The sequence below is a fragment of the Rathayibacter sp. AY1F8 genome, from assembly GCF_002932165.1.
Taxonomy (GTDB): Bacteria; Actinomycetota; Actinomycetes; order Actinomycetales; family Microbacteriaceae; genus Rathayibacter.
In genome coordinates this window covers 55,457-167,676 of record NZ_PSVB01000003.1, presented here as the reverse complement: position 1 = coordinate 167,676, position 112,220 = coordinate 55,457, and the positions used below count along the sequence as shown (strand labels likewise).

Genomic DNA, 112,220 nt, shown 5'->3' with positions numbered 1-112,220 from the left:
TACAACCCGCTGAGCCTGGTCATCAAGGAGAAGGGCTGGCTCGAGGCCGCCCTCGCCGAGCAGCAGGTCACCGTCGCCTGGGTGCAGTCGGCCGGCTCCAACAAGGCCAACGAGGCCCTGCGCGCCGGAGCGATCGACGTCGGCTCCACCGCCGGCTCCGCCGCACTGCTCGCTCGCTCGAACGGCTCGCCGATCAGGACGATCGACATCTTCTCTCAGCCGGAGTGGTCGGCCCTCGTCGTCCCCGCCGGCTCGGCGATCACGTCGGTCGAGCAGCTCGAGGGCAAGCAGATCGCGGCCACCAAGGGCACCGACCCGTACTTCTTCCTGGTGCAGGCGCTCGAGGCCGCCGGGCTGGGCATCGGCGACGTGACGGTGCAGAACCTGCAGCACGCCGACGGCTGGGCGGCGCTGCAGAACGGCTCCGTGGACGCCTGGGCGGGCCTGGACCCGATCATGGCCGGCGCCGAGGCGGCCGGGGCGACCCTGCTCTACCGCAACGTCGACTTCAACTCCTACGGCCTGCTCAACGCGACCGAGAGCTTCCTCGCCGAGAAGCCGGACCTCGCGCAGACCGTCGTGAACGCGTACGAGCACGCCCGCGCCTGGGCGCTCGAGAACCAGGACGAGACGGCGAGCATCCTCGCCTCCGTCGCCGGCCTCGACGTGGCGGTGGCGACGACGGTCATCACCGAGCGCAGCAACCTCGACGTCGACAACGTCCCCGGCTCCGCGCAGACCGACGTGCTCGCCGTGATCGGCCCGATCTTCGTCGAGAACGGCGACGTCGCCTCGCAGCAGCAGGTCGACGACGCGCTCGACTCGCTGCTCGACGACACCTACGCCTCGGCGGCCGACCCGAGCGCCATCGGCGCCTGAGGGTCCGGCCCTCCGCCCCCGACCCCGTGATCCGAGGAGACCGACGATGACGATCCGCGACGACGACACCGCGACCGACGCCGATGTGCTGCGGCGGAGCGCGCTGTCCGCGCCGATGCCGGGTGAGCCCGGACTCGTGACGGCGGGCCCGTCGGTCGCGGCCTCCCAGCGCCGCCTCCGCGAGGACCGCTCCCACCCGCTCACCACGCGACGGTGGTTCGTGGTCGCGGGAGGCGCGATCCTGCCCGTGCTGCTGCTCGCCGCCTGGCAGATCGCGACGACGACCGGGATGGTCTCGGTGGCGGTCTTCCCCTCGCCCGCGATGGTCTGGGCGGCCGGCGTCGACCTCGCCCAGCGCGGCGACCTCGGCCAGGACGTCGCCATCTCGACGCAGCGCGTGCTCATCGGGTTCGCGCTCGGCTCGGCGCTCGGGCTCGTGGTCGGCGCGCTCTTCGGGCTCTCCCGCGTCTGGGAGGTCGTCCTCGGCCCGACCCTCGGCGCGATCCGGGCGGTCCCGTCGCTGGCCTGGGTCCCGCTGCTGCTGCTCTGGATGGGCATCGGCGAGGAGTCGAAGATCACGCTGATCACGATCGGCGCGTTCTTCCCCGTCTTCACCACGGTGGCCACGGCGCTCGGCCACGTCGACCGGCACCTCGTCGAGGCGGGCCGCGCCTTCGGCCTCTCGGGCGTCCGGCTCTTCACGACGGTGCAGCTGCCCGCGGTGATCCCCTCCGTGATCTCCGGGCTGCGCCTCGCGCTCGCCCAGTCGTGGCTGTTCCTGGTCGCCTCCGAGCTCATCGCCTCCTCGATGGGCCTCGGCTTCCGCCTCATCGACAGCCAGAACAACGGCCGGATCGACCGGGTGTTCCTGGCGATCGTCCTGCTGGCCGTGCTGGGCAAGCTCACCGATGCCGTCGTCGGCGTGTTCCAGCGCTACGCCGTGAGGAAGTGGGCGTGAGCGCCGGGGAGGGAGCTCCGAGCGTGAGCGGGACGATCGCCAACCTGCTCGACGAGCACCGCCGGTTCCCCCCGCCCGCGGCCTTCGCCGCGCAGGCGAACGCGGGCGCGGAGGAGTACTCGCGCGCCGCCGCCGATCCGGTCGCGTTCTGGGAGGAGGCCGCCCGCCGCCTCGAGTGGGCGGAGCCGTGGCACACCGCCCACAGCTGGGAGCCTGCCGCTCCGCTGCCCGACGGCTCGCTCTCGGTGCCGCGCACGACCTGGTTCGAGGGCGGACGGCTGAACGTGGCCGTCAACTGCGTCGACCGCCACGTGGACGCGGGACGCGGCGGGAAGACCGCCCTCCACTTCGAGGGCGAGCGCGGCGACCGGCGGTCGATCACCTACGCCGAGCTCCAGCGCGAGGTCTCCCGCGCCGCGAACGCGCTGACCGCGCTCGGGATCGGTAAGGGCGACCGCGTCGTCGTCTATCTCCCGGTGATCCCCGAGACCATCGTCATCACGCTCGCGATCGCGCGGATCGGAGCGATCCACTCGCTCGTCTTCGGCGGCTTCTCCGCCGAGGCGGTGCGGTTCCGCGTGGAGGACACCGGCGCGAAGCTCCTGGTCACCACGGACGGGCAGTTCCGGCGCGGAGCGGCGGTGCCGGTCAAGGCGAGCGCCGACCGGGCGGTCGAGGGCGTCGCGTCGATCGAGCACGTCCTCGTCGTCCGCCGCACCGATGAGACCGACGTCCCGTGGACCCCGGGCCGCGACGTCTGGTGGCACGAGCTGGTCGACGCGCAGAGCGACGTCCACGAGGCCGAGGCCTTCGACTCCGAGACGCCGCTGTTCATCATCTACACCTCCGGCACGACCGGGAAGCCCAAGGGGCTGGTGCACACCAGCGGCGGCTACCTCACGCAGGCCTCCTGGACGCACTGGGCGGTGTTCGACGCGAAGCCGGACGACGTGCACTGGTGCACCGCCGACCTCGCCTGGGTCACCGCCCACACCTACGAGATCTACGGACCGCTCTCGAACGGGCTCACCCAGGTCATCTACGAGGGCACCCCGAGCACCCCGCACACCGCCCGGCACTTCGAGATCATCGAGCGGTACGGGGTGACCGTCTACTACACGGCGCCGACGCTGATCCGGACGCTGATGACCTGGTTCCCCGAGGGCGTGCCCGCCCGGTACGACCTGTCGAGCCTGCGCCTTCTCGGCACCGTCGGCGAGTCCATCAACCCCGAGGCCTGGGTCTGGTTCCACGAGGCGATCGGCGGCGGTCGCTGCCCGATCGTCGACACCTGGTGGCAGTCCGAGACCGGCGCCGCGGTGATGTGCCCGCTGCCGGGCGTCTCGACCCTCAAGCCGGGCTCGTCGCTCGGAGCCCTGCCCGGGCTCGGCGTCCTCGTGGTGGACGAGCACGGCGAGCGGGTGCCGAACGGCTCCGGCGGCTACCTCGTGGTCGACCGGACCGGGCCGGCGCTCGCCCGGACCGTGTGGGGCGACCCGGAGCGGTACCGCGACTCCTACTGGGCCCGCTACGCGTCCCAGGGGTGGTTCTTCTCGGGGGACGGCGCGAAGTACGACGCCGACGGCGACGTCTGGGTGCTCGGCCGCGTCGACGACGTCATCAACGTCTCCGGGCACCGCCTGTCCACGATCGAGATCGAGTCGGCACTCGTCGCCCATCCGGCCGTCGGCGAGGCCGGAGTCGTCGGAGTCGCCGACGCGACGACCGGCCAGGCCATCGCGGCGTTCGTCATCCCCTCCGACGAGGCCGTCGACCGCGCCGAGGAGGACCCGGCCTACTGGGCCGCGCTCGGCACGACGCTCTCGGCGCTCCTGCGCGACCACGTGGCGGTCGCGATCGGTCCGATCGCCAAGCCGCGCGACGTGGTGGTGGTGCCGGATCTGCCCAAGACCCGCTCCGGCAAGATCATGCGGCGGCTGCTCGGCGACATCCGCGACGGCCGCCCGCTCGGAGACGTGACGAGCCTCCAGGACGACACCGTCCCGGCGCGCATCGCCCGCATCGTCGCCGAGCGCGGGTAGGCGCCGCACCAGTCGGACGCGGCGGGCGGACCCTGTTTCGGGGAGGCGTCGGGAGCCTGCGCGTCCGCGGCGAGGAGGGGCCGCCGGGGAGCATCCGGAGTAGCGTGAAGCCGTGCGCGACGTCCAACAGCAGATCATCTCCGAGCTCCACGTCTCCCCCGCCGTCGATCCGGCCGTCGAGGTCGAACGGCGCAGCGGATTCCTCGCCGACTACCTCCGCAGCACCGGCGCGAAGGGCCTCGTCCTCGGCATCAGCGGCGGCCAGGACTCGAGCCTCGCCGGGCGCCTCTGCCAGCTCGCGGTCGAGCAGGTCCGCGCGAGCGGCGGCGACGCCTCCTTCATCGCGGTCCGCCTGCCGTACAAGGTGCAGGCCGACGAGGAGGACGCCCAGCTCGCCCTCACGTTCATCCGCCCGGACCGCCAGGTCGTCTTCGACATCCACCAGGGCGTCGACGGCGTGGCCGCAGCATTCGGCGATGCGGTCGACGAGCCGATCAGCGACTTCGTGAAGGGCAACGTGAAGGCGCGGATGCGGATGATCGCGCAGTACGCGATCGCCGGCCAGGCCGGGATGCTCGTCGTCGGAACCGACCACGCGGCCGAGGCGGTCACCGGCTTCTTCACGAAGTACGGCGACGGCGGCGCCGACGTCCTCCCGCTCACCGGCCTCACCAAGCGGCAGGGGCGCTCGCTCCTCGAGCACCTGGACGCACCGGCCCGGCTCTACGAGAAGGCGCCGACGGCGGACCTGCTCGACGACAACCCCGGCCAGACCGACGAGACGAACCTCGGGCTCACCTACGCCGACCTCGACACGTACCTCGAGGGCGGCGAGGTCGACCAAGCCGTCGCCGAGGCCATCGAGGCGCGGTACGCCGCGACCGAGCACAAGCGCCAGGTGCCGCTGTCGATGTTCGACGACTGGTGGCGCTGAGCCGCCGCTGACCGCTTCCAGCGGCCGGCAGCTCAGGACCGCACGGGCCCCGCTGAGGCGGGGCTCCCGTGCGTCCGGCGCGGAACCGATGCGAGGACCGGACCCGCCGCGGTATCAGGAGTCGGCGCGGGCGTTGTAGACGAGCACCTCGCCGGAGTCGACGGAGGCGCGGTAGGCGCGGAACACGTCGAGGGCCTCGTCGCGGAGCACGCCGTCGACGACCTCGATGCCGCGGGCCTCGAACTGCGCGGCCCAGTCCTCGCGCATCGGCCCCTCGTCGAAGGTGCTGATCTCCTCGAGCTCGGGGCCGGAGCCCGCGACGACCAGGCGGCGCACCCCCGACCACATCGTCGCTCCGTAGCACTGCACGCACGGGCGCCAGTTGACGACCAGGTCGTGCGCGGGGAGGCCCTCGCCGCCGAGGTCCCAGGTGCCGAGCGCGGTCTGCGCGAGACCGAGCGCCGTCACCTCGGCGTGGCCGGACGAGACCCCGCTGCCGAGGACGACGTTCACTCCGACCGAGACGAGACGACCGGAGTCGCGCTCGACGACGATCGCCGCGAACGGGCCGCCGTTCCCCTCGCGGAAGTTGCGGTCGGCGAGCGCGTGCACGAGGGCCATCCGGTCCTCGAGGCTCGGGAGGACCTCGGGGACGTCGCGGAGGGCGTCGCCGATCCAGGCGGGCAGGGCGATCTCGTAGCGGGTGGCGAGGCGGTCGATGTCCATGGGTCCTCCGGGAGACGGGGCGGGGCGGGGCGGCGGGCGGAGAGGGATGCGCGGCAGGCACGGCACAAATGACGCGCGGGCGGCGGCCGTCGCCCCTCAGCCTCGCAGTGCCGAGCGCCGGAGACGGAATCGGCCCGGCGCGTCGACGCGGATGTCAGGCGAGGAGGGCCTCGCCGAGCGCCGCGGCCTGCGCCGCCCAGAAGCGCTTCGCCACACCGGTCCGGCGGAACAGGGCGTCGAAGCCGTGGAAGGCGCCCTCAACGATCTCGAGCCCGCACGGCACTCCGGCCGCGCGCAGGCGCTCGGCGTAGCGGACGTCCTCGTCGTGGAAGAGGTCGAGGCCGCCGACGCCGATCCAGGCCGGCGGCAGGCCCGTGAGGTCGTCGCGGCGGGCGGGGGCGGCGTAGGCCGTGACGCCGGGGCCGCCGGGCTCGCCGGCGAGGTAGGCGGTCCAGCCGAAGCGGTTGCTGCCCGGGGTCCAGACGCGGACTCCGCGAGGAGGAGGACCGGGCCGGGTGACGGTGCGGTCGTCGAGCATCGGGTAGACGAGCAGCTGGAACGCGGGCTGCGCTCCTCCGCGGTCGTGGGCGAGGAGGGTCGCACCCGCGGCGATGCCGCCGCCCGCGCTCGCGCCTCCGACGGCGATGCGCGCCGGGTCGACGCCGCGCTCCTGCGCGTGCTCGACGAGCCAGTCGAACGCGGCCAGCACGTCCTCGACGGCAGCCGGGGCCGGATGCGCGGGCGCGAGGCGGTAGTCGACGGAGACGACCGTGATGCCCAGGGTGCGGGCGAAGTCGATGCAGGACGCCTCGTCCTGGAGGTGGCTGCCGAGCACCATGCCGCCGCCGTGCACCCAGAGGAGCGCGGGAGCGGTACCGCGGAGGATGCGCGGCCGATAGCTGCGGGCCCGGACGGGAGCGGCTCCGGCGACGGGGATCTCGACGTCGTCGACCACGATGTCGGGCGGAGCCTCGCCTCCCTCGGCGGCGCGTCGCGTGGCGAGGCGCCGCAGTCGCGGGCCGAGGACGATCGGCGGGAGGAAGCGGCCGAGCGCGAGGTCGGGGTGGAAGAGGGGCGCCGTCGCGGCGGTGCGGGCTGACGCGGTCATGCGCGGGAGGCTACTCCTCACGGCCGTGCCGGCGCCCCTCCGCGGGACTACGGACGCACGAGGGTCTTGATCGCGCGGCGCTCGTCCATGGCGGCGTACGCCTCGGCGATCTCCTCGAGGGGCAGCTCGAGGTCGAAGACCAGACCGGGCTCGATCGCGCCGCTGAGCACGTCGGGCAGCAGCTCGGCCATGTAGCCGCGGACCGGCGCGACTCCGCCGTTGACGCCCACGTTCGAGCCGAACATCTGGCGGACGGGCAGCTCGGGGCCTCCATTGGGGACGCCGACGTAGCCGACCATGCCGCCGGGGCGGGCGGAGTCGAGGGCCTGCTGCATCGACTCCTTGGTGCCGACGCACTCGAGCACGCAGTCGGCGCCGATCCCGCCGGTCAGCTCGCGGACGCGCGCGACGCCCTCGTCGCCGCGGGTCTCGACGATGTGGGTCGCCCCGAAGCGGCGGGCGAGGTTCTGCCGCGACTCGTGCCGCGACATCGCGATGATCGTGGTCGCGCCGAGGCGCTTGGCCGCCAGGACGGCGCAGAGGCCGACCGCGCCGTCGCCGACGACCGCGACGGTCGAGCCCGCGGTGACGCCGGCCGAGACCGCGGCGTGGTGGCCGGTCCCCATCACATCGGCGAGGGTGAGCAGGCTCGGGATGAGCGCCGGGTCCGGATCGATGCCCACGCGGAAGAGCGTGCCGTCGGCGAGGGGCACGCGCACCTTCTCGCCCTGGGCGCCGTCCGCGAAGCCCTCCTCGCGGACCTCGGCGCCCCACCAGCCGCCGGTGAGGCACGAGGTGGAGACGCCGTTGGCGCAGTTCGCGCAGGTGCCGTCGCAGACGTAGAACGGGGCGATCACGAAGTCGCCGACCGCGACGTCGTGCACGTCGTCGCCGATCTCCTCGACGACGCCGACGAACTCGTGGCCGATGCGGTGCGCCTCCTTGGTGGGCGTGACGCCGCGGTAGGGCCACAGGTCCGAGCCGCAGACGCAGGCCGCGGTGACGCGGACGATCGCGTCGCGCCCCGTCGAGAGCTGCGGGTCGGGGACCTCCTCGAGTCGGATGTCGCGCTCGCCGTGGATGAGTGTTGCTCGCATGGGTGCTCCTGGTCGGGAGGGGGATGGGGTCGGCGTCCACGGTACGCCCGCGACCGGCCGCGGGCGCCGGAGAGGCGGGGGCTTGCACGAACGCGCGCCGACGCGGCCCAGGTGGAGAGCCGGGGCGCGGCCGGGGGCGGTCCGGCGCCGGGCGGGAGGCGTCCTGCCGGAACGGAGGGGCCCCGCAGCAGCCCTGCGCCGCGTCACGGCTGCGCCTCCGCCCAGCCGTCGCGCCCGATCACGACGTGCGCGAGGAACCGCAGGCCGCACGCCTCTGCCCCGTCGGCGATCGCCCGCGTCGCCGCACGGTCGGAGGGGAGCACCACGGCCTCGCCCGCGTGGCTGTGCGCCAGGCCGATGCCCGCCGCGCCGCGCGCCAGCACCTCGGCGAGCACGGCGGCGACGGGGATCTCGGCGTGCGCCGGGGCTCCGTCGGCCAGCGTCAGGACGTCGCGGACGGCTCCGGACTCGGCGAGCGCCACCGCCAGCACGGTCTCGACCGGCCGGGCGGCCAGCAGCGGAGCGACGAGCCCGGCCAGGCCGGCGGCGTCGGTCACCCGGGCGGCGCGCGAGGCGCGGTTCATCCTCCGCCGCAGCTCGAAGGAGGCGACCAGGCGGCAGGCGGCGACCTCGCCGACTCCGCGGTGCCGCATCAGATCGCCCACCCCGGCCCGGGCGACGGCGTCGATGCCGCCGAAGCGCGCGAGGAGGCGCTGCGCGACGACGGTCGCGTTGGCGCCGCGGACGCCGGCCCCGATGAGCACGGCGAGGGTCTCGGCGTCGGTGAGCGCCTCCGGTCCGTAGGCGCGGAGGCGCTCCCTCGGCCTCTCCTCGGGAGGGAGGTCGGCCATCCGGGGGCCGGGCGTTTCGAAGGACATGCCGCCGACGCTACGGAGCCCGCCGGACGCGCCGCCCGCGGATCCCGCCACTGTGGACGAGTACCGCCCGTGAGCGCCCTGTGGAGGGACCTCCCGTCACCGCCGGCGCGCTCCTTCCCGTCCCCCTAGACGTCGGCGTCGACCGCGACCACCGCGACCTCTGCGGACTCGCGACAGGGGTCGAGCACCCCGGTCAGTCCGACGCGGGCATCCCGGCCGTCACCGACAGGCTCTCGCCGTCCGGCGCCACGTCCACCAGCACCACGTCCCCGTCGCGCACCGTGCCGCCGAGCAGCGCCGTCGCCAGCTGGTCGTCGATCGCCCGCTGCATCAGCCGGCGCAGCGGCCGCGCGCCGTACTGCGGGTCGTAGCCGCGCTCGGCCAGCCACCCGCGGGCCGCGGGCGTCACCGCCAGGTCGAGCCGTCGCTCCGAGAGCCTCCTCGACAGCCGGTCGACGTACAGCGACACGATCTCGCCGAGCTCGGTGCGGTCGAGCGCGTCGAAGATCACGATGTCGTCGAGCCGGTTCACGAACTCGGGCTTGAAGGCCTGGCGCACCATCTGCTGGACCGCCTCCTCCTTCTGCGGCCGCGACAGCGCCGGGTCCACGAGGAACTGCGACCCCAGGTTGGAGGTGAGGATGAGGATCGTGTTGCGGAAGTCGACCGTCCGCCCCTGGCCGTCGGTGAGCCGGCCGTCGTCGAGCACCTGGAGCAGGACGTCGAACACCTCGGGGTGCGCCTTCTCGATCTCGTCGAGGAGCACCACCGAGTACGGGCGGCGGCGGACCGCCTCCGTGAGCTGGCCGCCCTGCTCGTAGCCGATGTAGCCGGGAGGGGCGCCGACCAGCCGCGAGACGGCGAACTTCTCGCCGTACTCCGACATGTCGATGCGGACCATCGCCTTCTCGTCGTCGAAGAGGTGGTCGGCGAGCGCCTTCGCCAGCTCGGTCTTGCCGACGCCGGTCGGCCCGAGGAAGAGGAAGGAGCCGGTCGGCCGGTCGGGGTCGGAGATGCCCGCGCGGGTGCGGCGCACCGCGTCCGCGACGGCCGACACCGCCTCGTCCTGGCCGATCAGTCGGCGGTGCAGCTCGGTCTCGAGGTGCAGCAGCTTCTCGGTCTCGCCCTGCAGGAGGCGCCCGACGGGGATCCCCGTCCAGGCGGCGATCACCGCGGCGATGTCGTCGGCCGTCACCTGCTCGTTGACCATGCGGCCCTCGGCCGGCTCCTCCTCCGCCTCGGCGGCCGCGAGCTCGCGCTCGATCACCGGGATGTCGCCGTAGAGCAGCTTCGACGCGCGCTCGAGCTTGCCCTCGCGCTGCGCCCGCTCGGCGGCGATCCGCAGGGCGTCGAGCCGGTTCTTGAGCTCGCCGACGCGGTTGAGGGAGGCGCGCTCGCGCTCCCAGCGCTCCTGCAGCTCCTCGAGCTGGGCGCCGCGGCGGGCCAGGTCCTCGCGCAGCTTCTCCAGCCGCGCCTTCGAGGCCTCGTCCTTCTCCTTCTTTAGCGCCAGCTCCTCGAGCCTCAGCCGGTCGACGGAGCGGCGCAGCTCGTCGATCTCGACGGGAGCGGAGTCGATCTCCATGCGCAGCCGCGACGCGGCCTCGTCGATCAGGTCGATCGCCTTGTCCGGCAGCTGGCGGGAGGTGATGTAGCGGTTCGAGAGCGACGCGGCGGCGACCAGGGCGGAGTCGGCGATCGCCACCTTGTGGTGCGCCTCGTAGCGCTCCTTCAGCCCGCGGAGGATCGCCACGGTGTCCTCGACGGTCGGCTCGCCGACGAAGACCTGCTGGAAGCGGCGCTCGAGAGCGGCGTCCTTCTCGATGTACTGGCGGTACTCGTCGAGCGTCGTCGCGCCGATCATCCGCAGCTCGCCGCGCGCCAGCATGGGCTTGAGCATGTTCGCGGCCGCCACCGACCCCTCGCCGCCGCCCGCGCCCATCAGCGTGTGCAGCTCGTCGATGAAGGTGATGATCCGGCCGTCGGACTCCTCGATCTCCTGGAGCACGGCCTTCAGCCGCTCCTCGAACTCGCCGCGGTACTTCGCTCCGGCGATCAGGGCCGAGAGGTCGAGGCTGACGAGCTGCTTGCCCTTGAGGCTCTCGGCGACGTCGCCCGCGACGATCCGCTGGGCGAGCCCCTCGACGACGGCGGTCTTGCCGACGCCGGGCTCGCCGATGAGGACGGGGTTGTTCTTGGTGCGGCGCGTGAGCACCTGGCTGACGCGCCGGATCTCGGCGTCCCTCCCGATCACCGGGTCGAGCTTGCCGCTCGCCGCGATGGCGGTCAGGTTGACGCCGTACTGCTCGAGTGCGGACTTCTCGTCCTGCTGGGGCATCCGACCGGCCTGCATGATGGTGGTCTCCTCCGTGGCTCGAAAGTTGAGTTCGACGGACTCAACTTTACTCCCGCGACGGCTCCGGCGGTCAGGCCGTCAGAAGATCGCTGTCGCGGCCCTGGAGCGTCTCGAGCGCGTTCCGGAGGATCGAGCGCAGCCGGAACTCGTCGATCCCGGTCAGCGCCGAGATCTCGGCCTGCGAGAAGCCGCCGGCCGCAGCCAGCAGCAGGAGCTCGCGGTCCGGGCAGTCGAGGGCGAGCAGGCCGCTGCCGAGCGGACGCCGGGCGAGCTCGTGCGCGGTGCCGAGGGTCTCGCAGAGGACCTCGAGCACCCACAGCACGGGCTCCGGCGAGCGGGCGCCCTCGCGGGAGCGGCGCCAGACGGCGGTGAAGACGTCGGTGCAGAGCCGGTCGCGGCCGGCCGGGTCGGCCTGGACTGTGCCGACGCACGCCGAGACGAGGCCGCCGAAGCGGTCGACGAGCTCTCCCAGAGCGGAGGCGTCCCCCGTGGCGGAGCGGGCCAGCAGACGGGCGGCGTCCTGCGTCAGCGGCGGACGCACCCGTCCTCCGGTCGCGTCCTCGCCTCCAGCACTCACAGGCCTCAGCGTGTCACCGACTCCGGGACGGCGGGACCAGTTGCGCGGAAGGGGGGTGACATGTAAGGAGCGGATCCGCTATCCGACATCAGAGGCGCGGCCAGCGCGCGCGGGCGAAGCAGAAGAGCCCGTAGGCGATGAGCCCGACGGCGACGAAGCCGAGGAGGAGCACACCTGCCGGCAGCTCCACGAGCGACTTCAGCGCCTCGTCGAGCCCGCCCGCCTGCTCCGGATCATGGGTGACGGCGGCGACGATCAGCAGCACGCCGAGAGCGCCGAGGACCACGCCCTTGGCGACGTAGCCGGCGACGCCGAGCACGGTGACGACGGTGCCCGCCGTACCGCCCGGCTCCGCGACGTTCTCGAGGAACTTCCTGCTCGCTCCGCGGTACACGAAGACGCCGCCGACCGCGAGGACGGCCAGTCCCGCGATCACGAGCAGCACGACTCCGCCCGGCGCCGAGAGCACCTGCGCGCTCGCGCTCTCGGACGACTCGGACGAGCTCGACCCGCCGCCCGTCGCGAACTTCAGCGCCGTCACGCCGAGGGCGCCGTAGACGACGGCCTTGCCCGCCTCCTTCAGCCGGCTGCCCCAGGTCTTCAGGGCGCTCTCGCGCGGGCGGACGAGGAACGCCTCGAGCAGCCCCCACAGCGCCAGGCCGAAGAGGCCGACCGTGCAGATCCAGAGGATCACCAGACCGCCGGGCTGCGCCGCGACGGCGCCGAGAGCACCGCTCTGGTCGGCCTCGCCTCCGCCGCCGCGGGCCACGCCGAGGGCGATCACTCCGATCAGGAGGTGGACGAGGCCGTTCGCCGCGAAGCCGCCGCGGGCGAGGGTCCGCACCGCCCGGGAGTCCTGGATGTCGTCGGCGGTGCGCTGGGCGTCGGCGGTGCTCGGAGTGTTCACAGGGTGGACGCTACGCGTTTCCACACCCCCGCGCCCGGCGCTCCGCCGTTCGGAGGTGCTCCCGGAGCCGGTTCTCCACACCTTTCCACAGGGTTGTCCACAGCTGTGGAATCGCTGGAAGGACGAGCGGATCACACGTCGACGGCGCGGACGAGTCCGTCCTGCACGCCGCCCAGCCAGTCGTAGACGCTGCGGATCGCGGCCGCGCTCCCCTCCTCCGGGACGACGTCGTCGGTGTCGTCGATCCCCAGCCGCACGGCCAGAGCGAGCCGCATGTCGGTCAGTGCGCGGAGCCAGGCGATCGCCTGCGGCTCCTCGAGACGGACCGCGACCTCGCCCAGCCCCTCGAAGATCCGGCCGTGACTCGTGCCGTCGCCGGCGTCGAGGGCCGCCGTGACGGCGCGGGCGTCGTCCATCTTGCGGGCGGCGAGGTCCGGAGCGGTGAAGCGGCGGAACTCGTCGGCTGCCTCGGCGTCGTCGCGGTAGGCGTCGGGCAGGAGGCGCGCGAGCGCCGGATCGGAGCGGGCCTCCTCCGAGGACGCCCCGCGGTCGAGCAGCTCGAGCATCTCGCCCGCCAGGTGGCGGAGGATCCCGGCCTCCTCGCGGTCGAAGCGGGCGACGGCCGCCCCGGAGGAGTCGCGGCGGAACGCGCGCATCAGCCGAGTCCTCGGATGCCGCGAGCGGGGTGCTCTCCGGTCTCCGCCGCCGCGGGGCGCAGCGGGGCGCTCACGCGTCGGCCTTCTGCAGCGTCGCCCACAGGCCGTAGCCGTGCATCGCCTCCACGTGCCGCTCCATCTCCTCGCGGTTGCCGGTCGCGACGACCGCGCGCCCCTCGGTGTGCACCTGCAGCATCAGCCGCTCCGCCTCGGCCCGGCCGAAGCCGAAGTAGCTGCGGAAGACGTACGAGACGTACGACATCAGGTTGACCGGATCGTCCCAGACCAGCACGATCCACGGGACCTCGGCCGCCGATCGGGTCGCCAGGCGCTCGTCCGCGCGCTCGATCGTGTCCGCCATCCGTCCAGCGTAGGCCGCAGCGCGGACGGACGCCCGGGCGCGCGGGCCGGAGCGTGCTGCCCGCAGCCCGCGAGTGACCAGGAGTCGTCGCACTCGGCGCGGGTGCGACGACTCCTGGACAGTCGGAGCAGAGGCAGCAGCGCCGCCCGCCCTAGGCCGACAGGCGCGGCAGGACCTCCCGGGCGAAGAAGTCGAGGTGGTCGAGGTCCTGCAGGTCCATGAACTGCAGGTAGACGCGCTCGCAGCCGGCCTCGCGGAGAGACTCGAGGCGGTCGACCGCCTCGTCGACGCCGCCGGCCACTCCGTGCTCGCGCAGCTCGGCGGGCTCGCGGCCGATCGCCGCGGCACGGCGCGTGAACTCCGCCTCGTCGCCTCCGCCGACCGCGATCAGCGCGACCGAGTGCACGAGCGACGAGGGCTCGCGCCCGATCGCTCGGCACGCCTCGTCGACGCGCTCGAAGGCCGCTGGGATCGCGTCGAACTCGGGGAAGGGCAGGTTGAACTCGCTCGCGAACCGCGCCGCGAGCGCCGGGGTCCGCTTGGGGCCGCCGCCACCGACGATCACCGGCAGCGGCAGGCGGGCGGGCTTGGGCAGGGCCGGGGAGTCGGTCAGCGTGTAGTGCTCGCCGGCGAAGGAGTAGCGCTCGCCGACCGGCGTCGACCACAGGCCGGTCACGATCTCGAGCTGCTCCTCGAGGAGGTCGAAGCGGCGCGGAGGGAAGGGGATGCCGTAGGCGGCGTGCTCCTGCTCGAACCAGCCGGTGCCGAGGCCGAGCTCGGCACGGCCCCCGGACATCGCGTCGACCTGGGCGACCTGGATCGCGAGGATCCCCGGCGGCCGGTAGGTGACGGAGGAGACGAGGGTGCCGAGCGCGATCCGCTCGGTCTCGCGGGCGAGGCCGGCGAGCGTCGTCCACGCGTCGGACGGGCCCACGCCGGGATCGCCGTCCCCCATCCGGAGGTAGTGGTCGGAGCGGAAGAAGCCGTCGTAGCCGAGGCTCTCGGCGGCCTGCGCGACGGCGAGGAGGTCCTCGTAGCTCGCGCCCTGCTGGGGTTCGGTGAAGACTCTGAACTGCACGGGTCCAGCCTCCCGCACCGGGGCCGGATCATGCCAGCCCGGCTCCCCCGGCCGGGGCCGCCGACGGGCCCCCGTGTACCGTGGACGGTTGCCGCCGACGAGAGGACCCCATGTCCGAGCACCCGTCCTCCCCGGACACCGCCCCCGCCACCGCGGGCACGACCGCCCCTCCGCACCGCCTCGCGCGGTGGGTCTTCTGGCCCGCCGCCGTCCTCACGCTGTCGATCGCGGCCTTCGCGATCCTCGCGCCCGACGCCGCGACCTCCGTGTTCTCGACGCTGCAGACCACCGTCGTCAACACGTTCAGCTGGTACTACGTTCTGATCGCCGCGGTCTTCGTGGCCTTCGCCATCTGGATGGGCGTGAGCCGCTTCGGCGACATCAAGCTCGGCGCCGACGACGACGAGCCCGAGTTCTCGATGCTCGCCTGGATCTCGCTCCTCTTCGCCGCCGGCATGGGCATCGGCCTCGTCTTCTACGGCGTCGCGGAGCCGCTCACCCACTTCGCCACTCCGCGCCCGGGCGTCACCGGCACCGAGACGCAGCTCGCGCAGAGCGCGATCTCGCAGACCTACCTGCACTGGGGCGTCCACGCCTGGTCCATCTACGTGGTGGTCGGCCTCGCCCTCGCGTACGCGATCCACCGCCGCAAGCGGCCGGTGTCGATCCGCTGGGCGCTGGAGCCGCTGCTGGGCCGCCGGGTCCGCGGCGGCTGGGGCAACGCGATCGACGTGGTCGCCCTGGTCGGCACCATGTTCGGAGTCGCGACCTCGCTCGGCCTGGGCGTCACCCAGATCTCGGCGGGCCTGGAGGCGAGCGGCATCGTGGAGTCGTCGCTCACCGTGCAGATCGTGGTCATCGCCGTCGTCACGGGCCTGACCGTCTTCTCGCTGATCTCGGGCGTGGGCAAGGGCATGAAGTGGCTCTCGACCGGCAACCTGCTGCTCGCCGCCGCGCTCCTCGTCTTCGTGCTCGTCGCCGGCCCGACCCAGTTCCTCCTCCGCGAGTTCGTGCAGTCGCTCGGCAACTACCTGCAGAACTTCATCGGCCTGACCTTCACGGTCAGCGCCTACGCCGGGCGCGAGGGCGAGCAGTGGCAGGCCTCGTGGACCACGTTCTACTGGGGCTGGTGGATGTCGTGGGCGCCGTTCGTCGGCATCTTCATCGCCCGCGTCTCGAAGGGCCGGACGGTCCGCGAGTTCGTCGGCGGCGTGCTGCTCGTGCCGACGATCATGACCTTCCTCTGGTTCAGCGTCCTCGGCGGCACGGCCATCTACCGCGAGCTCTACGGCGACGGCGGCCTCGTCGGCGCCGACGGCTCGGTCGACACCAACCTGGCGCTCTTCTCGATGCTGCAGGGACTGCCCGCGGGCTCGGTGCTGACGATCGGCGCGATCCTCCTGATCGGCGTCTTCTTCGTGACCTCCGCCGACTCCGGAGCGCTGGTGATGTCGATGATCGCGACCGGCGGCGAGCCGGAGCCGCGCAACCGCATCCGCGTGTTCTTCGCCGTCGCGACCGCGCTGCTCGCCCTGTCGCTCCTGGTCGCCGGCGGCCTCGACGCCCTGCAGACCGCGGCGATCCTCTCGGCCCTGCCGTTCAGCGTCGTGATGATCCTGATGTGCGTCGCGACGGTGATCGCCTTCCGCCGCGAGATCCGCGCGTACGACAAGGCCCGCCGCAAGGCGTTCGTCGGCGACATCGGCACGTTCTACGGCCTCGAGGTCGAGGATCCGGCGGAGCGCGAGCCCGCCCACCCGATCAAGCGCGTCGCGAACCGCCTGAAGCCGGGGTCGAAGGAGTAGTCGGCTCGGAGGAGCAGCCAGGTCGGACAAGGCCGGGCGCCGCTGGGGCGCCCGGCCGGCCGATCAGCTGGGCGACGGGATGAAGGGGTGCTCCGGCGGGTCCTGGTCGTCGCCGAGGCGGGCGTCGGCGCCCTGGTCGAGCGCCTCGTCGATCGACTCGGGGTCGTCGATCTCGGCCGGGTCCTCCGGCGGGACCGGCAGGGAGTCGCCGTCGGGGCGGGTGGTGTCGGTGACGTCCTCGGGGGCGTCGAAGCCGAAGCTGCTCATGGTTCCCTCTCCGCGGTGCGCCCGGGAGGCGGCGCCGCTGCGGGCAGCCTAGGTCGCGTCCCCGGAGGCGGTCACGGACTTGACGGGGCACCCGAGGGGCCCCGCGGGGTCGGCCTGCTCCGGAGGAGCCTCCGCCCCGGCAGCCGTCAGTGCACGTACTCGAGCAGGTCGGCTCCGAGGGTGCGCATGCCCTCCAGCACCGCGAGGCGGTAGTGCAGGGTCGTGTCGTCGAACTGGGTGGCGACCGCGTAGGCGACTCCGGCGCGCGGGCCGCGGAGGACGCCGGCCTCGGCGCGGACGCCGACGTCGGTGCCGGTCGCGTTGACGAGCAGGACCCCGTGGTCGGGGTGGCGGTGCGCGAGCGGGTCGAGCCCGAACGAGGCGGCGACCATCGAGAGGTCGGTGCCGAGCGAGAGCCAGCCGATCACCCGCGAGCTCACGGCGGCGTCGACGATCTCGCCGTTCGCGAGGGTGGCGAGCAGCCAGGTCAGCTCGCGGGCGGAGCCGATCGAGAGCTGCGGCGCGTCGTCCGGGCCGCGCTCGTCGCGCACGACGTCGAGCAGGGCGGTGCGGGAGAGGCCGAGTGCCTCCGCCCGCTCGCGCACGGCGTCGAGGCCGACGCGGCGCAGCAGGACGTTGGTCGCGAGGTTGTCGCTGGAGGCACCGACGAGGGCGGCGAGGTCGGCGATCGGCATCGACGGCACCTGGAGGTGCTGCCAGAGCCCGGAGCCCGAGACCGCGTCCGCCGCGGTCCGGTCGACCAGGCGCAGGTTCTCCTGCGGCTCGTTCGCCAGCCGGGCGGCGACCTCGATCAGCAGCACGACGGTGCCGAGGGAGGCGGTGGGCATCGAGACGGAGTCGTCGACCGCGAACAGGGTGCGGCCGGTCGCCAGGTCGACGGCGCGCGCCGAGACGACGACCCCGTCGATCGCGAGACGGCCGAGGGCGTCGAAGCCGCGCTGGAAGTTCTCGCGGTCGCCGCCGCCCTTGTGGCGCCCCCGGCGGTTGCGTCGGCTCTCACGGCGGGTCTCGCTGGTGGGGATCACCACGGGTACGGCCCCTCTACGGGTCGGGAGTGCGGTCGTGCGGAGGGGGGACCTGAGTCCTCACGCGCCGGCAGGACGCGCGATCGGCGGACGACCCCGCTGCATCGGTCGGCTCTCGATGCCCGGGGCTCCTCGTCCGTGGTGCGGAGGTGGTCGGCGGCGACTACCAGATGGTGACGCGCTCGCTCGGGGAGAGCCAGAGGGCGTCGCCTTCGGAGACGTCAAAAGTAGCGTAGAACTCGTCGATGTTCCGGACGATCTGGTTGCAGCGGAACTCGGCCGGAGCGTGCGGATCGATGGCGAGGAGGCGGATCGTCTCCTCGTCGCGCGACTTCTGCTGCCAGGCCTGCGCCCAGGAGAGGAAGAAGCGCTCGGCGCCGGTCAGACCGTCCACGACGGGCGGCTCCTCGCCGTCCAGCGAGAGCAGGTACGCCTTCCAGGCTATGCCGAGACCGCCGAGGTCGCCGATGTTCTCGCCGATGGTCAGGGCGCCGTTCACGTGGTGCCCGGGCGTGGTCGCGGGAGCGAGCGCGTCGTACTGCGCGATGAGCGCCTTCGTCCGCTCCTCGAACGCGGCCCGGTCCTCCTCGGTCCACCAGTCGGTGAGGCGGCCGTCGCCGTCGAAGCGCGAGCCCTGGTCGTCGAAGCCGTGGCCGATCTCGTGACCGATGACGGCGCCGATCGCTCCGTAGTTCGCGGCGGGGTCGCGGGCCTCGTCGAAGAAGGGGAACTGCAGGATCGCGGCCGGGAAGACGATCTCGTTGAAGCCCGGGTTGTAGTACGCGTTGATCGTCTGCGGGGTCATGAACCACTCGTCGCGGTCGAGCGGGCGGCCGATCTTGCCGAGCTCGCGGGCGAACTCGAACTCGGCCACGCGGCGGGCGTTGCCGAGCAGGTCGGCCGGGTCGATCGAGAGGGCGGAGTAGTCGCGCCAGCGCACCGGGTAGCCGATCTTGGGCGTGAACTTCGCGAGCTTCTCGAGCGCGCGCTCGCGGGTGGCGGGGCTCATCCACTCCAGGTCGACGATGGAGCGGCGGTACGCCTCGATGAGGTTCGCGACCAGCACGTCCATCGCGGCCTTCGCCGTCTCGGGGAAGTGGCGGGCGACGTAGGTGCGGCCGACCGCCTCGCCGAGCGACCCCTCGACGAGCGAGACGGCGCGCTTCCAGCGCTCCCGCTTCTGCGGGGTGCCGGTGAGGGTGCGGCCGTAGAAGTCGAAGTTGGCGTCGACGAACCCGCTGGACAGGTAGGCCGCGGCTCCGCGGATCACCTGCCAGGACAGCCAGTCGCGCCAGGCCGGGAGCCGGTCCTCGGTGAGCAGGCCCGCGAGGCCCTGGAGGAAGCTCGGCTGGCGGACGACCACCTCGGCGAGCGCCCCCTCCGGAGCGCCCATCGCAGTGAGCCACACGCCGAGGTCGACGCCCGCGGCGAGCTCCTCGACCTCGGACCAGGAGCGGAGGTTGTAGGTCGCCTGGCTGTCGCGGCTGCGGACCTTGTCCCAGTGCGCGGCGGCCAGATCGGTCTCGAGGGCGACGATGCGCTCGGCGCGGGCCTCGGCTGCGTCGATGCCGGCCAGGGCCAGCATCCGCGCGACGAACGGCGTGTAGGCCTCGCGGACGGAGGCGAACTCCTCCTCGCGGTAGTAGCTCTCGTCCGGCAGGCCGAGGCCGCCCTGGTTGACGAAGACGAGGTAGCGCTCGGGGCTGCCCGGGTCGTTGTCGACGAAGAGGCCGAAGAGCCCGGGGACGCCGGTGCGCTCGAAGGCGCCGACCGCGCGGAGCAGGCCGGGGATCGAGTCGACCCGCTGCACGGCGGCGAGGTCGTCGGCGATCGGGGCGGCGCCGAGCTCCTCGGCCCGCTCCTCGTCCATGAAGGAGGCGTAGAGGTCGCCGAACAGGCGCTCCTCGGTGCCGTGCTGCGCGGTCTGCGCCTCGACGATGATGTCGCGCACGGCCTTCTCCGCCTCCTCCTGGAGGAGGTGGAAGGAGCCGTAGCGCGCCTTGTCGGCGGGGATCTCGGTGCGGTCGATCCAGAGCCCGTTGACGTGCCGGTAGAGGTCGTCCTGCGGGCGCGTCGCGGGGTCGAGTTCGGAGCGGTCGATACCGGAGCGAGGCGTCGTCGAGGTCATGGCGGACAGCCTACGTCGGGGCGCCGACACCGTGGCGCGAGGTGCGGCGGGTCGGGCGCGGAGCCGCAAAGGGCGGATGCGGAGTCGCGGAAGGGAGTGACCGGCGCGGCGCCGCGGGAGGCCAGGCGCGCCACCGTCCGGCTCGCGGGAGCGGGGTGCTCCTGCGAGCCGGACCCGGCCGACGGGGACGCCGGAGCGTCAGCGCCCGAGCTGCTCCTCGACGTACGCGCGGATCGGCGTGGTCGGCCGCCCGATCAGGCGGGCGAGCGAGCCGTCGGTCCCGCCGAGGAGGCCGTCGGCGATGTTCGCGTCGAGGCCGACGACGAAGCCGACTCCGCCCTCGGGGACGCCGGCGCCGGTGAGGACGCGGGCGTGCTCGTCGGAGGAGACGTGGCTGATCGCGGCGTCGCGTCCGGCGACCTCGGCGACGATCGCGGCCAGCTCGTCGAAGCTCCAGGCGGTGTCGCCGGAGAGCTCGTGCACGGTGCCGACCAGGGACGGGTCGGTCAGGGCGACCGCTGCGGCCTCGGCGTAGTCGGTGCGCGCGGCGCTGGCGACGCGGCCCTCGCCGGCGCTCGAGAGGGTGCTGCCGGTCGAGGCGAGCTCGGCGACGGTCTGCTCGTAGTTCTCGTTGTACCAGCCGTTGCGGAGGACGACGGCGGGGACGCCGCTGGCGGCGATCGCCTCCTCCGTGGCCTTGTGCTCGGGGGCGAGGATGAGCGCGCTCGTGGTCGCCTTCGGGGCGCTCGTGTAGACCAGGCGCGCGCCGGCGCGGACGGCGGCGTCGATCGCGGCGGTGTGCTGTGCGACGCGCCTGCCGACCTCGGAGCCCGAGACGAGGAGGACGGCCTCGGCGCCGGAGAAGGCGTCGTCGAGCGAGGCGGGGTCGTCGAAGTCCGCGACGGCGGTGCGGACGCCGAGGTCGGCGGCGAGCGCCTCGAGCTTCGCGGCGTCGCGGCCGGTGGCGACGATGTCGGAGGCGGCGGTGCCGCGGGCGAGCAGGTGCTCGACGGCGAGACGGCCGAGGTGGCCGGTGGCTCCGGTGACGACGAGGGTCATGAGGGGTCCTTCCTGACGGGTGGGGCGGGCGGGGTCCGCCGCCAGGAGGGTGCAACCGGCGCATCCTCCTCCTGCTTCCCGGAATGCAGTACCCACTATTTCGTTAGTACTGTCATCACACCTGTTCCGAGGAGCACCCATGATGATCGCCGACTCCCCCCTGCTCGCCGGGGACGTCTACTCCGCCGACTGCCCGAGCCGCGAGGTCTTCGGGCACGTCACCAGCAAGTGGGGCGTCCTGGTGCTCGCGGCGCTCGCTCCGGGCACGCTGCGCTGGGGCGCTCTGCGGCGCCGGATCGGCGGGATCAGCGAGAAGATGCTCGCCCAGACGCTGCGGATCCTGGAGGAGGACGGCTTCGTGCACCGCGAGGCGCGGCCAGTCGTCCCGCCGCACGTCGAGTACCGGCTGACGCCGCTGGGAGCGGAGCTGGCGGAGCGTCTGCTGCCGGTCGTCGAGTGGATCGCGGGGAACGTCGGGGCGGTCCTGGAGGCGCGCTCGGAGGGCCGCCGGGAGGGAAGGTGAGCCTCACCTTCTTGTGAGAACGTTCACAATCCGTTCAGGGAGGAGCCTCCACCCGGCGGCATCGGCGCCCCCTCCCCCTGCTTGCCTCGATCGCGTCTCCTGCTCGTGATCGAAGGACCTCCATGTCAGACACCGCCCGCCGCCCGCTCCTCCTCCCGATGGCCGGCCACGTGCGCGGCAAGCGCAGCCCCGTCACCTGCGCGCTGAAGTGCGCCAACGCCTGCTCCACCGCGACCTGCAACACGTCGCACAACAGCTACTTCCGCGACATCGTCTCGTCGCAGCTCTCCCGCCGCAGCGCCCTCGGCCTCGGCCTGGCCGGCGCGGTCACCGTCGCCGTCGCGTCCGCCGGAGGAGCACCCACCGCCGAGGCGGCCGTGGCGACCTCGGCCGACGGCTCGCCGCTCGCCTTCACTCCCATCGCTCCGGTGCCGTACACGGTCGACCGGTTCACCGTCCCCGAGGGCTTCGCCTGGCAGCCGATCATCCGCTGGGGCGACCCGCTCTTCGCCGACAGCCCCGCCTTCGACATCGCCGACCAGACGGAGGCCGCCCAGGCCGCGCAGTTCGGCTACAACAACGACTACACCGACATCGTCGAGATCCCGGGCTCGAAGCGCCTCCGCGCCCTGCTCGTCGTGAACCACGAGTACACGAACGAGAGCATCATGTTCCCGGCCGCGCAGCTCGAGGCGGAGCCGGAGCGCGTGCGCGCCGTCGGCCGCGCCGCCCACGGCCTCAGCGTCGTCGAGCTGGTCCGCACCGCGGTCGACCGCCCGTGGGCCTACGTCCGCGGGGGCGAGCGCAACCGCCGCTACCTGCTCGACACCCCCTACGAGGTGACCGGCGCCGCCGCCGGCACCGACCTGCTGAAGACGGTCGCCGACCCCGAGGGCCGCACCGTGCTCGGCACGCTCGGCAACTGCTCCGGGGGCACGACGCCGTGGGGCACGATCCTCTCGGGCGAGGAGAACTTCAACGGCTACTTCCGCGCCGTCGGCACGAGCGACGCCGAGAAGCGCTACGGCCTCGCCGACTCCGAGACCTCGCGCCTCTGGGAGCTCGACGACCCCCGCTTCGACGCCCGCACCCCGGGCTACGAGAACGAGCCGAACCGCTTCGGCTGGATCGTGGAGTTCGACCCCTTCGACCCCGACTCCACGCCGAAGAAGCACACGGCGCTCGGCCGGCTCAAGCACGAGGGCGCGAACGTCATCATCGCCCCGGACGGCCGCGTGGTCGCGTACCAGGGGGACGACGAGCGCTTCGACTACCTCTACAAGTTCGTCTCGACGAAGCGCTACATCGAGGGCGACCGCGCCCACAACAAGACCCTGCTGGAGGAGGGCGACCTCTACGTCGCCCGCTTCACCGGCGACTCCCCCGTCGCCGAGATCACCGGCACCGGGGCGGTCCCCTCGGACGGCGGCTTCGACGGCATCGGCGAGTGGCTGCCCCTGGTGCTGAACGGCGCCTCGACGATCGCCGGGATGAGCGTCGCCGAGGTGCTCGTGCACACCCGCCAGGCGGCGGACGCCGCGGGCGCGACCAAGATGGACCGCTGCGAGGACGTGCAGCCCAGCCTGGTCAGCGGCCGGATCTACGTGGCCTGCACCAACAACTCCGCCCGCGGCACCGAGGGCGCCAAGGAGGGCGCGACCGAGGTCAACCCGCGCACCGAGAACCGCGACGGCCACATCGTCGAGATCATCGAGGACGGCGGCGACCAGACCGGCCGCACCTTCACCTGGAACCTGCTGATGCTCTGCGGCGACCAGGCGCAGGGCGACGTCGTCTACTTCTCCGGCTTCCCGGCGGACCAGGTCTCGCCGATCTCGTGCCCGGACAACCTGGCCTTCGACTCGGTCGGGAACCTCTGGATCTCGACCGACGGCGCCCCGAGCGGCATCGGCTACAACGACGGGCTCTTCAAGGTCGCGCTCGAGGGCGCGACGCGCGGCAGGGTGGAGCAGTTCCTCTCGGTGCCCCGCGACGCCGAGACCTGCGGACCGATCGTCCACGACCTCGACCAGCACGTGTTCGTGGCGGTGCAGCACCCGGGCGAGGAGGGCACCTTCGAGGCGCCGACCTCGTTCTTCCCGGACTACGGATCGACGGCGGCGGGAGCGGTGGCGGCACCGCGTCCGACCATCGTGCAGATCCTGCCGGCGTCGCAGGTCGTGGCGCCGACTCCGACGCCGACCGCCGGGCCGACCACGGCACCGACGACCCCGCCGACCACCGCGCCCACGGCGACTCCCACCACGGCACCGACCGCCGGGCCGACTGCGGCGCCCACCGTTGCTCCGTCCCCGGTGCCCACGACCGCGCCGACCGGCACGCCGACCCCGCTGCCCGTCGGCGGCTCGGGCGGCGGGCTGGCCTCGACCGGAGTCGAGAGCGTCGGCCTGATCGCGGGCGCCACCGCGCTCCTGGCCGCGGGCGCCACCGCGCTCGGACTCGGAGCGCGCCGCCGCGCGGCCGCCGAGGGCGAGGACGACCAGCAGGCGTGAGGCCGGACAGGGCCCGGGACCGATCACAGGATCGGGGCCCGGGCCCTGTCGCGCTCGGGGACCCGCCGCTCAGGCCCCCGGGACCGGCGGGCCGGTGCGCCAGCGGAGGATCGCCGCGGCGTCGGCGTCGTGCGGCAGCGTCACCACGTCGACCCCCTCCGGAGCGGTGCGGGAGTCGGTGACGAGCACGCGCGCGTCCGTGAGCACGGCGGCGCGGGCCAGCGCGAGGGCGGCGTCGACGGAGTCGATCACCTCGGCACCCAGCGCCTCCTCCGGGGCCGACGCGACCCACGGCTCCGCGGCGAGCGCCAGCAGAGCGCGCTCGCGCAGCCGGCCGGGGTCGAGTACCAGCGTCTCGACCTGTGCCGAGGCCAGCGCCGTGACGATCGCGCCGAGCGAGTACTCGACGGTGCGGCGCGGCTCCCCGGTGCGCAGGGCGTCGAGCACGTCCTCCTTCTCGCGCAGCAGGATGCGGTCGAGCTGCTCGTCGACGAACCGCTCCAGCGCCCCCTCCTCGCTGCCGGCGGCCCGCGTGTTCACGGGCTCGACGGCCAGGATCGCGGCGCTGCTCGGCGAGAGCTGCTGCGCGAGCAGCTGCCGGGCGTGGATGTCCCCCGCGACGACCAGCAGGCACGGCCGGTGCACGCGCACGAGCTCGTCCACCGCGGCGGCGAGCTCGGCCTGCGTGCGCCGCCAGATCTCCTCCGCGTGGTGGTGGAACCGGTCGTGCCGCCAGCCGCCGGCCTGCGCCTTGTGGAGGGTGTCGGTGCGGCCCTGCACGGCCTGCTCGGCCTCGGGTCGCTGCGCGCCCAGGCGGTGCAGGCGGATCTCGCCGCCGTCCCGCGAGGTCTCGACGACGAGGACGCGCAGGTCGGGCCGGTGCTGCAGCAGCGGCACGATGTCGGGGAGCGGGCTGTAGGAGACGCCCTCGGGCGCGACCGGCCGACCCGGCAGCACCTCGTTCAGCACGACCCTCCCGTCCACGGCGACCGCGAAGAGGCAGCAGCCGCCCTGGGGGCGCCCGGCCCCCTCGAGCAGAGCGGTGAGGGCCCGGATGTCGGCCTGCGGCGCACCCTGGCGGGCGAGCTCGTCTCCGAGGGACGTGGCGCGCTCGAGCGAGATGTCCGGCGGATCGCCGGAGTCGATCGCGAGGTCGACGTAGAGCTGCGACACGGGCCGGGAGTCGCGGAGGAGCTCGGCCAGGGTCGGGAGAGCGGGGGTGGTGGTCACCATCGGGTCGTCCTTTCCTGTCGTGTCCCGACAGTGTCGGACGGCAGGAGCGGGAGGAGGGACGGGGTTGACTGCTCGCGCGCGCCTCAGAGCAGGCGGCGCGCGGAGGCCCAGGCGGTGAGCTCGTAGCGGGAGGAGAGCTGCAGCTTGCGGAGGACGGCGGAGACGTGGGACTCGACCGTCTTGACCGAGATGAAGAGCTCGGCCGCCGCCTCCTTGTAGGCGTAGCCGCGGGCGATCAGGCGCATCACCTCGCGCTCGCGGGCCGAGAGCCGGTCGAGCTCGTCCACCGACTCCGCCTGCTCGCCCGCCAGCGCCCCGAAGGCGTCGAGCACGAAGCCGGCCAAGCGCGGCGAGAACACGGCGTCCCCGCCCGCCACCGCGAGCACGGCCCGGCTCACCTCGGCTCCGGAGCTGGCCTTGGTGATGTAGCCGCGTGCGCCGGCGCGGATCACGCCGACCACGTCCTCCGCAGCGTCCGAGACGCTCAGCGCCAGGAAGCGCGACGACGACCCGGCGCTGCGCCGCAGCACCTCGGCCCCGCCTCCGCCCGCACCGCCCGGCAGGTGCACGTCGAGCAGCACCACCTCGGGCGCGAGCGAGGCGACCAGGCCGACGGCGGAGTCGACGTCGGCCGCCTCCCCGACGACCTCGAGCTCGGGGGCGAGGTCGGCCCGCAGGCCGGAGCGGAAGATGGAGTGGTCGTCGACCAGCAGCACGCGGGTCACCGCTCGACCTCCGCGGGGAGCCGCAGATGCACCTCGGTGCCGGTGCCGCCGACTCCGGGGCGCACGGTCGCGCTGCCGCCCGCGCGCGCCATCCGGCCGATGATCGACTCGCGGATGCCGAGGCGGTCCCCGGGCACCTCGTCGAGGACGACGCCGGGGCCGCGGTCGCGCACGAACACGTCGACGCCCTGCACGGAGGACTCGAGGTACACCGAGACGTCGCCGCCCGCGTGCCGGGCCGCGTTCAGCACGGCCTCGCGGGTCGCGGCGAGGAGCGCGGCGGCGCCGGGGACGGACGCTCCGACGGCCACCACCTCGAGGTGCACGGGGTAGTCGAGCTCGACGGCGGCGGCGATCGCCCGGACCTCGGCGGCCAGGTCGTTGGCGACCGGGACGTCGCGCTCGAACAGCCAGTCGCGCAGCTCCCGCTCCTGGGCGCGGGCGATGCGGGCGACCTCGCTCGAGGCTCCGGCGCGGTTCTGGATGAGCGCGAGGGTCTGCAGCACGGAGTCGTGCAGGTGCGCGGCGATCTCGGCCCGCTGCTCCTCGCGCACGCGGGCGGCGCGCTCGCCCATCAGCTCGGACCAGAGGGTCACCACCCGGGGCGCGGCCAGCACGCCGGCGGCGATCAGCAGCACGCCCACGGCGAGCACCGCGTTAAGGGCGCTCGGGCGGCCGGTGAGCACGGCCGCTCCGGCGAGCACCAGCAGCGCGCAGGAGGCGAGGCGCACCGCGGAGCCGTACCGGGCGGGGCGGACGGCGTCGCCGCGGTCGAGCCCGAGGCTCCAGCCGACGGCTCCTCCCGCGAGCAGGCCGACGGCGACGAGCGCGCGCGTGATGTCGGCGTCGTCGCCGCTGTCGACGGTGATCAGCACGGCGAGCGCCGCGACGGCGGCGGCGAGGGTCAGCAGGCCGGCCACGGGAGCGGAGCGGCGGACGGCCGGATCCGCGTCGCGCGAGTCGAGCGGCGCGAGGGGCACCAGCGCCCAGAGCCAGAGGTAGAGGAGCGCGCCGCCCCCGCCGAGCGCGGTCGTGAGAACGGCCAGGAGGCGGGTCCTCCGCACGCTCCAGCCGAGGTGGTCGGCGACCGCGGTGCACACTCCGCCGAGCAGCATCGTCCGCGGCCGCTGCAGCGGGGGGCGGACGGCGGTGCCGGGGACTGTGCTCACCCCTGCATCCAAACAGGTCGGCCGCACGATCGGGGGTGCTCTCGGGGTCGGATCAGGGGTTCCCCCGATGGTCCGGGCCGTGGAGCGCACGGGAGACTCGCAGCATGACAGGACAGAGCACGACCCCGCCGAGCTCCGCGGAGCCGGACGGCACGGAGGCGGCGAGCACAGCGACGACGCCGATCGGGACGGATCCCGGAGCCGCCGGCCCCGACAGCGCCGGCCCGGACAGCACAGGCCCCGAGAGCACCGGCCCGGAAGCCTCCGGCCCCGCCGATCCGCCCCCCGCGCCCGAGAACCGCTTCGTGCTCTGGCTGCGCGGCCTCGACCTGCCCCGCCGCCCCGGCTGGATCGGCGGCGTCTGCGCGGGGATCGCCGACCGGCTCGGCATCGACCCGCTGATCGTGCGCGGGATCGTGCTCGTCGTCGCGGTGCTGGGCGGGCCCGCGCTCCTCCTCTACGCCGCGGCCTGGCTGCTGCTGCCCGACCAGGACGGCGCCCTGCCGGTGGAGCGGCTGCTCCGCGGCTCGCTCGACCGGGTGCACGCCGGGATCGGCGTCCTCGTGCTCGCCTCGATGCTGCCGGTGGCGCAGGGCTTCTGGTCGCTCGGCGGCGCGTACACCGGGGCGATGCCCTGGGCGCCCGCGACCGGGCGGACGCTGTGGTCGCTCGTGGTGCTCGGGCTGATCGTGGCCTTCGTGGTCTGGATCGTGCGGCGGAGCCGGCGATCGGACGACGCGGCCGCTCACCCGGCCCAGGGCTCCCCGTCCGCACACCCCTCCGCGACGCTCCCCTACCCCGCGCCCTCCGCTCCCGCCTACCCCGCACCCGACCCCGGGCTGCAGGACGAGCGCCCCTCGTCCCCCGAGGCCGTCGCCGAGTGGCGCGAGCGTCAGGAGGCCTGGCGGGCCGAGCGGGAGGCGTTCCGCGCCCAGCAGAGCGCGTCTGCCCGTGAGACGGCCCGCGCCCGGGCGGAGGAGGCGCGAGTCGCCGCCGCCGCCGTCACCGCCGCGCGCCTGGAGCGCCAGCGCCTCCGACGCGCCGCGAACCCCCGGCTGCGGGCGAGCCTCACGCTGCTCGCCCTGGGCGCCGCCGCCCTGGCCGGCGCACTGGTCTCGCTCACCGCCTCCGGACCGACGGCCCTCGTCGTCGGAGCCGCCTCGGTCGCGCTCGTGCTCGCCGTGGTGATCGTGCTCGCCGGCCTGTTCCGGAGGCGCGCGATCGCGCTGATCGCCCTCGCGACGGTCGCGCTGGTCACGGCCGCCTGCGCCGCCGTGCTGCCGACCGACCGCGAGCTGCTCCCCGTGCTCGGCACCTACGGCTTCTCGAGCGCCGCTCCCGGCCGCTACGCGACGCTCGCGGCGAGCGACCTGCGCGTCACGGTCGCACCCGGCTACGAGACCTCCGGCGAGCCGCTGGACCTGTGGATCGGCTACGGGCACGTGTCCGTCGCCACGATGGCGGGAACGGCGGTCCGCCTGGAGGCGACCACGGAGGACACCGAGCTCCTCGTGCTGGACGCCGACGGAGGCGCGATCGACGCGCCCCGCGAGGTCCGCACCGCCGACGGCCGTCAGCTGTGGACGCAGACCTTCGGCGATCCCGAGGCCGAGCCGTTCGTCGTCCGCATCGCCCAGGAGGGCGGGTCGATCCGAGTCCAGGACTCCACACCGGGCGCCGACTCCGGCACCACCGCGCCGGACGCCGACGCCACCCCGACACCCACCCCCGAGACCGGAGCCGCACGATGACCACCACGCCCACCCCCGCCACCGCCCGCCCGCGGATCCGCGTCGGCGCCGTCCTCTACGGACTCGTCCTCGCCGCCGCCTCGATCGGCCTGCTCGTCGTCTCCGCCGACCCGGTGCTGCGCGCGCAGGTCGTCGAGCGCGGGATCACGCTCGAGCCCGGCGCCGCGCTCGCCCTGGCCGTCGCGGCGCTCGGCGCCATGGCGCTCCTCCTCGGACTCGCCCGCCTGCTCGACCGCCGCGCCGCTCGCGACGACGGCTGACCCCGGCGCGGGACGCCGGGTGCTCGCAACCCCCTGCCCCGCATCCGCCGAGAGGCGCAGACTCGTCCCGGGCGATCGCCCGCCACCCCCTGGAGACGAGACCATGCCCTTCTGCGCCCTCGAGAGCCTCCGCTGATGGAGCTGGGCATCGCCGCGATCGTCGGCGTCTCGGTCCTCGTCGCGGTCGCCGTCTTCTCGCGGCGCCTCGGCGTCGCCGCCCCGATCGTCCTCGTGCTCGCCGGCGTCGGCCTCTCGTACATCCCCGGGGTTCCGGAGGTGGTCGTCCCGCACGAGTGGGTGCTCGACGGCGTGCTGCCGCCGCTGCTGTACGCGGCGGCGCTCAGCGTCCCGTTCATCGACTTCCGCCGGAACCTCACCACCATCACCGGCCTGTCGGTCGTTCTGGTGCTGATCTCGGCGGCCGGCGTCGGCGCGCTCCTCTTCCTCCTCCTCCCCGAGCTCGGGCTGGGCCTGGCGATCGCCGTGGGCGCGATCATCAGCCCGCCCGATGCGGTCGCCGCGACCTCGGTCGGCCGGCGGCTCGGCCTCCCGCCGCGTCTGCTCACCCTGCTCGAGGGCGAGGGGCTGATCAACGACGCGACCGCGCTGGTGCTCCTCCGCTCGGCCCTCGCCGCCGCCGCCGGGACGCTCGCGACGCCGTGGGCCGCGATCGGCGACTTCCTCTACGCGGTCGTCGTGGCCGTCGTGGTCGGGTTCGTGGCCAGCGTCGTCACCGTCTTCGTCCGCTCGCGGCTCGAGGACCCGGTGCTCAACACCGTCCTCTCCTTCATCGTCCCCTTCGTCGCGTTCATCCCCGCCGAGGGCCTGGGCGCCTCGGGCGTGCTCGCCGTGGTCGTCGCCGGCCTGCACACCGGGCACGCCTCCTCCCGCGCCTTCACCGCGCAGTCGCGGGTGAACGACCGGATCAACTGGCGGACCGTGCAGTTCCTGCTCGAGAACGGCGTGTTCCTGCTGATCGGGCTCGAGATCCGCTCGCTGATCCACGACGCCGACAGCGCGCGCCTCTCCGTGCCCGGAGCGGTCGGGATCGGGCTGATCGCGGTGGTCGGGCTGATCGTCGTGCGCTTCCTCTGGGTCGGGCCGGTCCTCCTCGGCGAGCGCTGGCAGACCCGCTGGGCCGAGCGCCGGGCCCGCGAGCAGAAGGAGCTGCTCGAGTCGCCCGAGGCGCAGGAGCTGCCGAAGGAGGAGCGCGGCCGGGCGAAGCGGCGCTACCTGCTGCGGCGCAGCGACTACCGGCACTTCAGCCGCAACGGCATCGGCTGGCGCGGCGGTCTGGTGCTCGGCTGGTCCGGGATGCGCGGAGTGGTGACCCTCGCGGCCGCGCAGTCGCTGCCCGAGGACATCCCCTACCGCCCGCAGCTCGTGCTGATCGCCTTCACCGTGGCCGTCGCGACCCTGCTGATCCAGGGCAGCACGCTGCCGCTGCTGATCCGGGCGCTGGGCATCCGCGGGATCGACGTGCCCGAGGACCAGCGCGCGCTCGCGGGCCTGCTCGACGAGATCACCGAGAAGGGCCTCTCGGTGCTGGAGCGCCCGGGCGACGCCGTCGAGGGCGCCGACGGCGTCGCTCCGGACGTCCTGGAGCGGGTGCGGCAGACGTCGTTCCTCCGCTCCGAGGCCGCCTGGGAGCGCTCGCGCGGCACGGAGAGGTCGGTCGCGGACACGCCGCACCGCCTCTACCGAGCGCTGCGCCTCGCCGTGGTCGCGGCCGAGCGGGAGGCGCTGCTGGACGCGCGCTCGCGCCGCGCCTACCCGCAGCGCATCCTCCGCGACGCCCAGTCGCTGCTCGACCTCGAGGAGACGCGGCTGCGGGTCCGGCGGGGCTCCGAGTCCTGAGGGCTCGGGATCGTGACGATCGCTCCCGGGGATGCCCGCGCTGATCCGCGCCCTGTGGAGGAGCGCCGAGCTCCTCGAGTGCGCCATCCGGATCGACCCCTCGGACCACGGCCGTCCGGCCTCCCCGGCATAGCCCGCCGATGCGTCACCCCCCGTTAAGCCCGCGCTCCCCGCTTCCTCTGGCACTGCCGTCACCCCGCCCGTAACCTGCGGATCGCCTGAGAATCGGAAGCTCGATTCGCCCGCACTCGAAGAGGGGTGGCGGGCCGGGGCGGATCCCCTCGGGCGATGTCACGAGGGCCGATCCGCGCGCCAGCCCTCGCAGAGAGGGCAGACGGGGCGCTGAGAGGAACGCTATCCCGTGCGGCGCCGGAGCGCACGCCTCACTTCGTTCGAGTGCTCTCAGGTCCAGTCGAGAGCGGAGCGCTCGGCCCAGTAGCGGGCCGGATCCACGGCGAGCGCCGGGAGGTCCGGGAGCTCCCGGGGCCGCGCGCGCAGGTTGGCCCGCAGCTGCTCCGGAGTCGCCGCGCCGCTCAGCACGACGTCGGCCCAGGGCTGCGCGAGGGCGGCCCCCAGGGCGACGGCGTCCGGCGCGGCGCCGGCGTGCTCGATTGGGTGCGCCACGAGCCTCCCGTTGGCGAGGGCCTCCTTGACCACCACCAGCCAGCCGTCGTCGTGCGCGGCGGCGAGCGCCCGGCCCGCGGACTGCTCGAGCGGGTTCCAGGTGCTCTGGACCGCGCTGAACGGCGACTCCGGGATCGCGCGGGCGAGTTCGATCACGCGCGCCTGCTCGGGTCCGCTGGTGGAGAGGCCGACGCGCACTCCGGAGCCGGCGAGGCCGCGCAGTCGGTCCAGCAGCGGGCGGTCGGTGAGGGCCGGGCTCTCGGGAGTGATCGAGTGGACGAGGTAGGAGTCGGGCGCCGAGCCGAGCGCGTCGAGCGTGAGCGGCCACTGGCGGTCGAGCATCGCGACCGAGTGCTCCTTGCGCTCGTGCACCGGCGGGTCCATCGCCCACCCGCCGACGTACTCGTAGCCCCACTTCGACTCGATCGTGAGCGCCGCCCGCCGCTCCGGATGCCGGGCGAGCCAGCCGCCGAGGAACTCCTCCGCGCGCCCGTAGGAGCGCGCGGCGTCGAGGAAGCGGACGCCGACGTCCCACGCCGCGTCGAGCAGCAGGTGCGTGCGCTCGCGCAGCGTGTCGACGCTCCGCTCGGCCGCGGGGCCGAGGTCGTCGTCGCGCCCTGCCGTGATGTACGCCGGCCGGCCCACGGCCGCCAGCCCGATCCCGAAGCGCTGCATCCCGCCCACGGTACGCCGGTCCCGGAGCTCCGGCAGCCGCTAGCGTCGAGCGGTGACCTCCGCCCTCGACCGCAGCATCCTCCGGCTCGCCGTCCCGGCGCTGGGCTCGCTGGTCGCCGAGCCGCTGTTCCTGCTCACCGACTCCGCCCTGGTCGGCCATCTCGGCGCCGTCCCGCTCGCCGGGCTCGCGCTGGGCTGCACTCTGCTGCAGACGATCGTCGGCCTCATGGTCTTCCTCGCATACAGCACGACTCCGCGGGTCGGCCGGGCCCTCGGCGAGGGCGACGAGCGAAGGGCCGTGGCGGCCGGGATCGACGGCGGCTGGCTGGCCCTGCTCCTCGGCGCCGGCATCGCCGTGGTGGGCGCGCTGACCGCTCCGGCCGTCGTGGCGCTCTTCGGCGCGGAACCGGCGGTGGCCGAGGCGGGCGTGCGGTACCTGGCGGTGAGCATGGCCGGGATCCCCGCCATGCTCGGCGTCTTCGCGCTCACCGGGCTCCTCCGCGGCTTCCAGGACACCCGCACTCCGCTGGTGATCGCCGCCGGCGGATTCGCCCTCAACGCCGCTCTCAACGCCGTGCTGATCTACCCGGCCGGCCTGGGGATAACCGGCTCCGCACTGGGGACGGTGATCGCGCAGTGGGCCATGCTCGCGGCCTACGCGGGAGTCGCGCTGCGGCTCGCCCGGAGGGTCGGCGCGCCGCTGCGGCCGCACCTCGCGGGCCTGGCCTCCTCCGCGGGATCCGGCGGCTGGATGCTGCTGCGCACAGCGAGCCTCCGCGCGGCGATCCTGCTCGCGGTCGCGACCGCCACCTCGCTCGGGGCGGAGGAGCTGGGCGCCTTCCAGGTGGCGATGACGCTGTTCTCGACGGTCGCCTTCGCCCTCGACGCGGTGGCGATCGCCGCGCAGGCGCTGCTGGGCCGCCTCCTCGGCGCGGGCGACGCCGAGCAGGCCCGAGCCGTCACGAAACGCTGTGTGACCTGGGGAATCGGTGCAGGAGTAGTGCTCGGAGCGCTGGTCACCGGTCTGAGCGGTGTCCTGCCGTACGTCTTCTCGAGCGACCCGGAGGTGCTGCGGCTGCTGCCCGCGGCGATCGCCGTCGTGGGCCTCACCGCTCCGCTCGGCGGCTACGTCTTCGTGCTCGACGGCGTGCTGATCGGCGCCGGCGACGGCCGCTACCTGGCGCTCAGCGGCCTCGCGAACCTCGCCGTCTTCGTCCCGCTCGCCCTGCTCGCCCCCGCCGCGCCCGCCGAATGGCGCCTCCTCGCGCTCTGGCTCGCCTTCGCCGTCGGCTTCCTCGGCGCCCGCGCGGTCACCCTCGGGCTCCGGGTCCGCAGCGACGTCTGGCTCCGCTGACCGCACTCCTCCCCTGTGGAGAAGCCTGTGGACAACTCCGGTCAGCGCGGCGGTGCGCTGGTGTTCCCGCGGTGGAAGACGGCGTGGAAGCAGACCGCCTCCGCCTCCTCGTCGGCCAGGAGCGCGACCGCGGCCCGTCCCGCCGCACGGCCCTTCTCGACCGCGGGCTGTGCCATCGTCGTGAGGTCGTATTCGGCCGCGAGACCGGGCACCTGCACGCCGTCGAAGCCGACCACCGAGAGGTCCTCGGGCACGCGCAGCCCGCGCTCCTCCGCCGCGAGGATCACGCCCGCGGCCAGCAGATCGCTCTGCGCGACGACCGCGGTCGGCGGCTCCGCCCCCTCGAGCAGCGTGCGGCCCGCGGCGACGCCCTCGTCGACGGAGCTCGCCGCGGCGGCGACGACCGACGCCTCCGGGAAGACGTCCTGCACGCCGAGGAGGCGGTCGACCGGAGTGATGCTGGGGCTCGAGCGCCAGCCGGCCGGGATCGCGCCGCGGCGGCGGTCCTTCGCGAACGGGAGCGCGACCACCGCGACCCGCTCGTGGCCGAGCTCGCGCAGGTGCTCCGCGAGGGTCCGGCTGGCCTCGCGGTTGTCGAGCGAGATCACGGCGCCGCCCAGCTCCGAGAGGCCCTCGACCACGACGACCGGCACCCCCCGGCGGCGCAGCACGGCGACGGAGTCGTCGACCGACGGGCTGCAGCCGACCAGGATCATCGCGTCGACCGGGGCCGTCGCCAGCAGGCCCGCGCCGTCGCCGGTCTCGGTGAGCAGCAGGATCCCGGCGTCGACCCCGCCGAGCACGTCGGCGATCCCGTCGAGCATGGCGATCTTGATCGGGTCGCGGAACGCGTGCAGCATCCGCTCGTCCACGACGACCCCCACGATCCCCGAGCGGCCGCGGCGGAGCGAGCGCGCCCGCGGGTCGGGGCCGGCGTAGTCGAGCTCGGACGCCGCGCGCAGCACCCGCTCCTTCGTGGCCTCCGAGACGGGGCCGGAGCCGCTGAAGACCAGCGAGGCGGTGGAGGGGGACACTCCGGCCCGGCTCGCGACGCGGGCGAGCGTCGGCCGGGGGCTCTTGCGGGGTTCCACGTTCCTCCTCGTGGGGGCGGCGCGCTCGTCGTCGGTTGACCGTCCCCGGGGTTCCGGATAGCTTAGACCGGCTCGCTTCGAATCGATTCGACCGTGCCTCTCGATCCGGTGTCCGGATCCCGCCCGCACCAGGAGAACCGCCATGACCTCGACGTCCGCGCTCACGCGCCCGCAGCTGGTCGCCTGGCGCAACGCCGTCTTCACGATCTTCGTCCTCAGCGGGATCTCGATCGCCACCTGGGTCTCGCGCACCCCCGCCATCCGCGACGAGCTCCAGCTCTCGACCGCCGGAGTGGGCCTGCTGATCCTCTCGATGTCGATCGGCGCGATCGTCGGACTCGCGTTCTCGACGCCGGTCATGGGCGCGATCGGCGCCCGGCGCGGCATGGCGCTCGGCCTCACCGTCTCGGCGGCGGGGCTCGCGGTGCTGGGCGTCTCGGCCGACGTCATCGGCGTCCTCCCCGCGGCCTTCGCCGGCATGGCGATGCTCGGCTTCGGCAACGGAGCGGTCGACGTGATGATGAACGTCGAGGGAGCAGCCAACGAGAAGGCCTTCGGCAAGACGCTCCTGCCGCTGTTCCACGCCTTCTTCAGCCTCGGCACCGTGGCCGGCGCGCTGATCGGCGCGGGCGCCTCCGCCCTGGCCGTGCCCGTCGCCGTCCACCTCGGCGCGATCGCCGTGGTGATCGTTGTGACCGCGGTGATCGCGATCCGCTTCGTCCCGGTCCGCGAGGAGCTCGACACCTCCGGCGCGGCGACCACGGTGAAGCCGCCGGTCCGCGAGCGCGTCGCCGCCTCCCTCGGCGTCTGGCGCGACGGCCGCCTCGTCCTCATCGGCCTGGTCATGCTGGGCATGGCCTTCGCCGAGGGCTCCGCGAACGACTGGCTGACCCTGGCGATGGTCGACGGCCACGGCACCGACAAGACGACCGCCGCCGTCGTGTTCGGCGCGTTCGTCGCCGCCATGACCGTCGGACGCGTGATCGGCGGGCCCGTGCTCGACCGCTTCGGCCGCGTCCCGGTGCTGCGCGCCTCCGCCGGGCTCGCGATCGTCGGCATCCTGCTGTTCATCCTCGCCCCGGTCGACGCGCTCGTCGTCGTCGGCGCGGTCGCCTGGGGTCTGGGCTGCTCGCTCGGCTTCCCGGTGGGCATGTCGGCCGCGGCGGAGGGGCCGCACTCGGCCGCCCGTGTCAGCGCGGTGGCGATGCTCGGCTACGTCGCGTTCCTGGTCGGACCGCCGGCGATCGGCTTCCTCGGCGAGCACTACGGCCTGCTGAACGCCCTCTTCCTGGTTCTGGCCCTGGTGGTCGTGGCCGGGCTCGCCTCCCCCGCCGCCCGCAGCCGACGGAGCTGACCGCCGCGCCCTCGACGCCGCCGCAAGCCCCCGTGCGGCCCGGGCGCCCCGACGCGCCTCCCCCTAGGCTTCCCAGGACGGCGGCGGAGGGGGAGCGGATGCGGTACCGAGCGCGCGACGGCGCCCTGCTCCACGTCGACGAGCACGGAGCCGGTCAGGGGCGGCCCCTGGTGGTCGTCCCCGGCGAGCCGGAGCGCCACCCCTCCTATCTCGGCTCGTTCGCCTCGATCGCCTGCACGCGCCGGGTCCTCGTGCTGCACCCGCGCGGAGTGGGCGGCTCCGCGGAGCTGCCTCCCGCTCCCCCGGCCACGACGGCCGCCGACGTGGAGGACCTGCGCCGCCACCTCGGCGTCGACGAGCTCGATCTCGCCGCGCACGACTCCGGCTGCCGCGCCGTCCTGCTCGCCGCCGTGGACGCGCCCGAGCGCGTCGCCCACCTGCTCCTGATCGCCCCCGGCACCGCCTGGCTCGGGATCGACGACCGGGCTGCCGGTCACACGACTCCCGCCGGCTCCGACGACACCGCGGCGATCCGCGACGCTCTGCAGCGCCTCGACTGCCCCGCGGTCGTCCTCGGCGGCGAGGACGATCCGGTGACGGGCGTCGCCGCTCTGGAGGCGCTCACCGCGCTCCTGCCGCAGGCGAGCCTGGCCGTCATCGAGTCGAGCGGCCACCACCCGTGGGCGGAGGCGCCGGCCGAGTTCGCGGTCGCGCTGCGCGCCTCGCTCTCGGTGCCGCCGCCCGCTCCTCCGCTCGGCCGCCGGCCTCCCGTCGCCGCGCACTGAGCCGGGAGCCCGCCGGGGCCGTGCCGTCTATCCTCGACGGGTGCGTCTCGTCATCGCGCGCTGCTCCGTCGACTACACCGGCCGTCTCAGCGCCCACCTCCCGCTCGCCACCCGCCTCCTGCTCGTCAAGGCCGACGGGAGCGTCCTCATCCACTCCGACGGCGGCTCCTACAAGCCGCTGAACTGGATGAGCCCGCCCTGCACGCTGATCACGGGCGAGCCCGACGAGGAGGCGCGCACCGCGGGAGTGACGCAGCAGTGGACCGTCGCGCACCGCAAGACCGGCGACGCTCTCGTCGTCTCGATCCACGAGGTGCTGCACGATTCGGCGCACGAGCTCGGCGTCGATCCGGGACTCGTGAAGGACGGAGTGGAGTCGCATCTCCAGCGCCTTCTCGCCGAGCAGATCGGCCTCCTCGGAGAGGGGCACACTCTCGTCCGGCGCGAGTACATGACCGCGATCGGCCCGGTCGACATCCTCGCCCGCGATTCCTCGGGAGCCGCCGTCGCCGTCGAGATCAAGCGCCGCGGCGAGATCGACGGAGTGGAGCAGCTCACCCGCTATCTCGAGCTGATGAATCGCGATCCGCACCTCTTCCCGGTGACGGGAGTCTTCGCCGCTCAGGAGATCAAGCCGCAAGCGCGGACTCTCGCCGAGGACCGCGGAATCCGCTGCGTGGTGCTCGACTACGAGGCCATGCGCGGCACCGACGACTCCCACACCCGCCTGTTCTGACAGGCGCGGCGACAGGCACGGCGAAGGCCCCCGCGATCGGATCACGGGGGCCTTCCGCTCACCGGGCGCGAGGCCCGGGAATGCGGCGTCTCACCGGGCCGAGAGCCCGGCGGCCGCTACTTGTGGGCGGCCTGGTAGGCGGCCTGGACCTCGGAGGGGATGCGTCCGCGGTCGGAGACGGGGTGGCCGTTGGCGTTCGCCCACTCGCGGATGGCCTTGAGCTGCTTGGGATCGCTCTTGGAGGCGGTCGCGACGCTCGTGGCGGCCGCGGGGCGCGAGCCGACGCGGCGGGCGCTCGAGACGAACTTCTCGAGCGCCGAGTGGAGCTCGGCGATGTTGTCGGGGCCGAGATCGATCTCGTAGTTGGCGCCCTCGATGCTGAAGCGGACGGTACCGCCGTCACCGGAATCGATAAGGGTTCCGTCGATATCGTCGACAAGCGTGATCTTCTGGGCCACTTTTCCTCCTGGAGTTCGCGGGACCGGACTGTCTCGACCCGGACCGGGAGAGACATTACCCCCTTTCACAATCGAGTGCGCCATGAATGGCGCCATTCGTCCCTTTCTCGCGCCATGTCGAGGGGAATGTTCAGGATAAGCGGAGGCAATCACGGCTGAATCGAGCTGTTCGCCACCAGCCGTCGAATAGAGGACACGGTGTCCGCAGACGGCCGTAACGATTCCGGACACCGATCGCGCGCATTCCCGGGAACCGGTCCCGGCGATTCCGATCACGCCCCGGTCTTCGTTAGCGTGGAGCCATGGCACGACGAGGCGGACCCCCTGCACGCCCGGCGCGACCCGGTCCGTACCGCAATGCGGAGGCTCGGGAAGCACTGGAGGCGCTCGTCGCCGCTCCCACCGCCGAGGCCGTCGACCGGCTGCTCGAGGCCTGCCTCGACGGCTCCCTCGTGGTCGACGTCACGGGCTCCCAGCCCGGAGGCGTGCCGCACGTCCGCACCGTCGCGACGACCACCGGGGAGCAGGTCCTGCCGCTGTTCACCTCCACGGACGAGGTGCGCACCGCGGTCCCCCGGCAGCAGCATCCGCAGGTGCAGATGCTGGTCCTCCCCGGACGCGAGGCCTTCGCGCTGATCCGCACCGCCGACTTCGTCGCCGTGCAGCTCGACCCCGGCTCGATCGCTCAGGTCGTCACCCGTTCGTTCGTCGAACGGGCTCTGGACGCCGAACGGCCGTAGAGTGTGGCCCCCGGCGGGGCAGCGCCGGCGTCACCCCGTCCTCCGAGGTCAGGAGCCCGCCATGTCCGACACGACCCTCGCCGCCACCGGCCTCGACGCGCGCGCCGGCACCTGGTCCTGCATCCTCTTCGACCTCGACGGCACGATCACCGACTCGGCCCCCGGCATCACCGGCACCCTCGTCGAGACCTTCGTCGAGCTGGGCCGCCCCGTGCCCGCTCCGGCCGAGCTGCTGGCCTACGTCGGCCCTCCGCTGCTCGAGGCGTTCCGCGAGCTCGGCGGGATGACCGTCGAGGAGGCGCAGGCGGCGCTCGTGGTCTACCGCCGCCGCTACAACGCGGGCGGGCTGTTCGACTCCTCGGTCTACCCGGGGCTGCCCGAGGTGCTCGCGCGCATCGCCGAGGCCGGCGTGCCGCTCTCGCTCGCGACCTCCAAGCCGGAGTCGGCGGCCACGCGCATCCTCGAGCACTACGGCCTGGCGCAGTACTTCACGGTGATCTGCGGCGCCTCCGAGGACGAGGTCCGCAGCGCCAAGGCCGACGTCGTGGAGGAGGCGCTGCGCCGGCTCCGCGAGCTCGGCGTCGACCTCTCGGCGCCGGTGATGGTGGGCGACCGCGAGCACGACGTGCAGGGCGCTGCCGCCCACGGCGTGCCGACGATCATGGTCGAGTGGGGCTACGGATCGCCGCTCGAGGCGGTCGGGACGATCGCGCTGGTGTCCGGTGCCGAGGAGCTCGCGGACCTCCTGCTCCCGTGACCTGCGTACGATGAGGGCATGACTGGTCTGGGCGTCGTCCTCTCGTTCGTGCTGTTCCTCGGCGGGATCCTCGTTCTCGGCAACTCGTTCCTGCTGCCCGACATCGCCGGATTCCTCTTCGTCGGCGGCATCCTGATGATCTCGGGATCGCTGGCCGTCGCGTTCCACGTCCTGCCGAAGTCGCAGTAGCCGGGTCGCTCCGGGCGACCGCCTCCGCGGCTCGCCGCTCCGCTCAGCCCAGCGTGCTCGCGTCGAGGTTGATGACTGCATTGATGTAGACCGCCTCGCCGGCTCCGGCGATCGTCGGGTTCATCCGGAGCAGCTGCTGCACCGGGATCCCGAAGCGCTGCGCGATGTCGAAGAACGTGTCGCCCTGCACCACGGTGTAGCTCACGATGTCCCCCTCCCCATCGCGGGTCGGCTCGCCGTTCGCCCCGGGAACCGCGCCGTTGTCGACCGCGAAGGCGGTCTCGGGGATGTCCGGCGTCGCGTTCGGCGTGAAGGTGACCGTCGCCTCGGGGACCGGTGCGAAGACCGTGGCCGTCGCCTGCGGGAGCGCCGCCGTGACGGTCGGGTCCGGCACCGGAGTCGGCGTCGCCGTGGCGAACACGGTGACCGTGACCGTGGGAGCCGGAGCGGGCGCCGAGCACCCCGCGAGCGCGAGCACCCCGGCCAGTGCCGTCGCTCCGATGACCGTCCTGCGCATGTCCCCCGCCCTCCGCGCGCCCCGCGGCGCCCGCTCCACCCTAGGAGACGGGGCGGCCGGGGGCACGTGCGCTGTCGCAGGAGGCCGGTGCTGCGGATCCACCGTCGTGCGGGGAGCTCCGCGGTCGTCCGGGCCGGGTCGGCCTCACCGGGACCGGGTCATGACGGGGGCTCGGGGAGCAGGCGCAGCCCGCCGCCGCTGTTCGCCGCGTCCATCAGGAGCTCGACCCAGGTCGGGTTGATCGTCGGCTGCCGGCTCCCCGCGAAATGGAACTGCAGGGCGATGTTCGGGTTCATCCAGAAGGAGTGGCGGCCGCGCGCGCCCTCGGGCATCGAGTCGAGGGTGAGGCTGAAGCGCTCGTCGCGGCGGAACTTCGCGTAGATCACGATCTGGAGGTGGGCCAGGGTCCGGTCCTCGATCTCGATGACGGCGGGAGGAGTGCCGTAGAGGAATTGACCCATGCCGCCAGACTATAGGCCCCTCGGCTTATTACTAGTCCGTCTAGCTATTTCGCCTCGGAGGGTTCCGCCGGGTCGGCTTCGTCCGTATCGTGCCCGTCGCCGTGCTCCGCGTCGATCTCGTCGACGGCCGCGCTCATCCGGCGGAGGAAGTTGACGACGACCTCGGCCTCGGGGGCGTCCAGGTCCTCGGCGATCTCGAGCATCCGGCGGTGCATCTCCTGGAGCGTGGCGCGCACCTCGTCGTCGCTGTCGACGGTCGCCTCGACGACGATCCCGCGCCGGTCGGTCGGGTTGGGCTTGCGCACGAGGTGGCCGCTGCGGACCAGGCGGTCGATGAGGACCGTGGTCGACGCGGACGAGATGGAGAGGTGCGAGGCCAGGTCCTTGCCGGTCACCAGCTCGCCCTTGCGCTGCTGGCGGAGCAGGTACTGGATGGCGATCAGGTCCGTCTCGCCCATCGCCATCCGCTCGCGCGTGCGGCGGCGCATCGAGACCTCGGAGACGCGGTACGTGCGCATGGCGCTCAGCACCTCGACCGCACGGCGGGTGGACGACTCGTCCGGGTACCAGTACCCGGCGCCGCTCCGCAGGCTCGTGTCGCTCATCCGCACATCCTAGACCGGCTGATCACCAGGCCGTCTAGCGAGTCGCCCGCGCCTACGCTGGACCGGTGACCGCCACCCTCGTCGCCAAGGGCCTCTCCGGAGGCTATGCGCACCGCACCCTGTTCGACGGACTCGACCTGACGGTCGCCCCCGGGGACGTGGTGGGCGTCGTGGGGGCGAACGGAGCCGGCAAGTCGACTCTCCTGCGCATCCTCGCGGGCGAGACGGCTCCACTCGAGGGCTCCGTCGTTCTCTCGCCGGGCGACGCCTTCGTCGGCTGGCTGCCGCAGGAGCACGAGCGCCGCGAGGGCGAGACCGTCGCCGGCTACATCGCGCGCCGCACCGGCTGCGCCGAGGCCTCCGCCGAGCTCGACACCGCCGCCTCCGCCCTGGCCGATCCCGATCCCGACGGCTCGATCGCCGACCGCTACGCCCTCGCGCTCGACCGCTGGCTCGCGAGCGGCGCGGCCGACCTCGACGAGCGCACCCCGGTCGTCCTGGCCGACCTGGGCCTGTCGCTCGGAGCCGCGGCCGCCTCCTCGACGATGACCTCCCTCTCCGGCGGGCAGGCGGCGCGGGTGGGCCTCGCGGCGCTGCTGCTCTCGCGCTTCGACGTGGTGCTGCTCGACGAGCCGACCAACGACCTCGACCTCGACGGCCTGGAGCGCCTGGAGGCCCTCGTCCGCGGACTCCGCGGCGGCGCGGTCCTCGTGAGCCACGATCGCGAGTTCCTCGCCCGCAGCGTCACCCGCGTGCTCGAGCTCGATCTCGCGCAGGGCACCAACCGGGTCTACGGAGGCGGCTACGACGCGTTCCTGGAGGAGCGCGAGACCGCGCGGCGCCAGCGCCGAGAGAAGTACGAGGACTTCGCCGAGCAGAAGGCCGACCTGGTCTCCCGCGCCCGCACCCAGCGGGAGTGGTCGAGCCAGGGCGTGCGCAACGCGATGAAGAAGGCCCCCGACAACGACAAGATCCGCCGCAAGGCCTCGGCGGAGTCGAGCGAGAAGCAGGCGCAGAAGGTGCGCCAGATGGAGAGCCGGATCGCGCGGCTCGAGGAGGTCGAGGAGCCGCGCAAGGAGTGGCAGCTCGCCTTCACGATCGGCAGCGCCCCGCGCTCGAGCTCGGTCGTCTCGACGCTGAACGGCGCGGTCGCCCGCCGCGGCGCCTTCACGCTCGGGCCGGTGTCGCTCCAGGTCGACGCGGGCGACCGGATCGGCATCACCGGGCCCAACGGCGCCGGCAAGTCGACGCTGCTGTCGCTCCTCCTCGGCCGCGCCGAGCCGGAGGAGGGCGGCGCCTCCCTCGGAGCGAGCGTGGCGATCGGCGAGATCGATCAGGCCCGCGGGATGCTCGCCGCCGAGGTGCCGCTCGCGGACGCGTTCGAGGCGCTGGTGCCCGAGTGGCCGACCGCCGAGGTCCGCACGCTGCTGGCGAAGTTCGGGCTGAAGGCCGACCACGTCGGCCGCCGCGTCGGCGAGCTCTCGCCGGGCGAGCGGACGCGGGCCGCCCTGGCGCTCCTCCAGGCCCGCGGCACGAACCTCCTGGTGCTCGACGAGCCGACCAACCACCTCGACCTCGTCGCCATCGAGCAGCTGGAGGAGGCGCTCGAGGCGTACGAGGGCACCCTGCTGCTGGTCACCCACGACCGGCGGATGCTCGAGACGGTGCAGCTGACGCGGCACTGGCACGTCGAGGCGGGCGTCGTCACGGAGGCGTGACGCCCGCCGCCGCGTCAGTCCTCGGAGGCGCGGGCCGCCTCGTCCTCGCGCCAGCCGGCCTCCTTCTGCACGTACTCGTTGTCGGCGAACTCCGCGAAGTCGCTCTCGTCGGTGATCCGGCGCACTTCGAGGCGGTTGCCGGGCACCAGGGGGCAGCGCAGCGCCCACTCGCGGGCCTGCTCCTTGGAGTCGACCCCGATGATCCAGAAGCCGTTGAAGAGCGACTCGGTCGGGCCGTAGGCGCCGTCGACGACGGTCGGCGGCTCGGAGGAGAAGTCGACCACGAAGCCGGAGGAGGCGACGTCGTCGGCCAGGCCGTCGCCCGAGAGCAGCACGCCCGCCTCGATCATCGCCTCGTTGTACTGCCCCATCCGGGTGATGATCTCGTCGAACGGGATCGAGGCGTAGGCCTCCTTCGCCGCATCGGTCGCGCGCATGATCAGCATGTACTTCATCGGGTCTCCCTGGGGTCGGTGCGCGGGGGCGCAGGGCCTACTCTGGCCCATCCGGGGTGCCGGCGGAACGGTGGGTCCCGAGCGTCTGCGCCACGGGGGCGAGCGCGGAGCGACGGACCTTGCCCGCGTCGCTCCGAACGGGCTCGTGCACGATCCGGAGGGCCCGGAGGCGCCGCTCAGCGCCCAGCTCGGCGTTCGCCCGAGCGAGCAGACCGGCCGGGTCCACGCCCGCGTCGCCCACGTCGACGACCGCCTCCACCGCCTGCCCCAGCTCCGTGTCCGGCACGCCGAAGGCGACCGCCCCGCGGACTCCGGGCAGGGCCTCCAGCACCCGCTCGACCTCGGCCGGCCAGACGCTCACTCCGCCCCGGAGGATCAGATCGTCGGCGCGGTCGACCACCCAGAGCCACCCGTCCCCGTCGACGCGGCCGACGTCGCCGAGGGTGTCCCAGCCCTCCTCCGTCCGCCGCGAGCCCGCGCCGAGGTAGCGGTAGGCGGGGGCCTCGCCGCGGTGCAGCCAGATGCGGCCGAGCTCGCCGGTCGGAGCCTCCGTGCCGTCCTCCCGCAGGATGCGCAGGGTCGTCCCGCTGATCGGCCGTCCGACACTGCCCGGGTGCTCCAGCCACTCCCGGCCCGTGATCATCGTCAGTCCGTTCGACTCGCTGCCCGCATAGACCTCGACCACCCGCTCCGGGCCGAGCCAGCCGATCAGCGCCCGCTTGTCGGCGGGCGCGCAGGGCGCTCCGAGGTGCAGCACCGTCGCGAGCGAGGACACGTCCGCCCCCGACCGCTCGGGCGCAACCAGCAGGCGGCGGATCGTGGTCGGGACGAGCAGGGTCCAGGTGACGCGGTGCTCCTCGATCGCCGCGAGGACCCGGGCGGCGTCGAACCGCGGCAGCAGCACCAGGCGCTGCCCGGTCATCAGCCCGCGGAAGGCGTAGGTGAAGGTCGCCGAGTGCATCAGCGGGCCGCTCACCAGCTGCACGCCCTCGCGCGGCAGGAACGGCGCGACCGGCGCGTCCGGATCCAGCAGCGCCGGGCCCGCGGCCAGCACCACCTTCGGCCGCCCCGTGCTGCCGGAGGAGGTGGGCGCCTTCCAGGACGAGGCCCACCGGTCCTCGAGCGAGCCGGCCGGCACCTCCGGCCCGGGCCGCCAGTCGCCCGCGCGCCACGGGACAGCGGAGGAGGAGGGCGCGCCGATGACGAGCGCCGGCCGCGCGATCCGCTCCACCTCGGCGCGCTCCGCCGCCGACAGCCCGGTCGAGACCGGCTGCGGCACGGCGCCCGCCTTCCAGACCGCCGCGCAGACGACGAGCGCGTCCAGCGAGTTCGAGAGCGAGACGGTGACGAGGTCGTCGGTCCGGACGCCGAGATCGCGGTAGGCGCGGGCGAGGCGGGTGCTCTCGCGGTCGAGCTCCCCCGCCGTCAGCGCGCCCTCGTCGGCCACGGCGACGATCCGGTCGGGATCGGCGTCGGCGAGACCGGTGACGATGCGCGAGATCGACCGGCGGGTCACCGGCGGCGCCCGATCGTGTCCAGGCGGCAGGACGGAGTCATCCGGGCACGCCTGCTCGCGCGGGTCCCGGCCCGTCCGGAAGAGTTCCTCCTGAGCTCTGAACCGAGCCGTCGAGCACCCGCTCGTAGAACCGCAGATGCGCGGCCGCGACGTCGTCCCAGGAGTGCGAGGCGGCCAGGGCCCGGCCGTCCGGCGAGGGCAGCGTCAGGGCCTCCTCCAGCGCGTCGGCGAAGGAGGCGGGGTCCCGCCCGTAGCGGACCGCGTCCCCGAACACCTCGTGGATCACCGGCAGCTCCCGCGCCACGACCGGCACCCCCGCGGCGAGCGCCTCCATCGCCGCCAGCCCGAACCCCTCCTTCACCGAGACGAAGCCCAGCGCGGAGGCGCCGGCGACGAGCGGAGCGAGCCTCTCCTCCGGAACGGTGCCGAGGATCACCGGAGCGATCCCGAGCTCGGCCGCCCTCCGGTCGAAGGCGGCCCGGTACTCGCGGTAGTCGAACAGGGTCTCGCCGCCGCCGAACACCAGCGCGACGTCGTGGCCGCGCTCGCGCAGCAGAGCCCACGCCTCGAGCAGCTCGATGCTGCCCTTCCGCGGCTCGATGCCGCCGAGGGCGAGGAGGTACGGGCCGAGCTCGGCCCGCCACCCCCCGGTCAGCGGATCGTCGACGGCGGCCGCGAACCGCGCCGCGTCGACACCGTTCGGGATCACGTCGGGCAGCAGCCCCCAGCCGGCGCGCACCTCCTCGGCGACCGCAGCGGACACGCACAGCCGGGTCAGGGGGAGCCGGACGGCGCGGTCGTGGCAGGCGCGCAGCTCCGGGGTGGTGAAGTCGTCCAGGTGGTGGATCGTGCGGATCGGCGCGAGTCCGGCGGCGAGCGCCGCGTTGGCCGAGATGCAGTCCTGCGCGTGGACGACCGGGGCGTCCTCGCCCCGCAGGGCCTCGGCCATCGCGGCGATGGACCGGACGATGCGGGCGCCGACCGGCTCGCCCTCGCGGTGCGGAAAGGGCACCACCCGCACGGTCACGCACGGATCGACGGGGCGGAAGAAGGAGTCGTCGCCGCCCCGGGCGAGCGTGCGCACCGTGACGTCGTGTCCGGCGCGCGCGAGCGCCTCGGCGAGGGCGAGGGTGTGCACCACCCCGCCGCGCGGCCGGGTGGAGTAGGTCAGCAGGCAGATCCGCATCTCAGCTCCGGTAGGCGTGCTCCGCGCGGTCGCGGAGGTGGTGCATCGTGCGGCGGGCGCGGGCGACGGAGCCGGCGACGTCAGCGGAGGCGAGCGCGAGCCCGCCCTTCGCCCAGGTCTTCGCGATGATCTCTCCCGCCGGATCCACGACCTTCGCCTGCCCGAGGAACCGCAGGCCGCCGAGCACGCCGGTCTGGTTCGAGGAGACGAGGTAGACCTGGTTCTCGGCGGCGCGGGCGCAGTCGTAGAGATCGAACAGGTGGGCCTGGCGGTCGTTGCGGATCCGATCGGAGCGGTCGGTCACGCTCGCGGGCCACGCGCTGAGGCAGGCCAGCACCTCCGCGCCGTCGAGGGCCAGCGAGCGCGAGGACTCCGGGAAGGTCTTGTCGAAGTCGATCAGCATCCCCATCCTCCCGATCGGCGAGTCGAAGGCGGCGAAGCCGCGACCCGGCAGGTACGCCTCGGACTCGCCCAGCGGCAGGTGGACCTTGCGGTGCGTGCCGATCACGCGCCCGCCGTGCACGCAGACCGCGGTGTCGTAGCGGACCTCGCGACCGCCCTCGAGCGCGCGCTCCGCGATCCCGAAGCACACGGTGAGATCGCCCGCCAGCTCGGCCACGCGGGCGACCTCCGGCCCATCGAGCTCGAGGCTCGGCGGCAGGTCCGGCCCGGGGTGCTGGAGGTCGAGCAGGTAGCCGCCGAGGGTCGCGTCCGGGAGCACGAGCAGGTCGACCGAGCGCTCGCGGGCGTGAGCGATGATGCCGGCGAGCTTGGCGAGGGTGCGGTCGATGTCGCGACCGAAGTGCGCTGCGACCGCACCCATCACCGTCTCCGTCATGCGAGGAGGCTATCCGGCGAGATCCGGCTCGCGCTCCCGAGCGAAGCGCCCCGCCTCGCGCACTCGCCGGACCTCCTCCGCCAGGTGCCCCGCATCGCGGGCGATCGCCTCGAAGCGGCCGGACCCCCAGGTGTGCAGCCACGGCAGCCCGAGGAACGACAGGCCCGGCACGCTCGTCACTCCGCGCTGGTGGGTGGGATGGCCGGCGCCGTCGAACACGCCGATCTCGACCCAGCGATAGTCGGAGCGGAACCCGACCGCCCAGACGACGCTGCCGATGCGCGCGAGGTCGAGCCCGGTCGCCTCGGACTCCGGCCGCCAGACCGGACGGCAGCGGTCCTCCTCGGGAGCGTCGATGCCGTGCGCCGCGATGTAGCGGTCGATGTCGTCCTTGATCGACTCCGCGACCGAGTCCGCGTAGTCGAGCGACGCCTCCGCCGTGGGGGCGAAGCGCAGCCGGGACCCCTCCACCCCGGCCAGTCGGCCGTAGAGGTGCATCCCGTCGCGGGCGAAGGCGCGCAGGTCGATGTCCCGCCCGCCCCCGCGCCCCGTCACGTAGTGGTTGGTCGACTCCCGCTTGGTGAGCCCGCCGACCTGCGCGTGGACGGGCACGTCGTACACGCCCATGTCCTGGAGCCAGGCGACGCAGTCGCGGCCCCGGTAGAAGCGCGCCACCCGCGGCGCGCTGCCGAGGGCGAGGTGGACCTCGCGCCCGGCGAGGAAGAGGTCCTCGGCGATCTGCGCGCCCGACTGCCCGGAGCCGACGACGAGCACGCCGCCGGGCGGGAGCGCCTCCGGCGAGCGGTAGTCGGCGGAGTGGAGCTGCAGCACGTCCGACGGCAGCCGCGCGGCGACGGCGGGGAGGACCGGGCGGTGGTAGCCGCCGGTCGCCACGACGACCTGGTCGGCCGTGATCGCGCCCGCGCTCGTGATCAGCTCGAAACCTCCCCCGGCGCGCTCGCGGAGCCGGCTCACCTCCACGCCCTCGACCACGGGGGCGTCGAAGCTCTGCGCGTAGCGGCGCACCCACGCGTGCACCTCGTCGCGCGTCATGAATCCGTCCGGGTCCGGCCCGTCGTAGGGGTACCCGGGGAGGCGGCACTGCCAGTTCGGCGTGACGAGGGTGAAGGCGTCCCAGCGGCGGTCGATCCAGTCGTGGCCGATGGTCGCGCGCTCGAGCACGACGTGCTCGATGCCGCCGTCGACCAGGTGCCGGCTGATCGAGAGCCCGGCCTGCCCGCCTCCGACCACCGCGACCTCGACGTGGCGCCCGGGCTCGATAGCGGCGCTCACGGCCGCACCCGCTGCCCGGCCGGAGCGGGCGGCTCCATCGCGAGCACCCTGACCGTGCCGCCCTCGAAGCGCTGCGCCGTGCGGAGGATGTCGGACTCCTGCTGCATCGCGGAGGTGCAGGCGAACCCGAACCGCTCCCGCACCCGGTCCGACGCGATGCGCAGCGCCTCACTCGAACGGGCGACGAAGTCCTCGAGCGAGTAGGCGGTCCCGGTCCCGAGGAACTCGTGCACGACCAGGCTCGGCGAGTAGCAGCGCTCCTCCGAGCCGTCCGGCCAGCGGACGTGGAAGGTCATCTCAGGCATGGACGAGTCCTCCGTTCCAGACCCGGTCGATGTCGTAGGCGTCGGGCCGCCGGTCGCGCAGGTGGAACATCCCGCCGCGCATCGCCTCGAAGGCGCCGCGCACGTCGATGTCGGCGACGGCCATGCCTGCTCCGAGCAGCGTCGTCGCGAGCACGTTGCCGCCGGGATCGACGACCTTCGCGTTCCCGACGTAGCGGAGCGAGCCGAAGGTCCCCGACTGGTTCGAGGCGAGCCAGAACACCTGATTGTCGAGGGCGCGGGCGATGTCGAACTGATTGAACCGGTACGTCCAGCGGTCCTCCTGCAGGTTCTCGGCCGTCGCCGTCCGAGCGGCCGGCCATGCCGAGAGCGAGGCGATGATCTCGGCGCCGTCCAGCGCCATCGACCGCGCCGCCTCGGGGAACGCCTTGTCGTAGCAGATCTGCAGGCCCACCCGGCCGACCGGCGTCTCGAAGGTGCCGTAGCCCGGGCCCGGCGAGTACGAGAGGTGCTCGCCCAGCGGCTGGTGCACCTTCCGGTAGCTGCCGTAGACCTGCCCGCCGTCCAGGAGCGCGGCCGCGTTGTAGCGGGTCTCGCCGTCGTCGTCGAGCTCGCAGAAGCCGATCGCCACCACCAGGTCGCCGACGATCTCCTGCACCCGCCGCAGCTCCGGCCCGTCCAGGCGCACCGCCGGCGGGAGGGAGCGGCGGGTGGTGGCGACCGTGTCGCCGTGGTTGCCGAGCGAGGAGAGGTAGCCGCCGATCGCGGCCTCGGGGAGCACCAGGAAGCGCACTCCCCTCTCGCGGGCCTCCTCGGCCAGGGAGGCGATGAGCGCGTAGTTCTGATCCAGGTCGCGGGTGAAGTTCGCCGCGACCGATCCGACGAGGGTCATCGCGATCGCCTACAGGTTGTAGGTGGAGTTGATGATCGCGCCCTTGCGGGCGTAGTGGATGAGCGCGTCCTGCACGTCGAGCGGGTGGCAGGGGATGCAGCCCTCGATCAGGTCCTCCTCGCGGAGGCCGTGGAGCGCCATGCCGAACCGGCAGACGAAGACGCGGTTCCCCTCCTGGATGAAGGTCTCGATGGCGTTGTTGAGGTTCTGCTCGCCGGGGAATCCGGAGTCGCCGACCGTCGGGAAGCCGCGGGTGGCCATCGCGTTGATGGTGCCGGGCCCGTAGAAGTAGAGCGCGGACTCGTAGCCCTTCCGCGCCGCGCGGGTGGCCTGGAGCACTGCGACGAAGCTGACCGAGGACTCGTGGGCGATGCCGTGCACGAGGGTCAGGTACGACTCCCCGGGCTCGGCCTGGTAGTCGGGGAAGACCTTGGTGGAGCCGTAGAGGTTGCTGCCCTTCGGGAGCGCCGGGTGGGCGATCTCGGAGCGCGACATCTCGATGTTGGCGCTGACCTGGTCTTCGATCTCCTGGGAGACGGACATGGTTCCTCCTGGTGTCGGTCCGCCGAAGCGGCGTGCGAGTGCATGGCTCCGGCGGGATGCGCTGAGACGACGCGGGACGACGTCCGCCGGGGTGGAGCAGTGGTGCGGAGTGGAACGCGTCCAGTCAACGGCCGGGATGTTTCGGAGTGGTTTCCACCGGAAGAAGCTCCCGTGACGGCGGATCCGTAACGAGACCGCGTTCCTCCCGTCACGAGGGCGAAACACGAGGCGCCTTGACTGGGGGGTGAGACGACCGCACCGACATCCCGGCCGCCGCTGTGCGCGGCCCGTCCGGCCCGCTCCGCGGTGCCACGAAGGAGTCCTCGTGACCGATCTCCGCAGTCCCTCCCCCGCGTCCTCGCCGCCGGCAACCGGTGCGGCGCACCCGGCCGCCGGCCCGCACCCGGTCGGCGGGGCGCACTCCCCGGGCGGGGCGCACTCGACCGGGATCCGCCGCACCGGCCCCTCCGCCCTCCGCACCCGCGTCGACATCGCCCTGCAGGGCATCCGCGTCGAGGCACCGGTGCACCGCGAGGCCGGCGCCGGCCCGAGCGACGACGGGCACGTGATGCTCGGCGGCCTGGGCGCCGCGATCCCGGTGAACCCCGACAGCCCCTACGTGGTGAGCGGGAACCGCCTCCTGCTCGAGGGCGCCGACATCGGCCTGGACGTGACTCCCGTCCGCCGCCCGCGCTTCTACGATCTCGACACCGCCGACGGCGTCTCCTACGAGAAGATCGCCCGGCTGCACGGCCGTGACATCCTCGCGACCACCGTCGTCCAGACCTGCATGCGCTATGACGAGGCGGAGCGCTGCCGCTTCTGCGCGATCGAGGCCTCGCTCGAAGCCGGTGCGACCATCGCGGTCAAGACCCCGGCCCAGCTCGCCGAGGTCGCGGAGGCGGCGGTCCGCCTCGACGGCGTGCGCCAGATGGTGATGACCACCGGCACCTCCAAGGGCCGCGACCGCGGAGCGGCCCACCTCGCGCGCTGCGTCCGCGCGGTGCTCGCGGCGGTCCCCGGGCTGCCGATCCAGGTGCAGTGCGAGCCGCCCTCCGACGTCTCGGCGCTGCAGGCGCTGAAGGACGCGGGCGCCGTCTCGATCGGCATCCACGTGGAGTCGATGGACGACGCGGTGCGGCAGCGCTGGACCCCGGGCAAGGCGCGGGTCAGCCTGGACGAGTACCGCTGGGCGTGGCGCGAGGCAGTGCGGATCTTCGGCCGCAACCAGGTCTCGACCTACCTCCTGGTGGGCCTCGGCGAGGACCCGGACGAGCTGGTCACGAGCGCCCGCGAGCTGATCGGGATGGGGGTCTACCCCTTCGTGGTGCCCTTTCGTCCGCTGCGCGGGACCCTGGCGACCGAGGTCGACCACGTGCTCCCGCCGGCCGGGTCACTGCTGGAGCGGGTCAGCGCCGAGGTCGCCGCGCTCCTGATCGAGGCCGGGATGCTGAGCAGCGGGCAGAGTGCGGGCTGCGCGGCGTGCGGGGCCTGCGGCGTCCTGAAGACGGCCGGCGCCTGATGGTGGAGCTCTCGATCCTCGAGGGTGTTCGGGTCGCGCCTGCGTTCACGGTGGTGCGGGCGGAGGAGCGCGAGCTCGCCGCGCACCGGGCCCTGCGGCGCGAGGTCTTCGTCGCCGAGCAGGGGCTGTTCGCGGGCGACGACCACGACGACGCCGACGACGATCCGCGCTCGGTGGTGCTCGTCGCGGTGGCTCCGGACGGCGCGGTGCTCGGCGGGGTCCGGATCGCGCCTGTCGGCGGCGGACGCGATCTGGGCTGGTGGACCGGCAGCCGCCTGGTGGTGGCGCGCGAGGCGCGGGGCGGCTCCGGGATCGGTGCCGCCCTCGTGCGCGCGGCCTGCGCGGAGGCGGAGGCGCGCGGGGTGCTCCGCTTCGAGGCCTCGGTGCAGCTGCGCAACGAGGTGCTGTTCCGGCGGCTCGGCTGGCGGAGGATCGGCACGAGCACCGTCGCCCGAGTCGAGCACGCCCGGATGCGCTGGCCGGTCGACCGGCTCGACCGGGCGGCCACCGCGGCCAAGGCGGCCCTCGGCGCCCTTCTGGCTCCGCTGGCGGCCGAGGGGGGCCTCGGTGGGGCCGGCTTCGTCGGCGACGACGGAGCACCGGTCCCGGGCAGCGACCTGATCGCCGTCTGCGACGCGATCGTCCCGTCCATGGTGGAGCGCCACCCGGAGTGGGCGGGGTGGTGCTCGGTGCTGGTCAACGTCAACGACCTCACCGCGATGGGCGCGACCGGCATCGGGCTGATGGACGCGATCGGCGCTCGCGACGCGGCCGCCGCCGCGCGCATCGTGAGCGGTCTGCGGGCCGCCTCCGCCGCCTGGGGTGTCCCCGTGCTCGGCGGGCACACCCAGCTCGGAGTGCCGGCGGCCCTGAGCGTCACCGGTCTCGGCCGTACCGCGGCGCCGGTGCCGGGCGCGGCCGCTCCGGGCGACGAGCTCTCGCTGACGGCCGACCTCGGCGGCGGCTGGCGGCCCGGCTTCGCGGGCGCCCAGTGGGACTCGACGTCGTCCCGGCGCGCGGAGGAGCTCCGGGCGATGGCCGCCTCCGTCGGACTCGCGCGGCCGAGGGCGGCGAAGGACGTGAGCATGGCCGGGCTGGTGGGGACGGTCGGCATGCTCGCCGAGGCCAGCGGAGGAGGAGCGGTGATCGACCTCGCGGCGGTCCCCGTCCCCGAGGCGGCCGGCACCGCCGACTGGCTCGGCTGCTTCCCCGGCTTCGCGATGATCACCGCCGACCGGCGGGGGGAGTCGAGGATGGGCACACCCTGGACCGCGACGGCCGCGGTGGGGAGCGTCGTCACGGAGCCGGGCGTGCGGCTGCGCTGGCCGGACGGCGAGGAGACGACGGCGATCGCCGGTGCGGTGACGGGGCTCGGCGCAGCGGGCTGACGGGCCGGGCCGGAGGCGCATCGTCCTCGGCGCGGCCGTGAGACGCAACCCCGCGCAGATCCTCGCCGAGCGGCGGAGACTGGCGGCGGCCCGTTGCTCGACGGGCGCTCATCGACGGAAGGAACGACCCCATGGTGGATCTCGGAGGACTCGCGGACAAGGCGAAGAACGCCGTGAACAGCGACAAGGGCGAGGAGCTGACCGACAAGGGACTCGACAAGGCGGGCGACGCCGCCGACTCCGCGACCGGCGGGAAGTTCGCCGGCCAGGTCGACAAGGCCCAGGAGGCCGGCGACCAGCACGTCGGCAACGACTGACCGCCGGGCGGCCCTTCCGCGCTGTCGCGGAGGGCCGCCCGTCCATCAGTCCCGGTCGCCGAGCCCGCGCAGCAGCGCCCGCACCACGGCGACGGAGCGATCGGCCGCGTCGTCGACGTGCGCCTCGAACTCGCCGGGGGCGCAGAGGTCCGAGATCCCGCGGACCGAGACGAACGGCAGCCCGTGCACGTGCGCCGTCTGCGCGAGGGCGACGGATTCCATGTCGGTGGCGAGCGCGCCGGGGAAGTCGTTCCGCACGCGGTCCACGTGGGCGCTCGAGACGAAGACGTCGCTCGAGACGATCAGGCCGCGGCGCACCGGCGGCCCCTCCAGCAGCTCGAGCTCCGCGGCGAGCGCCGCGTCGTCCCCGGAGTAGCGGGCGGGCATCCCCGGGACCTGCCCGAGCGCGTAGCCGAACGCCCGCGCATCGGCGTCGGTCTGCACGTACTCGGCGCCGATCACGACCTCGCCCACGCGGACGTCGGCGCCCAGGCCGCCGGCGGTCCCCGCGCTCACCACGAGCGGCCGGGAGCCGCCCTCCTGCAGGATCGCTGCGGTGAGACCGCCGGCCGCGTTGACGAGGCCGATGCCGGTGCGGACGAGCAGCACCGCGCGGGAGTCGAGCTCGAGCTCCCACTGCAGCGCGTTGCCGACGGCGCGCGGCTCGGAGGCGCTGGACGCGGCGGCGAGGAACGGCGCGGCCTCCTCGTCCATCGCGACCAGGACGATCGCCGTGCTCACGCGGTGACCGTCTCCCACTCCGAGCGGTGCGCGAGGAACGTGCGCGCCGCCTCCTGCGCCCCCTCGAGGGAGTGGTTGGCGCCCCAGCCGCACTGGGTCTCGTTGGCGGCCGGGACCTCGTCGGCCTCGGTGATGTCCTGGAGCGTCGCCTCGACCAGGCCGAGCACCTCGGAGAGCTCGGGCTCGCCCGAGAGGAGCAGGTAGAAGCCGGTCTGGCAGCCCATCGGCGAGAAGTCGATCACGCGGTCGGAGTGGTTGCGGGACTTCTCGGCGAACAGGTGCTCGAGCGAGTGCACGGTGGGCATTTCGAGGTGCCCGCGGTTGGGCTGGGTGAAGCGCACGTCGTACTTGACGAGGTGGTCGCCTCCGGGCAGCGTCTTCGCGTCGGCGAGGCGCACGTACGGCGCTGCGACGGTGCGGTGGTCGAGGTTGAACGACTCGACGTTCATGCGCGGCTGATCCACGGTGGTCTCCTTCGCTGGGGGTCCCTCCATTGTCCTCCGCTCCGCGGAGCGGAGGCGGACCCCGGCGGATCCGGCTGCTTCTTCTCCGGGGCTGCGCCCGGATGCGAAGAGCTCCTCGCCGGCCACGACGAGGTACGCCGTGTCGAGCGCGATGATCACCAGGACCGCCCTGAACAGGCGCGCGGAGACCGTGCGGTCGTCCAGCGGGACCCCGCCGCCCAGACCCGCACGGAGGCGTGGAGCACCCCGGACAGCACCAGCGCGACGAGCGCCGTCACGCCGAGCACACTGTCCGGAACGACCACCGCCACCACCTCCTCCGTCGACGGGTCGAGCATGCCGTCGCGCCCGACGCGGCGGGGACCCGGGCCCCTGAGCGGTGGAGAACGGGCCGCTCCGATCCCTGGGGAGGAGCCTCGGCCGCTCCTCAGAACAGGTCCGAGAAGCCCATCGCGACGAGGTTCGCGTGCGAGGTCCGCAGGCAGTCGAGCGCGCTCCGCCCGTAGCGCTCGTCCTGCTCGACGAGGAGGTGGTCGACGCCGAGCGCGAGGCTCGTCCCGATGATCCCCGGGAAGTCGAGGTTTCCCTCCCCCACCTCGGCGAACTGCACGTTCGAGGTGAAGGCGTGCACGGACCACCCGCCGGACATGTCGGCGGGCGGCCCGACCCGGTAGTCCTTCAGGTGCACCAGGGCGACGCGCTCCCCGTACCGGCGCAGCGTCGTCACGGGATCGAGCCCGCCCCGCTGCACCCAGTGCACGTCGAGCTCGAGCCCCAGCAGCGGAGCCCGGTCGGCGACGACGTCGAGCAGGAGGCGGCCGCCGTGCCGCGCGAACTCGTGGTGGTGGTTGTGGAGCAGCAGCCGCAGCCCGTCGTCGCGGAGCCTCGCCGCGGCGGCCTGGCAGCGGTCGGCGAAGTCGAGCAGAGCGGCCGGCGAGGCCGCCGCGGAGGCGGGCAGCATGCCGATCCGGACCGTGCGCGTGCCGAGCGCGCGGGCGTCGGAGACGATCCCGGCGAGCCCGCCCTCGAGCGCGGCGCCCGGGGAGTCCCCCGGTGCCAGGCCCGCCGAGATCGCCGCGATCTCGACGCCGAGCTCGTCCCGCGCCCGCTGCAGCTCGGCCACGGTGGCCGCCGTCAGCGGGATCTGCGAGATCTCCACCGACCGGTAGCCGATCGCTCGGACCTCCCGGAGCGTCGCGAAGGCGCCCGCCGAGGCGAACGCGTCCTTCAGCATCATCGCCTGCACGCCGATCCTGGTCACGGCAGTCCTCCCGGTCGCGGTGGGGGCCGGCGTCTCCGCGGCCCGGAACGCCCCCGACGGTAGAGGCGCGCCTCCGATCTTGTCAATCGGTTGCCAATACGCGTATGGTCATGGCACGGCGGCGCTCCTGCCCGCCGGTTCCCGACGACGAGAACGAGGCACGCACCGTGACCACCGCACCCGCGAACCCCGCACCCTGGACCCTCTCCGGCTTCGGCGACGAGATCGACCCCGACCCGGTCGTCCAGGTCGCCGTCCTCCGAGCGCTCGGCGCGCACAGCATCGAGGTGCGCAGCGCCTGGGGCCGGAACGTCGTCGACCTCGACGACGAGCGCCTCGCCCGCCTCGCCGCCGTGCTCGAGCGCGGCGGCCAGTCCGTCTCGGCCGTCGCCTCGCCCATCGGCAAGGTCGACGTCGCCCTCGATCCCGAGCTCGAGGTCGCGCGCCTCGACCGCGTCATCCGCGCCGCGCACGCCCTCGGCACGCCGAGCATCCGCGTCTTCTCGTTCTACCGGGGCGAGGGAGTGCCGGTCGAGAGCATCCGCGACGACGTCCTGCTGCGCATGCGCAGACTCGCCGATCGAGCCGAGCGCGAGGGCGTGGTGCTGCTGCACGAGAACGAGAAGGACATCTACGGCGACGTCCCCGAGCGGATCCTCGACCTGGTCGAGTCCGTCGGCTCGCCCGCCCTGCGCCTCGCCTGGGACAACGCGAACTTCGTGCAGTGCGGGGTGCGGCCCTTCGACGACGGCTGGACGGCGCTGCGGCCCTACGTCGACTACCTGCAGGTGAAGGACGCGGTGGCCGCGACCGGCACCGTGGTGCCCGCCGGCGAGGGCGACGGCCAGCTGCGCGAGACGCTCACCGCCCTGCGCGACGACGGCTGGACGGGCGTCGCCTCGCTGGAGCCGCACCTCGCGATCACGGACGCCCTCGGCGGATTCTCCGGCCCCGAGTCGTTCGGAGTGGCCGCTCGGGCCTTCCGGGGGCTCGCCTCCTCGCTCGGGATCGACCTGCGATGACCGTCCGCGCGGCGGTGATCGGCTGCGGCGACATCTCCTCCGTCCACCTCGCGGCGATCGGCACCGCACCCGGCGCGGAGCTGGTGGCGGTCTGCGACACCGACCCGGGCCGGCTCGCCGCGGCCGCCGAGAGGCACGCGGTGCCGGGCTTCCCCGAGGCGGTCCGGATGCTCGACTCCGTCCGCCCCGACGTCGTGCACGTCTGCACTCCGCACAGCACGCACGCCGCGCTGGCGGTCGCGGCCCTGGACCGCGGCGTCGCGGTGCTCCTCGAGAAGCCGCTCGCCTCCTCCGTCGCCGAGGGCGAGCAGGTGATCGCCGCGGCCGAGCGGGGCGGGGCGCGCATCGGCGTCTGCTTCCAGAACCGCTACAACCCGCCCGTGCAGCGCCTCCGCGAGCTGCTGGCGTCCGGCTCCCTGGGTGCCGTGACAGGTGCGGCCGCGACCGTGCTCTGGCACCGCGCTCCCGGCTACTACCTCGACCGCCCCTGGCGCGGGATGCGGGCCGAGGGCGGCGGCGGGATGCTGATGAACCAGGCGATCCACACCGTCGACCTCCTGCAGTGGCTCCTCGGCGAGGTGGTCGCGGTGAGCGGCTCCGCCTCCACGCGCCTGCTGCCGATCGAGGTCGAGGACACCGCCGACCTGGTGCTCACCCACGCCTCCGGCGCGCGCAGCGTCCTCTACGCGACCGTGGCGAACGCGTGGGACGAGCCGGTCGAGCTCCGCCTGCGCACCGAGCGCGCCATCGTCTCGCTGCGCGGTGCCCTCACCGTGCGGCGCGACGACGGATCCGTCGAGGTCGTCCCGGACACGGAGCGCCGATCCGGCGGGCGCTCGTACTGGGGCGCCTCGCACGAGCTGCTCGTGCACGACTTCTACGCCCGCCTCGGCGAGGACGAGCCCTTCTGGATCTCGCCCCGCGAGGCGGCGAGGTCGCTCGCGATCGTCCAGGCCGCCTACGCCCCGAGCGCGCCCGCGCGGATCCCCCACTCCACCCCGAACGAAGGACTCCTTCCATGACCACCGTCCGCCTCGGCATCATCGGATTCGGCGCCCAGGGCTCCTCCTACGCCCGCTTCCTCGCCGACGGCAGGGTGCGCGACCTCGTCGTCACCGCCGTCGCCGACGTCGACCCCGCCCGGGAGGCGGCGGCCGCCGCGCTCGCGCCCGGAGCGTCCTTCCACGCCGACCACCGCTCCCTCCTCGCGAGCGGGGAGGTCGACGCCGTCGTCGTCTGCACTCCGCACTACCTCCACCCCGGGATCGGCATCGACGCTCTCGAGCACGGGCTGCACGTGCTGGTCGACAAGCCGGCGGGCGTCTACGCCGCGCAGGTCGCGGAGCTGAACGAGGCCGCCGCCGCCCGTCCCGGTCAGCGCTTCGCGATCATGTTCAACCAGCGGGCGAACCCGCTCTACCGCCGGCTCAAGGAGGTCGTCGACGAGGGCGGGATCGGCCGGATCCTGCGCTCGAACTGGATCATCACGACCTGGTGGCGGCCGCAGGCCTACTTCGACCAGAGCGCGTGGCGCGCGACCTGGGGAGGCGAGGGCGGAGGCGTCCTGGTCAACCAGGCGCCCCACCAGCTCGACCTGTGGCAGTGGCTGTGCGGAGTGCCGGAGTCGGTGGTCGCCAAGGCCGGCTACGGGCGGTGCCGCGACATCGCGGTGGAGGACGAGGTGACGGTGCTCGCCGACTTCGGCGGGGGCACGACCGGCGTGCTGGTCACCACGACGCACGACCCGATCGGCACCGACCGCCTCGAGATCATCGGCGACCGCGGCCGGATCGTCGTCGACGACTCCCGGGTCGCGACGATCACCCGGCTGAACGCCCCCGAGCGCGAGGTCAGCGCCGCCCTCAGCGCCGAGGACGTGGGCCTCCTGCTCAGCGGTCGCTACGACACCGCGGGCCTCTCCACGACGGAGCGGATCGAGTCGGCGTCGGTCTGGGGCGAGCAGCACACGGCCGTCCTGCAGGACTTCGCGGACAGCATCCTGCACGGCACGCCGCTGCTCGCACCCGGGGCGGAGGGGATCCTCGGGGTCCGGCTCGCCAACGCCATCCACTACTCGAGCTGGACGGGACGCGAGGTACCGCTCGACCTCGACGAGGGCGTGTTCCTGGCGGCGCTCAACGAGCGCATCCGCGAGGAGGGGGCCTTCCCGGAGCGGAGCTGACGGGGCGGAGCCGCGCGGACCCGCGCTGGAGGGGCCGGAGCGGTGGGCGGCCGACCGGCGACGGCGGCCTCCCGGAGCGCGGGCTCCCCGATCCGGCCCGACCCGGACGCGAGCGACGGGCCGGGCGGGCTTCTCGGCCCTGTGGCAGCATGGGCGGCGGACGGCGCCCCGTCCGCCGCCGTGCCCCTCGAGAGAAGACCGCGATCGTGCCCAGCGAAGACGCGCCCACCGGCCCCTCCGCCGCGAGACGCCGCGGCCGCTCCGCGACGACGATCTACGACGTCGCCCGACTCGCCGGCGTCGCCCCCTCCACCGTCTCCCGCGGGCTGAGCACGCCCGGACGGCTGAACGCCGCGACCGAGCAGCGGATCCGCGCCGCCGCGAAGGAGCTGGGCTACCGGCTCAACCCGATGGCGCGCGCGCTGCCGACGGGCCGCACCTCGACCCTCGGGCTGCTGGTGGCCGACATCACCAACCCGGCCTTCTTCCCCGCCGTGCGCGGAGCGGAGCGGGCGGCGTCGCTCCGCGGCTTCACGATGATCCTCGCCGAGTCGCAGGAGTCCGGGGAGCGCGAGGCCGAGGCGGCCGACCGCATCGCCGCCTCCACCGACGGGCTCGTCCTCGTCAGCACCCGCCTCAGCGACGAGGAGATCATCGCGCTGGCCGGGCGCATCCCGGTCGTCGTCCTCAACCGCGTGGTCCCCGGCGTCGCGGGGATCGTGCCCGATCTCGCCCCCGGGATCGACGCCGCGCTCGACCACCTCGCGGCCCTCGGCCACCGCTCCCTCGCCTTCGTCGCCGGTCCGCCCGACTCGTGGATGAGCGCCGCGCGATGGGAGCTCCTCCTCGACCGCGCTCCGCAGCGGGGCATGACGGTCGTCGAGATCGGGCCGGGCGTCTCGACCCTCGAGGGCGGGAGGAGCGCGCTCGCGAGGGTGACCGCCTCCGGCGTCGGCGCGGTGATCGCCTACAACGACCTGGTCGCCATCGGACTGATGCGCGCGGCTCAGGAGTCGGGCGTCGCGATCCCGGAGCAGCTCAGCATCATCGGCTTCGACGACATCTTCGGGAGCGACTTCACCTCGCCGCCGCTGTCGACCATCAGCGCACCGCTGGGCCGGATGGGCGAGCGGGCGGTCCGCCGGGTGCTCGGCGACGAGGAGCCTCCGGAGCGGGCCGACGACCTGCCGACGGAGTTCGTCCCGCGCGCCTCGACGGGGCCTCGCCGCGACTCCTGACCCCGGTCCGCGCCCGGCGCGCCATCCGGTGCGACACCTCTGGCAATCGGTTGACACTCCTCGGCACCCATACTTGGATGGCCCCGTGCCGACGAAGCTGCTGAACGATCCCGACCGACTCCTGCCGATCGACCCGACGACCCGGGCGATCGCCCGCGATCTCCACGCGAGCGTCGCCGACCTGCCGATCCTCTCCCCGCACGGGCACGTGGATCCGCGCCTCCTGCTCGAGGACCGCCCCTTCGCCGACGCATCCGAGCTCTTCCTCCGGCACGATCACTACGTCACCCGGCTGCTCCACTCCGCCGGGATCGACCTCGGCGATCTCGGCATCCCCGGAGGCGAGCGCCTCGCCGGCCCGGAGGAGGTGTGGCGCACGTTCTGCGCGCACTGGCGGATCTTCGCGGGAACCGCCTCGGGCTACTGGCTCCAGTCGATCCTCGCCGAGCAGTTCGGCATCACCGAGCAGCCCGACGCCTCCAGCGCCGACGCCCTCTTCGCGGCGATCGGGGCCCGGCTGTCGTCCGCCGCCTTCCGCCCGCGCGCGCTCTTCGAGCGGTTCGGGATCGAGGTGCTGGCGACGACCGACGATCCGCTGGACGACCTGGCCGTCCACCGGGCTCTGGCGGAGGATCCGGCGTTCCCGGGCCGCGTGCTGCCGACCTTCCGCCCCGACGCCTACCTCGATCCCTCCGCCCCCGGCTGGCCCGAGCGCGTCGCCGCCCTGGCCGCCGCCACCGGAACGAAGGAGTCCAGCTTCCCCGGATTCCTCGAGGCCCTCCGCGCCCGGCGCCGGCACTTCCTCGACCACGGCGCCGTCTCCGCCGACCACGGAGTGCTGGAGCCGCTGACCGTCGACCTCGACCCCGCCGAGGCGCAGTCCCTCTTCGCCCGCGCCCGCGCCGGCACGATCGACGCCGAGGGCAGCCGCGTCCTCGCCGCCCACCTGCTGCTGCAGTCCGCCCGCATGAGCGTCGACGACGGCCTGGTGATGACCGTCCACGCCGGCGTGCTGCGCAACCACGATCGGCCGACCTTCGAGCGCTTCGGTCCCGACACCGGCCACGACATCCCCGTCGCGACCCGGTTCGCCGAGCCTCTCCGCCCGCTGCTGCAGGAGCTCGGCAACGCACCGGGCTTCCACCTCGTCCTCTTCGGGATCGACGAGAGCACCCACTCGCGCGAGCTCGCTCCCCTCGCCGGCTACTACCCGTCGGTGTTCCTCGGAGCGCCGTGGTGGTTCCTCGACGCGCCCGACGCGGTGCTGCGCTTCCGCGCCGCCGTGACGGAGACCGCCGGCTTCTCGCGGAGCTCCGGCTTCATCGACGACACCCGCGCGTTCCTCTCCATCCCGGCCCGTCACGACATGGCTCGGAGGCTGGACGCCGCGTTCCTCGCGCGCCTGGTCGCCGAGGGGCGGATCGACTCCGAGACGGCGAGCGCCGTCATCCTGGACCTCGTCGACGCCCAGCCGCGGAAGGTCTTCAAGCTGTGAGCGGGCACGGCGGAGGAGGCGGTTTCGATCGCGCGTCCGCGGGCCTGCCGGCGGCTCCCGTCCGCATCGTCCACCTCGGCCTCGGCGCCTTCCACCGAGCGCATCAGGCCTGGTACACGCACGCCGTCGACGACGACCACGAGTGGGGCATCGCCGCATTCACCGGCCGGAGCCCCCGCGCGGCCGAGGAGCTCGCCGCGCAGGACGGCCTGTTCACGCTGATCGAGCGCGGACCGGAGGGCGACTCGGCGACGGTCGTGGGCAGCATCGTCGAGGCGGTCGACGGCGCGGACGTCGCGCGTCTCGTCGAGCTCGTCGCGGCTCCAGGGACGGCGATCGTCACGCTGACGATCACGGAGGCCGGGTACCGTCTCGCCGCGGACGGCGGCCCCGACCTGGACGACCCCGCCGTCCGGAGCGACCTCGCCGCCCTCCGATCGGGAGGAGCGCCGACGACCGCGCTCGGCCGCCTCCTCCTCGGCCTCACCGCCCGGCGCGACGCGGGCTCCGGCCCGCTCGCCGTCGTCCCCTGCGACAACCTCTCCGGCAACGGCCCTCTCGTGCGCCGTGGACTGCTCCTGCTCGCCGAGCGGCTCGACCCGTCGCTCGCCGACTGGATCGACCGCACCGTCTCGTTCGTGTCGACCTCCGTCGACCGGATCACCCCGGCCGCCACGGCGGCGGACCGGGAGGCGGCGGCCGAGCTCACCGGCATCAGCGACGCCGCGTCCGTCGTGACCGAGCCGTTCCGCGACTGGGTCCTCTGCGGCGGGTTCCCCGCCGGCCGACCCGCCTGGGAGCGCGTCGGAGCCCGCTTCGTGGACGACATCGAGCCCTTCGAGCGGCGCAAGCTGCGACTCCTCAACGGCGCGCACACGCTCCTCGCCGCCACCGGCCGCCGGCGGGGCCTCGCCACCGTCGCGGAGGCGATCGCCGACCCCGCCTGCCGGAGCGCCGTCGAGGCGTTCTGGGCGGAGGCGGCGGCCGGCCTCCCCGCCGGTCTCGACGCGGACGCCTACTGCGCCGCCCTCCTCGAGCGCTTCGGCAACCCCCGGATCGAGCACCGGCTCGAGCAGATCGGCGCCGACGCGACCGCCAAGCTCCGCATCCGGATCGTGCCCGTGCTCCTCGCCGAGCGCGCGGGCGGACACGGCGGAGCCGCCTCCCTCCGTGCCGTCGCCGACTGGATCGCACTGCTGCTCCAGGGCGACCGCCTGCCCGACGCGCAGCGCCCCGCCCTCGACCGCGCCCTCGGCTCCGCCCGGCCCCTCGAGGCGCTGCTGCGGCTCGTCGACCCGCGCCTCGTCGACGACCCGGCCCTCGTCGCCGCGGTCGCCGCTCAGGCGGCCTAGACCTCCACCCCGCCTCTCCGCGCGGTGCCTTCCGGCACCGTCGGCAACCGATTGCCACCTTCGCACCGTCTCGATGCGGCGCGGATCCCCGACGGGTCCGCGCCCGGGTAAAGGAGCCCGCATGACCCCCCGCACCACCGCGCCCGGAGCGCCCGCCGCTGAGAAGCTCTCCAAGCTGAGCATCGTGGGCTACGGCGCCGGCGACACGGCGAACAACCTCGCCTTCACCACCGCCACGATGTTCCTGCTCGTCTACTACACCGACGTCGCCGGGATCTCCGCGGCCGCGGCGGGCACGCTGCTGCTCGTCGTGCGGATCTTCGACGCGTTCGCCGACGTCTTCGCCGGCCGGGTCGTGGACCGCACCTACAGCAGGCGCTTCGGCAAGTTCCGGCCCTTCCTGATGTTCGGGTCGGTCCCGCTCCTGCTGCTCTCGGCCGCGACCTTCTCCGTCCCGCAGATCGGCGAGAGCGGAACCCTGCTCTACGCCTACCTGAGCTATGCCGCGCTCGGCCTCGCCTACAGCCTCGTCAACATCCCCTACGGCTCGCTCGCCGGAGCGATGACGCAGATCGGCACCGAGCGCGCGAAGCTCGCCAGCGCCCGCGCCATCGGCGGCGCGATCGTGGGGGCCGGGCTCGGCACCTTCATGGCCCCGCTGGTCGTCCCCGGCGCCGATCTGCAGTCGCTCTTCTCGATCGTCACGCTGAGCTTCGTCGTCGTCGGCTCCGCGCTCTACCTCTTCACGATCCTGACCGCGAAGGAGCGCGTCCAGCGCGACGTCGCGCACGTCACGTTCCGTCAGAGCATGACGACCCTCCGCTCCAACCGGCCGCTGCTCTTCCTCTGCCTCAGCTCGTTCCTGTTCCTCACCGGGACGCTCGCGCTCCAGACCGTGCAGCTCTACTACCTGCGCGACGTGCTCGGATCGGTCCAGCTCTACGCCGCGATGTCGCTGATCCAGCTCGCCCTGACCTTCGGCCTGGCCGCCCTCGTCCCGACGATCGTGCGGCGGTTCGGCAAGCGCAACGCCTACATGGCCGGAGTCGGGGTCCTGATCAGCGGCGGAACGGTCGTCTTCCTCGCCCCGGGCGACGCGGTGGCGGTCGGCTTCGGCGGACTGGTCCTCGCCTACGTCGGCATCCAGCTCGTCAACATGCTCGTCTGGGCGATCGAGGCGGACACCGTCGAGTACGGGGAGTGGAAGACCGGCATCCGCTCCGAGGGCACGATCTACGCCCTGTTCTCCTTCACCCGCAAGACCGGCCAGGCGGTCGGAGGCGCCCTCGCCGCGTACGCGCTGGCCTGGGGCGGCTACGTGGCCGGGGCCGCGGAGCAGAGCGAGCACGCCGAGTGGGGCATCCGCGCCGCCGCCGGCCTCATCCCGGCCGTCGCCGCCCTGCTCGCGGTGCTGATCATGGCGTTCTACCCGCTGACCGACCGCCGGCACGCGCAGATCGTCGCCGAGATCGCCGAGCGCCGCGAGAGCACGGGGCAGGCCGCGCCCGTGGCGCCCGGCCTCTCGACCGCCGCGTTCTCGATGGACCGCGCTCCCGGCCGGAACCCCTGACCCGATCCCCCACCACGAAAGGCATCCCATGAAGATCGACAAGGCCGAGGTCGTCGTCACCAGTCCCGACCGCAACTTCGTCACCCTCAAGCTCACGACCGACGACGGGCTGACCGGCCTCGGCGACGCGACCCTCAACGGCCGCGAGCTCGCCGTGGTCTCCTATCTCGCCGACCACGTCGTGCCGCTGCTCCTCGGTCGCGACGCCTCGCGCATCGAGGACACCTGGCAGTTCCTCTACCGGTCGTCCTACTGGCGCCGCGGGCCGGTCACGATGGCGGCGATCGCGGCGGTCGACACCGCCCTCTGGGACATCAAGGGCAAGGCCGCCGGCATGCCGCTCTACCAGCTGCTCGGAGGCGCGTCCCGTACCGGCCTGCTCGCCTACGGCCACGCGTCCGGGCGGACGGACGCGGAGCTGTTCGACAGCATCCGCGAGCACCAGGAGGAGGGGTACCGCGCGATCCGCGTGCAGACCGCGGTGCCGGGGCTGACCTCGATCTACGGCATCGCCTCCAACGCCGTCCTCGAGGGCAACGCCGGTGTGCGCTACGACCACGAACCGGCGCAGCGCGGCGGCCTGCCGACCGAGGAAGACTGGGACACCCGCGCCTACCTGCGCCACGTCCCCCGCGTCTTCGAGGCCGTCCGCAACGAGTTCGGGCCGGGGCTCCCCCTCCTCCACGACGGCCACCACCGGATGACACCGATCCAGGCCGCGGCCCTCGGCAAGTCCCTCGAGCCGTACGACCTCTTCTGGCTCGAGGACTGCACGCCCGCCGAGAACCAGGAGGCCCTCCGCCTCGTCCGGCAGCACACCACCACACCCCTGGCGATCGGCGAGGTCTTCAACACCGTCTGGGACTACCAGCTCCTGATCCGCGAGCAGCTGATCGACTACATCCGCAGCGCGGTCACGCACACCGGAGGCGTCTCCCACCTCCGGAGGATCCTCGACCACGCCGCGCAGTACCAGATCAAGTCCGGGATGCACGGACCCACCGACGTCTCCCCGGTGGGAATGGCGGCCGCGATGCACCTGGGCCTGGCGATCCACAACTTCGGGATCCAGGAGTACATGAAGCACGGCGAGCGGACCGACAGCGTCTTCCAGCAGTCGTTCACCTGGAGCGAGGGACGGCTGCACCCGGGCGACGCCCCCGGTCTGGGCGTGGAGCTCGACGTCGACGCCGCCGGGAAGTACCCCTACGTGCGCGCGTACCTGCCCTTCAACCGACTCGCCGACGGCACCGTCCACGACTGGTGACCTGCCCCCCTCCGCCGAGGCGATCCCGGCCCGTCGAGGGAGCCACGGCCAGCGGGCCCCCTCGACGGCCCGGGGTTCCCCCGCCGAGCACAGGCCGGTCAGGGCACGAAGCGGTAGCCCATTCCCGCCTCGGTCAGCAGGTGCCGCGGATGCGCGGGGTCGGGCTCGAGCTTCTTGCGCAGCTGCGCGAGGTAGAGGCGCAGGTAGCCGGTGTCGGTGACGTGCGCGGGGCCCCAGATCTCGGCCAGCAGCGAGCGACGGGTGACCAGCTTGCCCGCGTTGCGGATGAGGATCTCGAGCACCTGCCACTCCGTCGGGGTGAGCCGCACGGAGACGCCGTCCCGCGTCGCGCTCTTGGCCACCAGGTCCACGGTCACCTCGCCGATCACGACCAGCGGCTCGCCGTCGGCCGGCTGCACCCGCCGCGAGAGGGCCCGGATGCGCGCGAGCACCTCGTCCATCGAGAACGGCTTGGTCACGTAGTCGTCCGCGCCGGCGTCGAGCGCGCCCACCTTGTCGGCCGCGCCCGTCCGCCCCGACACCACCAGGATCGGCGCGCTCGTCCAGCCGCGCAGTCCGTGGATGACCTCGACCCCGTCGAGCCGGGGCATGCCGAGGTCGATCATGTAGAGGTCCGGATGCTCGTCCACCGCGCGGTTGATCGCCTCGGTGCCGTCGCCGGCCGTCACCACGTCGTATCCGCGGGCGGTGAGCGTGATGCGCAGGGCGCGCAGGATCTGCGGGTCGTCGTCGGCGATCAGGATCTTCATGCGGCTCCTCCGGAGTCCTCGTGCGGAGCGGTGCCCGACCCGCCGTCGTGCGGGGCGGCAGGAGCGACGTGAGCCGCAGGAGCAGCGCCAGCAGTCTCCGGCGCCAGCGGCAGCGTCACCACCATCGTCAGCCCGCCCCCCGGAGTGTCCTCCGTCTCGAGCGTGCCGCCCATCCCCTCCGTGAACCCCTTCGAGAGCGCGAGGCCGAGGCCCAGGCCCGTGAGGTTATCGTCGTCGCCGAGCCGCTGGAACGGCACGAAGATCTCGGCGCGCCGCTCCTCGGGCACCCCGGGGCCGTGGTCGACGATCCGCAGCTGCGCGCTCCCGCCGAAGGCGCTGGCGGCCACGCGCACCCGGGTGCCGGACGGCGCGTAGCGGACGGCGTTCGCGAGCAGGTTGACCACGACGCGCTGCAGCAGAACCGCGTCGGCGAGCAGCGCCGGGCCCTCCGGATCGAGGTCGAGGTCGACCTCGCCGGGACCGAGACCGAGCTCGTCGAGCGCGGGAAGCACCACGTCGGCAGCGTCGAGCGGAGCGAGCGCCACGGCGAGCGCCCCCGCCTCCAGCCGCGTCACGTCGAGCAGGTCGGTGACCAGCGCGGCGAGCACGGTGAGGCTCTCGTCGGCGGTGGCGAGCAGCTCCTCCCGGTCGCGCTCGCTCCAGACCACCTCGGGCGAGCGCAGACCGCTGACCGCCGCGGTGGCCGCGGCGAGGGGCCGGCGCAGGTCGTGGCTGACGGCCGAGAGCAGGGCGCTGCGCACCCGGTCGGTCTCGGCCAGCGGAGCGAGGGAGCTGGCCGTCTCGCTGAGAGCCGCGTTCTCGAGCACCGAGTCCAGCTGGGCGGCGACGACCTGGAGCAGTCGCCGCTCGCTCCCCTCCAGCTCGCGGCCGTGCAGCTCGAGCACCGCGCCCTCGCCCACCGCGATGCGCGCGGGATCGCCCTCCGGCTGCGGCTCGCCGTCGGCCGCGACGAGCTCGCCGCCGCGCAGCAGCCGCACGCCGGTCAGCCCGAACGCCTCGCGCGAGCGCTCGAGGATCGCCTGCAGCGCCCCCTGCCCGCGGATCACGCCACCGGCGATCGTCGCCAGCAGCTCCGACTCCGCCCCCGAGCGCTTGGCGGCCCGCGCCCGTCTGGCCGCGCGGTCGACCACGGCGCTGACGAGCGCCGCGTTGAGCACGTAGAGCACCAGCGCCAGCGCGTGCAGAGGCTCGTCGACGGTGATCGTGTAGAGCGGATCGACGAAGAAGAAGTCGAGGGTCAGCCCCGAGAGCACGGCCGCGAAGAGGGCCGGCCAGAGCCCGCCGACCAGCGCGACCACCACCACCAGCAGCTGGTACGAGAGCACGTCGCTCGTGATCGACTCGTCGCTGCGGAGGCTCGAGAGCAGCCAGGTCACCAGCGGGCCGCCCACGAGGGCGAGGGCCAGTCCCAGGAGGCGGCGCCGCAGAGTCAGGGCCCCGTCGAGCCTCGGCAGCACCGCGGTGCGCCCGGCGGCGGAGTGGCTGACGATGTGCACGTCGATGTTGCCGGACTCGCGGATCACCGTCGACGCGGTGCCGGGCGTCAGCGCCGAGGCGAAACGGCTCCGCCTGCTCACGCCGATCACCAGCTGCGTCGCGTTCACCGAGCGGGCGAACTCGACCAGCGTCCGCGGCACGTCCTCGCCGACCACCTGGTGGTAGCTGCCGCCGAGCTTCTCGACCAGCACCCGCTGCGCCTCGAGCACGTGCGGCCGGGGAGTGCGGAGGCCGTCGGGGGTCACCACGTGCACGGCGAGCAGGTCGCCCCCGGAGGCGCGGGCCGCGATCCGCGCGCCGCGCCGCAGCAGGGTCTCCCCCTCCGGCCCGCCGGTGAGGGTCACGACCACGCGCTCGCGCGCCTCCCAGGTGCTGTCGATGCCGTGCTCGACGCGGTAGTCGCGGAGCGCGCTGTCGACCTCGTCGGCGAGCCAGAGCAGCGCGAGCTCGCGCAGGGCGGTCAGGTTGCCGAGCCGGAAGTAATTGGACAGCGCCGCGTCGATGCGCTCGGGCGGGTAGACGCGGCCGTCGGCGAGGCGGTCGCGCAGCGCCTGGGGCGCCAGGTCGACGACCTCGATCTGGTCGGCGGCGCGGAGGACCGCGTCCGGGATCGTCTCGCGCTGCGGCGCTCCGGTGATCGCGTGCACGACGTCGTTGAGCGAGTCGATGTGCTGGATGTTCACGGTCGAGAAGACGGTGATGCCGGCGTCGAGGAGCGTCCTGACGTCCTCCCAGCGCTTCTCGTGCCGGGAGCCGGGGGCGTTGGTGTGCGCGAGCTCGTCGACCAGCGCGACGTCGGGCCGGCGGGCGAGCACCGCGTCGAGGTCCATCTCGTCGAGCAGCACGCCGCGGTGCTCGACGGCCCTCCTCGGCACGACCTCCAGCCCCTCGACCATCGCGGCGGTGGCAGTGCGGCCGTGCGTCTCGACCACGGCCACCACGACGTCGCGGCCCTCGGCGGCGAGCCGGCGGCCCTCCTCGAGCATCGTGTAGGTCTTGCCCACTCCGGGCGCGGCTCCGAGGAGCACGCGCAGGCGGCCCTTCGTCATGCTCCCGGCCTCCCCTCGTGCTCGCGGCTCCGGGGTGTCCCGGGCTCGCGGGTCCGGCGTCGATCCGCTCGATCGGACGGTCCCGACGAGCCGATCGCGATTCTACGAGCCGGAGGCGCCACCGGAGCGGTCACAGCCGCGCGAGAGCGGCGTTGAGCTCGAGCACGTCCACCGTCGGCTCGCCGAGGTACCCGAGCTCGCGGCCCGCGGTGTGCTCGTCGACCAGCGCGCGCACGGCGCTCACGTCGAGCCCGCGGGCGGCGGCGACGCGGGGCGCCTGCAGCTGCGCGTAGGCGGGGCTGATCGCGGGGTCGAGCCCCGAGGCGGAGGCGGTCAGCGCATCGGCCGGAACCGCGGCCGGGTCGACGCCCTCGAAGGCCGCGATCGCGGCCCGGCGCTCCTCGACGGACGCGACCAGGTCGGCGTTCTCGGGGCCGAGGTTGCTGCCGGTCGAGGCCGCGGCGTCGTAGCCCGCGGCGGAGGGACGCGACTGGAACCACTCCGGCAGGGGCGCTCCGTCGGCGTCCGTGAACGACTGGCCGATCAGCGACGAGCCGATCACCGCGCCGTCCTGGCGCAGCAGCGAGCCGTTCGCCTGGGCGGGCAGGGCGAGCTGCCCGATCCCGAGCACCGCGAGCGGGTACGCCGCTCCCAGCAGCACGGTGAGCACGATCATCGCGCGCAGCGCGACACCGTAGGGACGGAACATGGTCTCTTCTCTCTGTCTTCGGTGGTCGGGACGGGCGGGTCAGAAGCCGGGGATCGCGGCGACGATCAGGTCGACGAGCTTGATCCCGAGGAACGGAGCGATCACTCCGCCCAACCCGTAGACCAGGAGGTTGCGGCTGAGGATGCGCGAGGCGGCGACCGGGCGGTACGCCACTCCGCGCAGCGCGAGCGGGATCAGCACGACGATCACCAGCGCGTTGAACACGATCGCCGAGAGGATCGCCGAGGCCGGCGAGTGCAGCTGCATCACGTTCAGCACCGCGAGCCCGGGGAAGACCCCCGCGAACATCGCCGGGATGATCGCGAAGTACTTCGCCACGTCGTTCGCGATCGAGAACGTGGTGAGCGCGCCGCGGGTGATCAGCAGCTGCTTGCCGATCCGCACGATGTCGATGAGCTTGGTGGGGTCGGAGTCGAGGTCGACCATGTTGCCCGCCTCCTTCGCCGCCGAGGTGCCGGTGTTCATCGCCACGCCCACGTCGGCCTGCGCGAGGGCCGGGGCGTCGTTGGTGCCGTCGCCGGTCATCGCGACCAGCGCGCCGCCCTCCTGCTCGCGCCGGATCAGGGCGAGCTTGTCCTCGGGGGTCGCCTCGGCGAGGTAGTCGTCGACTCCCGCCTCCGCCGCGATCGCCTTCGCGGTCAGCGGGTTGTCGCCCGTGATCATCACGGTGCGGATGCCCATCGCGCGCAGCTCCGAGAAGCGCTCGGCGAGCCCGTCCTTCACCACGTCCTTCAGGTGCACGACGCCGAGCAGGCGGGCGCCGTGGGCGTCCTTCACCGCGACGACCAGGGGCGTGCCGCCGCTCTCCGAGACGCCGTCGACGAGCACCGTGAGGCGCGCCGCGACCGCGGAAGGCAGCGGCCCCTCCTCCTCCACCCAGGCGCGCACGGCCGAGCCGGCGCCCTTGCGGATGGAGGAGCCGTCGGGGAGGTCGAGCCCGCTCATCCGGGTCTGCGCGGTGAACGGCACCACGGCGGCCTGAGCGGGCTCGACGGCGGGACGGCCCGAGTCGCCCGCGAGGTCGACGATCGACTTCCCCTCGGGTGTCGGGTCGCTGAGCGAGGAGGAGGCGGCCGCGTCGACGAGGGCGGCCTGCGCCACTCCGTCGAGGGGGAGGAACGCCACCGCGCGGCGGTTGCCGTAGGTGATCGTCCCCGTCTTATCGAGCAGGAGCGTCGTGACGTCGCCCGCCGCCTCCACCGCCCGGCCGGACATCGCGAGCACGTTGCGCTGCACGAGCCGGTCCATGCCGGCGATGCCGATGGCCGAGAGGAGGGCGCCGATGGTGGTCGGGATGAGGCAGACGAGCAGGGCGACCAGCACCGGGACGCTCACGGAGGCTCCCGCGAACGAGGCGATCGGGTTCAGGGTCAGCACGACCACGACGAACACGATCGAGAGGCTCGCCAGGAGGATGTCGAGCGCGATCTCGTTCGGCGTCTTCTGCCGCGACGCGCCCTCGACCAGGCCGATCATCCGGTCGACGAAGGTCTCGCCCGGCCGCGAGGTGATGCGCACCACGATCCGGTCCGAGAGCACTCGCGTGCCGCCCGTCACCGCGCTGCGGTCGCCCCCGCTCTCGCGGACGACCGGCGCCGACTCGCCCGTGATCGCCGACTCGTCGATGGAGGCGATGCCCCAGACGATGTCGCCGTCGCCGGGGACGAGGTCGCCCGCCTCCGCCACGACCACGTCGCCCAGCTGCAGCTCGGCCGAGGAGACCTCGACCAGGCGGGCCGACAGGGCGGAGGGGTCCGCGGGGTCGTAGTCCGTCACGCGCCGGGCCGGAGTGCTGGTGCGGGTGGCGCGCAGGCTCTCGGCCTGCGCCTTGCCGCGGCCCTCGGCCACCGACTCCGCGAGGTTCGCGAACACCACGGTGAGCCAGAGCCAGATCGCGATGCCGGCCGTGAAGGTGCCGGGCACCGTCGATCCGCCCGACTCCTCCGGCCCGCCGAGGAACGGCTCGGCGATCGCCAGCACCGTGGTCAGCGCGGCGCCGACCTCGACGATGAACATCACGGGGTTGCGCCACATCAGGCGCGGATCGAGCTTGCGCAGCGCTCCGGGGAGGGCGGAGGCGAGCTGGCGCGGCCCGAGGGCGGCGAGGGTGGGGCGCGCGGCTTCCGCGGGGGCCTCGGTGAGTGCAGTGGTCATCGGAGTCGCAGTCCTTCCGCCAGGGGGCCCAGCGCGAGTACGGGGAAGTAGGTGAGCGCGGTCACGACGACCGTGACGCCCACGAGGAGGCCGACGAACTGCGGCCGGTGGGTGGGCAGCGTGCCGGCGCTGGAGGGCACCGGCGACTGCGCCGCGAGCGAGCCGGCCAGGGCGAGCACCAGCAGGATCGGGAGGAAGCGGCCGAGGAGCATCGCGACGCCGAGCGCCGTGTTGAGCCAGGGCGTGTTCGCCGTCAGCCCCGCGAACGCCGAGCCGTTGTTGTTGGACGCGGAGGTGAAGGCGTAGAGCACCTCCGAGAGCCCGTGCAGCCCGGGGTTCAGGATCGACGTGCTCTCCACGTCCTCCCGCACCGCCGGGATCGCGAAGCTCAGGGCCGTGCCGGCCAGCACGAGCGTCGGCGTCACGAGGATGTAGAGGCTCGCGAGCTTGATCTCGCGCGGGCCGAGCTTCTTGCCCAGGTACTCGGGCGTCCGGCCGACCAGCAGCCCGCCGACGAACACGGCCAGCACCGCGAGCACGAGCATCCCGTAGAGGCCCGAGCCGACGCCGCCGGGGGCGACCTCGCCGAGCATCATGTTGAGCATCGGCAGCATGCCGCCGAGCGCGGTGAAGGAGTCGTGCATCGCGTTGACGGCGCCGGTCGAGGTGAGCGTCGAGGCGGTCGCGTAGAGGGCGGAGCCGGCGATGCCGAAGCGCGTCTCCTTGCCCTCCATCGCGGCTCCGGCGGCCTGCGCCGCGGATCCGCCGCCCGCCGCCTCCAGCGCGGTGAGGGCCGCGAGCGACACGACGAAGATCGTCGCCATCGCCGCGAGGATCGCGCGGCCCTGCCGCACGTCGCCGACCATCCGGCCGAAGGTGCGCGGCAGCGAGAACGGGATCGCGAGGATCAGCACGATCTGCAGCAGCGACACCCACGCCGAGGGGTTCTCGAACGGATGCGCGGAGTTGGCGTTGAAGTAGCCGCCGCCGTTGGTGCCGAGCAGCTTGATCGCCTCCTGCGAGGCCACCGCGCCGCCCGGGATGCTCTGCTCGCCGCCGGTGAGCGTGGTCACCGTCAGCGGGCCGTTCAGGTTCTGGATCACGCCGCCCGCGATCATCACGACCGCCGCCACCACCGCGAGGGGCAGCAGGAGGCGCAGCGTGCCGCGCACGAGGTCGACCCAGAAGTTGCCGAGCGTTCCGGAGGAGCGGCGCGCGAATCCGCGGATCAGCGCCACCGCCACGGCCAGGCCCACGGCCGCCGAGACGAAGTTCTGCACGGCGAGGCCGCCGAGCTGCACCGCGAAGCCGAGGGTCGCCTCCGGGGAGTAGGACTGCCAGTTGGTGTTGGTGACGAACGAGACGGCGGTGTTGAACGCCAGCCCCTCCGGCACCGCGGGCAGGCCGAGGGAGCCGGGCAGGACCGCCTGGAGGCGCTGCATCCCGTAGAGCAGGAGCACGCCGACGAGCGAGAAGGCCAGCACGGCCCGGAGGTAGGCGCGCCAGCTCTGCTCGCCCGCGGAGTCGACGCCGATGAGGCGGTAGACGCCGCGCTCGAGGGCGAGGTCGCGCGTCGAGGTGTAGACGCGGAACATGTGGTCGCCGAGGGGGCGGTGGAGGAGGGCGACGGCCAGGCCGACGGTCGCGACCTGGAGGACGGCGAGGAGCGGATCCATCAGAAGCGCTCCGGTCGGATCAGGGCCGCGACGAGGTAGACGACGGCGGCGAGCGCCAGCACGGCCGCCAGGGCGTCGAAGACGATCACCGGCCCGCCTCCTTCTCGCGGGTCCCGCGGGTCGCCGAGGGGGGCGGTCCGCCCAGCCGCTCGACCCCCTTCGCGGCGAGAGCGATGAGCGAGAAGAGGGCGAGCACGCCGAGGAGGTAGGCGAGGTCGAGCACGGAGGACTCCATCCGGGGAGCGGACGACGCCCGGGACCGGACGCCTGCCGGGAAGCGGCACAGGAAGCGATGCAACACCTCGCGGGGGCCCCTCGGAGCGGTCCTCACGGTTCCCCTACGGCCCGGCCCGGAGTCCTCGCGTTTCCCTCACGCGGACGGCGGCGGGCGCCCGGCGGAGGGGCGCGAGCCGGGCGGGAGCCGAGCGGTGAGAGCGTTCTCCCCTAGCAACGGCGGGGGTCGACGTCCCGAAGATCACATTTCGGCATCGCCTGGACAAATTCGCCGCCCGCGCTTTACTCCCCCCGATCGAATGAATATGTTCTCTCCGTGGACAAAGCCCCTCGGGGCTCTCCCGCCCTCCCGGGCGACGACACGACGACGTGCGCCACACGTGCACGCCTCTTGTCGTCCTCTCCCTCGGACACTGCTTTCAGAGAGGAATGCACTCCATGAAGTTCTCCCGCGGCATCACCACGCTGGCCGCCGCCGGCATCATCTCCCTCGGCCTCGCGGCCTGTTCCGCGAGCCCCGCCAACTCCGGAGGCGCCGCTGCCGGCGCCGGCGCGGAAGGCGACTGCACCGTCGGCATCTCGATGCCCACGCGCAGCCTCGAGCGCTGGATCAACGACGGCGAAGGCCTCCAGTCGCAGCTCGAGGGCGACGGCTGCACCGTCGACCTCCAGTACGCCGACAACAAGACCGATCAGCAGATCTCGCAGATCCAGAACCAGATCGCCGGCGGCTCCAAGATCCTGGTCATCGCCGCGATCGACGGCGAGGCGCTCGCGCCCGTCCTCGCCGAGGCGAAGAAGCAGAACGCCACCGTCATCGCCTACGACCGTCTCATCAACGGCACCGCGGACGTCGACTACTACGCGACCTTCGACAACTACAAGGTCGGCCAGCTCCAGGGCCAGTACATCGAGTCGACCCTCGACCTGAAGAACGCCGCGGGTCCCTTCACCCTCGAGCCCTTCGCCGGCAGCCCCGACGACAACAACGCGAAGTTCTTCTTCTCCGGCGCGTGGGACGTCCTGCAGCCCTACATCGAGAGCGGCAAGCTCACCGTCCCCTCGGGCAAGTCGCCCGCGTCGGACGACGACTGGGCCTCGATCGGAATCCAGGGCTGGGCCTCCGACAAGGCGCAGTCCGAGATGGACAACCGCCTCTCGTCCTTCTACACCGGAGGCCAGAAGGTCGACGTCGTGCTCTCCCCCAACGACAGCCTGGCCATCGGCATCGAGGCCTCGCTGAAGTCGGCCGGCTACACCCCCGGCGCCGACTACCCGGTCATCACCGGCCAGGACGCCGACAAGGCCAACGTCAAGGCGATCCTCGCCGACGAGCAGTCCATGACGGTCTGGAAGGACACCCGCACCCTCGGCGACCGCGTCTTCCAGATGGTGCAGTCGATCGTCGCGGGCGAGGAGCCCGAGGTCAACGACACCGAGACCTACGACAACGGCGAGAAGGTCGTCCCGTCCTACCTGCTGGAGCCGCAGGTCGTCACGAAGGACGACGTGCAGTCGGTCCTCGTCGACTCCGGCTTCCTCAAGGCCGGCGACGTCGGACTCTGATCCGTCGGGCGGGGGCGGGGAGGAGTGATCCTCCCCGCCCCCGCCTCCCCGTCCGCACACCACTCCCCCCCAACGAAGTGAGGCCCTGTTGGCCAGTCCCATCCTCATCATGCGCGACATCGTCAAGGAGTTCGGCGGCGGCGTCCGCGCCCTCGACGGCGTCTCGCTCTCGGTCCAGCCCGGCGAGGTCCACGCCATCTGCGGCGAGAACGGCGCCGGCAAGTCGACCCTGATGAAAGTCCTCTCCGGCGTGTACCCGTACGGCAGCTTCGAGGGCACCATCGAGTTCGAGGGCGAGGAGGCGCAGTACCGGTCGATCAACGACAGCGAGGCCGACGGCATCGTGATCATCCACCAGGAGCTCGCCCTCAGCCCCTACCTCTCCATCGCCGAGAACATCTTCCTCGGCAACGAGAAGTCGACCCGCGGCGTCATCAACTGGAACGCGACCAACGCGGAGGCGGCCAAGCTGCTCGCCCGCGTCGGCCTCGCCGAGAGCCCCGCGACCAAGATCCTCGAGCTGGGCGTCGGCAAGCAGCAGCTCGTCGAGATCGCCAAGGCCCTCGCCAAGGAGGTGAAGCTCCTCATCCTCGACGAGCCCACCGCCGCCCTCAACGACGAGGACAGCGACCACCTGCTCGGCTTGATCGACCAGCTCCGCAAGCAGGGCATCACCTGCATCATCATCAGCCACAAGCTGAAGGAGATCCGCGCCATCGCGGACACCGTCACGATCATCCGCGACGGCCGCACCATCGAGAGCTTCCCGATGGCCGGCGAGGAGGCGTCCGAGAGCCGGATCATCCGCGCGATGGTCGGCCGCGACCTCAACAGCATGTTCCCGCCGCGCGACCCGCAGATCGGCGAGGAGAAGCTGCGCGTCGAGAACTGGACGGTCCACCACCCCGTCGACATCAACCGCGTGGTCGTCGACGACGCCTCCTTCACCGTCCGCGCCGGCGAGATCGTCGGCTTCGCGGGCCTGATGGGCGCCGGACGCACCGAGCTCGCGATGAGCATCTTCGGGAGGAGCTACGGCACCGGCATCTCCGGCCGCGTCTACAAGGACGGCGAGGAGATCCAGACCCGCACCGTCGACGAGGCCATCCGCAACGGCCTCGCCTACGCGACCGAGGACCGCAAGCGCTACGGGCTCAACCTCATCGGCGACATCACCGTCAACGTCTCGGCCGCCGCGCTCTCGCGCCTGGCCCGGCTCGGCGTGATCGACAAGCACCGCGAGTACAAGGTCGCCGACTCGTACCGATCGAAGATGAACATCAAGGCGCCGACCGTCTCGGCCGTCACGGGGAAGCTCTCCGGCGGCAACCAGCAGAAGGTCGTCCTCTCGAAGTGGATCTTCTCCGGTCCCGACGTGCTGATCCTCGACGAGCCCACCCGCGGCATCGACGTGGGAGCCAAGTACGAGATCTACGGGATCATCAACGAGCTCGCGGCCCAGGGCAAGGCGGTCGTCGTCATCTCGTCCGAGCTGCCCGAGCTGATCGGCCTCGCCGACCGCATCTACACCATCTCCGAGGGACGGATCACGGGCGAGATCGATCGCGCCGACGCCACCCAGGAGCACCTCATGCACTACATGACCGCCGGAAAGGAACAGGCCCGATGAGCGCCACGACCACCACAGCGCCGGCGGACACGCCCGCCAACACGCCCTCCACCCCGCCCAAGCGCTCGCGCCGGCTGAACATCAACCTCCGGCAGTACGGCATCCTCGCCGCGCTGGCCATCATCATCCTGCTCTTCCAGGTGCTGACCGGCGGGCGCCTGCTCCTGCCCGGCAACGTCAACAACCTGATCCAGCAGAACGCCTACGTGCTGATCCTCGCGATCGGCATGGTGATGGTCATCATCGCCGGCCACATCGACCTCTCGGTCGGCTCGGTCGTGGCGATGGTCGGCGCCATCTCGGCGATCGCGATGAACAACTGGGGCCTGCCCTGGTGGGCGGCCGTCGTCGTCGCCCTCGTCACCGGCGCCGCCGTCGGAGCATGGCAGGGCTTCTGGGTCGCCTTCGTCGGCATACCGGCATTCATCGTGACCCTCGCTGGCATGCTGATCTTCCGCGGCTTCACCCTCGTCCTCCTCACCGGCGGAACGATCAACGGCCTCCCCACCGAGTTCACCGCGATCGGCGCCGGCTGGCTCCCGGGCGTCCTCGGCGGCATCGCCGGGCGCGACGCGCTCACCCTGGTCCTCGGCCTGATCGTCTGCGTCGTCCTCGTGGCCCAGCAGCTCCGCAGCCGTGCGACCCTCCGCCGCCTCGAGCTGCCCCGCGAGCCCATCGGCTCGCTGGTGGCGAAGTCGGCCATCGCCGTCATCGCGATCATGGCCCTCTCCTGGCTGCTCGCCGGCTACAGCGGAACCCCGATCATCCTGATCGTGCTCGCCGTGCTGATCCTCGCCTACAGCTTCGTGCTCGGCCGGACGGTCTTCGGCCGCCACATCTACGCGATGGGCGGCAACCTGTTCGCCGCGATGATGTCCGGCGTCAAGACGAAGTGGGTCAACTTCTTCATCTTCGTCAACATGGGCGCACTGGCCGGAGTCGCGGGCATCGTCAGCACCGCCCGCGCCGGCGGTGCGGTCGCCTCGGCCGGACAGAACTACGAGCTGGACGCGATCGCCGCGGTCTTCATCGGCGGCGCCGCCGTCCAGGGAGGCGTGGGCACCGTCGTCGGAGCCGTCATCGGCGGACTCGTGATGGGCGTGCTCAACATGGGCCTGTCCATCCTCTCGGTCGACGCGGCCTGGCAGATGGCGATCAAGGGCTTCGTGCTCCTGCTCGCGGTGGCGTTCGACATCTTCAACAAGCGCCGCGCCGGCGGCCGCTAGGCGAACGCCGGGCGCCGCCCAGCGGCGCTCCTCGTCCTTCTCTTCTACAGTTCTCGGGCGCGGCTTCTCCTCGGGGGAGCCGCGCCCGAGTGCATCCGAGACCCGTCGGGGTCCAGCGACAGGCAGGCGATCATGGCAGGAGCAGTCGGAGCCTCCAGCAACGCGCTGTTGCGCCGCACGAACCTCGCGAGCCTCGCGACCCTGGTGCACCGCTCCGGTCCCACCAGCCGCGCCGAGCTCGGCCGCCTCACCGGGCTGAACCGCTCCGCCGTCGCGAACCTCGTCGGCGAGCTGAGCGAGCTCGGCTGGGTGGCGGAGGAGACCACCGCGCCCGACGGCCGCATCGGCCGCCCCAGCGCCACCGTCGTCCCCGGCGACCGGTTCGCGGCCGTGGGCGTCCACCTCGACACCGACGCGATCATCGTCGGCCTCGTCGGGCTGCACGGCGAGCTGCTCCGCCGCGTCCGCTTCGACACCCCCAAGCCCGCGAGCCCCGCCACGGTGGTCCGCGTCGTCACCGGAATCGTCGAGGGCTTCCGCTCCGAGCGGGAGTCGCTGCGCACGCTGGTCGGCGCGGGCGTCGCCGTCCCCGGCCTCGTCCAGGCCGACTCCGGCTTCGTCCACCGCGCCCCGCACCTGGGCTGGCGCGACGTCGACCTCGCCACCCAGCTCAGCCGCGCCCTCGATCTCCCGGTCGCCGTCGGCAACGACGCGACCCTCGGCGCCATCGGCGAGTCCCTCTTCGGAGCCGCGCACGGCGTGGCCGACGTCGTCTACGTCACCGGCGGCGCGGGCGGCATCGGCGGAGGAGTCATCATCGGCGGCGTCCCGCTCCAGGGCTCCTCGGGGTTCGCGGCCGAGCTGGGCCACACCCTCGTCGCCACGAACGGCCGCCTCTGCGGCTGCGGCCGGCGCGGCTGCCTGGAGGCCGAGGTCCGGATGCGCTCCCTCCTCGACGTCCTCGGCGCCCGCGTCCTCGACCAGGACGAGCTCGACATCGCCCTGGGCACCTCCCGCGACCCCGCCGTCCTCGGCGAGGTCGCCCGCCAGGTCGACCTGCTCTCGGAGGGCCTGTCCACCTACATCAACCTCTTCAACCCCACCGCGGTCGTGCTGGGCGGCTTCCTCGGCTCGCTGCTCACCGTCGACCGCGAGCGCCTCGCCGCCCGCGTCTCCGCCCGGGCCCTGAGCGACCTCGCGCGCGGCGTGCGGATCGAACGGGCCGCCCTGCGCTCGAGGCTGGAACTCGTCGGCGCCGCGGAGCTACCCTGGCGGCGGGCGCTGGCGGATCCCGCCGCCGTCACCGGGGGCGCGCAGCCGCCGGGTGGGAGCAGCAGCCGCGAGGACGCCCTGGGCGCCCGCGCCTGACCCCGGCACTCGAGTGCCGGCACCGCGTCGAGGAGGACGAGCATGGCCGACTGGAACGACACGATCATCGAGGAGTTCCGCGCGAACGGCGGGACCGTGACCACGGGCGGCTTCGGGAGGAGCCTCGTGCTGGTGCACCACCGCGGCGCCCGCTCCGGTGAGGAGCGCGTGACTCCGCTGATGGCGCTGCACCCCTCCGAGGACGTCTGGCTGCTCGCCGCGTCCGCCGCCGGTGCGCCCAAGCACCCCGCCTGGTTCCACAACCTGATCGCCCACCCGGACCTGGCGATCGAGACCCCCGACGACGGCACCGTCGACGTCCGGGCGCGCGTCCTCGCCGGGGAGGAGCGCGACGCCGGCTGGGCCCGCTTCACCACCGCCTCCGCCGGCTTCCTCGACTACGAGAAGCGCACCACCCGCATCATCCCGGTCGTGGAGCTCACCCGCCGCTGACCGCGAGCCGTCAGCGCAGCAGCACGGGCACCGTGTTCGGCGTGCTCCAGCTCAGCGCGATCCGCTCGCGGAAGCCGCCGCTGCGCAGCTCCGCCTCGAGCGCGTCGATCACCACGGGGAGCAGCGCGCGCCGCTCGATCAGCAGGTCGAGTACGAGCCGCTCGCCGGAGGTCAGCAGCACCGGGCCCGATCCGGGCAGCACCGCGATCCACTGGCACTCCCCCACCTGCACGCTCCGGTGCCGGCCGAGGCGTCGGAGCAGCTCGGGCAGCGCCTGCGTATCGAGGGCGGACACGTCGGCACGGAGGGCGATCACCCCGCGAGCGTGCCCGCGCCGGACGACCTCGCGCCGACCTCCCGGTGAACACCGCCCCTCCGCGGGACGCCGTCCGCGAGAACGACACGACAGGAGCCCGCCCCGGAGCGCACCGCACCCGGGAACGGGAGAAGCCCCCGACCGGACATCCGATCGGGGGCTTCTTCTCCGGTTCTCTCGAACCCGGTTCTCTCGAACTCCGGTTCTCGTGAACTCTGGTGCGCGAGGGGGGAGTTGAACCCCCACGCCCTTTCGGGCACACGGACCTGAACCGTGCGCGTCTGCCTATTCCGCCACTCGCGCTCACCAGCGGCACCGAAGCGCCGACGAGAAATCGTAGCATCCCCCGGCCCCGGAGCCGAACCGGCACCCGCCGCCCCGGGTCGGAGCTCCCCCGGGAGCCGCCACCGGGCCGTGCCGGTGAGAGCGCGCACACGGCACTCCGGCCGCGAAACCACCGCGGAGGATCGCGCATCCAGACCATCCCAGTAACATGCCCGTAGCCGTGCGCGGCGCAGACCAAGAAGAGGAAGCGGCGACGGGCGCGCAGACATCTCGATCCGTGCGCGACCGCCGAGAAGGCGAAGAACCGGAAGATCGGAAGACTGTGGGCATACTGGACAACTTCGAGAAGGGACTCGAGCGCGTCGTCAACGGCGCGTTCGCGCGGACCTTCAAGTCGGGTCTGCAGCCGGTCGAGCTCGCCTCCGCCCTCCGCCGGGAGCTCGACACCTCCGCCGCCGTGGTCAGCCGCGACCGCATCCTCGTCCCCAACAGCCTGGTCCTGCGGATGTCCGCGACCGACCTCGACCGGATGCAGCGCCTCGGCGCCACGCTGATCGACGAGCTCACCACGGTCGCCACCGAGCACGCCACCAAGCAGGGCTTCCGCTTCCCCGGCCCGATCGACATCTCCCTCGCCGTCGATCCGGCGCTCAGCGACGGCATGGTCGAGGTCGACTCCCGCAGCGTGAAGGGCACCGTCGCCTACACGCTCGTCCTCGACATCGACGGCCGGCGCCACCCGATCACGAAGGCGCGCACCGTCATCGGCCGCGGCAGCGACGCCGACATCACCGTCGACGACTCGGGCACGTCCCGCAAGCACGTCGAGATCCTCTGGGACGGCTCCCGCGCCCAGGTGCACGACCTCGGGTCCACGAACGGCTCCAAGCTCGACGGCCGGCCCGTCACGCAGGCGCCCCTGGCCCCCGAGCAGACCATCACGATCGGGCGCACCTCGATCGTCTACCGCGTCGTGCAGGGCTCCGCGCCCGCACGCACCGACCGCCCGTCGTCCGGCAGGGCAGCCGGACGCGGCTCCGAGGGATTCTGGGACGACCGGCTATGAGCGAGCTCACTCTCTTCCTCCTGCGCATCGCGTTCCTCGCGCTGCTGTGGTTCTTCGTGTTCGGCATCGTCTACGCGCTGCGCTCCGACCTGTTCGGGCAGCGCGTGCGCAAGCTGCCGCCCGGCGCGCAGGCCGCGTCCCCCGAGGCCCCGTTCGTGACGGCGGCCCAGCCCGTGGTCGCCGCGGCCGCCGCGGCTCCCACGCCCGCGCAGCCCGCCTCTCCGTCGGCCCCCTCGGCCCGGAGGAGCCGAGAGGCCGCCGCCGAGCGCGCCGAGCAGGGAGGCGCCGCCACGGTCCACACGGCGCAGCGCCTCGTGATCACCTCGGGCCCCAAGCGGGGCACCGAGCTCGAGCTGACCGGCGACCCGCTGACGATCGGCCGCTCCGCGGAGTCGACGCTGGTCATCCGCGACGACTACACCTCGACCCACCACGCGCGCCTGCTCCTCTGGAACGACGAGTGGATGATCCAGGACCTCGACTCCACCAACGGCACCTTCCTCGACGGCCGCCGCGTCGGCGCGCCCACCAAGGTGCCGCTGGACACGCCCGTGAAGGTCGGCACCACCACCTTCGAACTGCGGCGGTCGTAGCGCGTGGCCCCCACTCCGGAGAGCGGCTCCGGCCACGGCGCGGTGCGCGAGAGCGCCGCCGTCTCGCACGTCGGCAGGATCCGCTCGAACAACCAGGACTCCGGCTACGCGGGCCGGCAGCTCTTCGTCGTCGCCGACGGCATGGGCGGTCACGCGGGCGGCGACGTCGCCTCCTCCATCGCGATCAAGCGCATCGCGGAGGCGGACCGCGTCTACGCCTCCACCTACGAGGCCGAGGACGAGCTCAAGCGCACCCTGCTGGCGGCCAACACCCTGCTGGCCGACGCCGTGGTCGACCACCCCGAGCTCACCGGCATGGGCACCACCGTCAGCGCGATCGCCCGCGTCGGCGAGTCGGTGGCGATCGCGCACATCGGCGACTCCCGCATCTACGTCCTCCGCGACGGCCGGCTCGAGCAGGTCACGACCGACCACACCTTCGTGCAGCGCCTCGTCGACTCCGGCCGCATCACGGAGGAGGAGGCGATGACGCATCCGCGCCGCTCCGTCCTGATGCGGGTCCTCGGCGACGTGCACACCAACCCCGAGATCGACACGCTCACGCTCGAGACCGAGCCGCACGACCGCTGGCTGATCTGCTCCGACGGCCTCTCCGGCGTCGTCCCGCACGACGAGATCCTCAAGGAGCTCAGCCGCGACGAGACCGCGCAGCAGGTGGCCGACCGCCTGATCCGCGACAGCCTCTCGCACGGCGCCCCGGACAACGTCACCGTCGTCGTCCTCGACATCCCCGGGGCGGGCGACACCGCGCGCATCCTCGCCCCCGTGGAGGAGCCGGTGGTCGTCGGATCCGCCGCCGCGCCCACGCCCTTCAGCACCGACGACTCGCAGAACCGCGTCCGGATCCCCGGCCTCCGCCTGCACACCCGGGCTCCCGCCGCGCAGGGCCCCACCCACTTCGAGCCCGCGTCCGAGGACTACCTCGACGAGCTGATCGAGGAGGACCGCCGCCGGCACCTGCGCCGCCGCATCACCTGGCTCGTCGGCCTGTCCCTCGTGCTCATCATCGGATTCCTCGGGATCCTCTTCGCCTACGACTGGACGCAGTCGCGCTTCTACGTCGGCACCGACGGGGACACCGTGATCATCTACCAGGGCATCCAGCAGTCGGTCGGCCCGCTCTCGCTCTCGGAGGTGAAGGAGGACACGGGCATCCCGCTCGACTCCCTCCGCGCCTACGACGTCGAGCAGCTGGAGCAGACGATCAGCGCCGACTCCTACGCCGGCGCGGTCGACATCGTCGAGCGCCTCACGGACGCGAACGGAGCACCATGACGGACGCCGCCACGGCCACCGCCCGCCCCGCCCCCGAGCGGCAGGGCTTCTTCCGCCAGAAGCTGCGCAATCTCGAGCTCCTGCTCCTGATCGGCGCATGCCTCATCGATGCCGGCGCGATCGTGCTCGTGCAGCTCGGCGCCCTCGGCTCGATCGACACCACGCTGGTCTCGCTGGGCGCCGGCCTCTCGGCGCTCGTGCTCGCCGTGCACGTCGTGCTGCGCTTCGCGGCCCCGGCGGCCGACCCCTTCCTCCTCCCGATCGCCACCGTGCTGAACGGCCTGGGCGTCGCCGAGATCTACCGGATCGACATCGCCGACGGCGCGACCGGCTGGGAGTCGGTGGCGGTGCGGCAGATCTTCTGGAGCGCCCTGGCCGTCGTGGCGGCGATCGTGGTGCTGCTGGTCATCCGCAACCACCGCGTGCTGTTCCGCTACACCTACGTCGCCGGGTTCGCGGCGATCGTGCTGCTCCTGCTGCCGCTCCTGCCTTTCATCGGCCGCGAGGTCAGCGGCGCGCGCGTGTGGATCGGGATCGGCGACGTGGCGAGCTTCCAGCCCGGCGAGATCGCCAAGATCGCCCTCGCGGTCTTCTTCGCCGGCTACCTCGTGCGCAACCGCGACTCCCTCTCGATGGTGGGCCGCACCGTCCTCGGGATGCGCTTCCCGCGCCTGCGCGACCTCGGCCCGATCCTGGTGGTCTGGGCGGTCACGATGGGCGTCATCGTCTTCCAGCGCGACCTGGGGACGGCTCTGCTCTACTTCGGCCTGTTCCTGGTCATGCTCTACGTCGCGACCGGGCGCACCAGCTGGGTCCTCATCGGCGTCGGCCTGTTCCTCGGCGGCGCGCTGCTGGCGAGCCAGACGCTCGACTACGTGGGCAACCGCTTCGCCAACTGGCTCGAGCCCTTCAGCGCCGAGCGCTACGGGGCGGATCCGGGCGGCAGCTACCAGCTCGTGCAGGGCCTCTTCGGCCTCGCGCACGGCGGGCTGCTCGGCACGGGCCTCGGCCAGGGGATGCCGGATCTCACGCCGGTCCCGCAGTCCGACTACATCATCGCCAGCCTCGGCGAGGAGCTGGGCCTCGCCGGGCTCTTCGCGATCTTCGGCCTCTACCTCCTGCTGGTCTCGCGCGGGTTCCGCATCGGATTCGCCGGGCAGGACGACTTCGGGCGCCTCCTGGGAGTCGGCCTCTCGTTCGTGATCGCCCTGCAGTGCTTCATCGTCATCGGAGGCGTCACCCGCGTCATCCCGCTGACCGGCCTGACCACGCCGTTCCTCGCCGCCGGCGGCTCCTCCCTCGTGGCGAACTGGATGATCGTGGCGGTGCTGCTGCGCCTGTCCGACACAGTCCGCAGTCAGCCTCGTCTGGTGGTGTGATCCGTCGATGAACCGAGAACTCAAACGGGTGAGCCTCGTCGTGCTGACGATGTTCGTGGCCCTCTTCCTCTCCACCACCACCATCCAGGTGATCCAGGCCGACTCCCTCGACGAGGACGGCCGCAACACGCGGACCCTCTACGAGAGCTTCTCGACCGAGCGCGGTGCGATCCTCGCCGGCGGTCAGCCGATCGCCTCCTCGACGCCGTCGGACGACCTCTACAAGTTCCAGCGGCAGTACGCGAACGGCCCGCTCTACTCCGCCGTGACCGGCTACTTCACCCTGAACCAGGGCACCACCGGCATCGAGCGCACGCTCAACGACTACCTCTCGGGCACCTCGAACTCGCAGTTCTTCGACGAGATCAACAACCTCGTCACGGGCCAGGACCCGAAGGGCGCGTCGGTCGAGCTCTCGATCGACCCGGTCGCCCAGCAGGCCGCCTTCGACGCGCTCGGCGACTACACGGGGGCCGTCGTCGTGACGGAGCCGGCCACCGGCCGCATCCTCGCGATGGTCTCGAAGCCCACCTTCGACCCCACCGCGCTGGCCTCCCACGACACCGACGACGTCCTCGCCGCCTACCGGGCGCTGAACGACGACTCCTCCGAGCCCCTCGTGAACCGGGCCATCGGCGGCTCGCTCAACCCGCCCGGCTCCGTCTTCAAGCTCGTCGTGGCCTCGGCCGCCCTCGAGTCCGGCCGCTTCACCGCCGACTCGAGCTTCCCCAACGTCGAGTCGTACACGCTGCCCGGCTCCTCGTCGCAGGTGATCAACTCCGGAGGCGGTCTCTGCGGCTCCGGAGAGACGGTCACGCTGGCCACCGCCGTCTCGCTCTCCTGCAACGTCCCGATGGCCGAGATGGGCGTGCAGCTGGGAGCGGACGCGATCCGCTCGCAGGCCGAGAAGTTCGGGTTCGACACCGAGCTCGAGATCCCGATGTCGGTCGAGGCGAGCACCTACCCGACGAAGACGGACGACGCCCAGACGGCCCTCACCGCCTTCGGGCAGTACGAGGTGCGCGCGACGCCGCTGCAGATCGCCATGGTCTCCGCGGCGATCGCGAACGGCGGCGAGGTGATGCAGCCGAACCTGGTCGACTCGATCCGCTCGCAGGACCTCAGCGTGCTGCAGCAGTTCCAGGAGAAGTCGCTCGGCCGGGCGGTGAGCACGCAGACCGCGGACGCCGTCAAGGCGATGATGGTCGCCAGCGTCCAGGGCGGCGCGGCGACGAATGCAACAATAGGGGGCGTCACTGTGGCCGGTAAGACCGGCACCGCCGAGAACGGCGGGGACGACCCGTACACCCTCTGGTTCACCGGCTTCGCGCCTGCGGACGACCCGCAGTACGCCATCACCGTGCTCGTGGAGAACGGTGGAGGGCTCGGCCAGACCGGGTACGGCAACCTGATCGCCGCACCCATCGGACAACAGGTACTAGAGGCGGTGCTGAACAAATGAGACCCACGACAGGCCTCACCTTCGGGGGACGCTACGAGCTGCAGTCCCGGATCGCCATCGGCGGCATGGGAGAGGTGTGGCAGGCGACCGATCTGGTCATCGGCCGCACCATCGCGATCAAGATCCTGAAGGACGAGTACCTCGGCGACCCCGGCTTCCTCGAGCGCTTCCGCGCCGAGGCCCGCCACGCGGCGCTGGTCAACCACGAGGGCATCGCCAACGTCTACGACTACGGCGAGGAGGACGGCTCGGCCTACCTGGTCATGGAGCTCGTCCCCGGCGAGGCGCTCTCGACCGTCCTCGAGCGCGAGCGCGTCCTGTCGACCGACAAGGTCCTCGACATCGTCGCGCAGACCGCGCTCGCCCTGCACGCCGCGCACGCCGCGGGCCTCGTGCACCGCGATGTGAAGCCGGGCAACCTGCTCATCACGCCGGACGGCCGCGTCAAGATCACCGACTTCGGCATCGCGCGCATCGCCGACCAGGTCCCGCTGACGGCGACCGGGCAGGTCATGGGCACGGTCCAGTACCTGTCCCCGGAGCAGGCGAGCGGTCAGCCCGCCTCCCCCGCCACCGACATCTACTCGCTGGGCATCGTCGCGTACGAGTGCCTGGCCGGGCGCCGCCCCTTCACGGGCGAGTCGCAGGTCGCCATCGCAATGGCGCAGATCAACGACACCCCGCCGGAGCTGCCGGTCACGGTCGCGGAGCCGGTGCGCAATCTCGTCTACTCCTGCATCGCCAAGAAGCCGGCCGACCGCCCCGCCACCGCCGCGCACCTCGCGCGGGCGGCCCAGGCGCTGCGCTCGGGCGACGTGCGCGGAGCGGCGCTGGCCGTCCCCGCGGTCCTCAGCGACCTGCCCGCGACGCAGGCGACCACGGTCCTCCCCTCCAACCAGGGCGCGACGCAGGCGACCACGGTGCTCCCCTCCGGCGCGCCCGCGGCCGAGGCCGCCGCTCCGTTCGTGCCGATCGAGGAGCCGCTCGAGGCCTCCGAGGAGCCGCGCAGGCGCAGCCCCTGGACCTGGCCGCTGATCGCCCTCATCGTGATCCTCGCCGTCGTCATCGCGGGCACGATCTTCGCCCTGACGACCGGCGGGAGCAGCGACCCGGCCGCCTCCCCCACCGCGACGACCAGCACTGCCCCGTCGCCGACGCCGTCCGAGACTCCGAGTCCCACGCCGACGCCGACCTCGAACACGGTCGTCATCGACAAGGCCGACTACGTCGGGCGCTCCTTCGACGACGTCGAGACCGAGCTCGAGGCCCTGGGCATGGGCGTCCGCCGCGCGGACGGCCCGAGCGCCCCCACCGCCGAGCAGGTCGGACTCGTCGAGGACGTGAACCCCACCGCGAACGTGGTGAAGGGCACGACCATCGAGGTCTCCGTCTTCACCGAGGTCGCGACCCCGGACGCACCGACCGCCGTGCCGACCGTCACCCCCGCCGCCTCCAGCGTCGAGGCGGGCGCGACGTTCAACGTCACCTGGAGCAACTACAACCAGTGCCCGAGCGGAACCTCCGTGAGCGGTTACCGGGTGACCGCGACCGGCGAGGGCGCGAGCGTGACGAGCACCAACCCGTCGAACTCGACGACCGCGACGATCCAGGCCGGCACCACGGCGGGCACGATCGACGTCACGTACACCGTGCTCTGCGGCGAGTCGGAGTCGGCGGCCTCGCCCACCCTCTCCGTCACCGTCGAGGAACCGGCTCCGACCCCGGCGCCGACCCCCACCTCGAAGGCCACCTCGACGCCCACCCCCTCCGAGTAGCGGCGGCGCGCCGGGCCGGGGCACCGCTCCGGCCCGGCGCCTCGCGGCCGTCGCGTCGCGCCCCCGCCCGGAACACCAGGGGCCCATAGGTACACTTGCCGTGGCTCCTCGGGGCCGCACCACACGGAAGTACAGGGCGGGAGCGTGCGCGTGACGGATGAGGGTCGCCTGATCGCGGGACGGTACCAGGTCGGGCCCCGGCTCGGCCGCGGCGGGATGTCCGAGGTGTACCTCGGCACCGACACCCGGCTCGGCCGCACCGTCGCCATCAAGGAGCTGAAGCTCTCCCTCTCCTCCGACTCCGCCTTCCGCCTGCGGTTCCGCCAGGAGGCGCAGTCCGCGTCGCGCATGTCGCACCCCACGATCGTCCGGGTCTTCGATGCGGGCGAGGAGGTCTCGCTCGACGACAACGGCGCCGAGTCGCGCCGGCCCTTCATCGTCATGGAGCACATCGAGGGCCGCCTCCTCAAGGACCTGATCGCCGAGGGCCCCCTCGACGTGGACGAGGCCGTCCGCATCACGGAGGGCATCCTCACCGCCCTCGAGTACTCGCACCGCGCAGGCGTCGTCCACCGCGACATCAAGCCCGGCAACATCATGCTGACCCCGTCGGGCCAGGTGAAGGTGATGGACTTCGGGATCGCCCGCGCCGTCTCCGACTCCGCCGCCACGGTCGCTCAGACCACGGCGATCCTCGGCACCGCGGCCTACTTCTCCCCCGAGCAGGCGAAGGGCGAGCAGGTCGACGCCCGCAGCGACCTCTACTCCGCCGGCATCGTGCTCTTCGAGCTCCTCACCGGCCGTGCGCCCTTCCGCGGCGACACCCCGGTGGCCGTCGCCTACCAGCACGTCAGCGAGACGCCGCCGGCGCCGAGCTCCATCAACCCGGCCGTCACTCCAGCACTCGACGCGGTCGTCGCCCGAGCACTCTCGAAGGACCGCTACGAGCGCTTCCAGGGAGCTGCGGAGTTCCGTGACGACCTGCGCGACGCCGCCGCCGGACGCCTCCCCGACCACCGCCCGATCGACGAGCTGACCACCTCGCTCTTCGCGGCCCGCAGCCAGGGCGGAGTCAACGACTCCGAGCTCGCCCTCCGCCAGTTGGCCGAGGACAACTCGATCGTCCGCACCCAGCGCCGCCCGCCGGTCCTCTGGATCTGGTCCTCGATCGTCGTGCTGGCCGTGATCGTCGCCGCACTCGTGATCTGGGTGCTGACGCTCCAGCCCGCGTCGACGCTGCCGTCGCAGTCGCGCGAGGTCCCCACCCTCACCGAGACCACCTACGACAGCGCGCAGTCGACCCTGACCGAGCTCGACCTCGTGCCGAGCCAGGTCGCGGAGTACAGCTCGACCGTCCCCGAGGGCGAGGTGATCCGCACGGATCCTGGCTCGGGCACGATCGTCGCGCCCGAGACGGTCATCCGCATCGTCGTGTCCCAGGGCCCCCAGCCCGTCGCCGTGCCGGACACCGTCGGTCAGAGCCTCGCCGAGGCCATCGACGCGCTCACCGCCGTCGGCTTCGTCGAGGGCTCCCAGACCCGCGAGAACTCGCCGACCGTCCCGGGCGACGTCGTGCTCTCCGCCTCCCCCGGAGCGGGACAGCAGGTCGCCCCGGGCACGCCGGTCGACCTCACGGTCTCCTCCGGCCAGGTCACGCTCCCCGACCTCGTCGGGACGTCCCTCAGCAGCGCACTGGCCACCCTCGCCTCCGAGAAGCTGCAGCTCGTGGGGGTCGAGGTCCCGGACGAGACCTGCGACGCGACCCGGGCGAACCCGCCCATCACGACCCAGTCCCTGGCTCCGGGCGACGTCCCGCAGGGATCGACCGTCCAGCTCGGATACTGCGCGGGCTGACCCGGCCTGCAGCCCGCTGCGGCTGCGGCGTCGGCCGACGGTGCCCAGTGGAGGCCGGGTCGCTGCTCTGCGCGCCGAGAAGGGCTCGTCCGGACGTTGCTCGTCGGGTTCGATGCTCCACGGGGGCCGACGGCCCCGAGCTGAACGGCTAGGCCCTGCGCGCGTCGGCGAGCGGGGGCTGGAGCCGCACGACCTCGCCGGCTGCCGATCCATCGGCGGGGCGCGCGATCCTGCCGCGGATGTCGCTCGGGGTGAGCCCCTCGCGGCGCTTGAGCGCACGGCGGAGGTGGTCCGCCGAGGAGAATCCGGACGCGGCGGCGATCGCCTCGAGCGGGACCTCCCGCGGGCGGCGGCGCAGGAGCTCCACGGCGCTGGCGACCCGGGATCGCTCGATCTCGCTCGCGACCGTGGTGCCCGCATCCTCGAAGAGCCGCTGGAGGGAGCGGGTGGACACGTTGACCGCGTCGGCCACCGCCTCCGGAGTGCAGCGCGGCGTGCGGTGCGTCCGGTCGATGACCGTGCGCGCGCGCCCTAGCGTGGCGGCTCGCACGCTCGTGGTGCCGGGCTGCGAGCTCGCCGCCGCGAGGAACGCGCTGGTGAGGAGCTGCTTGACAACGTGGGCGAAGCCGGTGACCTCGCCTTCGCCGGGCAGCCCCGTCCCGGACTCCGCCGCGAGGGCGAAGGCGGTCGTGAAGGCGTATGCGGCGCGGGTGGACCGGGCGTCGGGGTCGAGCGCGTAGACCGGGGCCGACGTGTCGAAGCCGTAGCGGCGCATCTCGTCGGCGCGCAGCGAGAGGTGGAGGATCGTGGCCGGAGTCGTCGACTCGGTCGTGAACGTCGTCGTCCCCTGCTGGTACGAGATCGAGCCCGGACGCAGCAGCACCGTTCGGTCCGGGGCGACCATGCGCACGAAGCCGTCGATGAGGAAGCTGAAAGTGAGGAAGGAGGTGTCGTCGGCCGGCCACGTCCCGCGGAGGACGCGCAGCGGCGAGACCGTCATCAGCACGACGCTCAGATCGGCGGTGCCGAATCCCGAACCGGTGATGCTCGGAACGGTGCCGGGTTTGACGACGATGCGCGGTCCGAGATTCTCGAGCTCTCGGATTCCCGAGAAAGCCCAGGAGATCGATGCGACCATCTGGTCCCCCCGGACTTCTCTTGTGGCGCCGACCCCCTGTCGACGCCCTCTGATTATGCAGCGAAAAGGGGCCGCATCCTCCGCCGGGAGCCCGTCAAATCCCGCCACCTGATCGGGGGGTGCGCAAGGGGGTGGACAAGGTCACGCTCATACCCTGTCGCGGCGTTCTCCTCCGCCCGCCGTCATTTAGCCGTCAGATGGCGGATTTCTACGTGAGAACGCACTCAGGGCGGCATCCCCGTTCGGGGGACGGTGGTCGCTGATCATTCTCAATGCTCTCGACTCGATAACGAGCCCGATAAGCCCGGCGAATTCCAATTCATCGAGCCGGGATCGAGAGTCCGGGCGTGTCGTCGGCCGATACGGACGCTCCGCCCGGCCTCACCTCGCGCAGCCAGTTCTCGAGAAGGCGCCGCCCGCCCTCGGTGAGGACCGACTCCGGATGGAACTGCACGCCCACGAGCGGAGCACTCCGGTGCCGGACGGCCATGACCACTCCCTCCGGTGTCCGCGCCGTCACCCGCAGCTCCTCGGGAAGGCTCTCACCGTCGACCGCGAGCGAGTGGTACCGCATCGCGGCGAATCCGGAGGGCAGGCCGTCGAAGAGCGGATCTCCGTCGTGGAGGACCGCGGACGTCCGGCCGTGCAGCAGCTCCGGCGCCTCCGTGACGCGGGCACCGAGAGCGTGGGCGAGCACCTGGTGGCCGAGGCAGACTCCGAGCAGCGGCCGCCCGGTCGCCTCCGCCCGCTGCACGAGCGCCGTCGACGCGGGGACGTCCCCGGGACGGCCCGGCCCGGGTGAGACCAGGACTCCGTCCGCCTCCTCCGCGCGAGCCAGGAGCGCCGTCGTGCCGAGGTCGTCGCCCTCGACCACGTCGACCTCGGCACCGAGCTCGCGGAGATACGAGACGAGCGTGAAGACGAAGCTGTCGTGGTGGTCGACGACCAGGATCCGCGGGGCCGCGCCGGCGGTCACGAGCCGACGGTCACGTTCCGGTCGAGCACGAGCGACTGCACCCAGGGGAACACCCACTCGTCGAGCGCGACCAGGACCGCCGCGACGAGGACGAGGACGATCAGGAGCCGGACCCACCACGGCCCGGGCAGAAGACGCCACAGCGCTGCGTACACGGTCAGCCCTCCTGAGCCAGCGAGGCGGTGATCTCGGCGGGGGCGCCCGCGGACCGCGGCTGGAACGAGTCGAAGACGCCGTACGCGATGATCCGCTCGGCCGTCGAGTAGAGCGGGTTGCAGCTCGTCAGCGTGATCAGGCGGTCGGTCGGAGCCGCGTCCGGAGTCCACGGGACCGGGTCGATCACCTGGACGTCGGAGGGCTGGACGTACTCGAGGTTGCGGAAGCGGTAGGTGTACCAGCCGTCCGCCGTCTCGATGTAGATCGGATCGCCGAGCTGGAGCTCGTCGATCAGGTGCATGCCTCCGCCGTACGCGCTGCGGTGCGCGGCGAGCGCGAAGTTGCCGGCCTGCCCGGGCATCTGCGTCCCGGGGTAGTGGCCGATGCTCCCCTCGTCGAGCACGTTCTCGGCGTCGATGCCCTCGGCGATCGTGCGCACCCACCCCTCGCCGTAGCGCGGGATGTAGAGGTTGCCGAAGGAGGAGTCGAGGGCGGCGACCGACGCGACGACCGGCTCCGCCGGGGCGGCCTCGGTCGGCTGCGGTGCCGGAGAGGAATCGCCCCAGGTCTCGCGGAGCTCCGCCGCCTGCGTCGTCTGCCGGCCCGCGATCACCGCGTCGTTCCACCAGAGCTGCCAGGCCAGGAAGAGCAGGACCAGGACGCCGGCGGTCATCAGGAGCTCGCCGACGACTCCGAAGAACGAGAGTCGTCGGACCGGGCGGGCCCTCCGTCGCTTCGCTCGCGGCCGCAGAGCCGCCCCGTCGGGGTTCTGGGCGGTCATGCGACGAGTCTAGGCGCGAGCCGTGACCGGCTGTGGCGCATGATCCGGACCTGTGGAGAGCCCTCCCGAGTCGCCGCCTGAGGAGGGCCGATGGGACCACTCGAGCGCCTGCACCGGCCGCTCCGCGAGTCCGCACAGCACCCGCGCAGCCCCGGTGCTCCCGGCCCGGAGCCTCCGCCAGGTACAGTGGTCGGCATGGCACGAGCGACGAAGAGCCCGAAGCCCGAGCGCGACGAGGCCCGGACCGGCGAGAACGCACCGAATCCGGTCTGGTTCAAGCCGGTGATGTTCGGCTTCATGCTGCTCGGACTCGCCTGGATCATCGTCTTCTACGTGAGCCAGGGCACCCTGCCGATCCCCGATCTCGGCAACCTCAACATCCTGATCGGCTTCGGCATCGCGTTCATCGGCTTCCTGATGACGACGCGCTGGCGCTGAGCCTCCCCCAGTCGTGAACGACGCCCCGTCCGGTCCGCCGACGGGGCGTTCGTCGTCGGTGGAGCGTCTGCGCACCGCCGGCTGCGTCTTCGCTGAGGAGGAGGCGGGCCTGCTCGAGGAGGCCGCCGACTCCCCCTCCGACCTCGAGCTGCTGCTCCGTCGCCGCGAGACGGGCGAGCCCCTCGAGCAGATCCTCGGCTGGGTCGCCTTCCGCGGCCTGCGCGTCCCCGTCGCACCCGGCGTCTTCGTGCCCCGCGTGCGCACCGAGTGGCTGGTCGACTGCGCCCTGGAGGTCCTCCCGGACGGCGCGGTGTTGCTCGACCTCTGCTGCGGATCCGGCGCGCTCGCCCGGTCGATCGCGGAGGAGCGGCCGGACGTCCGCCTGCTCGCGGCCGACCTCTCCCCCGCCGCCGTCGCCTGCGCGCGCCGCACGCTCGCAGGCCGCGCCGACGTCCACGAGGGCGACCTCTTCGACGCGCTCCCCGGGAGTGAGCGCGGGCGGATCGACGTCGTCGTCGTCAACGCCCCCTACGTCCCCACCGCCGCGATCGCGCTCATGCCGCCGGAGGCCCGGGTGCACGAGCCGATGCTCACGCTCGACGGCGGGTCGGACGGGCTCGCCCTGCACCGCCGCATCGCTCAGGAGGCGGGAGCGTGGCTCGCACCCCACGGCGTCGTCGTGATCGAGGTCGGCGCGGATCAGGCCGCGGCGAGTGCCTCCGCGTTCCAGGCGGCCGGGTTCGCCACCTCGGTGCACCGCGACGACGACCGTGAGGCGACCGCCCTGGTGGCCGTCCGCCGAAGAACTACACCGCTGTAATTATCCCCAGCTGTGGAATCTCCTGTGGAGAACTCCGCGGTCCCCTCCGCGCTGGCCTGCTCGAGGCGAGGAGGGCCCCGATCGGCACCAGTCCGCCGGTCCTCGGACGCGCCGCCGTCCCCGGATCGTCCTCCCGAGGAGGACACCCGGGACGTTCTCCCCAGTGTTAACAACTCTGTGGATAACTTCCTCCCCACCTGTTGAGAGCACCTGTGGACAGCGGTGGAGACGGTCGCCGCGGGAACGACGAAGCGGCGGGCCCGGGAGTGCGCGAGGCACTGCCGGACCCGCCGCTGCGGGAGGGGGAGGGATCAGCCGAGGACGTAGGCGCCGGCGGTGATCGCGACCAGTCCGACTCCGATGAGCCCGACGAGGAGGTTCTGCGTGCGCCGCTGGGCGCGCTGCCGGGTCTTCGTGAAGACCAGCCCGATGAGCGCGCCGGCCACCAGACCGCCGACGTGCGCCTGCCACGCCACGTTCATCCCGGGCAGGAAGCCGATGACGAGGTTCAGTCCGACCAGCACCAGCAGCTGCGACGCCTGACCGCCCAGATGCCGGAGGATCACCAGGTACGCGCCCATCAGCCCGAAGATCGCACCGGAGGCGCCGATCACCGGGGTCAGCGGGTTCGCGAGGAGCAGGACGCCCACCGACCCGGCGAAACCGCTCAGGAGGAAGAGGGTGAGGTAGCGCCCGCGGCCCAGCATGCGCTCGAGCACCATGCCGAACACCCACAGCGTGTACATGTTCAGCACCAGGTGGAACGGGATGACGATGAAGAGCGACGTGCTGTGGAGGAACACCGAAGTGAGCATCCGCCACGGCTCGAAGCCGGCGCCGAAGCCGGGGAGCGTGTAGGCGGGGGCGTACAGGAGCGCGTTGACCGCCGGCCCCCCGACGAAGGGGAGGATCTCGACGATCCACAGCACGATGCAGAGCGCGATGATCGCGTAGGTCACCGTCGGCTGGTCGGCACGGGTCATGGCCCGCACGCGGGAGAGGAGGGGACCGCGGGTGCGCGGCGCGGTGGCGCGCTGCTGCGCCATGTCGTCCGGGCAGATCACGCCGACCGGAGCCGGCGTCTGGCACTCGCCGCAGATGGTGCGGCCGCACCGCTGGCAGCGCACGAAGCTCTGCCGGTCGGGGTGTCGGTAGCAGGAGTAGGTGCTGCTCGGCGGGACCTGGGTCACGGACGTGCCTCCGGGGAGAACGAGGGCCGGGCCCTGACGGACCCGGCCCTCGAATGAGTGGTGGATGAGGCGATCAGACCTCGGTGATCTCGACGCTCTCGATCACGACGTCCTCGAGCGGCTTGTCACGGCCGTCGGTGGGAACAGCCGAGAGCGACTGCACGAGCTTCTTCGACTCCTCGTCGGCGACGGCGCCGAAGATGGTGTGCTTGCCCTGGAGCCAGGTGGTCGGCGCCACGGTGATGAAGAACTGCGAGCCGTTGGTGCCGCGGCCCGCCTGCTTGCCGGCGTTCGCCATCGCGAGGATGTAGGGCTGGGTGAAGTCGAGCTCCGAGTTGATCTCGTCGTCGAACTGGTACCCCGGGCCGCCGATGCCCTGACCGAGCGGGTCGCCGCCCTGGAGCATGAAGTCGGGGATGATGCGGTGGAAGACGGTGCCGTTGTAGAGCGGCTCCTTCGTCTTCGCACCCGTGGCGGGGTGGGTCCACTCGATGTCGCCGGTCGCGAGACCGACGAAGTTGCGGACCGTCTTGGGAGCGTGGTTCCCGTAGAGGTTGACGACGATGTCGCCCTTGTTGGTGTGGAACGTCGCGACTGCGGTGTGCAAAGGCATGCTCCGATTCTCGCACAGCGCGTCTGTAGGCCCCTGCAACGCCCGGTGTCAATGCGCTGGGTGCGCGATGCGGACGCCGATCGATGAGTGGCAGTATTGAGGCGTTCGCTGCTCGTAGCCGATGGAGGACCAACATGGGTCTGTCACGTAAGCACAAGAAGGACCTCAAGCGTCTTCGCAAGAACGCCGAGGCGGTCTGGGGCGAGCAGCAGGAGGTGCTGGCGCACGCGGCCTCCGTGCTCGAGAAGAGCCGCCGCCACGCGTCGAAGTACGCCAAGAAGGAGCTCGTCCCCTTCGTCAAGGACACGTACGACTCGCGCGTCAAGCCGGTCTACGACAACGGCGTCTCGGCCGTCGAGGGCACGTACTCCTCGGCCCGCCACGCCTACAAGCACAAGGTCGTCCCGACCTTCGCCGCTGTGGGCGGCACGGCTGCCGCCGCCTTCGAGGCCGCCAAGGACTCGAAGAACCGCGCGAAGCTCGCCGAGATCTCGAAGGCGCGCTGGGAGGAGCTCACCACTCCCCCGAAGAAGAAGAGCAAGGTCGGCACGGTCTTCGCGATCGGCGCCGCGCTGGTCGCCGTCGGCGGCATCGGCTACGCCGTCTGGCAGACGTTCCGCGCCGACGACGAGCTGTGGGTCGCCGAGGACGAGCCGCAGAGCGCCGCGCAGAACGCGGCCTCGACCGCTTCCTGACGTTCTCGTCGCCGGAGCCGGGCCCCTCAGGGGGTCCGGCTCCTTCGCATGCCCGGGTTAGGCTTCTGCGGTGGACATCCGGGTCGCCGCGTACGGCGTGATCATCGACGGCGAGCGGATGCTGCTCGCGCACTGGAGCCAGGGGCCGTGGTCGGCCTGGACGCTTCCGGGCGGCGGGATCGACGAGGGCGAGTCGCCCGCCGACGCCGCGGTCCGCGAGATCTTCGAGGAGACGGGCTACCGTGCCGAGCTCGAGGCCCTCATCGGCGTGGACTCGCACGTGATCCCCGCGCACCGGCGCAGCGATCCCGAGGCCGGCCCCCTGCACGCCATCCGCGTCGTCTACCGCGCCCGCATCGTGGGCGGCGAGCTCACGCACGAGGTGGACGGCTCCACGGACGCCGCCGCCTGGTTCCCCCTGAGCGACGTCGAGGAGCTGGAGCGCGTCGAGCTCGTCGACGCGGCCCTGACCATGAACGAGGCCTGGCTCCTCCGCTGACGGTGCCCGGGAATCCCCGGCCGCGCCCCGGCGTTCCCTTCGTCGTGATCGTCGAGCTCTACACTTCCGCCTTCTGCGGCGCCTGCCATGCCGCGCGCTCGGTGCTGGAGCGGGCCGCGGAGCTCGTCCCCGCCGCCGAGATCCGCGAGCGCGACGTGGCCTTCCACCCCGTCGAGGCCGAGGCCGCCGGTGTCCGCTCGACCCCCACCGTCGTCGTGCGCGATACGGCCGGAGAGGTGGTCTTCCGGGCGGAGGGCGCTCCCTCCCTTCCGCAGGCTCTCGCCGCTCTGGCCCTCGCCCTGCCCACGTAGGGTGGCCGCGGGAGGACCCATGCACCGTCGCGCTGCGCTCGCGAGCACCGTCGTTCTGCTCGGCGCCCTCGCGCTCTCGGGATGCGCCTCCGAGGAGCCGGTGACCACGGCCGCGGTCGGGCTCGGACGGGGCGGCGAGCGCGGCGAGGTCCTCGGCGTCGTCGTCGTGTGCTCGGGATCCGTCGACGGCCTCGACCTCGCCGCCTCCGACTCCGCCCCCCTGACCATCGGCGACGGGCTGCGGAGGGTCACCCGCTGGGTCTCCCCGTCACCGGTCACGCAGCTGGGCGCGACCGACCTCTCCGGATCCACGGTCTGGCCGGCCGACACGGTGATCGAGCGGTTCCCGCTCGGCGTCGACCTCGCGCTGGGCGCCTACGCGACCGACCGCTCCGTGCTCGCCCGCCCGGTCGTCTTCACGGCCGAGCAGTTCGACACGCTCTCCGTCGGCGAGATCATCGTCGGCGACATCCGCGACGGCACGTCCGAGACCCTCTCGGTCCAGCAGTTCCTCGGCCTCGCCTGCGTGGACCGCTGAGCGGGCGGCTCGGCCGTCCGAGCGGCGGCCTCGATCGCATGGCCGCGCGGCGGGCGACAGGAGAGGCCGCCGAATACCTCGACACGGTGACCCCGCGACGGCGGAGGACCCGGAGTGCCGTGGGCCGGGAGACCAGAAGGGCCTGTGAGGGGAGCACCCGCGAGCGGGGAGGAAGTGTGGAGCCTAGGAGATTCGAACTCCTGACATCCTGCTTGCAAAGCAGGCGCTCTACCAACTGAGCTAAGGCCCCGGGCCGGAGACGGGGCGATCCGTCTCCGAGAGTCGAACGGCCCGCCACCGCGAGGTGACGGGCCGTTCGGACCGGGTGGGGGTACCAGGACTTGAACCTGGGACCTCTTCATTATCAGTGAAGCGCTCTAACCGCCTGAGCTATACCCCCGGAATGGCCAGAGGAGACTCTACCCGACATCGAGCAGGAATCCCAATCGGCCGGACCGTGCGCCCTACTGGTTGGTGAAGCCCACCAGGAGGCCGCCGGTGATCTTGACGCTGAGGTTGTACAGCAGCGCCACGATCGCGCCGAGCGCGGTGGTGACGATGGTGTTCAGCACCGCGACGACGATCGCGAAGCCCATGACCTGCGGCAGCGAGATGATCGTGTTGAGGTCGAACGCCTCGGCGCCGGCGATGTCCTGCACGAGGCCGTTGACCTCGTCGAACACTCCCGTCTGGGCCAGGACCGTGTAGACCAGGTAGACGACGACGATCGTGATGATCGCGAGCGTCAGACCCAGCAGGAACGAGAGCTTCACGGCCGACCAGAAGTCGACGTAGACCAGCTTCAGGCGGACCTGCTTCGCCGCCGGGCTCTTCGCGGACTTCCTGGCGAGCTTCTCGGCGACGGTGCTACTCATCTACGGACCTATCCTCCTCCGACACCGGGGCGGACTCGGCCGGCGCCGCGGCGTCGGGATCCTCGTCCTGGGCGTCGAGATTGCGTTCGGTGTTCTTGGCGAGTGCGATGATGCGGTCGTCCTCAGCGAATCGTGCGAAGACGACTCCCATGGTGTCGCGACCCTTGGCCGGTACCTCGGCCACCGCAGAGCGTACCACCTTGCCGCTGGCGAGCACGACGAGCACCTCGTCGTCCTCTCCGGTGATGATGGCGCCCACGAGGTCGCCGCGCTTCTCCTCCAGCTTGGCCACCTTGATACCCAGCCCGCCGCGTCCCTGGAGGCGGTACTGGTCGACCGCGGTGCGCTTGGCGTAGCCGCCCTCGGTGACCACGAACACGAAGCCCTCGTCGCTGACGACGTTGGCGTCGAGGAGGCGGTCCTCTCCGCGGAACGACATGCCGCGGACTCCGGAGGTGGAGCGGCCCATCGGACGCAGCGCCTCGTCGGACGCGGTGAAGCGGATCGACATGCCCTTGCGGGAGACCAGCAGCACGTCGCTGTCCTCCTCGACCAGGAGCGCCGAGACGAGCTCGTCGCCGTCGCGCAGCTTGATCGCGATGATGCCGCCGGAGCGGTTCGTGTCGTACTCCGAGAGGGCCGTCTTCTTCACGAGGCCGTCGCGCGTGGCGAGCACGAGGTAGCGGGCCGCCTCGTAGTCGCGGATGTCGAGGATCTGCGCGATCTGCTCCCCCGGCTCGAGCGCGAGCAGGTTCGCGATGTGCTGGCCCTTGGCGTCGCGGCCGGCCTCCTGCAGCTCGTAGGTCTTGGCGCGGTACACGCGGCCGGTGTTCGTGAAGAACAGGAGCCAGTGGTGCGTAGTGGTGACGAAGAAGTGCTCGACGATGTCGTCGGCCTTCAGCTGCGCGCCGCGCACACCGCGGCCGCCGCGGTGCTGCGCCCGGTAGGAGTCGCTCCGGGTGCGCTTGAGGTAGCCGCCGCGGGTGACGGTGACGACCATCTCCTCCTCGGGGATCAGGTCCTCGACGCTCATGTCGCCGTCGAACCCGAAGAGGATCTCGGTGCGGCGGTCGTCGCCGAAGCGGTCGACGATCTCGTCGAGCTCGTCCGAGATGATCGTGCGCTGGCGCTCCGGGCTCGCGAGGATCGACTTGTAGTCCTCGATCTCGGCCTGGATCCGGTCGTGCTCGTCGATGATCTTCTGGCGCTCGAGGGCCGCGAGGCGGCGCAGCTGCATGTCGAGGATGGCGCGGGACTGCACCTCGTCGATGTCGAGCAGCTCCATCAGGCCGTCGCGCGCCTCCTCCACGGTGGGGGAGCGGCGGATGAGGGCGATGACCTCGTCGAGCGCGTCGAGCGCCTTGAGGTAGCCGCGCAGGATGTGGATCCGCGCCTCCGCCTCGTCGAGGAGGTACTGGGTGCGGCGCACGATGACCTCGACCTGGTGGTCGACCCACGCGCGGATGAAGCCGTCGAGCGAGAGCGTGCGCGGGATGCCGTCGACGATCGCGAGCATGTTCGCGCCGAAGTTCTCCTGCAGCGGCGTGTGCTTGTAGAGGTTGTTCAGCACCACCTTCGCCACGGCGTCGCGCTTGAGGACGACGACGAGGCGCTGGCCGGTGCGACCGGAGGTCTCGTCGCGGATGTCGGCGATGCCCGAGACGCGCCCGTCCTTGACCAGCTCGGCGATCTTGATCGCCAGGTTGTCCGGGTTCACCTGGTACGGCAGCTCGGTGACGACGAGGCAGGTGCGGCCCTGGATCTCCTCGATGGAGACGACGGCGCGCATCGTGATCGAGCCGCGGCCGGTGCGGTACGCGTCCTGGATGCCGCGGACGCCGAGGATCTGCGCACCGGTGGGGAAGTCGGGTCCCTTGATCCGCTGCAGCAGCGCCTCGAGGAGCTCCTCGCGCGTCGCGTCCGGGTTCTCGAGCGCCCACTTCGCGCCGGCGGCGACCTCGCGCAGGTTGTGCGGCGGGATGTTGGTCGCCATGCCGACCGCGATGCCGACGGAGCCGTTGACGAGCAGGTTCGGGAACCGGGCCGGCAGGATCGCCGGCTCGCGCGTGCGGCCGTCGTAGTTGTCCTGGAAGTCGACGGTGTTCTTGTCGATGTCGCGGACCATCTCGAGCGCGAGCGGCGCCATCTTGGTCTCGGTGTACCGGGGGGCGGCGGCGCCGTCGTTGCCGGGGGAGCCGAAGTTGCCCTGCCCGAGCGCGAGCGGGTAGCGGAGGCTCCACGGCTGCACCAGGCGGACCAGCGCGTCGTAGATCGCGGAGTCGCCGTGCGGGTGGAACTGGCCCATCACGTCGCCGACGACGCGCGAGCACTTCGAGAACGCCTTGTCGGGACGGTAGCCGCCGTCGTACATGGCGTAGATCACGCGGCGGTGCACGGGCTTCAGGCCGTCGCGCACCTCCGGCAGGGCGCGCCCGACAATGACGCTCATCGCGTAGTCGAGGTAGGAGCGCTGCATCTCGAGCTGCAGGTCGACCGGCTCGATCTTGTCGTGACCGTGGATCACCACACCGGTCTCGGTGACGATGTCGTCGCTCTCGTCCGGGCCGGTGGGGGTGGTGGATTCTTCTGCCATGATCTCTGGTCTCTCAGGTGGGTCCGTGCCCCGGAGAAGCGGGGGCGGCGGTCGCGCTGGGTGTCAGGTGTGTCGTCGGTGTGCGGGCCGGTGAGGGCCTCTGTCGTGTTCTGGTCGAGGATGCGGCCCATCGAGGGCCGCCGTCACGTGTTCGAGGTGGTCGCGAGGACGGTCCACTGGACCGCCCGGCCGCCGTCTTTCGAAGGACGTCCGCTTCCTCGACCACTAGATGTCGAGGAAGCGCACGTCCTTCGCATTCTTCTGGATGAAGGAACGGCGGGACTCGACGTCCTCGCCCATGAGAGTGGAGAAGATCTCGTCGGCCGCGGCCGCGTCGTCGAGCGTGACCTGGAGGAGGGTCCGCGTGGCGGGGTCCATCGTGGTCTCCCACAGCTCCTTGTAGTCCATCTCGCCGAGGCCCTTGTAGCGCTGGATGCCGTTCTCCTTGGGCATGCGCTTGTTGGTCGCCGAGCCGTGCGCGATCAGGGCGTCGCGCTCGCGGTCGCTGTAGACGTACTCGTGCGGGGAGTTCGACCACTTAAGGCGGTACAGCGGCGGCTGCGCGAGGTAGACGTAGCCGAGGTCGATCAGCGGGCGCATGTAGCGGAAGAGGAGCGTCAGCAGCAGCGTCGTGATGTGCTGGCCGTCGACGTCGGCGTCGGCCATCAGGATGATCTTGTGGTACCGCGCCTTGTCGGGGTTGAAGTCCTCGCCGATGCCGGCGCCGAACGCCGTGATCATCGCCTGGACCTCGTTGTTGCCGAGAGCGCGGTCGAGCCGGGCCTTCTCGACGTTGAGGATCTTGCCGCGGAGGGGGAGGATCGCCTGCGTCTCGGGATTGCGGCCCTGCACCGCGGATCCTCCCGCCGAGTCGCCCTCGACGATGAAGATCTCGGAGATCGACGGGTCCTTGGACTGGCAGTCCTTGAGCTTGCCCGGCATGCCGCCGCCCTCGAGCAGGCCCTTGCGGCGGGCGGTCTCGCGCGCCTTCCGCGCCGCCATACGGGCGGAGGCCGCCTGGATCGCCTTGCGGATGATGTCCTTCGCCTGGCTCGGGTTGCGGTCGAACCAGTCGGCCAGCTGCTCGCCGGCCACGCGCTGCACGAACGCCTTCGCCTCGGTGTTGCCGAGCTTCGTCTTGGTCTGGCCCTCGAACTGCGGCTCGCCGAGCTTGATCGACACGACGGCGGTGAGGCCCTCGCGGATGTCGTCGCCCGAGAGGTTCTCGTCCTTCTCCTTGAGCAGGTTGTTCGCGCGCGCGTAGCGGTTGACCAGAGTGGTCAGCGCGGCGCGGAAGCCCTCCTCGTGGGTGCCGCCCTCGTGGGTGTTGATGGTGTTCGCGTAGGTGTGGACGCTCTCGGTGTAGGCCGTGGTCCACTGCATGGCGACCTCGAGCGAGATGCGGCGCTCGGTGTCCTCGGACTCGAAATCGATGATCTCGGAGTGCACGAGGTCCGACTTCTTCAGCGAGTTGATGTACTCGACGTAGTCGACGAGGCCCTTCTCGTAGTGGAAGACGTCGGTCCGGTCGCCCTCGGTCTCGTTCTCGCCCTCCCCCTCGAACTCGACCTCGTTCTGGTCGGTCAGCGCGATGCGCAGGCCCTTGTTGAGGAACGCCATCTGCTGGAAGCGCGCGCGCAGGGTCTCGTAGTCGAACTCGACCGTCTCGAAGATGCCGGCGTTGGGCCAGAAGGTGATCGTCGTGCCGGTCTCGTCGCTGGCCTCGCCCTTCTCGAGCGGGGCGTCCGGCACTCCGTCGGTGAAGCTCATCCGGTACACGGCGCCCTGGCGCTTGACCTCGACGTCGAGTCGCGTCGACAGCGCGTTGACCACGGAGGAGCCGACGCCGTGCAGGCCGCCGGAGACCGCGTAGCCGCCGCCGCCGAACTTGCCGCCGGCGTGCAGCACGGTGAGGACCAGCTCGACCGTGGAGATGCCCTCGGTCGGGTGCATGTCGACCGGGATGCCGCGGCCGTTGTCGGAGACGGTGACGCCTCCGTCGGCGCGCATCAGGATCTCGATGTTGTCGCAGTAGCCCGCGAGCGCCTCGTCGACGGCGTTGTCGACGATCTCGTAGACCAGGTGGTGCAGACCGCGCGGACCCGTGGATCCGATGTACATGCCGGGGCGCTTGCGGACCGCCTCGAGGCCCTCGAGGACCTGGATCTGGTTCGCGCCGTAGTCACCGGACGACTTGGTCGACATGCTCTCGTGCGGAGCGGAGGGGGCTGCTGAGCCGTTCGCGTCCAGGTCGTTCGCTGCGGGTGACGTGGAGTCGTTCGGCTCGTGAGTCATAGCTGTGGAGTTCTCCTCTGACGGTCCGTCGCGACGCGCACGGTGATCTGGAGATCGCCCGCGCGGCGGCGTCACTGCGGTTCGGCGGCCCTCCATTCTACCGCGTGCCGGGTCGATCCGAAGCGCTGGACGGCGATCTGAGGCGCGAAAGATCGGCGGTCGACCGAAAATGCGTCCTCAGCCGTAGGTGTCGCGCGGACCACGCCCTGGAATCGACCTGGGACCCTTTTTCCAGTTCGGGACGTCCGGGCCCTGGAAACGGATCGACGCGATGCCCGCGTCGGGGAAGTTCACGGCGATGTGGTTCATGATCTCGATCCGCATCAGCCGGAGCTGCGTCGACCACGCCGTGGACTCGCACGCGACCGTCAGCACGCCGTCGACGACGCCCACCGGAGTCGAGTGCTTCGCGGTCTCCTCGCCGGCGATCGCCGTCCACGACGACATCAGGTCGCCCTGCGCCAGCGGCGCCGTCCAGCCGAGCTTCACCGTGAGGGAGTCGAGGACGTCGCCGAGGTCGTGCGGGTCGCGGCCCTTGCCGAACGGGATCGCGTCGCCCTTGGGCTCGGCGCGCTCGACGGTCTTCCGGATGCGGCGCGGGCCGTCGGCGCCGAACACCTCCTTGAGGTGGCGGTAGACGCGGGCGGCCTCGGAGTCGGGTGCGGGGGCTCCGCGGCGGCGGGGGGAGTCAGCCATCGGCCGGCTCCGACGGGGCGGGGGCGGGCGGCTCCGGGGACGCGGGATCCGTGGACGCCGGCGCTGGGGACGCGGGCTCCGAGGAGGAGGCCGCGGCGGAGGAGACGACACCAGGAGAAGGGGAGTCGGACGAGACCGGATCGGGAGAAGAGGAGCGGGAGGACTCGGGATCGGGAAGAGGGGAGTCGGAGGACACCGGATCGGACGAGGCGGAGTCGGGTGCGGTCGGCTCCGGCACGGCGATCGGCGCGGCGGCGGCGCCCGTGCCGACGATCCGGCCGGCCTCGATCCGCACGGTGTGCGCGGCCAGCGCCTCCGGGACGTCGTCGAAGACGGCCGCGGTGATCAGGACCTGCTCGTAGTCGGCGACCACCGAGGCGAGGCGCTCGCGCCGGCGCGCGTCCAGCTCGGCGAAGACGTCGTCGAGCATCAGCACCGGATCGCCCATGGGGGAGTCGCGCCGGAGCAGCTCCGCAGCGCCCAGCTTCAGCGCCAGGGCGAACGACCAGCTCTCGCCGTGGCTGGCGTAGCCCTTGGCCGGCAGCGCGTTCAGCTCGAACTGCACGTCGTCGCGGTGCGGGCCGACGAGGGAGACGCCCCGGTCGAGCTCGCGGCGGCGCACCCCGGCCAGGGCGGACGCGAACGCCTCCGCCAGTCCCTCGCCCGCCGCCGGTGACGCGGCGCCCGGCTGCTCCACGGGCTCGCCGTCGTCGTCGACCGCGCCCTCGATGCTCAGGCGGGAGCGGAGCACCGGACGCTGGTCGGCACCGGCGACCGCCTCGTACGCGGCGCGCACGGGTCCGCTCAGCTCCTCCACCAGGGTGAGGCGCGACTGCATGATCTCGGTCCCGAGCGCGATCAGGCGCTCGTCCCAGATGTCGAGGGTGCCGAGCTTCGACGGGTCGCGGACGCCGCTCGCGCGCGCCGACTTGAGCAGCGAGTTGCGCTGGCGCAGCACCCGCTCGTAGTCGGCCTGGACGGCGCTCATCCGCGGGGAGCGGAGGATCACCAGCTGGTCGAGGAAGCGGCGGCGGGCCGACGGGTCGCCGCGGATGAGGAGGAGGTCCTCCGGGGCGAAGAGGACGCTGGAGAAGAAGCGGGGGAGCTCGCGCGGCTTGATCCCGCCGCGGTTGATCTGCGCGCGGTTGGGGGAGGAGCGGTTGATCTGCACCTCGGCCAGCAGGTCGCGCTCGCCGTTGCGGAGGCGGGCGCGCACCACGGCGCTGTCCCGGCCGGCGCGGATGAGCGCCTGGTCGCTCGACACGCGGTGCGAGCCCAGGGTGGAGAGGTAGCCGAGCGATTCGACGAGGTTCGTCTTGCCCTGGCCGTTGCGGCCGACGAAGAGGTTCGGTCCGGGCACGAGCTCGACGTCGACCGACTCGTAGTTCCGGAAGTCGCTGAGCGCCAGCTGCGTCACCTGCACGTCGCGCTCCTTTCCTCCACCCGTCGTCGCGGGCCTTCCCTGCACCCCTGCGGGCTCCTCGCCCGTCCCGATCGGCCGATCCACCCGCTCCGGCGCCTGCAGTCCGCTCTCCCCCTGCCGGCCTGGCCTGCGCCCCCGGTCTCGACACACCCCTTCGGGCTACTCGACCGGCACGGCGGCGGAACCGTCCGGGACGCGGATCCCGATACGCCCCTCCGGGGCCACTACTCGCTCACCATGATCGGCCGAGCCCCGTCCCCGCCCGTGAAGGCGGCCGCAGGCTCGCCGCCCGACCCCGGTAGCAGGGTGGAGGCGGCCGGAGGCCCGCCGCCTCCGTGAGAGCATCCCTGCCTGACGGGGGCGGCGGGCCGCAGTCCGCCGTCCGTCACCGGCTCTACGGAACGCGCCCCCCTCGGGAAGCCGACCGCCGTGAGGACTGCCGGAGGCAGTCCTCACCAGCCCACTCAGTCGACGGCCTTGACGGAGTGCCCGCCGAACTGGTTGCGGAGCGCTGCGACGGCCTTCATCGCGGGGGAGTCCTCCTGGCGGGAGACGAAGCGGGCGAAGATCGAGGCGCTGATCGTGGGCACCGGGACGGCGTTGTTGATGGCCTCCTCGATGGTCCAGCGGCCCTCGCCCGAGTCCTGCACGTAGCCCTCGATGTTCTTGAAGTCCGGGTCCTGCTCGAGGGCGCGGACGAGGAGCTCGAGCAGCCAGGAGCGCACGACCGTGCCGCGCTGCCAGGCCTTGAAGGTGCCGGTGACGTCCTTGATGATGTCGCTGCGGGTCTCGAGCAGCTCGTAGCCCTCGGCGAACGCCTGCATCAGGGCGTACTCGATGCCGTTGTGGACCATCTTCGCGTAGTGGCCGGCGCCGACCTCGCCGACGTGGACGAAGCCCTCCTCGCGGGGGCCCTCGGGGCGCAGCGCGTCGAAGACGGGCATGGCGTACTCGACGAGCTCCTTCGGGCCGCCGACCATCAGGCCGTAGCCGTTCTGGAGTCCCCAGACGCCGCCGGAGACGCCCGCGTCGATGTAGTGGATGCCCTTGGGCTTCAGCAGCGCGTCGTGCTTGAAGTCCTCGGTGAAGCGGGAGTTGCCGCCGTCGATGACGAGGTCGCCCTCGCTGAGCTTCTCCGACAGGTCCTTGACGACCGCGTCGGTGATCTCGCCGGCCGGCACCATCACCCAGACGATGCGGGGCGAGGGGAGTGCGGCGATCATCTCGTCGAGAGAGGCCGCGTCCGAGACGTCGGGATTGCGGTCGTAGCCGGTGACCTCGAGCCCCTTGGAGCGGAGGCGGGAGCGCATGTTGTCGCCCATCTTGCCGAGGCCGACGAGTCCGATGTGCATGGTGAACCTTCCTGGATTCGTTGTCCGGCGGGCGGGCGCTCGTCGGGAGCGGGGCGGTCGCGGCTCTGCGATCCGGGGAGTGGTCAGCGCAGCAGCAGGTTGGGCTGGAGCAGGTAGCGGTAGCTGTCGCTGCCGGGCTGCTCCCGCGAGGTCTGCGCGGTGATCAGGACGGGGCCGGGCTTGTTGGGGTTCTCGGTCTTCGTGAACGCGATGCGCACGAACTCCGAGTGGACGGCGGCGAGGCCGTCGAGCAGGAACTGCGGCTTGAGCGAGACGACCACGTCGTCGCCGGTCACGATCGCGTCGATGCTCTCGGACGCCTGCGCCTGCTCGGAGCCGATGGCCTCGAGGGTGAGGCCGTCGCTGCTGAAGCTGAAGCGGAGGGCCGCCTCGCGCTCGAGCACGAGCGAGACGCGGCGGGTGGCCTCGATGAGGTCGCTGGTCGACATGACCGCGTAGTTCTCGACGGAGGCGGGGAAGAGGCGCTTCACGGGCGGGAAGTTGCCCTTGATCAGCAGCGACGTGACGGTCTTGCGGTCCGCGGTGAAGGCGATCAGCTCGCGCTCGTCGCGGTTGGTGATCGCGACGGAGACGGTGCCGGAGTGGCCGAAGGTCTTGCCGACCTCCTGCAGCGTGCGCGCGGGCACGAGGGCGGTGAGCGGCTGGGTGGGCGCGGGGTTGTCCCCGTTGTCCCAGTCGATCTCGCGGACGGCGACGCGGTAGCGGTCCGTCGCGACGAGGCCGATCGTGTTCTCGGTGATCTCGAGCTGCACGCCGGTGATGACGGGGGTCACGTCGTCGCGGGAGGCGGCTACCGCCACCTGCGAGACGGCGGCCGCGAAGGCGTCGGCCGGGACGAGGCCGGTGGAGGCGTCGATCTCGGGGATGCTCGGGTACTCCTCCACGGGCATCTGCAGGAGCGTGAAGTGCGCCGAGCCGGCCGAGACCGAGACGCGCGACTCCTCCGTGGCGATGCGCACGGGAGCGTTGGGGAGGCGGTTCGCGATGTCGGCGAGCAGACGGCCCGAGACGAGCACGGTCCCCGTCTCCTCCACGTCGGCCGCGATCTGCGTCTGCGCGGACACCTCGTAGTCGAAGGAGGACAGCGTCAGACCCTCGGAGGTCGCCTCGATGAGGACTCCGGAGAGGATCGGCAGGGTCGTGCGCTGCGGAAGCAGCTTGACCGCGAAGGACACCGCCTCGCTGAAGACATCGCGGTTGGCTTGGAACCTCACGAGTACACCCCTGACGAGTCGCGGACGAAGACCGTCGCCCATCGTACCCGCCGGGCTCGACGAGCTCGGAAGGGGGTGGACCGCCGAGCACTCCCGAGCCGCTGTGGAGAGGTTGCCGGTCGAGGCTTCATTAAAGAGAGAACTGCGTTAACAGTGTTAACACGTGTGGAAACTGTGGAAAACGCTTCGGACCCCTACTCCTGGGTGGGATCGGAGGGACCCGCCCCTGTGGAGGGAGTGTGAGCGGGCCCGTGGACGCCCTGTGGAGCGATCCGGGCCGACCTGTCGCCCTCCACAGGCGGGCTCTCCCGGCGCACAGTCCCGAGGCGGTTGTCCACAGTTATCCACAGGTTCCTCACACTGTGGAAATCGGCCCTCCGAGGCGCGCGAGGCGGCGTGTCCGAGGCCCGCCTGGTGGGTCGAGGAGTCCGTCGACGACGTCTCCGGGTCACGACGGAGACCGTCGAACGCGGCTCGCGCCGTCCGAGCGGCGCGGAAGACGATGCGCGCTCCCTCTCCCCTGCGCTGCTCTCCTGGCCGTCGCACGGCGGATCGACACCGTCCGATCGCACGCCGGCCGCTCAGCCGCTCACCCGGACCCCTTGAGCACGTGCGGTTCATGCTGGTCGAGTAGCCCCAGCGAGCCGTATCGAGACCCCCGCCAGCGCCTTCGCCTGACCTCCACGCGCGCCGACACCGACGTCCTGCTGCTCGCGCCGCGATCCCCGTCGCTCCCTCCCCTCACACGAGGAAAGGGGAGCGACTACCCGACCACCGCGCACGGACGCCGATGGACCCCGGGGCACGCCACCCGGGACAGGTGGTCCCGGGGACCGTACGACTGCCGGCTAGCGGTTCGTCTTGATGCGGGTGGTCAGCTCGGTGACCTGGTTGTAGATGCTGCGGCGCTCCTTCATGAGCTCCGAGATCTTCTTGTTCGCGTACATGACCGTGGTGTGGTCGCGGTTGCCGAACAGCTGGCCGATCTTGGGCAGCGAGAGGTTCGTCAGCTCGCGGCACAGGTACATGGCGATCTGGCGCGCGGTGGCGACGGCCTGCGAGCGCGACGAGCCGTAGAGGTCGTCGACCGTGAGCTTGAAGTAGTCCGCGGTGTGGTTGATGATGTCGACCGGCGAGATGACGTTGTCCTCGTCGAGCGTGATCAGGTCCTTCAGCACGGTCTGCACGAGCGACATGTCGACCGGCGTCCGGTTCAGGCTCGCGAACGCGGTGACGCGGATGAGCGTCCCCTCGAGCTCGCGGATGTTGCTCGACACCTTCGACGCCATGAACTCGAGGATGTCGTCGGGCACGAGCAGCTTCTCGCTGACCGCCTTCTTGCGGAGGATCGCGATGCGGGTCTCGAGGTCGGGAGCCTGCACATCGGTGATGAGGCCCCACTCGAAGCGCGAGCGCATCCGGTCCTCGAAGCCCGTCAGTGCCTTCGGCGGCAGATCGGACGTGATCACGACCTGCTTGTTGTGGTCGTGCAGCTGGTTGAAGGTGTGGAAGAACGCCTCCTGCGTCTCCGCCTTCCCCTGCAGGAACTGGATGTCGTCGATCAGGAGGATGTCGACGTTGCGGTAGCGGCCGTGGAAGGCGTTGCCCCGGTTGTTCGCGATCGAGTTGATGAAGTCGTTCGTGAACTCCTCGCTCGAGACGTACCGCACGCGGATCCCCGGGTAGAGGCTCATCGCGTAGTGGCCGATGGCGTGGAGGAGGTGCGTCTTGCCGAGCCCGGAGTCGCCGTAGACGAAGAGCGGGTTGTAGGCCTTGGCGGGAGCCTCGGCGACCGCGACGGCCGCGGCGTGCGCGAACCGGTTGGAGCCTCCGATGACGAAGTTGTCGAAGCTGTACTTCGGGTTCAGCCGGGTGTCGGTCGCCGGCACGGTCCGCAGCTCCTCGACCCCGCGGGTCGGCGCGACCGTCGCCGAGGAGGCGGTGATCGGCTCGAACGGGTTCATCGACTCCTGCGACGACGGGGAGCTGAGGGGCTCGTGCTCGATGTCGGGGTTCACCACGAAGGCGAACGTCGTGACGCCGAAGGAGTCGTCGAGCGTCCCGATCGCGCTGAGCAGGGGCACGCGCACGCGCTGCTCGAGCATCCCGCGGGTGAACTCGTTCGGGACCTCCAGGTAGAAGGTGCCCGCCATAATGCCCTTGGGCTCCACGAGCGAGACGAACCCGTAGAGGGGAGCGGTGATCCGCTCGTCCCGGGACAGTGCGCCGAGGATCACGTTCCACGCGTCGACCATCGACGTGTCGTCTGCCATCTGTCTCCGGTCCTGGGTGCTGTCGCTGTGAAGTCGCTGCGGGATCGCCGTCTCCGCCGGACCCGTCGCCGCCCGCTGCAGGGGCGTCGCGGACCGGGCGCGGAGCCGGGTCTCGAGTGCCGCTCTCTCCACAGGGTTGTCCACCGGCCTCGAGCGATGCCTGTGCGGGTGCGGGAGGACGCGGATCCCACCTGTGGATAACTGCGGCTCAACACCGTAACGAACGGAGCCGACGGGAGACAAATCCACCACAGCGACACCCGCGTGTCAATGCGCGGAACCCCGTGTCCCGTGTGCATGATCGAGGTTTCGCGCCGTCCACATTTGACCGGTGACGGAACAGGCCGTAGTTTAAATCAGTTGACGCCTGCCCGGTGTCGTCCGTGCGGCCCTCGCAGGCCGAGCGGATTCCGCAGCCGGGCACCCCTTCTTCCCGGAGGATCCGAGTCTCCGCCCGAGCGGGTGGTGCCGGTTCGCGCCGCGGAACACGTACGTGGAGATCTGATTATGAGCAAGCGAACCTTCCAGCCGAACAACCGTCGTCGCGCCAAGGTGCACGGCTTCCGTCTGCGCATGCGCACCCGTGCCGGCCGCGGCATCCTCAGCGCGCGCCGCGCCAAGGGGCGCACCGAGCTCTCCGCCTAGCAGCGAGCGGTACCGACCAGCGGTGCTGGCCAGAGCCAATCGCATCGTCCACGGAGGCGAGTACCGGACAGTCGTCCGTCGCGGTGTGCGGTCCACAGGACCGCACACCGTCACGTATGTCCGCCGGTCCTCCGCGGGCGATCCGGCGCGGTTCGGGTTCATCGTCGCCAAGACGGTCGGCACCGCGGTGACGCGCAACACCGTCCGCCGCCGGCTCAAGGCCGTGGCGTTCGAGCTCGTCCCCGAGATCGACCCCGGCACCCAGGTCGTCGTCCGCGCGCTGCCCGGCAGCGCCGACGCCCCCTGGTCGGAGCTGCGCTCCGAGGTGTGGTCCGCGATGGCGCGAGCCGCGCGGAAGAGCGGGGCGTCCTCGTGACCGCCGTGCTCCCCCGCCGCGAGGCGCCGTTCGCCCGGCTCGGGTGGGCGATCCTCCTGCTGCCGCGGAACATCGGCGTCCTGCTCCTGATCGTCTACCGGGCGGTCGTGTCCCCTCTCTAC

Annotated in this window: 105 protein-coding genes, 3 tRNA genes and 1 pseudogene (2 of these 109 running past the window's edge); 50 read left to right on the top strand and 59 right to left on the bottom strand. The window is 72.6% G+C overall.

What is annotated here, in order from left to right; translation table 11 throughout:
- From C5C35_RS04030 to nadE, 4 genes are all read left to right on the top strand, one after another.
- Window positions 1-879 carry the 3' portion of an aliphatic sulfonate ABC transporter substrate-binding protein gene (locus C5C35_RS04030; RefSeq protein ID WP_104225735.1) on the top strand. It extends 183 nt beyond the left edge of the window, so 879 of the gene's 1,062 nt are visible here — the last part of the coding sequence; its start codon lies off the left edge, out of view; its stop codon occupies window positions 877-879.
- Window positions 880-925: 46 nt separating this feature from the next.
- The gene (locus C5C35_RS04025) at window positions 926-1,837 is read left to right on the top strand and encodes an ABC transporter permease (RefSeq protein ID WP_244229541.1); all 912 of its coding nucleotides are present in this window, start codon (window positions 926-928) and stop codon (window positions 1,835-1,837) included.
- 23 nt (window positions 1,838-1,860) lie between these two features.
- The gene (gene acs, locus C5C35_RS04020) at window positions 1,861-3,879 is read left to right on the top strand and encodes an acetate--CoA ligase (protein WP_104225883.1); all 2,019 of its coding nucleotides are present in this window, start codon (window positions 1,861-1,863) and stop codon (window positions 3,877-3,879) included.
- Between the two features lie 112 nt (window positions 3,880-3,991).
- Entirely contained in the window at window positions 3,992-4,813 is an 822-nt protein-coding gene (nadE, locus tag C5C35_RS04015; protein WP_104225736.1) for an ammonia-dependent NAD(+) synthetase, read from the top strand.
- Between the two features lie 114 nt (window positions 4,814-4,927).
- Here the strand turns inward: nadE and C5C35_RS04010 are convergent, their stop codons facing one another.
- The 10 genes from C5C35_RS04010 to C5C35_RS03965 all read right to left on the bottom strand — a co-directional run bounded on the left by C5C35_RS04010 (window position 4,928) and on the right by C5C35_RS03965 (window position 14,554).
- A complete protein-coding gene (locus C5C35_RS04010) occupies window positions 4,928-5,539 on the bottom strand; it encodes a nucleoside deaminase (protein WP_181027247.1) in 612 nt (203 codons plus the stop codon).
- Between the two features lie 154 nt (window positions 5,540-5,693).
- A complete protein-coding gene (locus tag C5C35_RS04005) occupies window positions 5,694-6,647 on the bottom strand; it encodes an alpha/beta hydrolase (RefSeq protein WP_104262607.1) in 954 nt (317 codons plus the stop codon).
- Window positions 6,648-6,694: 47 nt separating this feature from the next.
- On the bottom strand, window positions 6,695-7,744 hold the full coding sequence (locus C5C35_RS04000) for a zinc-dependent alcohol dehydrogenase family protein (protein ID WP_104222823.1): 1,050 nt from the start codon (window positions 7,742-7,744) through the stop codon (window positions 6,695-6,697).
- Between the two features lie 203 nt (window positions 7,745-7,947).
- Window positions 7,948-8,622, bottom strand: coding sequence for a RadC family protein (locus C5C35_RS03995; RefSeq protein WP_104225738.1), 675 nt, complete (start codon window positions 8,620-8,622; stop codon window positions 7,948-7,950).
- 193 nt (window positions 8,623-8,815) lie between these two features.
- The gene (locus tag C5C35_RS03990) at window positions 8,816-10,957 is read right to left on the bottom strand and encodes an ATP-dependent Clp protease ATP-binding subunit (protein ID WP_374952925.1); all 2,142 of its coding nucleotides are present in this window, start codon (window positions 10,955-10,957) and stop codon (window positions 8,816-8,818) included.
- Window positions 10,958-11,045: 88 nt separating this feature from the next.
- Window positions 11,046-11,552 (bottom strand): RNA polymerase sigma factor, encoded by a 507-nt coding sequence (locus C5C35_RS03985; protein ID WP_146079687.1) that lies wholly within the window; start codon window positions 11,550-11,552, stop codon window positions 11,046-11,048.
- A gap of 88 nt (window positions 11,553-11,640) precedes the next feature.
- A complete protein-coding gene (locus C5C35_RS03980) occupies window positions 11,641-12,459 on the bottom strand; it encodes a DUF1206 domain-containing protein (protein ID WP_104222827.1) in 819 nt (272 codons plus the stop codon).
- Window positions 12,460-12,590: 131 nt separating this feature from the next.
- Window positions 12,591-13,115, bottom strand: coding sequence for a DUF2017 domain-containing protein (locus C5C35_RS03975; RefSeq protein ID WP_104225742.1), 525 nt, complete (start codon window positions 13,113-13,115; stop codon window positions 12,591-12,593).
- A gap of 70 nt (window positions 13,116-13,185) precedes the next feature.
- On the bottom strand, window positions 13,186-13,476 hold the full coding sequence (gene clpS / locus C5C35_RS03970; RefSeq protein ID WP_104222829.1) for an ATP-dependent Clp protease adapter ClpS: 291 nt from the start codon (window positions 13,474-13,476) through the stop codon (window positions 13,186-13,188).
- Window positions 13,477-13,627: 151 nt separating this feature from the next.
- Entirely contained in the window at window positions 13,628-14,554 is a 927-nt protein-coding gene (locus tag C5C35_RS03965; RefSeq protein ID WP_104250701.1) for an LLM class F420-dependent oxidoreductase, read from the bottom strand.
- A 110-nt stretch (window positions 14,555-14,664) separates the two neighbouring features.
- Here C5C35_RS03965 and C5C35_RS03960 point away from each other — a divergent pair, with 110 nt between their 5' ends.
- Window positions 14,665-16,359: a BCCT family transporter gene (locus C5C35_RS03960; RefSeq protein WP_104262605.1), complete on the top strand. Its 1,695-nt coding sequence runs from the start codon at window positions 14,665-14,667 to the stop codon at window positions 16,357-16,359.
- Window positions 16,360-16,422: 63 nt separating this feature from the next.
- Here the strand turns inward: C5C35_RS03960 and C5C35_RS03955 are convergent, their stop codons facing one another.
- The 4 genes from C5C35_RS03955 to C5C35_RS03940 form a co-directional block, all read right to left on the bottom strand.
- Window positions 16,423-16,626: a hypothetical protein gene (locus C5C35_RS03955; protein WP_104222832.1), complete on the bottom strand. Its 204-nt coding sequence runs from the start codon at window positions 16,624-16,626 to the stop codon at window positions 16,423-16,425.
- A gap of 146 nt (window positions 16,627-16,772) precedes the next feature.
- A complete protein-coding gene (locus C5C35_RS03950) occupies window positions 16,773-17,675 on the bottom strand; it encodes a serine hydrolase (RefSeq protein ID WP_104222833.1) in 903 nt (300 codons plus the stop codon).
- 160 nt (window positions 17,676-17,835) lie between these two features.
- A complete protein-coding gene (locus C5C35_RS03945; RefSeq protein ID WP_104260965.1) occupies window positions 17,836-19,800 on the bottom strand; it encodes a M13 family metallopeptidase in 1,965 nt (654 codons plus the stop codon).
- A gap of 198 nt (window positions 19,801-19,998) precedes the next feature.
- The gene (locus C5C35_RS03940; RefSeq protein ID WP_104262604.1) at window positions 19,999-20,859 is read right to left on the bottom strand and encodes an NmrA family NAD(P)-binding protein; all 861 of its coding nucleotides are present in this window, start codon (window positions 20,857-20,859) and stop codon (window positions 19,999-20,001) included.
- A gap of 139 nt (window positions 20,860-20,998) precedes the next feature.
- Here C5C35_RS03940 and C5C35_RS03935 point away from each other — a divergent pair, with 139 nt between their 5' ends.
- Both C5C35_RS03935 and C5C35_RS03930 read left to right on the top strand, forming a co-directional pair.
- Window positions 20,999-21,382 (top strand): helix-turn-helix domain-containing protein, encoded by a 384-nt coding sequence (locus tag C5C35_RS03935; protein WP_104225746.1) that lies wholly within the window; start codon window positions 20,999-21,001, stop codon window positions 21,380-21,382.
- 122 nt (window positions 21,383-21,504) lie between these two features.
- Entirely contained in the window at window positions 21,505-23,895 is a 2,391-nt protein-coding gene (locus C5C35_RS03930; RefSeq protein ID WP_104262603.1) for a PhoX family phosphatase, read from the top strand.
- 69 nt (window positions 23,896-23,964) lie between these two features.
- On the opposite strand, the gene C5C35_RS03925 is transcribed toward C5C35_RS03930, so the two are convergent.
- The 3 genes from C5C35_RS03925 to C5C35_RS03915 form a co-directional block, all read right to left on the bottom strand.
- On the bottom strand, window positions 23,965-25,128 hold the full coding sequence (locus tag C5C35_RS03925) for a Vms1/Ankzf1 family peptidyl-tRNA hydrolase (protein ID WP_104262602.1): 1,164 nt from the start codon (window positions 25,126-25,128) through the stop codon (window positions 23,965-23,967).
- 83 nt (window positions 25,129-25,211) lie between these two features.
- Window positions 25,212-25,853 (bottom strand): response regulator transcription factor, encoded by a 642-nt coding sequence (locus C5C35_RS03920; protein WP_104225749.1) that lies wholly within the window; start codon window positions 25,851-25,853, stop codon window positions 25,212-25,214.
- Window positions 25,850-27,022: a sensor histidine kinase gene (locus tag C5C35_RS03915; protein WP_104222840.1), complete on the bottom strand. Its 1,173-nt coding sequence runs from the start codon at window positions 27,020-27,022 to the stop codon at window positions 25,850-25,852. Before C5C35_RS03915 ends, C5C35_RS03920 begins: the two co-directional genes overlap by 4 nt.
- A 104-nt stretch (window positions 27,023-27,126) precedes the next feature.
- Here C5C35_RS03915 and C5C35_RS03910 point away from each other — a divergent pair, with 104 nt between their 5' ends.
- The 3 genes from C5C35_RS03910 (at window position 27,127) to C5C35_RS03900 (ending at window position 30,890) form a co-directional block, all read left to right on the top strand.
- Complete coding sequence (locus tag C5C35_RS03910) at window positions 27,127-28,773, top strand: PspC domain-containing protein (protein WP_104262601.1); 1,647 nt, start codon at window positions 27,127-27,129, stop codon at window positions 28,771-28,773.
- On the top strand, window positions 28,770-29,033 hold the full coding sequence (locus C5C35_RS03905) for a hypothetical protein (protein WP_104262600.1): 264 nt from the start codon (window positions 28,770-28,772) through the stop codon (window positions 29,031-29,033). The genes C5C35_RS03910 and C5C35_RS03905 overlap by 4 nt, the downstream gene beginning before the upstream one ends.
- Window positions 29,034-29,168: 135 nt before the next feature.
- The gene (locus C5C35_RS03900) at window positions 29,169-30,890 is read left to right on the top strand and encodes a sodium:proton antiporter (RefSeq protein WP_104257967.1); all 1,722 of its coding nucleotides are present in this window, start codon (window positions 29,169-29,171) and stop codon (window positions 30,888-30,890) included.
- Window positions 30,891-31,292: 402 nt separating this feature from the next.
- On the opposite strand, the gene C5C35_RS03895 is transcribed toward C5C35_RS03900, so the two are convergent.
- Window positions 31,293-32,189 (bottom strand): aldo/keto reductase, encoded by an 897-nt coding sequence (locus tag C5C35_RS03895; RefSeq protein WP_104262599.1) that lies wholly within the window; start codon window positions 32,187-32,189, stop codon window positions 31,293-31,295.
- Window positions 32,190-32,241: 52 nt separating this feature from the next.
- Between C5C35_RS03895 and C5C35_RS03890 the strand changes: the two genes are divergently transcribed.
- Window positions 32,242-33,543, top strand: a complete 1,302-nt coding sequence (locus tag C5C35_RS03890) for an MATE family efflux transporter (protein ID WP_104262598.1) — start codon at window positions 32,242-32,244, stop codon at window positions 33,541-33,543.
- Between the two features lie 41 nt (window positions 33,544-33,584).
- On the opposite strand, the gene C5C35_RS03885 is transcribed toward C5C35_RS03890, so the two are convergent.
- Window positions 33,585-34,634 carry a LacI family DNA-binding transcriptional regulator gene (locus tag C5C35_RS03885; RefSeq protein ID WP_104335426.1) on the bottom strand — a complete coding sequence of 350 codons (1,050 nt, stop codon included), beginning with the start codon at window positions 34,632-34,634 and terminating at the stop codon, window positions 33,585-33,587.
- A 142-nt stretch (window positions 34,635-34,776) separates the two neighbouring features.
- Here C5C35_RS03885 and C5C35_RS03880 point away from each other — a divergent pair, with 142 nt between their 5' ends.
- The 3 genes from C5C35_RS03880 (at window position 34,777) to nucS (ending at window position 37,509) form a co-directional block, all read left to right on the top strand.
- Window positions 34,777-35,988 carry a sugar MFS transporter gene (locus C5C35_RS03880; protein ID WP_104262597.1) on the top strand — a complete coding sequence of 404 codons (1,212 nt, stop codon included), beginning with the start codon at window positions 34,777-34,779 and terminating at the stop codon, window positions 35,986-35,988.
- Between the two features lie 98 nt (window positions 35,989-36,086).
- A complete protein-coding gene (locus tag C5C35_RS03875; RefSeq protein ID WP_104262596.1) occupies window positions 36,087-36,773 on the top strand; it encodes an alpha/beta fold hydrolase in 687 nt (228 codons plus the stop codon).
- Between the two features lie 40 nt (window positions 36,774-36,813).
- Window positions 36,814-37,509, top strand: coding sequence for an endonuclease NucS (gene nucS / locus C5C35_RS03870; RefSeq protein ID WP_104247564.1), 696 nt, complete (start codon window positions 36,814-36,816; stop codon window positions 37,507-37,509).
- A 116-nt stretch (window positions 37,510-37,625) separates the two neighbouring features.
- Here the strand turns inward: nucS and C5C35_RS03865 are convergent, their stop codons facing one another.
- Window positions 37,626-37,967 (bottom strand): Lsr2 family protein, encoded by a 342-nt coding sequence (locus C5C35_RS03865; protein ID WP_104222624.1) that lies wholly within the window; start codon window positions 37,965-37,967, stop codon window positions 37,626-37,628.
- 302 nt (window positions 37,968-38,269) lie between these two features.
- Here C5C35_RS03865 and C5C35_RS03860 point away from each other — a divergent pair, with 302 nt between their 5' ends.
- The 3 genes from C5C35_RS03860 to C5C35_RS16890 all read left to right on the top strand — a co-directional run bounded on the left by C5C35_RS03860 (window position 38,270) and on the right by C5C35_RS16890 (window position 39,653).
- Window positions 38,270-38,707 (top strand): SseB family protein, encoded by a 438-nt coding sequence (locus C5C35_RS03860; RefSeq protein ID WP_104262595.1) that lies wholly within the window; start codon window positions 38,270-38,272, stop codon window positions 38,705-38,707.
- Between the two features lie 61 nt (window positions 38,708-38,768).
- Window positions 38,769-39,464 carry an HAD hydrolase-like protein gene (locus C5C35_RS03855; RefSeq protein WP_104222626.1) on the top strand — a complete coding sequence of 232 codons (696 nt, stop codon included), beginning with the start codon at window positions 38,769-38,771 and terminating at the stop codon, window positions 39,462-39,464.
- 18 nt (window positions 39,465-39,482) lie between these two features.
- Window positions 39,483-39,653: a hypothetical protein gene (locus tag C5C35_RS16890; protein WP_159911733.1), complete on the top strand. Its 171-nt coding sequence runs from the start codon at window positions 39,483-39,485 to the stop codon at window positions 39,651-39,653.
- Between the two features lie 43 nt (window positions 39,654-39,696).
- Here the strand turns inward: C5C35_RS16890 and C5C35_RS03850 are convergent, their stop codons facing one another.
- The 3 genes from C5C35_RS03850 to C5C35_RS03840 all read right to left on the bottom strand — a co-directional run bounded on the left by C5C35_RS03850 (window position 39,697) and on the right by C5C35_RS03840 (window position 41,236).
- Entirely contained in the window at window positions 39,697-40,170 is a 474-nt protein-coding gene (locus C5C35_RS03850; RefSeq protein ID WP_104222627.1) for a LysM domain-containing protein, read from the bottom strand.
- 158 nt (window positions 40,171-40,328) lie between these two features.
- On the bottom strand, window positions 40,329-40,631 hold the full coding sequence (locus tag C5C35_RS03845; RefSeq protein WP_104225758.1) for an ATP-dependent DNA ligase: 303 nt from the start codon (window positions 40,629-40,631) through the stop codon (window positions 40,329-40,331).
- Window positions 40,632-40,675: 44 nt separating this feature from the next.
- Window positions 40,676-41,236, bottom strand: coding sequence for a MarR family winged helix-turn-helix transcriptional regulator (locus C5C35_RS03840; protein WP_104247561.1), 561 nt, complete (start codon window positions 41,234-41,236; stop codon window positions 40,676-40,678).
- Window positions 41,237-41,301: 65 nt separating this feature from the next.
- Between C5C35_RS03840 and C5C35_RS03835 the strand changes: the two genes are divergently transcribed.
- Window positions 41,302-42,954, top strand: a complete 1,653-nt coding sequence (locus C5C35_RS03835) for an ABC-F family ATP-binding cassette domain-containing protein (protein ID WP_104262594.1) — start codon at window positions 41,302-41,304, stop codon at window positions 42,952-42,954.
- Between the two features lie 14 nt (window positions 42,955-42,968).
- Here the strand turns inward: C5C35_RS03835 and C5C35_RS03830 are convergent, their stop codons facing one another.
- Genes C5C35_RS03830 through C5C35_RS03795 form a run of 8 tightly spaced genes read right to left on the bottom strand, consistent with a single transcriptional unit; the run spans window position 42,969 to window position 49,961 of the window.
- Window positions 42,969-43,409 (bottom strand): YciI family protein, encoded by a 441-nt coding sequence (locus tag C5C35_RS03830; RefSeq protein ID WP_104262593.1) that lies wholly within the window; start codon window positions 43,407-43,409, stop codon window positions 42,969-42,971.
- 37 nt (window positions 43,410-43,446) lie between these two features.
- Window positions 43,447-44,925, bottom strand: a complete 1,479-nt coding sequence (locus C5C35_RS03825) for an AMP-binding protein (RefSeq protein ID WP_104262592.1) — start codon at window positions 44,923-44,925, stop codon at window positions 43,447-43,449.
- 37 nt (window positions 44,926-44,962) lie between these two features.
- Window positions 44,963-46,111, bottom strand: coding sequence for an MSMEG_0565 family glycosyltransferase (locus tag C5C35_RS03820; RefSeq protein WP_104262591.1), 1,149 nt, complete (start codon window positions 46,109-46,111; stop codon window positions 44,963-44,965).
- 1 nt (window position 46,112) lies between these two features.
- Window positions 46,113-46,949, bottom strand: coding sequence for a carbon-nitrogen hydrolase family protein (locus C5C35_RS03815; protein ID WP_104222633.1), 837 nt, complete (start codon window positions 46,947-46,949; stop codon window positions 46,113-46,115).
- A 9-nt stretch (window positions 46,950-46,958) separates the two neighbouring features.
- The gene (locus C5C35_RS03810) at window positions 46,959-48,242 is read right to left on the bottom strand and encodes an MSMEG_0569 family flavin-dependent oxidoreductase (RefSeq protein ID WP_219814140.1); all 1,284 of its coding nucleotides are present in this window, start codon (window positions 48,240-48,242) and stop codon (window positions 46,959-46,961) included.
- Complete coding sequence (locus tag C5C35_RS03805) at window positions 48,239-48,547, bottom strand: MSMEG_0570 family nitrogen starvation response protein (protein WP_104222634.1); 309 nt, start codon at window positions 48,545-48,547, stop codon at window positions 48,239-48,241. Before C5C35_RS03805 ends, C5C35_RS03810 begins: the two co-directional genes overlap by 4 nt.
- Window positions 48,540-49,418, bottom strand: coding sequence for a carbon-nitrogen hydrolase family protein (locus tag C5C35_RS03800; RefSeq protein WP_104222635.1), 879 nt, complete (start codon window positions 49,416-49,418; stop codon window positions 48,540-48,542). The genes C5C35_RS03805 and C5C35_RS03800 overlap by 8 nt, the downstream gene beginning before the upstream one ends.
- A gap of 9 nt (window positions 49,419-49,427) precedes the next feature.
- Window positions 49,428-49,961 (bottom strand): MSMEG_0572/Sll0783 family nitrogen starvation response protein, encoded by a 534-nt coding sequence (locus tag C5C35_RS03795; protein ID WP_104222636.1) that lies wholly within the window; start codon window positions 49,959-49,961, stop codon window positions 49,428-49,430.
- Between the two features lie 325 nt (window positions 49,962-50,286).
- On the opposite strand from C5C35_RS03795, the gene C5C35_RS03790 reads away from it, so the two are divergent.
- From C5C35_RS03790 to C5C35_RS03780, 3 genes are all read left to right on the top strand, one after another.
- Window positions 50,287-51,483, top strand: coding sequence for an MSMEG_0568 family radical SAM protein (locus C5C35_RS03790; RefSeq protein ID WP_258059779.1), 1,197 nt, complete (start codon window positions 50,287-50,289; stop codon window positions 51,481-51,483).
- Complete coding sequence (locus tag C5C35_RS03785; protein WP_104250269.1) at window positions 51,483-52,871, top strand: MSMEG_0567/sll0787 family protein; 1,389 nt, start codon at window positions 51,483-51,485, stop codon at window positions 52,869-52,871. Before C5C35_RS03790 ends, C5C35_RS03785 begins: the two co-directional genes overlap by 1 nt.
- A 131-nt stretch (window positions 52,872-53,002) precedes the next feature.
- The gene (locus tag C5C35_RS03780) at window positions 53,003-53,188 is read left to right on the top strand and encodes an antitoxin (protein ID WP_104222638.1); all 186 of its coding nucleotides are present in this window, start codon (window positions 53,003-53,005) and stop codon (window positions 53,186-53,188) included.
- 45 nt (window positions 53,189-53,233) lie between these two features.
- On the opposite strand, the gene mtnN is transcribed toward C5C35_RS03780, so the two are convergent.
- The 3 genes from mtnN to C5C35_RS03760 all read right to left on the bottom strand — a co-directional run bounded on the left by mtnN (window position 53,234) and on the right by C5C35_RS03760 (window position 55,654).
- Window positions 53,234-53,929: a 5'-methylthioadenosine/S-adenosylhomocysteine nucleosidase gene (gene mtnN / locus C5C35_RS03775; RefSeq protein ID WP_258063331.1), complete on the bottom strand. Its 696-nt coding sequence runs from the start codon at window positions 53,927-53,929 to the stop codon at window positions 53,234-53,236.
- Complete coding sequence (locus C5C35_RS03770; RefSeq protein ID WP_308470742.1) at window positions 53,926-54,423, bottom strand: S-ribosylhomocysteine lyase; 498 nt, start codon at window positions 54,421-54,423, stop codon at window positions 53,926-53,928. The genes mtnN and C5C35_RS03770 overlap by 4 nt, the downstream gene beginning before the upstream one ends.
- Before the next feature lie 397 nt (window positions 54,424-54,820).
- The gene (locus C5C35_RS03760) at window positions 54,821-55,654 is read right to left on the bottom strand and encodes a sugar phosphate isomerase/epimerase (protein WP_258066382.1); all 834 of its coding nucleotides are present in this window, start codon (window positions 55,652-55,654) and stop codon (window positions 54,821-54,823) included.
- A 167-nt stretch (window positions 55,655-55,821) separates the two neighbouring features.
- Here C5C35_RS03760 and C5C35_RS03755 point away from each other — a divergent pair, with 167 nt between their 5' ends.
- The 8 genes from C5C35_RS03755 (at window position 55,822) to manD (ending at window position 65,780) form a co-directional block, all read left to right on the top strand.
- A complete protein-coding gene (locus C5C35_RS03755) occupies window positions 55,822-56,676 on the top strand; it encodes a sugar phosphate isomerase/epimerase (protein WP_258066383.1) in 855 nt (284 codons plus the stop codon).
- Entirely contained in the window at window positions 56,673-57,698 is a 1,026-nt protein-coding gene (locus tag C5C35_RS03750; RefSeq protein ID WP_104262590.1) for a Gfo/Idh/MocA family protein, read from the top strand. The genes C5C35_RS03755 and C5C35_RS03750 overlap by 4 nt, the downstream gene beginning before the upstream one ends.
- A complete protein-coding gene (locus tag C5C35_RS03745; protein ID WP_104261422.1) occupies window positions 57,695-58,858 on the top strand; it encodes a Gfo/Idh/MocA family protein in 1,164 nt (387 codons plus the stop codon). Before C5C35_RS03750 ends, C5C35_RS03745 begins: the two co-directional genes overlap by 4 nt.
- A 206-nt stretch (window positions 58,859-59,064) precedes the next feature.
- Window positions 59,065-60,096: a LacI family DNA-binding transcriptional regulator gene (locus tag C5C35_RS03740; protein WP_181134118.1), complete on the top strand. Its 1,032-nt coding sequence runs from the start codon at window positions 59,065-59,067 to the stop codon at window positions 60,094-60,096.
- A gap of 85 nt (window positions 60,097-60,181) precedes the next feature.
- Window positions 60,182-61,591, top strand: a complete 1,410-nt coding sequence (gene uxaC / locus C5C35_RS03735; protein WP_104262589.1) for a glucuronate isomerase — start codon at window positions 60,182-60,184, stop codon at window positions 61,589-61,591.
- Complete coding sequence (locus C5C35_RS03730) at window positions 61,588-62,943, top strand: mannitol dehydrogenase family protein (protein ID WP_258066384.1); 1,356 nt, start codon at window positions 61,588-61,590, stop codon at window positions 62,941-62,943. The genes uxaC and C5C35_RS03730 overlap by 4 nt, the downstream gene beginning before the upstream one ends.
- Before the next feature lie 121 nt (window positions 62,944-63,064).
- Window positions 63,065-64,513, top strand: coding sequence for a glucuronide transporter (gene uidB, locus C5C35_RS03725; protein WP_104262588.1), 1,449 nt, complete (start codon window positions 63,065-63,067; stop codon window positions 64,511-64,513).
- Between the two features lie 28 nt (window positions 64,514-64,541).
- On the top strand, window positions 64,542-65,780 hold the full coding sequence (gene manD / locus C5C35_RS03720; RefSeq protein WP_104262587.1) for a D-mannonate dehydratase ManD: 1,239 nt from the start codon (window positions 64,542-64,544) through the stop codon (window positions 65,778-65,780).
- A 98-nt stretch (window positions 65,781-65,878) separates the two neighbouring features.
- Here the strand turns inward: manD and C5C35_RS03715 are convergent, their stop codons facing one another.
- The 7 genes from C5C35_RS03715 to C5C35_RS16885 all read right to left on the bottom strand — a co-directional run bounded on the left by C5C35_RS03715 (window position 65,879) and on the right by C5C35_RS16885 (window position 73,912).
- A complete protein-coding gene (locus C5C35_RS03715; RefSeq protein ID WP_104222647.1) occupies window positions 65,879-66,550 on the bottom strand; it encodes a response regulator in 672 nt (223 codons plus the stop codon).
- Window positions 66,547-69,117 (bottom strand): ATP-binding protein, encoded by a 2,571-nt coding sequence (locus C5C35_RS03710; protein ID WP_104262586.1) that lies wholly within the window; start codon window positions 69,115-69,117, stop codon window positions 66,547-66,549. Before C5C35_RS03710 ends, C5C35_RS03715 begins: the two co-directional genes overlap by 4 nt.
- Window positions 69,118-69,247: 130 nt before the next feature.
- On the bottom strand, window positions 69,248-69,826 hold the full coding sequence (gene kdpC, locus C5C35_RS03705) for a K(+)-transporting ATPase subunit C (protein ID WP_104222649.1): 579 nt from the start codon (window positions 69,824-69,826) through the stop codon (window positions 69,248-69,250).
- A gap of 39 nt (window positions 69,827-69,865) precedes the next feature.
- Window positions 69,866-72,001 carry a potassium-transporting ATPase subunit KdpB gene (gene kdpB, locus C5C35_RS03700; RefSeq protein WP_104262585.1) on the bottom strand — a complete coding sequence of 712 codons (2,136 nt, stop codon included), beginning with the start codon at window positions 71,999-72,001 and terminating at the stop codon, window positions 69,866-69,868.
- Complete coding sequence (gene kdpA, locus C5C35_RS03695; RefSeq protein ID WP_104222651.1) at window positions 71,998-73,677, bottom strand: potassium-transporting ATPase subunit KdpA; 1,680 nt, start codon at window positions 73,675-73,677, stop codon at window positions 71,998-72,000. Before kdpA ends, kdpB begins: the two co-directional genes overlap by 4 nt.
- Window positions 73,677-73,766 carry a K(+)-transporting ATPase subunit F gene (gene kdpF / locus C5C35_RS03690; protein WP_068209492.1) on the bottom strand — a complete coding sequence of 30 codons (90 nt, stop codon included), beginning with the start codon at window positions 73,764-73,766 and terminating at the stop codon, window positions 73,677-73,679. The genes kdpA and kdpF overlap by 1 nt, the downstream gene beginning before the upstream one ends.
- Window positions 73,763-73,912 carry a hypothetical protein gene (locus C5C35_RS16885; RefSeq protein ID WP_167299012.1) on the bottom strand — a complete coding sequence of 50 codons (150 nt, stop codon included), beginning with the start codon at window positions 73,910-73,912 and terminating at the stop codon, window positions 73,763-73,765. Before C5C35_RS16885 ends, kdpF begins: the two co-directional genes overlap by 4 nt.
- 437 nt (window positions 73,913-74,349) lie before the next feature.
- On the opposite strand from C5C35_RS16885, the gene chvE reads away from it, so the two are divergent.
- From chvE to C5C35_RS03665, 5 genes are all read left to right on the top strand, one after another.
- Window positions 74,350-75,477 carry a multiple monosaccharide ABC transporter substrate-binding protein gene (gene chvE / locus C5C35_RS03685; RefSeq protein ID WP_374952918.1) on the top strand — a complete coding sequence of 376 codons (1,128 nt, stop codon included), beginning with the start codon at window positions 74,350-74,352 and terminating at the stop codon, window positions 75,475-75,477.
- A gap of 109 nt (window positions 75,478-75,586) precedes the next feature.
- On the top strand, window positions 75,587-77,107 hold the full coding sequence (mmsA, locus tag C5C35_RS03680) for a multiple monosaccharide ABC transporter ATP-binding protein (protein WP_104222653.1): 1,521 nt from the start codon (window positions 75,587-75,589) through the stop codon (window positions 77,105-77,107).
- Window positions 77,104-78,333, top strand: coding sequence for a multiple monosaccharide ABC transporter permease (mmsB, locus tag C5C35_RS03675; RefSeq protein WP_104222654.1), 1,230 nt, complete (start codon window positions 77,104-77,106; stop codon window positions 78,331-78,333). The genes mmsA and mmsB overlap by 4 nt, the downstream gene beginning before the upstream one ends.
- Window positions 78,334-78,465: 132 nt before the next feature.
- Window positions 78,466-79,701, top strand: a complete 1,236-nt coding sequence (locus tag C5C35_RS03670; protein WP_104222655.1) for an ROK family transcriptional regulator — start codon at window positions 78,466-78,468, stop codon at window positions 79,699-79,701.
- A 42-nt stretch (window positions 79,702-79,743) separates the two neighbouring features.
- Entirely contained in the window at window positions 79,744-80,154 is a 411-nt protein-coding gene (locus tag C5C35_RS03665) for a nitroreductase/quinone reductase family protein (RefSeq protein WP_104247544.1), read from the top strand.
- Window positions 80,155-80,164: 10 nt separating this feature from the next.
- On the opposite strand, the gene C5C35_RS03660 is transcribed toward C5C35_RS03665, so the two are convergent.
- Both C5C35_RS03660 and C5C35_RS03655 read right to left on the bottom strand, forming a co-directional pair.
- On the bottom strand, window positions 80,165-80,470 hold the full coding sequence (locus C5C35_RS03660) for a hypothetical protein (RefSeq protein WP_104262584.1): 306 nt from the start codon (window positions 80,468-80,470) through the stop codon (window positions 80,165-80,167).
- 216 nt (window positions 80,471-80,686) lie between these two features.
- Window positions 80,687-80,773: transfer RNA gene (locus C5C35_RS03655), tRNA-Leu, on the bottom strand.
- Window positions 80,774-81,077: 304 nt separating this feature from the next.
- Here C5C35_RS03655 and C5C35_RS03650 point away from each other — a divergent pair.
- The 7 genes from C5C35_RS03650 (at window position 81,078) to pknB (ending at window position 90,180) form a co-directional block, all read left to right on the top strand.
- The gene (locus C5C35_RS03650; protein ID WP_104262583.1) at window positions 81,078-81,821 is read left to right on the top strand and encodes a DUF3662 and FHA domain-containing protein; all 744 of its coding nucleotides are present in this window, start codon (window positions 81,078-81,080) and stop codon (window positions 81,819-81,821) included.
- Window positions 81,818-82,414 (top strand): FHA domain-containing protein, encoded by a 597-nt coding sequence (locus C5C35_RS03645; RefSeq protein WP_104222659.1) that lies wholly within the window; start codon window positions 81,818-81,820, stop codon window positions 82,412-82,414. The genes C5C35_RS03650 and C5C35_RS03645 overlap by 4 nt, the downstream gene beginning before the upstream one ends.
- 3 nt (window positions 82,415-82,417) lie before the next feature.
- Window positions 82,418-83,710: a Stp1/IreP family PP2C-type Ser/Thr phosphatase gene (locus C5C35_RS03640; protein ID WP_244229533.1), complete on the top strand. Its 1,293-nt coding sequence runs from the start codon at window positions 82,418-82,420 to the stop codon at window positions 83,708-83,710.
- On the top strand, window positions 83,707-85,089 hold the full coding sequence (locus tag C5C35_RS03635; RefSeq protein ID WP_104225777.1) for an FtsW/RodA/SpoVE family cell cycle protein: 1,383 nt from the start codon (window positions 83,707-83,709) through the stop codon (window positions 85,087-85,089). Before C5C35_RS03640 ends, C5C35_RS03635 begins: the two co-directional genes overlap by 4 nt.
- A 7-nt stretch (window positions 85,090-85,096) precedes the next feature.
- On the top strand, window positions 85,097-86,551 hold the full coding sequence (locus C5C35_RS03630; RefSeq protein WP_104232999.1) for a penicillin-binding protein 2: 1,455 nt from the start codon (window positions 85,097-85,099) through the stop codon (window positions 86,549-86,551).
- Entirely contained in the window at window positions 86,548-88,326 is a 1,779-nt protein-coding gene (locus C5C35_RS03625) for a protein kinase (protein WP_104262582.1), read from the top strand. Before C5C35_RS03630 ends, C5C35_RS03625 begins: the two co-directional genes overlap by 4 nt.
- A gap of 150 nt (window positions 88,327-88,476) precedes the next feature.
- Entirely contained in the window at window positions 88,477-90,180 is a 1,704-nt protein-coding gene (gene pknB / locus C5C35_RS03620) for a Stk1 family PASTA domain-containing Ser/Thr kinase (protein WP_104222663.1), read from the top strand.
- A 148-nt stretch (window positions 90,181-90,328) separates the two neighbouring features.
- Here pknB and C5C35_RS03615 read toward each other — a convergent pair whose 3' ends face one another.
- From C5C35_RS03615 to C5C35_RS03605, 4 genes are all read right to left on the bottom strand, one after another.
- The gene (locus C5C35_RS03615) at window positions 90,329-91,318 is read right to left on the bottom strand and encodes a helix-turn-helix domain-containing protein (protein WP_104222664.1); all 990 of its coding nucleotides are present in this window, start codon (window positions 91,316-91,318) and stop codon (window positions 90,329-90,331) included.
- A 319-nt stretch (window positions 91,319-91,637) separates the two neighbouring features.
- Window positions 91,638-92,294, bottom strand: a complete 657-nt coding sequence (locus C5C35_RS03610; RefSeq protein WP_104262581.1) for an aminodeoxychorismate/anthranilate synthase component II — start codon at window positions 92,292-92,294, stop codon at window positions 91,638-91,640.
- Window positions 92,291-92,449 (bottom strand): hypothetical protein, encoded by a 159-nt coding sequence (locus C5C35_RS16880; protein WP_167299010.1) that lies wholly within the window; start codon window positions 92,447-92,449, stop codon window positions 92,291-92,293. The genes C5C35_RS03610 and C5C35_RS16880 overlap by 4 nt, the downstream gene beginning before the upstream one ends.
- A gap of 2 nt (window positions 92,450-92,451) precedes the next feature.
- Window positions 92,452-93,231: a class E sortase gene (locus C5C35_RS03605; RefSeq protein WP_104262580.1), complete on the bottom strand. Its 780-nt coding sequence runs from the start codon at window positions 93,229-93,231 to the stop codon at window positions 92,452-92,454.
- 195 nt (window positions 93,232-93,426) lie between these two features.
- Between C5C35_RS03605 and C5C35_RS03600 the strand changes: the two genes are divergently transcribed.
- Both C5C35_RS03600 and C5C35_RS03595 read left to right on the top strand, forming a co-directional pair.
- On the top strand, window positions 93,427-93,669 hold the full coding sequence (locus C5C35_RS03600) for a cell division protein CrgA (RefSeq protein ID WP_104222667.1): 243 nt from the start codon (window positions 93,427-93,429) through the stop codon (window positions 93,667-93,669).
- Window positions 93,670-93,682: 13 nt separating this feature from the next.
- Window positions 93,683-94,489 carry a putative protein N(5)-glutamine methyltransferase gene (locus C5C35_RS03595; protein ID WP_181134119.1) on the top strand — a complete coding sequence of 269 codons (807 nt, stop codon included), beginning with the start codon at window positions 93,683-93,685 and terminating at the stop codon, window positions 94,487-94,489.
- Window positions 94,490-94,800: 311 nt separating this feature from the next.
- Here C5C35_RS03595 and C5C35_RS03590 read toward each other — a convergent pair whose 3' ends face one another.
- Window positions 94,801-95,679 carry a rhomboid family intramembrane serine protease gene (locus tag C5C35_RS03590; RefSeq protein ID WP_104222668.1) on the bottom strand — a complete coding sequence of 293 codons (879 nt, stop codon included), beginning with the start codon at window positions 95,677-95,679 and terminating at the stop codon, window positions 94,801-94,803.
- 73 nt (window positions 95,680-95,752) lie between these two features.
- A complete protein-coding gene (locus C5C35_RS03585) occupies window positions 95,753-96,292 on the bottom strand; it encodes a peptidylprolyl isomerase (RefSeq protein WP_104222669.1) in 540 nt (179 codons plus the stop codon).
- 134 nt (window positions 96,293-96,426) lie between these two features.
- Here C5C35_RS03585 and C5C35_RS03580 point away from each other — a divergent pair, with 134 nt between their 5' ends.
- From C5C35_RS03580 to C5C35_RS03565, 4 genes are all read left to right on the top strand, one after another.
- Window positions 96,427-96,987, top strand: coding sequence for a hypothetical protein (locus C5C35_RS03580; RefSeq protein ID WP_104247539.1), 561 nt, complete (start codon window positions 96,427-96,429; stop codon window positions 96,985-96,987).
- Between the two features lie 70 nt (window positions 96,988-97,057).
- Window positions 97,058-97,486 (top strand): NUDIX hydrolase, encoded by a 429-nt coding sequence (locus tag C5C35_RS03575; RefSeq protein ID WP_104222671.1) that lies wholly within the window; start codon window positions 97,058-97,060, stop codon window positions 97,484-97,486.
- A gap of 44 nt (window positions 97,487-97,530) precedes the next feature.
- Entirely contained in the window at window positions 97,531-97,797 is a 267-nt protein-coding gene (locus C5C35_RS03570) for a thioredoxin family protein (protein WP_104247569.1), read from the top strand.
- Window positions 97,798-97,816: 19 nt separating this feature from the next.
- Window positions 97,817-98,335 carry a hypothetical protein gene (locus C5C35_RS03565; protein WP_104222672.1) on the top strand — a complete coding sequence of 173 codons (519 nt, stop codon included), beginning with the start codon at window positions 97,817-97,819 and terminating at the stop codon, window positions 98,333-98,335.
- Window positions 98,336-98,512: 177 nt separating this feature from the next.
- On the opposite strand, the gene C5C35_RS03560 is transcribed toward C5C35_RS03565, so the two are convergent.
- The 10 genes and pseudogenes from C5C35_RS03560 to dnaA form a co-directional block, all read right to left on the bottom strand.
- Window positions 98,513-98,585 (bottom strand) — tRNA-Ala (locus tag C5C35_RS03560).
- Window positions 98,586-98,661: 76 nt separating this feature from the next.
- A tRNA-Ile gene (locus C5C35_RS03555) sits at window positions 98,662-98,735 on the bottom strand.
- A gap of 64 nt (window positions 98,736-98,799) precedes the next feature.
- Window positions 98,800-99,210: a DUF3566 domain-containing protein gene (locus C5C35_RS03550; protein WP_104222673.1), complete on the bottom strand. Its 411-nt coding sequence runs from the start codon at window positions 99,208-99,210 to the stop codon at window positions 98,800-98,802.
- On the bottom strand, window positions 99,203-101,803 hold the full coding sequence (gene gyrA / locus C5C35_RS03545; protein WP_104262578.1) for a DNA gyrase subunit A: 2,601 nt from the start codon (window positions 101,801-101,803) through the stop codon (window positions 99,203-99,205). Before gyrA ends, C5C35_RS03550 begins: the two co-directional genes overlap by 8 nt.
- 225 nt (window positions 101,804-102,028) lie before the next feature.
- The gene (gene gyrB, locus C5C35_RS03540) at window positions 102,029-104,008 is read right to left on the bottom strand and encodes a DNA topoisomerase (ATP-hydrolyzing) subunit B (protein ID WP_208543372.1); all 1,980 of its coding nucleotides are present in this window, start codon (window positions 104,006-104,008) and stop codon (window positions 102,029-102,031) included.
- A 267-nt stretch (window positions 104,009-104,275) separates the two neighbouring features.
- Window positions 104,276-104,794 (bottom strand): DUF721 domain-containing protein, encoded by a 519-nt coding sequence (locus tag C5C35_RS03535; RefSeq protein WP_104262577.1) that lies wholly within the window; start codon window positions 104,792-104,794, stop codon window positions 104,276-104,278.
- A gap of 262 nt (window positions 104,795-105,056) precedes the next feature.
- A pseudogene (gene recF, locus C5C35_RS03530) lies at window positions 105,057-106,217 on the bottom strand (DNA replication/repair protein RecF); the annotation flags it as partial.
- Between the two features lie 464 nt (window positions 106,218-106,681).
- Window positions 106,682-107,569, bottom strand: a complete 888-nt coding sequence (gene gnd, locus C5C35_RS03525) for a phosphogluconate dehydrogenase (NAD(+)-dependent, decarboxylating) (RefSeq protein ID WP_104222677.1) — start codon at window positions 107,567-107,569, stop codon at window positions 106,682-106,684.
- 83 nt (window positions 107,570-107,652) lie between these two features.
- Window positions 107,653-108,804, bottom strand: a complete 1,152-nt coding sequence (gene dnaN / locus C5C35_RS03520) for a DNA polymerase III subunit beta (RefSeq protein WP_104222678.1) — start codon at window positions 108,802-108,804, stop codon at window positions 107,653-107,655.
- An 848-nt stretch (window positions 108,805-109,652) separates the two neighbouring features.
- A complete protein-coding gene (gene dnaA, locus C5C35_RS03515) occupies window positions 109,653-110,957 on the bottom strand; it encodes a chromosomal replication initiator protein DnaA (protein ID WP_374952921.1) in 1,305 nt (434 codons plus the stop codon).
- Window positions 110,958-111,584: 627 nt separating this feature from the next.
- On the opposite strand from dnaA, the gene rpmH reads away from it, so the two are divergent.
- The 3 genes in view from rpmH to yidD are tightly spaced (at most 22 nt apart) and all read left to right on the top strand, a layout consistent with a single transcriptional unit that may run on beyond the window.
- Entirely contained in the window at window positions 111,585-111,722 is a 138-nt protein-coding gene (gene rpmH, locus C5C35_RS03510) for a 50S ribosomal protein L34 (RefSeq protein WP_055784512.1), read from the top strand.
- A gap of 22 nt (window positions 111,723-111,744) precedes the next feature.
- Window positions 111,745-112,098, top strand: coding sequence for a ribonuclease P protein component (gene rnpA / locus C5C35_RS03505; protein WP_104222680.1), 354 nt, complete (start codon window positions 111,745-111,747; stop codon window positions 112,096-112,098).
- Between the two features lie 5 nt (window positions 112,099-112,103).
- Window positions 112,104-112,220 carry the beginning of a membrane protein insertion efficiency factor YidD gene (yidD, locus tag C5C35_RS03500; RefSeq protein ID WP_244230695.1) on the top strand. Its footprint extends 237 nt past the window's final position, so only the first 117 of its 354 coding nucleotides appear in the window; its start codon is at window positions 112,104-112,106; its stop codon lies off the right edge, out of view.

Excerpts from the sequence above, each read along its gene's own strand:
- C5C35_RS04005 (WP_104262607.1), bottom strand. The coding sequence starts at position 6,647 with ATGACCGCGTCAGCCCGCACCGCCGCGACGGCGCCCCTCTTCCACCCC.
- C5C35_RS03670 (WP_104222655.1), top strand. The coding sequence starts at position 78,466 with ATGGCAGGAGCAGTCGGAGCCTCCAGCAACGCGCTGTTGCGCCGCACG.
- C5C35_RS03975 (WP_104225742.1), bottom strand. The coding sequence starts at position 13,115 with ATGCGCGCGTTCCGCCGCGACTCCTCCGGGGCGGCCGTCGCCCGCTTC.
- C5C35_RS03930 (WP_104262603.1), top strand. The coding sequence starts at position 21,505 with ATGTCAGACACCGCCCGCCGCCCGCTCCTCCTCCCGATGGCCGGCCAC.
- C5C35_RS04010 (WP_181027247.1), bottom strand. The coding sequence starts at position 5,539 with ATGGACATCGACCGCCTCGCCACCCGCTACGAGATCGCCCTGCCCGCC.
- gnd (WP_104222677.1), bottom strand. The coding sequence starts at position 107,569 with ATGCACATCGGACTCGTCGGCCTCGGCAAGATGGGCGACAACATGCGC.
- C5C35_RS03820 (WP_104262591.1), bottom strand. The coding sequence starts at position 46,111 with ATGCGGATCTGCCTGCTGACCTACTCCACCCGGCCGCGCGGCGGGGTG.
- C5C35_RS03550 (WP_104222673.1), bottom strand. The coding sequence starts at position 99,210 with ATGAGTAGCACCGTCGCCGAGAAGCTCGCCAGGAAGTCCGCGAAGAGC.
- C5C35_RS03855 (WP_104222626.1), top strand. The coding sequence starts at position 38,769 with ATGTCCGACACGACCCTCGCCGCCACCGGCCTCGACGCGCGCGCCGGC.
- chvE (WP_374952918.1), top strand. The coding sequence starts at position 74,350 with ATGAAGTTCTCCCGCGGCATCACCACGCTGGCCGCCGCCGGCATCATC.
- C5C35_RS04025 (WP_244229541.1), top strand. The coding sequence starts at position 926 with ATGACGATCCGCGACGACGACACCGCGACCGACGCCGATGTGCTGCGG.
- C5C35_RS03840 (WP_104247561.1), bottom strand. The coding sequence starts at position 41,236 with ATGAGCGACACGAGCCTGCGGAGCGGCGCCGGGTACTGGTACCCGGAC.
- C5C35_RS03910 (WP_104262601.1), top strand. The coding sequence starts at position 27,127 with ATGACAGGACAGAGCACGACCCCGCCGAGCTCCGCGGAGCCGGACGGC.
- C5C35_RS03905 (WP_104262600.1), top strand. The coding sequence starts at position 28,770 with ATGACCACCACGCCCACCCCCGCCACCGCCCGCCCGCGGATCCGCGTC.
- C5C35_RS03605 (WP_104262580.1), bottom strand. The coding sequence starts at position 93,231 with ATGACCGCCCAGAACCCCGACGGGGCGGCTCTGCGGCCGCGAGCGAAG.
- C5C35_RS03830 (WP_104262593.1), bottom strand. The coding sequence starts at position 43,409 with ATGAAGTACATGCTGATCATGCGCGCGACCGATGCGGCGAAGGAGGCC.
- C5C35_RS03535 (WP_104262577.1), bottom strand. The coding sequence starts at position 104,794 with ATGGCTGACTCCCCCCGCCGCCGCGGAGCCCCCGCACCCGACTCCGAG.
- C5C35_RS03945 (WP_104260965.1), bottom strand. The coding sequence starts at position 19,800 with ATGACCTCGACGACGCCTCGCTCCGGTATCGACCGCTCCGAACTCGAC.
- C5C35_RS03635 (WP_104225777.1), top strand. The coding sequence starts at position 83,707 with ATGACGGACGCCGCCACGGCCACCGCCCGCCCCGCCCCCGAGCGGCAG.
- kdpA (WP_104222651.1), bottom strand. The coding sequence starts at position 73,677 with ATGGATCCGCTCCTCGCCGTCCTCCAGGTCGCGACCGTCGGCCTGGCC.
- C5C35_RS03785 (WP_104250269.1), top strand. The coding sequence starts at position 51,483 with ATGGTGGAGCTCTCGATCCTCGAGGGTGTTCGGGTCGCGCCTGCGTTC.
- C5C35_RS03880 (WP_104262597.1), top strand. The coding sequence starts at position 34,777 with ATGACCTCGACGTCCGCGCTCACGCGCCCGCAGCTGGTCGCCTGGCGC.
- C5C35_RS03805 (WP_104222634.1), bottom strand. The coding sequence starts at position 48,547 with ATGCCTGAGATGACCTTCCACGTCCGCTGGCCGGACGGCTCGGAGGAG.
- C5C35_RS03960 (WP_104262605.1), top strand. The coding sequence starts at position 14,665 with ATGTCCGAGCACCCGTCCTCCCCGGACACCGCCCCCGCCACCGCGGGC.
- C5C35_RS03995 (WP_104225738.1), bottom strand. The coding sequence starts at position 8,622 with ATGTCCTTCGAAACGCCCGGCCCCCGGATGGCCGACCTCCCTCCCGAG.
- C5C35_RS03900 (WP_104257967.1), top strand. The coding sequence starts at position 29,169 with ATGGAGCTGGGCATCGCCGCGATCGTCGGCGTCTCGGTCCTCGTCGCG.
- clpS (WP_104222829.1), bottom strand. The coding sequence starts at position 13,476 with ATGGCGGACACGATCGAGCGCGCGGACGAGCGCCTGGCGACCCGATCG.
- C5C35_RS03750 (WP_104262590.1), top strand. The coding sequence starts at position 56,673 with ATGACCGTCCGCGCGGCGGTGATCGGCTGCGGCGACATCTCCTCCGTC.
- C5C35_RS03745 (WP_104261422.1), top strand. The coding sequence starts at position 57,695 with ATGACCACCGTCCGCCTCGGCATCATCGGATTCGGCGCCCAGGGCTCC.
- C5C35_RS03645 (WP_104222659.1), top strand. The coding sequence starts at position 81,818 with ATGAGCGAGCTCACTCTCTTCCTCCTGCGCATCGCGTTCCTCGCGCTG.
- dnaA (WP_374952921.1), bottom strand. The coding sequence starts at position 110,957 with ATGGCGGGCACCTTCTACCTGGAGGTCCCGAACGAGTTCACCCGCGGG.
- mmsA (WP_104222653.1), top strand. The coding sequence starts at position 75,587 with ATGCGCGACATCGTCAAGGAGTTCGGCGGCGGCGTCCGCGCCCTCGAC.
- C5C35_RS03630 (WP_104232999.1), top strand. The coding sequence starts at position 85,097 with ATGAACCGAGAACTCAAACGGGTGAGCCTCGTCGTGCTGACGATGTTC.
- C5C35_RS03580 (WP_104247539.1), top strand. The coding sequence starts at position 96,427 with ATGGGTCTGTCACGTAAGCACAAGAAGGACCTCAAGCGTCTTCGCAAG.
- C5C35_RS03710 (WP_104262586.1), bottom strand. The coding sequence starts at position 69,117 with ATGACGAAGGGCCGCCTGCGCGTGCTCCTCGGAGCCGCGCCCGGAGTG.
- C5C35_RS03600 (WP_104222667.1), top strand. The coding sequence starts at position 93,427 with ATGGCACGAGCGACGAAGAGCCCGAAGCCCGAGCGCGACGAGGCCCGG.
- C5C35_RS03565 (WP_104222672.1), top strand. The coding sequence starts at position 97,817 with ATGCACCGTCGCGCTGCGCTCGCGAGCACCGTCGTTCTGCTCGGCGCC.
- C5C35_RS03770 (WP_308470742.1), bottom strand. The coding sequence starts at position 54,423 with ATGGAGGGACCCCCAGCGAAGGAGACCACCGTGGATCAGCCGCGCATG.
- C5C35_RS03585 (WP_104222669.1), bottom strand. The coding sequence starts at position 96,292 with ATGCCTTTGCACACCGCAGTCGCGACGTTCCACACCAACAAGGGCGAC.
- C5C35_RS03795 (WP_104222636.1), bottom strand. The coding sequence starts at position 49,961 with ATGTCCGTCTCCCAGGAGATCGAAGACCAGGTCAGCGCCAACATCGAG.
- C5C35_RS03860 (WP_104262595.1), top strand. The coding sequence starts at position 38,270 with ATGGCACGACGAGGCGGACCCCCTGCACGCCCGGCGCGACCCGGTCCG.
- rpmH (WP_055784512.1), top strand. The coding sequence starts at position 111,585 with ATGAGCAAGCGAACCTTCCAGCCGAACAACCGTCGTCGCGCCAAGGTG.
- C5C35_RS03850 (WP_104222627.1), bottom strand. The coding sequence starts at position 40,170 with ATGCGCAGGACGGTCATCGGAGCGACGGCACTGGCCGGGGTGCTCGCG.
- C5C35_RS16885 (WP_167299012.1), bottom strand. The coding sequence starts at position 73,912 with ATGGAGTCCTCCGTGCTCGACCTCGCCTACCTCCTCGGCGTGCTCGCC.
- C5C35_RS04000 (WP_104222823.1), bottom strand. The coding sequence starts at position 7,744 with ATGCGAGCAACACTCATCCACGGCGAGCGCGACATCCGACTCGAGGAG.
- C5C35_RS16890 (WP_159911733.1), top strand. The coding sequence starts at position 39,483 with ATGACTGGTCTGGGCGTCGTCCTCTCGTTCGTGCTGTTCCTCGGCGGG.
- kdpC (WP_104222649.1), bottom strand. The coding sequence starts at position 69,826 with ATGTTCCGTCCCTACGGTGTCGCGCTGCGCGCGATGATCGTGCTCACC.
- C5C35_RS03925 (WP_104262602.1), bottom strand. The coding sequence starts at position 25,128 with ATGGTGACCACCACCCCCGCTCTCCCGACCCTGGCCGAGCTCCTCCGC.
- C5C35_RS03875 (WP_104262596.1), top strand. The coding sequence starts at position 36,087 with ATGCGGTACCGAGCGCGCGACGGCGCCCTGCTCCACGTCGACGAGCAC.
- kdpB (WP_104262585.1), bottom strand. The coding sequence starts at position 72,001 with ATGACCACTGCACTCACCGAGGCCCCCGCGGAAGCCGCGCGCCCCACC.
- C5C35_RS03715 (WP_104222647.1), bottom strand. The coding sequence starts at position 66,550 with ATGAAGATCCTGATCGCCGACGACGACCCGCAGATCCTGCGCGCCCTG.
- C5C35_RS03895 (WP_104262599.1), bottom strand. The coding sequence starts at position 32,189 with ATGCAGCGCTTCGGGATCGGGCTGGCGGCCGTGGGCCGGCCGGCGTAC.
- manD (WP_104262587.1), top strand. The coding sequence starts at position 64,542 with ATGAAGATCGACAAGGCCGAGGTCGTCGTCACCAGTCCCGACCGCAAC.
- C5C35_RS03665 (WP_104247544.1), top strand. The coding sequence starts at position 79,744 with ATGGCCGACTGGAACGACACGATCATCGAGGAGTTCCGCGCGAACGGC.
- C5C35_RS03615 (WP_104222664.1), bottom strand. The coding sequence starts at position 91,318 with ATGGTCGCATCGATCTCCTGGGCTTTCTCGGGAATCCGAGAGCTCGAG.
- C5C35_RS03800 (WP_104222635.1), bottom strand. The coding sequence starts at position 49,418 with ATGACCCTCGTCGGATCGGTCGCGGCGAACTTCACCCGCGACCTGGAT.
- C5C35_RS03990 (WP_374952925.1), bottom strand. The coding sequence starts at position 10,957 with ATGCCCCAGCAGGACGAGAAGTCCGCACTCGAGCAGTACGGCGTCAAC.
- C5C35_RS03815 (WP_104222633.1), bottom strand. The coding sequence starts at position 46,949 with ATGACGGAGACGGTGATGGGTGCGGTCGCAGCGCACTTCGGTCGCGAC.
- mmsB (WP_104222654.1), top strand. The coding sequence starts at position 77,104 with ATGAGCGCCACGACCACCACAGCGCCGGCGGACACGCCCGCCAACACG.
- C5C35_RS03935 (WP_104225746.1), top strand. The coding sequence starts at position 20,999 with ATGATGATCGCCGACTCCCCCCTGCTCGCCGGGGACGTCTACTCCGCC.
- C5C35_RS03845 (WP_104225758.1), bottom strand. The coding sequence starts at position 40,631 with ATGGGTCAATTCCTCTACGGCACTCCTCCCGCCGTCATCGAGATCGAG.
- C5C35_RS03955 (WP_104222832.1), bottom strand. The coding sequence starts at position 16,626 with ATGAGCAGCTTCGGCTTCGACGCCCCCGAGGACGTCACCGACACCACC.
- C5C35_RS03625 (WP_104262582.1), top strand. The coding sequence starts at position 86,548 with ATGAGACCCACGACAGGCCTCACCTTCGGGGGACGCTACGAGCTGCAG.
- C5C35_RS03940 (WP_104262604.1), bottom strand. The coding sequence starts at position 20,859 with ATGACCCTCGTCGTCACCGGAGCCACCGGCCACCTCGGCCGTCTCGCC.
- gyrA (WP_104262578.1), bottom strand. The coding sequence starts at position 101,803 with ATGGCAGAAGAATCCACCACCCCCACCGGCCCGGACGAGAGCGACGAC.
- gyrB (WP_208543372.1), bottom strand. The coding sequence starts at position 104,008 with ATGTCGACCAAGTCGTCCGGTGACTACGGCGCGAACCAGATCCAGGTC.
- uidB (WP_104262588.1), top strand. The coding sequence starts at position 63,065 with ATGACCCCCCGCACCACCGCGCCCGGAGCGCCCGCCGCTGAGAAGCTC.
- C5C35_RS03780 (WP_104222638.1), top strand. The coding sequence starts at position 53,003 with ATGGTGGATCTCGGAGGACTCGCGGACAAGGCGAAGAACGCCGTGAAC.